Annotated in this window: 95 protein-coding genes and 3 tRNA genes (1 of these 98 running past the window's edge); 57 read left to right on the forward strand and 41 right to left on the reverse strand. The window is 44.9% G+C overall.

Going from position 1 to position 115,343, the window contains the following annotated elements:
• The 3 genes from BS19_RS15030 to BS19_RS15040 form a co-directional block, all read right to left on the reverse strand.
• Positions 1–258, reverse strand: a 258-nt coding sequence (locus BS19_RS15030) for an IS3 family transposase (protein WP_038176367.1), incomplete at its 3' end; no start/stop codon positions are given.
• A 122-nt stretch (positions 259–380) separates the two neighbouring features.
• Entirely contained in the window at positions 381–1,277 is an 897-nt protein-coding gene (locus BS19_RS15035; protein WP_084186022.1) for a hypothetical protein, read from the reverse strand.
• A gap of 113 nt (positions 1,278–1,390) precedes the next feature.
• The gene (locus BS19_RS15040) at positions 1,391–2,359 is read right to left on the reverse strand and encodes a replication initiation protein (protein ID WP_169739019.1); all 969 of its coding nucleotides are present in this window, start codon (positions 2,357–2,359) and stop codon (positions 1,391–1,393) included.
• A 707-nt stretch (positions 2,360–3,066) separates the two neighbouring features.
• Between BS19_RS15040 and BS19_RS15045 the strand changes: the two genes are divergently transcribed.
• Together BS19_RS15045 and BS19_RS15050 are read left to right on the forward strand one after the other, a co-directional pair.
• The gene (locus BS19_RS15045; protein WP_038176372.1) at positions 3,067–4,044 is read left to right on the forward strand and encodes a tyrosine-type recombinase/integrase; all 978 of its coding nucleotides are present in this window, start codon (positions 3,067–3,069) and stop codon (positions 4,042–4,044) included.
• Positions 4,045–4,597: 553 nt separating this feature from the next.
• Positions 4,598–5,086, forward strand: a complete 489-nt coding sequence (locus BS19_RS15050; protein ID WP_084186025.1) for a nucleoside deaminase — start codon at positions 4,598–4,600, stop codon at positions 5,084–5,086.
• 88 nt (positions 5,087–5,174) lie between these two features.
• On the opposite strand, the gene BS19_RS15055 is transcribed toward BS19_RS15050, so the two are convergent.
• On the reverse strand, positions 5,175–6,560 hold the full coding sequence (locus BS19_RS15055; protein WP_038176374.1) for a sensor histidine kinase: 1,386 nt from the start codon (positions 6,558–6,560) through the stop codon (positions 5,175–5,177).
• Positions 6,538–7,218 carry a response regulator gene (locus BS19_RS15060; protein WP_038176375.1) on the reverse strand — a complete coding sequence of 227 codons (681 nt, stop codon included), beginning with the start codon at positions 7,216–7,218 and terminating at the stop codon, positions 6,538–6,540. Before BS19_RS15060 ends, BS19_RS15055 begins: the two co-directional genes overlap by 23 nt.
• 171 nt (positions 7,219–7,389) lie before the next feature.
• On the opposite strand from BS19_RS15060, the gene BS19_RS15065 reads away from it, so the two are divergent.
• Positions 7,390–7,884 (forward strand): GlcG/HbpS family heme-binding protein, encoded by a 495-nt coding sequence (locus BS19_RS15065; protein ID WP_038176377.1) that lies wholly within the window; start codon positions 7,390–7,392, stop codon positions 7,882–7,884.
• 154 nt (positions 7,885–8,038) lie between these two features.
• On the opposite strand, the gene BS19_RS19650 is transcribed toward BS19_RS15065, so the two are convergent.
• Both BS19_RS19650 and BS19_RS15075 read right to left on the reverse strand, forming a co-directional pair.
• Positions 8,039–8,752 carry an oxamate carbamoyltransferase subunit AllH family protein gene (locus BS19_RS19650; protein ID WP_169739020.1) on the reverse strand — a complete coding sequence of 238 codons (714 nt, stop codon included), beginning with the start codon at positions 8,750–8,752 and terminating at the stop codon, positions 8,039–8,041.
• A 161-nt stretch (positions 8,753–8,913) separates the two neighbouring features.
• Complete coding sequence (locus BS19_RS15075) at positions 8,914–9,783, reverse strand: LysR family transcriptional regulator (protein ID WP_038176378.1); 870 nt, start codon at positions 9,781–9,783, stop codon at positions 8,914–8,916.
• Positions 9,784–10,023: 240 nt separating this feature from the next.
• On the opposite strand from BS19_RS15075, the gene BS19_RS15080 reads away from it, so the two are divergent.
• The 6 genes from BS19_RS15080 (at position 10,024) to BS19_RS15105 (ending at position 18,721) form a co-directional block, all read left to right on the forward strand.
• On the forward strand, positions 10,024–11,214 hold the full coding sequence (locus BS19_RS15080) for an MFS transporter (RefSeq protein WP_051686553.1): 1,191 nt from the start codon (positions 10,024–10,026) through the stop codon (positions 11,212–11,214).
• Positions 11,215–11,715: 501 nt separating this feature from the next.
• On the forward strand, positions 11,716–13,275 hold the full coding sequence (locus BS19_RS15085; protein ID WP_038176379.1) for a xanthine permease: 1,560 nt from the start codon (positions 11,716–11,718) through the stop codon (positions 13,273–13,275).
• Between the two features lie 10 nt (positions 13,276–13,285).
• Positions 13,286–14,545: an ankyrin repeat domain-containing protein gene (locus BS19_RS15090; RefSeq protein WP_038176381.1), complete on the forward strand. Its 1,260-nt coding sequence runs from the start codon at positions 13,286–13,288 to the stop codon at positions 14,543–14,545.
• Positions 14,546–14,667: 122 nt separating this feature from the next.
• The gene (gene fdrA, locus BS19_RS15095) at positions 14,668–16,224 is read left to right on the forward strand and encodes an acyl-CoA synthetase FdrA (RefSeq protein WP_038176382.1); all 1,557 of its coding nucleotides are present in this window, start codon (positions 14,668–14,670) and stop codon (positions 16,222–16,224) included.
• A gap of 2 nt (positions 16,225–16,226) precedes the next feature.
• A complete protein-coding gene (locus BS19_RS15100; RefSeq protein WP_038176383.1) occupies positions 16,227–17,645 on the forward strand; it encodes a YlbE family protein in 1,419 nt (472 codons plus the stop codon).
• Positions 17,646–17,785: 140 nt separating this feature from the next.
• Complete coding sequence (locus BS19_RS15105) at positions 17,786–18,721, forward strand: carbamate kinase (RefSeq protein WP_038176385.1); 936 nt, start codon at positions 17,786–17,788, stop codon at positions 18,719–18,721.
• A 173-nt stretch (positions 18,722–18,894) separates the two neighbouring features.
• On the opposite strand, the gene BS19_RS15110 is transcribed toward BS19_RS15105, so the two are convergent.
• The 7 genes from BS19_RS15110 to BS19_RS15140 form a co-directional block, all read right to left on the reverse strand.
• The gene (locus BS19_RS15110; protein WP_038176387.1) at positions 18,895–19,860 is read right to left on the reverse strand and encodes a sensor domain-containing diguanylate cyclase; all 966 of its coding nucleotides are present in this window, start codon (positions 19,858–19,860) and stop codon (positions 18,895–18,897) included.
• Positions 19,857–20,840 carry a response regulator gene (locus BS19_RS15115; RefSeq protein WP_038176389.1) on the reverse strand — a complete coding sequence of 328 codons (984 nt, stop codon included), beginning with the start codon at positions 20,838–20,840 and terminating at the stop codon, positions 19,857–19,859. The genes BS19_RS15110 and BS19_RS15115 overlap by 4 nt, the downstream gene beginning before the upstream one ends.
• A gap of 180 nt (positions 20,841–21,020) precedes the next feature.
• On the reverse strand, positions 21,021–21,938 hold the full coding sequence (locus BS19_RS15120; RefSeq protein ID WP_038176391.1) for a hydroxymethylglutaryl-CoA lyase: 918 nt from the start codon (positions 21,936–21,938) through the stop codon (positions 21,021–21,023).
• A 35-nt stretch (positions 21,939–21,973) separates the two neighbouring features.
• Positions 21,974–22,774: an enoyl-CoA hydratase-related protein gene (locus BS19_RS15125; RefSeq protein ID WP_038176393.1), complete on the reverse strand. Its 801-nt coding sequence runs from the start codon at positions 22,772–22,774 to the stop codon at positions 21,974–21,976.
• Between the two features lie 2 nt (positions 22,775–22,776).
• Positions 22,777–24,387, reverse strand: coding sequence for a carboxyl transferase domain-containing protein (locus BS19_RS15130; RefSeq protein WP_038176395.1), 1,611 nt, complete (start codon positions 24,385–24,387; stop codon positions 22,777–22,779).
• A 9-nt stretch (positions 24,388–24,396) separates the two neighbouring features.
• A complete protein-coding gene (locus BS19_RS15135) occupies positions 24,397–25,566 on the reverse strand; it encodes an isovaleryl-CoA dehydrogenase (RefSeq protein ID WP_038176397.1) in 1,170 nt (389 codons plus the stop codon).
• 63 nt (positions 25,567–25,629) lie between these two features.
• Positions 25,630–26,007, reverse strand: coding sequence for a MerR family transcriptional regulator (locus BS19_RS15140; protein WP_038176398.1), 378 nt, complete (start codon positions 26,005–26,007; stop codon positions 25,630–25,632).
• A 164-nt stretch (positions 26,008–26,171) separates the two neighbouring features.
• Here BS19_RS15140 and BS19_RS15145 point away from each other — a divergent pair, with 164 nt between their 5' ends.
• The 12 genes from BS19_RS15145 to BS19_RS15200 all read left to right on the forward strand — a co-directional run bounded on the left by BS19_RS15145 (position 26,172) and on the right by BS19_RS15200 (position 35,129).
• Positions 26,172–27,398 (forward strand): thiolase family protein, encoded by a 1,227-nt coding sequence (locus BS19_RS15145; protein WP_038176400.1) that lies wholly within the window; start codon positions 26,172–26,174, stop codon positions 27,396–27,398.
• Between the two features lie 26 nt (positions 27,399–27,424).
• Positions 27,425–28,918 carry a CoA-acylating methylmalonate-semialdehyde dehydrogenase gene (locus BS19_RS15150; RefSeq protein ID WP_038176402.1) on the forward strand — a complete coding sequence of 498 codons (1,494 nt, stop codon included), beginning with the start codon at positions 27,425–27,427 and terminating at the stop codon, positions 28,916–28,918.
• 9 nt (positions 28,919–28,927) lie between these two features.
• Complete coding sequence (locus BS19_RS15155; RefSeq protein WP_038176404.1) at positions 28,928–30,082, forward strand: acyl-CoA dehydrogenase family protein; 1,155 nt, start codon at positions 28,928–28,930, stop codon at positions 30,080–30,082.
• A gap of 12 nt (positions 30,083–30,094) precedes the next feature.
• On the forward strand, positions 30,095–30,883 hold the full coding sequence (locus tag BS19_RS15160; RefSeq protein WP_038176406.1) for an enoyl-CoA hydratase: 789 nt from the start codon (positions 30,095–30,097) through the stop codon (positions 30,881–30,883).
• Between the two features lie 17 nt (positions 30,884–30,900).
• Entirely contained in the window at positions 30,901–32,028 is a 1,128-nt protein-coding gene (locus BS19_RS15165) for an enoyl-CoA hydratase/isomerase family protein (protein WP_038176407.1), read from the forward strand.
• A 46-nt stretch (positions 32,029–32,074) separates the two neighbouring features.
• Positions 32,075–32,977, forward strand: coding sequence for a 3-hydroxyisobutyrate dehydrogenase (mmsB, locus tag BS19_RS15170; protein ID WP_038176409.1), 903 nt, complete (start codon positions 32,075–32,077; stop codon positions 32,975–32,977).
• Between the two features lie 12 nt (positions 32,978–32,989).
• Complete coding sequence (locus BS19_RS15175; RefSeq protein ID WP_038176410.1) at positions 32,990–33,748, forward strand: SDR family oxidoreductase; 759 nt, start codon at positions 32,990–32,992, stop codon at positions 33,746–33,748.
• 151 nt (positions 33,749–33,899) lie between these two features.
• The gene (locus BS19_RS15180) at positions 33,900–34,247 is read left to right on the forward strand and encodes a HopJ type III effector protein (RefSeq protein ID WP_038176411.1); all 348 of its coding nucleotides are present in this window, start codon (positions 33,900–33,902) and stop codon (positions 34,245–34,247) included.
• A gap of 39 nt (positions 34,248–34,286) precedes the next feature.
• Positions 34,287–34,637, forward strand: coding sequence for an MmcQ/YjbR family DNA-binding protein (locus BS19_RS15185; protein ID WP_038176413.1), 351 nt, complete (start codon positions 34,287–34,289; stop codon positions 34,635–34,637).
• Positions 34,638–34,809: 172 nt separating this feature from the next.
• Positions 34,810–34,883: transfer RNA gene (locus BS19_RS15190), tRNA-Cys, on the forward strand.
• Between the two features lie 62 nt (positions 34,884–34,945).
• Positions 34,946–35,032: transfer RNA gene (locus BS19_RS15195), tRNA-Leu, on the forward strand.
• Positions 35,033–35,055: 23 nt separating this feature from the next.
• A tRNA-Cys gene (locus BS19_RS15200) sits at positions 35,056–35,129 on the forward strand.
• 93 nt (positions 35,130–35,222) lie between these two features.
• On the opposite strand, the gene BS19_RS15205 is transcribed toward BS19_RS15200, so the two are convergent.
• The gene (locus BS19_RS15205) at positions 35,223–36,197 is read right to left on the reverse strand and encodes a diguanylate cyclase domain-containing protein (RefSeq protein ID WP_038176415.1); all 975 of its coding nucleotides are present in this window, start codon (positions 36,195–36,197) and stop codon (positions 35,223–35,225) included.
• Positions 36,198–36,523: 326 nt separating this feature from the next.
• Here BS19_RS15205 and BS19_RS15210 point away from each other — a divergent pair, with 326 nt between their 5' ends.
• The 9 genes from BS19_RS15210 (at position 36,524) to nirD (ending at position 48,002) form a co-directional block, all read left to right on the forward strand.
• Positions 36,524–39,139 carry a nitrate reductase gene (locus BS19_RS15210; protein WP_038176416.1) on the forward strand — a complete coding sequence of 872 codons (2,616 nt, stop codon included), beginning with the start codon at positions 36,524–36,526 and terminating at the stop codon, positions 39,137–39,139.
• Between the two features lie 16 nt (positions 39,140–39,155).
• A complete protein-coding gene (cobA, locus tag BS19_RS15215; RefSeq protein ID WP_157631204.1) occupies positions 39,156–40,034 on the forward strand; it encodes a uroporphyrinogen-III C-methyltransferase in 879 nt (292 codons plus the stop codon).
• Positions 40,031–40,990 carry a glycosyl transferase family protein gene (locus BS19_RS15220; RefSeq protein WP_038176419.1) on the forward strand — a complete coding sequence of 320 codons (960 nt, stop codon included), beginning with the start codon at positions 40,031–40,033 and terminating at the stop codon, positions 40,988–40,990. Before cobA ends, BS19_RS15220 begins: the two co-directional genes overlap by 4 nt.
• Positions 40,991–41,048: 58 nt before the next feature.
• On the forward strand, positions 41,049–41,630 hold the full coding sequence (locus BS19_RS15225; protein ID WP_038176421.1) for an ANTAR domain-containing response regulator: 582 nt from the start codon (positions 41,049–41,051) through the stop codon (positions 41,628–41,630).
• A 271-nt stretch (positions 41,631–41,901) separates the two neighbouring features.
• Positions 41,902–43,275: a CmpA/NrtA family ABC transporter substrate-binding protein gene (locus BS19_RS15230; protein WP_038176422.1), complete on the forward strand. Its 1,374-nt coding sequence runs from the start codon at positions 41,902–41,904 to the stop codon at positions 43,273–43,275.
• Between the two features lie 68 nt (positions 43,276–43,343).
• Positions 43,344–44,312, forward strand: coding sequence for an ABC transporter permease (locus BS19_RS15235; RefSeq protein ID WP_038176423.1), 969 nt, complete (start codon positions 43,344–43,346; stop codon positions 44,310–44,312).
• 12 nt (positions 44,313–44,324) lie between these two features.
• Positions 44,325–45,179 carry an ABC transporter ATP-binding protein gene (locus BS19_RS15240; RefSeq protein WP_038176425.1) on the forward strand — a complete coding sequence of 285 codons (855 nt, stop codon included), beginning with the start codon at positions 44,325–44,327 and terminating at the stop codon, positions 45,177–45,179.
• A 10-nt stretch (positions 45,180–45,189) separates the two neighbouring features.
• On the forward strand, positions 45,190–47,673 hold the full coding sequence (gene nirB / locus BS19_RS15245) for a nitrite reductase large subunit NirB (protein ID WP_038176426.1): 2,484 nt from the start codon (positions 45,190–45,192) through the stop codon (positions 47,671–47,673).
• The gene (gene nirD, locus BS19_RS15250; protein WP_038176428.1) at positions 47,673–48,002 is read left to right on the forward strand and encodes a nitrite reductase small subunit NirD; all 330 of its coding nucleotides are present in this window, start codon (positions 47,673–47,675) and stop codon (positions 48,000–48,002) included. The genes nirB and nirD overlap by 1 nt, the downstream gene beginning before the upstream one ends.
• Before the next feature lie 51 nt (positions 48,003–48,053).
• On the opposite strand, the gene BS19_RS15255 is transcribed toward nirD, so the two are convergent.
• The 3 genes from BS19_RS15255 to trxC all read right to left on the reverse strand — a co-directional run bounded on the left by BS19_RS15255 (position 48,054) and on the right by trxC (position 50,502).
• Positions 48,054–48,491: a DUF4174 domain-containing protein gene (locus tag BS19_RS15255; RefSeq protein WP_038176430.1), complete on the reverse strand. Its 438-nt coding sequence runs from the start codon at positions 48,489–48,491 to the stop codon at positions 48,054–48,056.
• 217 nt (positions 48,492–48,708) lie between these two features.
• Entirely contained in the window at positions 48,709–49,869 is a 1,161-nt protein-coding gene (locus BS19_RS15260; RefSeq protein WP_038176793.1) for an MFS transporter, read from the reverse strand.
• Positions 49,870–50,067: 198 nt separating this feature from the next.
• Entirely contained in the window at positions 50,068–50,502 is a 435-nt protein-coding gene (gene trxC, locus BS19_RS15265; RefSeq protein WP_038176432.1) for a thioredoxin TrxC, read from the reverse strand.
• A 111-nt stretch (positions 50,503–50,613) separates the two neighbouring features.
• Between trxC and BS19_RS15270 the strand changes: the two genes are divergently transcribed.
• The 4 genes from BS19_RS15270 (at position 50,614) to BS19_RS15285 (ending at position 58,237) form a co-directional block, all read left to right on the forward strand.
• Positions 50,614–51,699 carry a ketoacyl-ACP synthase III gene (locus tag BS19_RS15270; RefSeq protein WP_038176434.1) on the forward strand — a complete coding sequence of 362 codons (1,086 nt, stop codon included), beginning with the start codon at positions 50,614–50,616 and terminating at the stop codon, positions 51,697–51,699.
• A gap of 184 nt (positions 51,700–51,883) precedes the next feature.
• A complete protein-coding gene (locus tag BS19_RS15275) occupies positions 51,884–53,014 on the forward strand; it encodes an exonuclease SbcCD subunit D (protein WP_038176436.1) in 1,131 nt (376 codons plus the stop codon).
• Positions 53,015–53,023: 9 nt separating this feature from the next.
• On the forward strand, positions 53,024–56,065 hold the full coding sequence (locus BS19_RS15280; protein WP_038176438.1) for an AAA family ATPase: 3,042 nt from the start codon (positions 53,024–53,026) through the stop codon (positions 56,063–56,065).
• Between the two features lie 114 nt (positions 56,066–56,179).
• Complete coding sequence (locus tag BS19_RS15285) at positions 56,180–58,237, forward strand: hybrid sensor histidine kinase/response regulator (RefSeq protein WP_038176439.1); 2,058 nt, start codon at positions 56,180–56,182, stop codon at positions 58,235–58,237.
• Positions 58,238–58,263: 26 nt separating this feature from the next.
• On the opposite strand, the gene cqsA is transcribed toward BS19_RS15285, so the two are convergent.
• From cqsA to tal, 8 genes are all read right to left on the reverse strand, one after another.
• Complete coding sequence (gene cqsA / locus BS19_RS15290) at positions 58,264–59,451, reverse strand: alpha-hydroxyketone-type quorum-sensing autoinducer synthase (RefSeq protein WP_281170139.1); 1,188 nt, start codon at positions 59,449–59,451, stop codon at positions 58,264–58,266.
• A gap of 199 nt (positions 59,452–59,650) precedes the next feature.
• Complete coding sequence (locus BS19_RS15295) at positions 59,651–60,616, reverse strand: TDT family transporter (protein WP_038176441.1); 966 nt, start codon at positions 60,614–60,616, stop codon at positions 59,651–59,653.
• A gap of 126 nt (positions 60,617–60,742) precedes the next feature.
• Positions 60,743–62,143: a H(+)/Cl(-) exchange transporter ClcA gene (gene clcA, locus BS19_RS15300; protein WP_038176443.1), complete on the reverse strand. Its 1,401-nt coding sequence runs from the start codon at positions 62,141–62,143 to the stop codon at positions 60,743–60,745.
• 415 nt (positions 62,144–62,558) lie between these two features.
• Positions 62,559–63,530 (reverse strand): CobW family GTP-binding protein, encoded by a 972-nt coding sequence (locus BS19_RS15305; protein WP_038176445.1) that lies wholly within the window; start codon positions 63,528–63,530, stop codon positions 62,559–62,561.
• Positions 63,531–63,652: 122 nt separating this feature from the next.
• Positions 63,653–64,588 carry a ribosome biogenesis GTPase YlqF gene (gene ylqF, locus BS19_RS15310; protein ID WP_038176446.1) on the reverse strand — a complete coding sequence of 312 codons (936 nt, stop codon included), beginning with the start codon at positions 64,586–64,588 and terminating at the stop codon, positions 63,653–63,655.
• A gap of 61 nt (positions 64,589–64,649) precedes the next feature.
• Positions 64,650–66,197, reverse strand: a complete 1,548-nt coding sequence (locus tag BS19_RS15315; protein ID WP_038176447.1) for a sensor domain-containing diguanylate cyclase — start codon at positions 66,195–66,197, stop codon at positions 64,650–64,652.
• 499 nt (positions 66,198–66,696) lie between these two features.
• The gene (gene tkt / locus BS19_RS15320; protein WP_038176448.1) at positions 66,697–68,688 is read right to left on the reverse strand and encodes a transketolase; all 1,992 of its coding nucleotides are present in this window, start codon (positions 68,686–68,688) and stop codon (positions 66,697–66,699) included.
• A gap of 94 nt (positions 68,689–68,782) precedes the next feature.
• The gene (tal, locus tag BS19_RS15325; RefSeq protein WP_038176450.1) at positions 68,783–69,733 is read right to left on the reverse strand and encodes a transaldolase; all 951 of its coding nucleotides are present in this window, start codon (positions 69,731–69,733) and stop codon (positions 68,783–68,785) included.
• 448 nt (positions 69,734–70,181) lie between these two features.
• On the opposite strand from tal, the gene BS19_RS15330 reads away from it, so the two are divergent.
• Positions 70,182–71,168, forward strand: coding sequence for a sugar-binding transcriptional regulator (locus BS19_RS15330; RefSeq protein WP_038176452.1), 987 nt, complete (start codon positions 70,182–70,184; stop codon positions 71,166–71,168).
• A gap of 110 nt (positions 71,169–71,278) precedes the next feature.
• On the opposite strand, the gene BS19_RS15335 is transcribed toward BS19_RS15330, so the two are convergent.
• Positions 71,279–72,277 (reverse strand): 2-hydroxyacid dehydrogenase, encoded by a 999-nt coding sequence (locus tag BS19_RS15335; RefSeq protein WP_038176454.1) that lies wholly within the window; start codon positions 72,275–72,277, stop codon positions 71,279–71,281.
• A 337-nt stretch (positions 72,278–72,614) separates the two neighbouring features.
• On the opposite strand from BS19_RS15335, the gene BS19_RS15340 reads away from it, so the two are divergent.
• The 6 genes from BS19_RS15340 to yejF all read left to right on the forward strand — a co-directional run bounded on the left by BS19_RS15340 (position 72,615) and on the right by yejF (position 80,640).
• Positions 72,615–74,258: a methyl-accepting chemotaxis protein gene (locus tag BS19_RS15340; protein ID WP_425425016.1), complete on the forward strand. Its 1,644-nt coding sequence runs from the start codon at positions 72,615–72,617 to the stop codon at positions 74,256–74,258.
• Positions 74,259–74,335: 77 nt separating this feature from the next.
• Positions 74,336–74,854: an NUDIX hydrolase gene (locus BS19_RS15345; RefSeq protein ID WP_038176455.1), complete on the forward strand. Its 519-nt coding sequence runs from the start codon at positions 74,336–74,338 to the stop codon at positions 74,852–74,854.
• A gap of 226 nt (positions 74,855–75,080) precedes the next feature.
• Complete coding sequence (locus tag BS19_RS15350; RefSeq protein WP_038176458.1) at positions 75,081–76,901, forward strand: extracellular solute-binding protein; 1,821 nt, start codon at positions 75,081–75,083, stop codon at positions 76,899–76,901.
• Positions 76,902–76,913: 12 nt separating this feature from the next.
• Complete coding sequence (locus BS19_RS15355) at positions 76,914–78,002, forward strand: microcin C ABC transporter permease YejB (protein WP_038176460.1); 1,089 nt, start codon at positions 76,914–76,916, stop codon at positions 78,000–78,002.
• Complete coding sequence (locus BS19_RS15360; RefSeq protein WP_038176461.1) at positions 78,002–79,042, forward strand: ABC transporter permease; 1,041 nt, start codon at positions 78,002–78,004, stop codon at positions 79,040–79,042. Before BS19_RS15355 ends, BS19_RS15360 begins: the two co-directional genes overlap by 1 nt.
• A gap of 2 nt (positions 79,043–79,044) precedes the next feature.
• On the forward strand, positions 79,045–80,640 hold the full coding sequence (gene yejF / locus BS19_RS15365) for a microcin C ABC transporter ATP-binding protein YejF (RefSeq protein ID WP_038176462.1): 1,596 nt from the start codon (positions 79,045–79,047) through the stop codon (positions 80,638–80,640).
• Between the two features lie 31 nt (positions 80,641–80,671).
• Here yejF and BS19_RS15370 read toward each other — a convergent pair whose 3' ends face one another.
• From BS19_RS15370 to BS19_RS15380, 3 genes are all read right to left on the reverse strand, one after another.
• Positions 80,672–81,955 (reverse strand): insulinase family protein, encoded by a 1,284-nt coding sequence (locus BS19_RS15370; RefSeq protein WP_169739022.1) that lies wholly within the window; start codon positions 81,953–81,955, stop codon positions 80,672–80,674.
• 264 nt (positions 81,956–82,219) lie between these two features.
• Positions 82,220–83,980 carry an EAL domain-containing protein gene (locus BS19_RS15375; protein ID WP_038176463.1) on the reverse strand — a complete coding sequence of 587 codons (1,761 nt, stop codon included), beginning with the start codon at positions 83,978–83,980 and terminating at the stop codon, positions 82,220–82,222.
• Positions 83,981–84,220: 240 nt separating this feature from the next.
• Positions 84,221–85,027 carry a substrate-binding periplasmic protein gene (locus BS19_RS15380; protein ID WP_038176464.1) on the reverse strand — a complete coding sequence of 269 codons (807 nt, stop codon included), beginning with the start codon at positions 85,025–85,027 and terminating at the stop codon, positions 84,221–84,223.
• A gap of 105 nt (positions 85,028–85,132) precedes the next feature.
• On the opposite strand from BS19_RS15380, the gene BS19_RS15385 reads away from it, so the two are divergent.
• The gene (locus BS19_RS15385; RefSeq protein ID WP_038176465.1) at positions 85,133–85,567 is read left to right on the forward strand and encodes an RNA-binding S4 domain-containing protein; all 435 of its coding nucleotides are present in this window, start codon (positions 85,133–85,135) and stop codon (positions 85,565–85,567) included.
• Between the two features lie 5 nt (positions 85,568–85,572).
• On the opposite strand, the gene cueR is transcribed toward BS19_RS15385, so the two are convergent.
• Positions 85,573–85,959 (reverse strand): Cu(I)-responsive transcriptional regulator, encoded by a 387-nt coding sequence (gene cueR, locus BS19_RS15390; RefSeq protein ID WP_038176467.1) that lies wholly within the window; start codon positions 85,957–85,959, stop codon positions 85,573–85,575.
• Positions 85,960–86,129: 170 nt separating this feature from the next.
• A complete protein-coding gene (locus tag BS19_RS15395; protein ID WP_038176468.1) occupies positions 86,130–87,212 on the reverse strand; it encodes a porin in 1,083 nt (360 codons plus the stop codon).
• A gap of 581 nt (positions 87,213–87,793) precedes the next feature.
• Between BS19_RS15395 and BS19_RS15400 the strand changes: the two genes are divergently transcribed.
• Both BS19_RS15400 and BS19_RS15405 read left to right on the forward strand, forming a co-directional pair.
• The gene (locus BS19_RS15400; protein WP_038176469.1) at positions 87,794–88,987 is read left to right on the forward strand and encodes an acetate/propionate family kinase; all 1,194 of its coding nucleotides are present in this window, start codon (positions 87,794–87,796) and stop codon (positions 88,985–88,987) included.
• Between the two features lie 291 nt (positions 88,988–89,278).
• The gene (locus BS19_RS15405; RefSeq protein WP_038176471.1) at positions 89,279–89,785 is read left to right on the forward strand and encodes a DUF3087 domain-containing protein; all 507 of its coding nucleotides are present in this window, start codon (positions 89,279–89,281) and stop codon (positions 89,783–89,785) included.
• 154 nt (positions 89,786–89,939) lie between these two features.
• Here BS19_RS15405 and BS19_RS15410 read toward each other — a convergent pair whose 3' ends face one another.
• The gene (locus tag BS19_RS15410; protein WP_038176472.1) at positions 89,940–91,325 is read right to left on the reverse strand and encodes a serine hydrolase domain-containing protein; all 1,386 of its coding nucleotides are present in this window, start codon (positions 91,323–91,325) and stop codon (positions 89,940–89,942) included.
• An 870-nt stretch (positions 91,326–92,195) separates the two neighbouring features.
• Between BS19_RS15410 and BS19_RS15415 the strand changes: the two genes are divergently transcribed.
• The 5 genes from BS19_RS15415 (at position 92,196) to BS19_RS15435 (ending at position 97,198) form a co-directional block, all read left to right on the forward strand.
• A complete protein-coding gene (locus BS19_RS15415; protein WP_038176473.1) occupies positions 92,196–92,936 on the forward strand; it encodes an SDR family oxidoreductase in 741 nt (246 codons plus the stop codon).
• Between the two features lie 10 nt (positions 92,937–92,946).
• Positions 92,947–94,155: an acetyl-CoA C-acetyltransferase gene (locus BS19_RS15420; protein ID WP_038176475.1), complete on the forward strand. Its 1,209-nt coding sequence runs from the start codon at positions 92,947–92,949 to the stop codon at positions 94,153–94,155.
• A gap of 36 nt (positions 94,156–94,191) precedes the next feature.
• Complete coding sequence (locus tag BS19_RS15425) at positions 94,192–94,539, forward strand: phasin family protein (RefSeq protein WP_038176477.1); 348 nt, start codon at positions 94,192–94,194, stop codon at positions 94,537–94,539.
• Positions 94,540–94,595: 56 nt separating this feature from the next.
• Entirely contained in the window at positions 94,596–96,371 is a 1,776-nt protein-coding gene (gene phaC, locus BS19_RS15430; RefSeq protein ID WP_038176479.1) for a class I poly(R)-hydroxyalkanoic acid synthase, read from the forward strand.
• 134 nt (positions 96,372–96,505) lie between these two features.
• Positions 96,506–97,198 (forward strand): aspartate/glutamate racemase family protein, encoded by a 693-nt coding sequence (locus BS19_RS15435; RefSeq protein ID WP_038176481.1) that lies wholly within the window; start codon positions 96,506–96,508, stop codon positions 97,196–97,198.
• Positions 97,199–97,220: 22 nt separating this feature from the next.
• On the opposite strand, the gene BS19_RS15440 is transcribed toward BS19_RS15435, so the two are convergent.
• Genes BS19_RS15440 through moeA form a run of 4 tightly spaced genes read right to left on the reverse strand, consistent with a single transcriptional unit; the run spans position 97,221 to position 100,386 of the window.
• A complete protein-coding gene (locus tag BS19_RS15440; RefSeq protein ID WP_211253018.1) occupies positions 97,221–98,051 on the reverse strand; it encodes a sulfurtransferase in 831 nt (276 codons plus the stop codon).
• Positions 98,052–98,062: 11 nt separating this feature from the next.
• A complete protein-coding gene (locus BS19_RS15445; protein ID WP_038176484.1) occupies positions 98,063–98,368 on the reverse strand; it encodes a hypothetical protein in 306 nt (101 codons plus the stop codon).
• A 24-nt stretch (positions 98,369–98,392) separates the two neighbouring features.
• Complete coding sequence (gene moeB, locus BS19_RS15450; protein ID WP_038176486.1) at positions 98,393–99,142, reverse strand: molybdopterin-synthase adenylyltransferase MoeB; 750 nt, start codon at positions 99,140–99,142, stop codon at positions 98,393–98,395.
• A gap of 8 nt (positions 99,143–99,150) precedes the next feature.
• The gene (gene moeA / locus BS19_RS15455) at positions 99,151–100,386 is read right to left on the reverse strand and encodes a molybdopterin molybdotransferase MoeA (RefSeq protein ID WP_038176487.1); all 1,236 of its coding nucleotides are present in this window, start codon (positions 100,384–100,386) and stop codon (positions 99,151–99,153) included.
• 155 nt (positions 100,387–100,541) lie between these two features.
• Here moeA and folE point away from each other — a divergent pair, with 155 nt between their 5' ends.
• Together folE and dbpA are read left to right on the forward strand one after the other, a co-directional pair.
• The gene (gene folE / locus BS19_RS15460) at positions 100,542–101,195 is read left to right on the forward strand and encodes a GTP cyclohydrolase I FolE (RefSeq protein WP_038176488.1); all 654 of its coding nucleotides are present in this window, start codon (positions 100,542–100,544) and stop codon (positions 101,193–101,195) included.
• Between the two features lie 103 nt (positions 101,196–101,298).
• A complete protein-coding gene (gene dbpA, locus BS19_RS15465) occupies positions 101,299–102,675 on the forward strand; it encodes an ATP-dependent RNA helicase DbpA (protein ID WP_038176490.1) in 1,377 nt (458 codons plus the stop codon).
• Positions 102,676–102,764: 89 nt separating this feature from the next.
• Here dbpA and msrB read toward each other — a convergent pair whose 3' ends face one another.
• Positions 102,765–103,901: a peptide-methionine (R)-S-oxide reductase MsrB gene (gene msrB / locus BS19_RS15470; protein ID WP_038176492.1), complete on the reverse strand. Its 1,137-nt coding sequence runs from the start codon at positions 103,899–103,901 to the stop codon at positions 102,765–102,767.
• 151 nt (positions 103,902–104,052) lie between these two features.
• Positions 104,053–105,255, reverse strand: coding sequence for an aromatic amino acid transport family protein (locus tag BS19_RS15475; protein ID WP_038176493.1), 1,203 nt, complete (start codon positions 105,253–105,255; stop codon positions 104,053–104,055).
• Positions 105,256–105,831: 576 nt separating this feature from the next.
• Here BS19_RS15475 and BS19_RS15480 point away from each other — a divergent pair.
• From BS19_RS15480 to BS19_RS15490, 3 genes are all read left to right on the forward strand, one after another.
• Positions 105,832–106,407: an acyl carrier protein phosphodiesterase gene (locus tag BS19_RS15480; RefSeq protein ID WP_038176797.1), complete on the forward strand. Its 576-nt coding sequence runs from the start codon at positions 105,832–105,834 to the stop codon at positions 106,405–106,407.
• A 35-nt stretch (positions 106,408–106,442) separates the two neighbouring features.
• Entirely contained in the window at positions 106,443–107,702 is a 1,260-nt protein-coding gene (locus BS19_RS15485) for a DEAD/DEAH box helicase (protein ID WP_038176496.1), read from the forward strand.
• 66 nt (positions 107,703–107,768) lie between these two features.
• Complete coding sequence (locus BS19_RS15490) at positions 107,769–108,275, forward strand: GNAT family N-acetyltransferase (protein WP_038176497.1); 507 nt, start codon at positions 107,769–107,771, stop codon at positions 108,273–108,275.
• Positions 108,276–108,353: 78 nt separating this feature from the next.
• Here BS19_RS15490 and BS19_RS15495 read toward each other — a convergent pair whose 3' ends face one another.
• Entirely contained in the window at positions 108,354–109,481 is a 1,128-nt protein-coding gene (locus BS19_RS15495; protein ID WP_038176498.1) for an acyl-CoA desaturase, read from the reverse strand.
• Between the two features lie 266 nt (positions 109,482–109,747).
• Between BS19_RS15495 and BS19_RS15500 the strand changes: the two genes are divergently transcribed.
• The 3 genes from BS19_RS15500 (at position 109,748) to BS19_RS15510 (ending at position 114,685) form a co-directional block, all read left to right on the forward strand.
• A complete protein-coding gene (locus BS19_RS15500) occupies positions 109,748–110,308 on the forward strand; it encodes a GNAT family N-acetyltransferase (protein WP_038176499.1) in 561 nt (186 codons plus the stop codon).
• A 99-nt stretch (positions 110,309–110,407) separates the two neighbouring features.
• Entirely contained in the window at positions 110,408–111,523 is a 1,116-nt protein-coding gene (locus BS19_RS15505) for an efflux RND transporter periplasmic adaptor subunit (RefSeq protein WP_038176501.1), read from the forward strand.
• A gap of 9 nt (positions 111,524–111,532) precedes the next feature.
• Positions 111,533–114,685, forward strand: coding sequence for an efflux RND transporter permease subunit (locus BS19_RS15510; protein ID WP_038176502.1), 3,153 nt, complete (start codon positions 111,533–111,535; stop codon positions 114,683–114,685).
• A 51-nt stretch (positions 114,686–114,736) separates the two neighbouring features.
• Here BS19_RS15510 and BS19_RS15515 read toward each other — a convergent pair whose 3' ends face one another.
• Positions 114,737–115,343, reverse strand: the end of a protein-coding gene (locus BS19_RS15515) for a methyl-accepting chemotaxis protein (RefSeq protein WP_038176503.1). Its footprint extends 1,157 nt past the window's final position; only the last 607 of its 1,764 coding nucleotides appear in the window; its start codon lies off the right edge, out of view; the stop codon is at positions 114,737–114,739.

A 115,343-nucleotide genomic window follows, 5' to 3' on the forward strand; every position in this document is an offset into this window, starting at 1 on the left:
TATTTCATTATGCTCTTCAAGGCGAGCCAACTTCTTTTTCAATTCCCGAATTTCTATTTGCTCAGGGGTCATAGGAGAAGCTTTCGGTGTTTTCCCTTGGCGCTCTCCTCTAAGTTGGCGAACCCATTTATCCATCGTGGATTTACCCACATTCATGGCTTGGGCTGCTTCAGTCACTGAGTAGTTCTGGTCTAGGACTAACTGCGCTGCTTCTAACTTAAATTCTGCGCTAAATAGTCGTCTTGTGCGTTTTGTCATAGTGTCACCTGTTAACTTATGAGGTGATGATATCACCTCTAACTAAGTGACCAAATTCACTATGCCACTACAAGTCAGAACTAGTGCGGCTTGAGTTTGGCCGTACTACCAAAACTAGTAATTCATAAACCAAGTTTCTTAACTGTGGTTCTTACTACGGCTAGCTTACGTCGATGCTGTGACGATAGGTCGTACTTTTCAATTCGAACTAGGTTTCTTTGGATTCTGTTGAACTGTCGTTGCTCCTGCTTGAAATCGCCTTCTAGTTTGGCTTTCGTCCACTTGTCACTCTGCGTTTGGATCTGCTTAATCAGTTTTTCTATCTCGAGAGTTTCTAACGAATTCTGATGTTGGTACAGCCAAGTACTGAGTCTACGCCCACGTTGTTTTTCAACTACCTCATATTGCCGATGATCCATGTTGGCATGCTTTAACGTCGCGAGGCTAAAAGCTTGCTTGATGACTTTGGTAGCCTTCTTCTTTTGAAGTTCTTTTAATACGCGGCTGCCAACGACTTTGCCAATAATCAGATGGACATGATCACCACTGCCTCTGTTACCGTCTTGCTTCTGCTGGTGTAGCACAGCTCTAATCTGCTTTTGAAAGGCTTTGAGTTCTTCTGTGTTTAGATCGCATAGTTTAGCTAATGCAATACAGCAGTCTTTTACAATTAACCGCCACTGATGAGTAGAGGGACGATATCCTTTTGGAAGGGTAAGGCAGTACTCCATTGCATAGCTTGTTAGAGGTCTACCTCCTTTGCCGCTAGTTACTTGCATTAATCGAAATGCCTCACCCGCAAGCGCTATTTTTCTTGTCGTGGCTTCGCTACCGAAAATTGAAATTAGCCGTTCTGAATTTCGATGGTTAGTGTGGCGCTTATCCATCAAATAGCGCTCGCGGTGGGAGACACCTAATGAAGAGTTTTTGACAGGCTTGGTTATAACGCTCCAGTTTTTTAGCATGTGTAGTGTTTTAAAAAAGGATATTAAAAATATCCTTTTTTTCCAAACAAACATGCAGACTGTTTTGATGATTGCGTAGTGTCCAGATAGGACTATAGCTACGCTTATATTAGTCCACTGGCAAGAAGGGGATCCCTTCTTGACTACCCTAAAAGCTATTTAAACGATTAGCTAACACCTTCTTGGGTATGACTAAGATTCGTTTCTTCTATAAGAAGAGGAACTAGCCGCACAGAGGAAATCGAAGGTCTACCTTTAAAACCGATGGATAGAGTTGAAGTTTCTAGTTTGTACTTTATGCCAACCACCTTCGCAATTTCCTCAAGAGCGGGCTTAACACCTTTGTTAACAAATAGGGTAGGCCTTTTTCGGTAAGAATCTGGTAAGTCGCCAAGAAGCGACATGAATTCATCTATGTCAAAGGCTTTTGAATGTTTTGCGTTCATGTATCCTCCGTTGTTATGGTAGTAGTTAACTAACTTCAAGAGCTTCAAGCTCAGCTTTAGTTTTAATTGTCGGGCTAGCTCTACGCTATACATTTTGAAACCATGAACGCCTATTACATAAGGGACAAAGTCTGAATTAATAACAAACTTAATGTACCCATTGCCTTTTTCAATGCTCTCAAAAGGCTTTAAAGTGACTGTCGACGGCTTAGGCTTTACTAGTCCTTTAGACGGGGTTTGTTCATGTTCAAATTGGAATTCTTCAATATCCCCCGGAAAGAACTTGTCCCAAAGCGTAATTTCTTTTTCTTCTAGTTTGTCTATCTCTTTAAGTCTAGATATCTTTCCGCCCAAACCTAGGTATTCACATACTATATTGTTGGGTATGAAAACACTTCGATAATCGCTATGACGATAAATTTCTCTAATCATCTTAAAAGTGACTGAACATTCAGACAACGACGATTCTCCATTGTCGCTTACCTGAAATACACCTTCATCATAGAGAGGGAATAGATGCAGTTGAGATATCACGATATCAAATAGCTTTTGTTCTTGAGAAGTGTAATGGTGTATCGCAAAAGCTAACTCGTTTGAATAGGTTACTTTGCTAGAGTCAATATTGGTCGAAAGATGACCTATAGGCATGTGTGGGGATTCTGTCGTGAATATTGGATGGTATTTTGTCATTAACTTTAGTCCAGATAGCATGGGTAAGAAATATTTTTATGGATAAGTCCGAGTTATTGCAATGTAGATCTGCGGGAAAATGCGCGGTAATTAAGGGGATTTGGTTATTGACAAGTCGAATTTTACCAGTAACGCCTTATGGGCAGAAATTCTCTAAAATAAGGCAATACGTGACTTTAATCGGGCAATATGTGTTTTTTCTTGGCAGAAAATGACTTTAATCAGGCAATTTTTCTCTAAAATAATTACGAAATCAACGTATGTGTATGAATTGAAAGTATATTTTTTTGGTTTTGATTACTAAAGAGTTTTTAAGAGAAAATTAAGAGTATCAAGTGAATTTGACCCAACCCAAAGACAGGTCTTTTGGGAGGTGGGTTATTAGATTTGTTTCTTATGGTTCCATCCTTCCTATATTATTTGTTCAGTCTATATTCGTCGCTACGCTCTCAGATTTTGTGATTTTCGGTTCTGTTTGTATGATTTTTAGACACTTAAAATACCTTCAATACGAGTCTTTTGACTAGTCGTAAATGCGTTACTTTAGTAACTGAATGAAATTGAAGTACTAATTTTAGTCAAGGTGGCTGTCAACATAATTCGTCTTATTTACCATCGTAAAACTGCGAATTATATATCTTGCGATGTTGGATTCTGGCAAATATTATTTTCTCAGACGTGTGAATCGTAAGGTGAAAGATATTTTTATGAGACAATCAAGAATTACATTTAAAACAGCTGCCAATAACTACATTAACTCTAAAGACTTTGCTAAAAGTACTGAAAATGGGTATATGGATTTAATTAAGATACTTTTACGCCATTTTTCAAAGGTAAAATTAAAAGACATATCTGAAGATGATCTTGAAACTTTTCTAGATAGCTGTTTGGATGAGGTAACTCCTTCAGGTAAGAATGGCTATTCTAGAGGTACTAGAAAGAACATCAAATCCGTTTTTAAGCAGATATATGATTATCATGTTAAGAAAAAACTAATTAAGAGGAATATTGATTTCTCTTCTATAGTTGTTCGGTCTGGAAAACCAAGAACCCCTCGAATCCCCTATAATAAAAGAATTATCGAAGCATTGAGAAATTCTATAACGAACAGGCATGAGGAGTGGGTATTTGACCTTTTTGAACTGGGAACACTAACCGGAATGAGAGTACAGGAGTTATTAGGTTTATCTGATTCTGATGTTAAGCAAAATCTGGATGGCAAATATATGCTGTCGATCGAACGCGCGGTCGTTGACCATCAAGTTAAATCGACTAAGAACAGTTATTCTCAGAGAATGATATTACTATCTGAAAAAGCGTTAAATATTGTGATTAAACACCTAGAAGAAAAGAAGGTTTTACAGCTTACGGACAATGCGCATATGGAAAACGGTACATGTGCTTTGTTTATCAATTACAAGAAAAGGCAGCCATGGATGAGTTCAGTTGCTTATTATAGAGAACTAAAAAAGCTGTTTGAGAGTGCTGGCCTCCAAGAGCAATATCGAGGGTTGCATCCAACTAGACACACTTTCGTGACAAACGCCGTCAATGCTGGCATGCCCGATGATGTGATTAGTGGCTATATTGGGCATACAAATACTGAAACGATGAAAAAGCACTACATGTACAATTCATTAATCGAGCACGGCCGACATTCATCAAGCTTCCTCGACCGTCTGTAATTCAAGCACCCAAATGGGTGCTTTTTTTGTCACGGATGAAACGTTTGCCAAGTGTCACGATTTAGTGATACGTTTGAGGCTCAATTTGCCACTTTCTGTCTTTTGGTTTTTTATCTAACGTATTGTAAATTAAAGTGAAATTGCAGTGGTTTGTGATGTGTTACGCGGGTTCGATTCCCGCAGTACGCTCCAATACTCCTAAAGTTTCTACTCGTCCTAATCTCCTGAAAACATAGTTTTTTTAGTTTGCAATTGCCCCAACGCTTCAGGGCAAAGTAATTTCACCCCATCCAATTTTTTGTCAGTTCTCAGACTTCACTCAGTGTTTAAACACGTGCTGTTTTCCTTGCGATGATCCGTGGTTTGGTCTTGGGTTTTGTATTTTTTTAACTCGTCACTATCTATTCTGATCGCGATTTCATACACAATGATGAACTCAATTACGGTTGTCTATACCATTAAGGACGACAGCTAACTGCTCAGTTCCCAAAATTGTTTAACAAGAAACGCCTTATTCACCTGAGCAATACAGTGTATTAAACGGAGAAACAGCATGTGTAACACAAAAGTGAACAAAGACATGAATAACTACTTCCATTTAGCTTGTGATGCCACTCTCCAAGGAATGAATGAAGGTATGGGTGGCCCATTTGGCGCAACGTTGACACGAAATGGTGAAGTGGTGTGCGCAGTAGGTAATACCGTAATTAAAGATAAGGATATTTCCGGCCATGCCGAGATGGTAGCGGTACGAGAAGCGTGTAAGAAATTAGACACTCTAGACCTATCAGATTGCGTGATGTACGCAACGTGTGAGCCTTGTCCAATGTGTGTAGCGGTGATGATGTGGGCAGGGATCAAAACTTGCTATTACGCTTCCACTCACCGAGACGCAGCAGAGCACGGTTTCTCAGACCAACACCTAAGAGACTACTTAGACGGTACAGATACTTCAACGTTGGATATGATCCATATCGAAGAAGGGCGTGAGGATTGTGTTGAAATTTGGGCTGAGTTCCGTCGTCTGAACCAACAAGCGTAATCAAAATTAATTTGTTATGAGTGCTAGGAGTGCCGATTGCGTTACTCCTAGCACTTCTTTTTCTGTCTTTAGATTCGCGATGCTCTGATTACAATACCACCGTAAAAGTACTTCCCTGACCCAAACATGAGCAGAGCTCTATTCTCCCACCTAGATTATCCACCATTGCGGCTGCGAGCGAGAGCCCTAAACCGTACCCCTCGGTATTGCTGCGGCTGCTATCGACACGATATAAGCGTTCAAAAATGAGTGCGTGCTCGTTGCGGTCAATACCAATGCCACTATCAGTGACTGAAATAGCGACCGAGTTATTTTTCCGGCGTTGTACATCCAACGTAACTTTGCCGTGCTCAGGAGTGTATTTGATGGCGTTGTCCACCAAGTTAACTAATACCTGCGTCAGCTTATCTGGATCAGAGGCGATTGTGACCGGTTCGTCAGAAGTTTTAATAATCAGAGAGATATGTTTTTCCTCCGCTACATCGTCATACCAAGAACTGACGGCTTTCACCACGTTATTGACATCCGTTAGTACCATTTGTTGTACGCGTTTGCCCATTAATTCATCATTTAGCTTCATCAGTGCTGTTAACATATTACTGGCTTGCATGGCATGCTCAGAGCAGTCAGACAGCGCATCTTGCATCATATGAAGATTGTTGCCACCGACCAGTGCTGATTGTGAGGACAGTATGATCCTCGATAATGGGGTGCGAATGTCGTGCGCTATCGCATCTACCGTCGTATTTAGCGTCGTCGTCGTATGTTGCAATCGTGCGATTGCTTCTTGCACGCTGGCGTTAATCACGCTAAGCCCTTCAGGTACTTCATTTGAGGCTTCGTTTGCCTCGGTTTTTCCTTGGCGAAGTCTTTCTAAAAAACGGCCTAATGTCATTAAAGGTGTCATCGCATTACGTAAAATTCTGTGAGTGAATAATGCGGTGATCACCACCATGACCAACATGGCGTAAAACGTCATTCGCCACTTTTCAAAAGCAATATAATCGCGCTGGCGATTGTCTAGAACAAGCCAGAATTGACGAACCTCACCACCCAATTTTAATGTGGTGTAGGGGTTAACAACAAAGGAGTGGAACCAGTTTTTGTCTTCCCCTGTTTGTGCCTCAAGATTGATATCCAAGGGTAGTTGGCTATCTCCGGCGAGCAGTGTCCGTGTCTTCGCCTCATTATCTTCGACCAGAAATGCACTAATATCGTTGTCAATCAATCGGTGAGGGTTGGCCTGCAACACATGAATCAAACGTTGTTCTGAATCATACTTCAGAATCCGTTGATACTCTGACGCCATTGAAGAAAGGATCTTTTTCTCGCTTTGAGAAAGGTCATAAAAAAACAGTGCACCCACGGCAAGTTCCACTAGCAGTAAGCAGCAGAAAAGCAGCGCCATAAAGCGTAGCAAAAGCATTTTTTGAGCTTTGGTCAGTGCTTGTTCAATGCTGAGACTTGAGTACATAGCCCACTCCTCGTAGGGTATGTATCAGTTGGGAGCTAAAATCTTTGTCGACTTTGCTACGTAGTCTGCACACTAATACATCCACAACGTTGGTTTGAGGATCAAACTGATGCCCCCACACCTGCTCTAATATTGCTGTCTTTGAGATCACGACTTCAGGGCGTTCTAACAGCAATTTCATTAAGGTGAATTCACGCTGATTCAAGTGAATATCGCTATCACCGCGCTTTAGAGTGTGCTTTAGCAGATCCAGTTTAAGTTCGTGATACGTCAACTCTAGCGGTTGAGATACATTTTGTTTGCCACGACGAACAAGCGACTGGCAACGTGCTAACAGTTCTGAAAAAGCAAATGGCTTAACCAAATAGTCATCAGCGCCGGACGTTAGCCCTCGCACACGCTCTTCAACCGAGTGTTTTGCGCTCAGAATGATGATCGGTGTGCGGTGGCCCTCTCCTCTAAATTGTGCGAGCACTTCGAATCCACTTATTTTCGGCAGCATAAGATCTAAAATGATGACGTCATATTCGTTGGTCAACGCTTCGTGGAGTCCATCGACACCGTTGCAAGCATGGTGCACAGCATCGCCTTCTTGCTGAAAACCATTCAACAGAAAGCTCGCGATATAGGTATCGTCTTCAATAAGCAGTATTTTCATTGGTTGTTTGTTCCATCCAGACTTTCGCAATGCGTCTGTGACACTTTAGCAACAATCTTTGCTGTGATGAATAAACATTGCAACTCTGTAATGTTTGAGTAAGTCACCTGCAATAGACCTTCAGTTATAGTTATTGGTGTTGATAGTCACAACAGCCTAAAAGGAATGAACATGAGAAACGTAAAACAAACTGCCCTGATCGCTGCCTTTGGATTTTTCTCTGCAAACGCACTCGCTGCAGATAAAGCCGCCACAGTAAGTATGGAGCAAATTTCGTCGAAGTCGGCATTCACCCTCGCACAAGAAACCGTGAACCAATGTGAAGCGAGTGGCTATAAAGTGTCGGCGACCGTGGTGGATCTATCAGGTTATGTGATTGCCCAATTGCGCTCAGATGGTGCTGGTACTCATACTCTGGATAGCTCACGCCAGAAAGCATTTACCTCTGCGAGCATGAAGCAACCGACAGCTAACCTGATGAAGCTAATTGCGGAAAAACCAATCATGCAACCTTTGCAAAACATGAATGATAATCTTCTCTTCTTAGCGGGCGGTCTACCGATTGAGATTAATGGTAAAGTCGTTGGTGCAATCGGCGTTGGTGGCGCTCCTGGTGGTCACCTTGATGTGGCTTGTGCAGAAAGTGCGATGAAAAAGGTGCTATAACTTAAGTCGCCTTGCACTGATTTTTTCAAGCACAATCTTTCTCGAAGATTGTGCTTGTTTGCGTTTTAAGGTCGCCTAATTGCCCTTTTAATCGGCTGATGTGAAGCAGAGTCTACGTTACAACAAGTCGTTTGCTTATAAAGCAGACAAACACTTAGGTGAAAAATGTCAAGCCAATATAAATACCACATAAGGTATCGTGCCCAGAAGAGTGGCCAATTGCCAATAAGTGGTCGATTTGGTTTTTAATCGGATTGCCATTAAGAACAGCAGCGTATAGGTCGACTATTTCTTGGTTATATTGGTGATCACAAGCTGACCGCAGCATAACGCCGCTCACATCAGTGGTTTTATGTACTGCATTGAGACACGCCGATTGTAAGGTGGCAAAGTAGGGGTGCTCAATCACATCCAATACCGAAAGTAATCCGACAAGCAAGTCGTCGGAAGAAGGCGTCAACCCTGCCCCAAAACCAACAAAGCCATTTAAATCAATGGTTAAAGACTGTTTTTCTAACTCGTCAATAAATGTAATCAATTTAGGGATAAAGTAATCCGACAGCATAGCTGAGTAGTAAGTGACAGTGGATGACATAACTAACTTGTCAGAGAAGCACAGCAAAGGGTAGATACCCATTTCAACCTGATGGGCATATAAATCGTTATAGATGGCCGTCTTTATCTGCGTAGTGAATGCGATTTTATGGCTCAAATAGGGAGAAAACTGGCGCACAGACTGCGGCCTAATGATCAGTTGATTTCGTTTTAGGCCAGACTGCTGTGGATTAAAAATAAGCTCAATCGTCTGATTGACCTGCAGGTCCTTAAACCAATCTGGATCGTTGACCATTAATGCGCGCGGGTTCATTCTTTTCGTTTCATCAATGATGGAAATTAACCCTAATTCACTAGTCAAATTACACGCGGAATTAAATATAGAGTGAACTTGAGCACAAATATAGGGTTTATTTTCTAACTCTTTATAGAGAGGCTGTGAAGTTTGAATAACGTCCATTGTGATTACTGCCGTTATATATACAGTTTGCCTGTGTGCGTATATTCAAGTTCAAATAAACGAACCAGCGTCGTAGCGATTTTATGTAAGACGGAACTATGCATATCCGCGATATAGAGTCCTAAATAAAGATCGTCGGCAGGGGCGAGAGATTGAAGCTCTTCAACAACGATATGTTCGTGTGTTTTGCAGGTTCGAGGTAACAACGTCACTCCAAAGCCAATCGCTGATGCAGCCATGATCGCAGACAAGTTACTGCTGCAGTAATTAATTCTATGGCTGTAGCCTAGGCGATCGAGTGAGGTCAGAATATGGTCACGGTATAACGCGCCAGTAGGGAATAGCACCAGTGGAACCACAGGGTTACGAAACGCTGGCGATAAAGCACTATCGAGCCAGAGTAGAGGTTCGTGACGAAAAGCAAAGGCATTACCGAGAATCGACTGTTTGGTAAGCACAATATCGTATTTTCCCGTTAGGTAGGATTGATAAAGGTCGTTACTCAGACCAGAAGTGAATTCAAATAAGACATTATCGCTTTGTTGAAAGGGCATTATAGCTCGAGTGACGTCGACAGAAAGATCGTCAGGTACACCAATTTTAATTATCGTTTGTTCGGAAGTAGCGTTTAAGCTGTCTAACATGTTGTTGTTAAGCTCAATAATTCGATGCGCATAGCGCAAAACAAATTCACCTTTCTCTGTTAGTGTGACCTTTTGTGGGGTCCTCACTAGTAAGGCATCTCCGACTATCGATTCTAGGCGGTTTATTTGTTGGCTAATGGTCGATTGAGAGTTGTGGATCCGGTCTGCTGCGCGGGTAAAACTTCCGGTTTCGCATACTGCGATGTAAGTCATTAACAATTGTGGGTGGATCAATTTCATTTATTCAGTCCTTGTTAGTATCCACGTTTTATCCTCAGCTGCTTGATTTTGATATGGTATCAGATGTGTATCTATTATCGTCGCTGGGGTAAATATTATTATAAAATTATCACTTATTTAAAAAAAGTAAAATATCATTCGATTTATGAATGACTACGATTCGAAAAAATAATTTAATAATCACATGGTCAACAAGTAAACTTTTCAAGTTTAAATCAATCATTAGAGTACTGTTTTATAATGCGCAGTAAATGTAGTTTTGATATTTTTTCTATAAAGGTTTTTGTTGTAATCATATTGGTTGGGCTAAACTTGCGCCCTTTTTTGGTTGCAATAGGCCCATCGATTGAACAAATTGTGCAAGATACCAATTTGGGATATTCGATGACCTCACTATTGACGTTGATCCCGATGGCGTTGATGGGGGCGGGGGCGCTTATTATCACTCGCCTGCCATTTTTAGCAGAAAAAATCAGTTATTTGTTGTTTGCATTACTGGCGTTATCGGCTGGAAATATGCTGCGACTTTTTGCTTATGACGGTTCTGTTTTGATCCTATCAACTATCATGTGTGGTGGGGCAGTTGCGGTTATACAGTCTTGTGTGCCACGCATCATTAAACAATACTTTGCGAAAGAAATGCCTGTCGTCGTCGGTTGTTACTCTGCTTCGTTAATGGTGGGTGGGGCGCTAGGAGCAATTGTCACACAGTCGCTGATAGGTGACGGTTTATCATGGCGTTTAAGCATGGCTTGGCTCGCGTTACCGTGCTTTTTTGCATTGGTATTGGCAGGGTTGACTTTGCCACGAAGTTCCTTTCCTCAAGGAAGTAGTACTGAATGGATGTTACTGTTTAAGCAGAGAAATACCTGGGAGTTAGTGCTGATATTTGGTCTAGTTAATGGTGCGTATGCGTCCATCGTGACTTGGCTTCCGCCTTATTATCAGAAATTTGGGTTCACGCCAGAACAGAGTAGCCATATGATCCTTGCATTGTCGCTGGCACAAGCTTGCTGTGCGCTGTTATTACCGGTTGTAATACGAAACCATTTCGAGCGTCGATTGTGGTTGATGCTAATGCTAGCTTCTCTCACTTTAGGGCTATTTGGCCTGATGCTTTGGCCTAAGCTTTTCCCATATACATGGTCAATGCTTTGTGGCGTAGGTTTGGGAGGCGCGTTTTCTATCTGTATGCTCTTGGCACTAGAGCGGTACCAAAGTGTAGAACAGTCCAATGCGCTTAGTGTCATCATGCAAGGTGGTGGCTTTTTGTTGGCGTCGTTGTTTCCGCTGATATTTATTGTATTGGTTGAATTGTCTGGGCACTTTCATGTCGGGTGGGCGATGCAAATAATATCGCTATTTCTTGCCGGCACGTTGTGTTCTAGGTTACCAAAGCTTGTAAAAAAGCCCTCTGAAGTCAAAGTATGATTCTGCGTGACAATCGTGCTTTGTTGTTCGATTGTCGAGCTTATAACCAAGCTTCTTGAAGTTGTAGGCACTATCACATCGACATTCCCCTCCTTAAAATTATCGATATTTTCCAAATGATTATTTATAAGCCGCAACGTTCATTCACTTGCGGATAATAAATGAGAGTGACGATTCTAATTTATATTGCTAATTGTGATTATTTGATTATCAAATACTCAAATTAACGCCTCAAATAAAACTATGTGATTTGCATCATGAATGTAAATTGAAATTTTTCTATGTGGAAAGGCCGGAATTTAGTGCATTGTCACAGAAAAAACCTCTAATCCCCTAGTTTTGTTAATGGATTGTTTCGATGAGTGAAGTGTATTAGAGGATATTATTTCTTTAGATAGTCATCATCCATTTTATTAATTTATAAAACTTAGTAAATCTTGCTAATTTTCATATGGTTTAAGAGATTTGAATAATGAAATAAATTACATTAGGAAAATAACTATGGATATAACAAAAATATGGCGAAAAGGCGATTGGGCTGCATTCTTTGGCCTGTTTACCAATAACCTAACTAACTTATTAACCATGATGGGCTTGTTGCTCTTTGTGGTTGGTTTACCTAAAGACTTTGTGATGGGGCAAGTGGCGCCTGCATTTGGCTTTGCGGTCATGTGCGCGAGTATTTTTTACGCGTGGTTTGCTTATAAATTGAAAACAGAAACAGGTCGTAACGATGTCACGGCTCTGCCTTCTGGGCCGAGTGCACCTTCTATTTTTACCGTAACCTTTTTGGTGATTATGCCGGTTTACCAAACAACGCAAGATGCACAATTTGCAATTCAAATTGCGCTCGTGTGGTGTTTTGTAGAAGCAATGATCCTACTGGTGGGGTCGTTTTTTGGTGATACGATTCGCCGTATTGTACCGCGTACAGTACTACTGTCCTGTCTTGCCGGCCTTGGTCTGACATTATTGGCGCTAAACCCTATGCTACAAGCGTTCTCTACTCCGGTTGTGTCGTTTGTGGTTCTTGGTTTGATCTTCATCAACTGGTTTGGTTCTAAACCACTGTTCCCTAAAATCCCTACCGGTTTGTTACTGATTATTGTTGGTACAGTGCTCGCCTGGGTATTTGGACTGCAGTCTCCAGAAGCCATCGTAGCTTCACTGTCTGACGCAGGTTTCAACCCACCAGGTCTACACATTGATGACTTTATGGAAGGTATCCCTCATGCATTGCCTTACTTGGCATCAGCAGTACCTCTCGGTCTGGCGAACTATGTTTTTGATTTAGAAAACATTGAAAGTGCGGATGCCGCCGGTGATGCCTATCCAACTCGTAAAATCATGATGGTTAACGGCCTGTCTTCAATGGTTGGGGCATTTTTAGGCAACCCATTCCCAGTGACGGTATATGTTGGTCATGCGGCGTACAAAGAAATGGGGGCAAGTATCGGGTACACCTTGTTTAACGGCGTAATCATGTTTGTGGTGTCACTGCTGGGTCTAGGTGCATTACTGCTCAGTTTGATCCCTGGTGCGGCGATTGCTCCAATCCTTGTTTACATCGGTATCGTAACTGCCAACCAAGTGGTACGAGAATCGCCAAAACTTGAAGTTCCAACTATTTTCGTTTGTCTATTTCCTTGGATTGGCTATTGGGCACTGACCATGTTCAAAAACACGTTGGCAACTGCAGGTACCAACGCTTATGAAGTTGGTATCGATGCTCTGGCAGCGAAAGGTATTTACTACCAAGGGATGGTCGGTTTAGGTAATGGTGCACCTCTCGCGAGCTTGCTATGGGGTTGTATGGTGTGTTTCGCCATTAATAACAAACCTCTACGTGCAGTGGTGGCAGCATTGGTTGCGGCTTTGCTATCACTTATCGGCTTTATCCACGCTAGTGGTGTTGGTTTCGCTCAGCCTGAATCGATGATGTATGTCTACTCGTACTTAATGCTAGCTGGTCTGTTTGGTATTAAGCACTACTACAACGTCAAGGAAAGCGTCGCTGAAGCTGAATTAGAAGTAAAGAAATTACAGTCGGAAACGGTGTAGGGGGAACATTATGAATAGCATTACTTCAGTATCACTGCATGACTTAGTCAAAGAAGATTCTCCGAGCGAAGTGATTAGACTGTTAGAGAATAACGCCTTAATTGACGCTCGCGATGACAATGGTTGCACTCCGCTGATGATTGCAGTGCAAAATAACAATATCGCAATGGCTGAGTTACTTTTGAAACAGGGGGCAGATACTAACGCACGCGATATTACTATGCTAACGCCTTATTTGTGCGCGGGTGCGAATGGTTTCCATGAACTGTTGACACTGACACTTAAATACGGTGCTGATGTAACCAGCGTTAACCGTTTTGGTGGTACACCATTGCTGCCATCAAGTGAGAAAGGTTTTTTACGTACAGTGCAAGTCAGCTTAGAGGCGGGAATTCCTGTCAACCACGCGAATAAACTTGGTTGGTCTGCATTATTAGAAGCGGTCATTCTTGGTGACGGTGGCTATCTGTACGGAGACGTTATTGAGGTGCTATTGGACGCAGGTGCTGATCAACATCTTAAAGACCGCAATGGTGTGAGTGCATTGGAACACGCTAAAGCACGTCAGCAAACACGTATCGTTGAGCTGATGAAAAGAGATACGGTGCGCCAGAGCCAAAGTGAAGCCCTACACGCAGTTAAAGCTTGTATCAAAGCGTTTGATTACGAAGGTGCGATGGCGGTGTTAACCGACCGGCCTAGCGAGTTTAGCGATCAAGCTGGTTATCACTACTACCGTGGTTACGTATTGATGGAACTAGGCCGCTATCAAGAAGCGATTGACGCTTATCGCCATGGTTTGCCACTGAGTGAAAACCCAGCGGAATTCCATCTCTATATTGCTAATAGCTACCGTTTGGCAAAACAGAGCGAGCAAGCATTAACAGAGTTTGATCTCGGTATTGCCGCGGACCCTGAATCACCATTCGTTCGCTATCACAAATCAAACTACCTACGCGAGTTAGGTATGCATGACGTCGCTGTTGATACGATGCGTCAATTGTTAGTGGCGGAGCCAAATCGTTACGACTACTCGTTCCATTTGGCGAATAGTTTGCGTTCATTAGGCAAACATAGTGCAGCGATATGCGCGATCGAAAATGCCATAACTCATGATTACACCAATGCTCTGTATTATTTACACAAAGGAAAATCACTAGAGTTAATGGGAAAAAACAAACAAGCGCTAATACTTGCAAATTATGCGATTGATGTTTGTGATGATAGTAATGAATTGTTGGAATTCAAACGTAAGCTACTCAATGAATAGATGAAAATCATAACATTGGAATAAATTAAATCTAATTATTCGGTTATTAAAACTTTGTGGCAATGGCGGCAAAGCATGGCCCGCCATTGCCCAAATAAAGTAAATAAATAAAAGAGGCGAATATGTTCGTTAAAGTAATAGTCAAAAAAAATACCTATTTTGATTCAGTGTCATTAATGGCGTTGTCTACAAAAGTCAATGAGTTACCAGATGTTGAACAAGCATTTGTCGCCATGGCGACCGACATGAATAAAGGTGTATTAGACAATGTAGGTTTATTAGACGATGAAATTAGTAGTGCGAACAGCGGTGACCTATTTATTGTTATAAAAGCGGTTAGCGAAGAAGCGTGTGAACAGACGCTTGAAGAAGTTGAAAAGCTATTAAAAGGTGGCGATAACGCAACTTCTGGATTAGGTGGTGCACAAGAGCAGAAATTTACCACGCTCAAAAGTGCCTTAAAAAAGCAACCTGAAGCAAACCTTGCCATTATTTCTGTGCCGGGCGAATTTGCGACACGTGAAGCGAAAATCGCGTTGAATAACGATCTGCACGTGTTGATGTTCAGTGACAATGTATCTGTTGCAGATGAAATCGAACTCAAAACCCTCGCTCATGAAAAAGGTCTGATGATGATGGGGCCAGACTGCGGTACGGCGATCATCAATAACGTCGGTCTTTGCTTTGCAAATAAAGTCCGTGCTGGAAATATCGGAATTGTTGGCGCATCAGGCACAGGTAGCCAGGAGGTAGCGGCACGTATCCATGATTTTGGCGGCGGCATTACTCAGCTACTAGGTACTGGTGGCCGTGATTTGAGCGAAGCGGTTGGCGGCATCATGATGCTTGATGGATTACGAGCTCTAGAAGCTGACCCTAGCACCGAAGTAGTATTAATCGTTTCTAAACCGGCAGCGAAAAACGTCGAAGCCAAAGTGCTTGAGCAAGTGAAATCGATGTCGAAACCTGTTGTCGTTTGTCTACTTGGCGGCGAAGAGGCGCCAGTGGTAGCTGCTGGGGCACATTTTGCCAAAACCACCAAAGAAGCAGCGTTACAAGCGGTTATTCTTGCTGGTATCGATGAAGCCAGCATTAACAAGCGCTCGCTCAATTTGCCTTTGATTGAAGAGATTAAAGCGAAACTCACGCCCGAGCAAAAATACATCCGCGGTCTATTCTGTGGCGGTACGTTATGTGAAGAATCGATGATGTTAGCCAGTGAGTCTTTCTCAGAGGTGTACAGTAATATCGCGAAAAACCCACAACAGCGCTTAGCTGATATTAACGTTAGCCAAGCCCATACCTTCATCGATTTTGGTGATGATGATTTCACTAATGGTCGCCCACACCCGATGATTGACCCATCGTCACGCATCGAACGTTTACTAAAGGAAGCCGACGATCCAGAAGTTGGCGTTATCGTTGTTGACTTCGTGATTGGTTATGGCTCTCACCAAGACCCCGTCGGTGTCACGCTTCCTGCCATTATTGAAGCGAAGCAAAAAGCCGAAGCTCGTGGCCAACATTTAGAAATCCTTGGTTATGTTCTCGGGACGGATTTAGATACTCCAGACATGAATGAGCAAATCGAGAAGTTGGCACAAGCGGGAGTGACTATCTCTAGCAGCAGTCAGAACACCGGATTACTGGCGCGTGGTTTTGTGAGCAAAGGAGAATAACAATGAGCAAAGTAGCACAACTATTTTCAGATCTGAATGTGATCAATGTTGGTTTGGAATTTTTTAAACAGGACATTCAGAAACAACAAGCGCCAGTCACTCAAGTGAGCTGGCAGCCAATTGCTGGTGGTAATAAAGATGTGATTGATGCACTGGATAAATTGGCACAGCCCGACATCAGCGCAAAAATCGAAGCGGCAAACGAAGAAGCGGTACAGCGCATCATCAATTCACACCCTGTATTGATCGGTTACGAACGAGCAATTGATGTGGTTCCGGGTATGACCAAAACCACTATCCTCCACGCAGGCCCTCCGGTTGCTTGGGATGATATGAATGGTCCAATGCGCGGTGCGGTTACCGGTGCACTGATTTTTGAAGGATTAGCGAGCAACCTAGACGAAGCATTCAAACTTGCTGGTTCAGGTGAGATCACCTTCTCGCCATGTCACGAGCACGATTGTGTTGGCTCAATGGCGGGTGTTACTTCTGCATCGATGTACATGCATATAGTGAAAAACCAAACTTACGGTAACATCGCGTACACCAACCTTAGTGAGCAGATGGCAAAAATCTTGCGTATGGGGGCGAACGACGAGAGCGTGGTTGAGCGTCTTGTATGGATGCGTGATGTCCTTGGTCCAATGCTGAAAGCAGCAATGGAAATCGGTGAGCCGATTGACCTACGTCTGATGCTGGCGCAAGCGCTGCACATGGGCGATGAGTGCCACAACCGCAATAACGCGGGCACGGCACTCTTGGCACAGGCTTTGACGCCACGAATTCTACAAACAGATTTCACGACCGAGCAAAAACGCGAAGTCTTCGAGTTTATCGCTTCTAGTGATTACTTTTCTGGTCCTACGTGGATGGCAATGTGTAAGTGTGCACTCGATGCGGGACACGGCATCGAAAACAGCACGCTGGTCACCACGATGGCACGAAATGGTGTGGAGTTTGGTATCCGTGTGAGTGGAATGCCTGGTTTTACTTGGTTCACTGGCCCTGCGCAAAGAGTGGTTGGCCCTTTATTTGCGGGTTACAAGCCAGAAGATTCTGGTCTGGATATCGGGGACAGTGCGATCACTGAAACATACGGAATTGGCGGCTTTGCAATGGCCACTGCACCTGCGATCGTTGCTTTGGTTGGCGGTACAGTAGGAGAAGCGATCGATTACTCAATCCAAATGGATGAAATCACCACCGCGGTTAACCCGAATGTGACGATCCCTCTTCTTAACTTCAAAGGCATCTCATCTGGTATTGATGTACGCAAGGTATTGGAAACGGGGATTCTGCCTATCATCAACACCGCTATTGCTCACAAAGAACCAGGGGTAGGTATGATCGGTTGTGGGATCACTAACCCGCCAATCGAGTGTTTTGAGAAAGCGTTACTCGCCTTCGCCAACAAGCTGTAATTAAAAGAGTGGAAAGGGGCTTAGCCTCATAACGTTCAACGACTGCGCTAGTGGAGGCACTGGCGCAATCCCCAGCGGCTAATTCGAAGAATATGAAACATGTTCTACGTCTTGATGGGGCTTACAATAGAGGGATAACAATGAGAATTGTTTTAGCACTAGGCGGTAACGCGCTATTAGAACGTGGTCAACCATTAACGGCCGATAACCAACGTATCAACATAAGAAAAGCGGCAGCAGCAATAGCGGATATTGCCAAACAACATGAAGTTGTTATTGTTCATGGCAATGGCCCGCAAGTGGGCTTACTTATGGAGCAAAACAGCCAGTACCAACAGCAAAAACCGGAAGTGACGGCGTATCCATTGGATGTGTTAGGCGCACAAACCTGCGGCATGATTGGTTATATGTTACAGCAAGAGTTGTTTAATGCTGATAACCAATTACACATTACCACCATGCTTTCACAAACATGCGTCAACATTGATGACAATGCCTTTGATGACCCGACAAAGTTCGTGGGGCCTGTCTACAGTGATGAAGAGGTAGAATTGTTGCGTGTCGAGAACCCTGCAGCGATCTACAAGAAGGATGGCGATTATTACCGTCGAGTGGTGGCCTCACCACAGCCTAAAAACATTGTTGAATCGGCGCAGATTACACGCTTACTTGAAAGTGGTAACACGGTCATTGCTTGTGGTGGTGGCGGCATTCCAGTATTTGAAGCGCAAGATGGTACGTTGGTCGGTGTCGAATGTGTGATCGATAAAGATCTCACCGCTGAGCTACTGGCCGAGCAAATTTGCGCAGATCTGTTTATCATTCTGACCGATGGCGCTGTCTATCTAAATTATGGCAAACCTGATCAAAAAGCGATTAAAGTGACGAGCCCAGAAGAGTTAGATAAATACTCGTTCCCTCCTGGCTCAATGGGGCCAAAAATCGATGCGGTTTGTAAATTCGTCTCTAAAGGCTTTGGCAATGCCGCCATTGGCGCATTGGATGAACTACCTGACGTGATAGCAGGCCGATCTGGTACCACGATCATTTATCAACCGATAATGGAGTACTATTAGGCTTCTTGACCGGGGTAAAACAAAGTCTAGCCCGTGGGTTTGACGAAAATTAAGCGCATAATAAGAGCGATCATTTGAATTCGCTCTTATTAATTTCAGTATCGTAAATACTTGTGGTTTTTACGGCCGTAGTGAGGTTTAAAAGCCTACTGGCTCCACAAGGCTGTACAACTCTAGCGAATAAAAGCTGGATCAAACACGGTCGAGCGATTACGGCCCGATTGCTTAGAGAAGTAAAGCGACTTGTCGGCATGTTCTAACCAAGTTAAATGGCAGGTTTGATAGCTAGACAGCTCGCAAACTCCCAAGCTTATCGTATATTTCACCGCATGCTGACCCGCTTGAATCACCGATTGTTCGATTCGTTTTCGCAGTCTTTCGGTGAAGTATAGCGCTTGATTAGCACAAGTATCTGGTAGGATTACCGTAAATTCTTCGCCGCCATAACGTCCGCAGATATCAGAGTTGCGTGACGCTTTCTTCAGTTCTTGGGCTGCGTGGCGAATGACTTCGTCCCCAACCGTGTGACCATAAGTATCGTTAACTCGTTTAAAGTGATCGATATCAAAAATCACTAAGGAAGCAGGATTGCCGACCAATTTTTGTTGTTCATATTGGTGGTGTAAGCAACTTTCCCAATGGGCGCGATTAAACAGTTTCGTCAACCCATCAATGCGACTCAGATCAGACAGTTTTTGGTTTGAATCGAGCAAGTGAATTTTGTTTTTGGCGATATCGGTAACGTCGTTAATGATTATGCTGACATGAGAAACGTCACCATTCACAGAGGTCAGTGGCGAAAAGTTAATGTTCTGCCTCATTTCGGTTAGGCTATTGGAAATGGGGCTAAAGTTTTTAAACTTAAACAGGTAAGCTCGGTCTTCCCAGCAGGAAAATCCACGGCTGTTGAGTGTGAATGCCGTATCAACTTTACGTCTTAGCCAAGCATGGGGCAGTTCGGGGACCACATCAAACAAGTTTTTGCCCAGTATCTGGTCTGCAGCAATGCCGCTGTATGATTGCATGAACGCGTTCCAGACACAGACATTGTAATCTCTATCAAGCACAATCAATCCGGCGTCGAGATCGCCAAGGATCTGCATTACCCAATGTAAGTCACCGATTTCAGTTGAGTTCATAACACACTCTCCAAAATTGCTTTAATTGCACTGAGCGAGTCGTTGTCGATTAAAAACACGATATCGCAAGCGACATCAAGATTTTCTGCTTTATAGACAAACTCAATGGTGAAAATGTCTTGCTCGTAGTCAGCCAAAAACTGGTTGGAGTTAAGCGCGAGTTGCAAGACTTCTTTCTCTAAAACTATTGGCTGTCTGAGTGAGATATTGATATCTAACTGCTTGCTAAATGAGCCTAAAAACGACGAAACTAATAGATTCGACAGATCCAAAATGATCTCATTGGTCGAACATTCAACCTGCTCACCATTTTGATAAGTTAAGTTGCTAAAATCCGTGCCATGCAAACAAACCAAAGCCTCGCCATTAATGCCGTGACCGACGAAACGTTGAGATACCGCGCGCGACTCTGAATTATTAACAATATCTTGCAAGGTCATTTTTAATTCAGACTGATGAAGAGAGGCGACATTAGGTAAAGGCATTTCAATAAAATGGCCGACTTGTTGAGAAATCAGTGCGGCGCTAGAGCCTAACGCAATATTGCTCATCTCACGAATAGCTGCGACCAGATCAACCCTCGTCGACGATGAAATTGAACTATTAAGCTCTGTATTTCGCAGGGGAATGTGGTATTTGTGGAATAGATCGACCAGGTCAGAGGTGGCAAACGGCTTTTCAATAAAGTCTTTTGCGCCCATGTCGGAGCAACGAGATTTTGCCGCTGATTGTATATCGCCCGACACGACAATAACATCAGTAGGGTAATGGTTGACTGGCATGGTGGCTAACACTTCAAAGCCATCCATCACCGGCATTGTTAAGTCAAGAAACAAGACATCAATATTGTGCGAAGCCAAGATATCGAGTGCTTGTTGACCATTTTCGGCTTGGTGAATCGTATTGTGTGTTGAGGGTTCTATCCTGCTAACAATGGATTTGCGAGCGATAATTGAATCATCGCAAACTAATAGGTTCATAGTGTTAGTCGCTAGCCTTGAAAGTGGTGGTTTTGTATAAATAGCCAACAATCTGATCAGGGTCTTGTGACCTTAGTTCAAATCTGCAAGCCTGCTAGTAAACACCTTTCACAGCACTAACTCACGTATTTTTTAGTTTGAAGGTCGAAAAATTGGAGTCTAAACACATAATTACTCATTTCAATTGCGTTTTAATGCTAATGAAACCTTAGAACTGGGAAGTTTGTTTAATTGGCCACAGATATACCACGCCGCATTCACTACGTTATCAAGGGAAACCCCAGTTGTTATACCTAAACCGTGACAAAGATAGAGCACATCCTCGGTAGCAACGTTACCGGCAGCGCCTTTGGCATACGGGCAGCCTCCGAGTCCAGCGGTGCTAGCGTCAATGACATGAATTCCCATCGTAAGTGCCTGATAAATATTGGTAAGCGCTTGACCATATGTGTCATGAAAGTGTACGGCGATGGCGTCTGGATCTGCGATGTTTAGAACGGCCTCTAGCATGGTCGCAATGCGATGTGGTGTTCCTGTTCCTATCGTGTCGCCGAGTGATACCTGATAACAGCCCATCTCTAACATGGTCTGGCTAAGCTGAGCCACTTTGTCAGGTAGAGTAGCACCATCGTAAGGGCAGTCGATGACACAAGAAAGATACCCGCGCACTGGGATATGATATTGAGACGCCAACGCGATGACGTCCTCAAAGCGCGCTAGACTGGCCTCGACGGAACAATGAATATTGCGTTGGCAAAATCCTTCAGAAGCTGAAGTAAACACCGCAACTTCAGAAACTTGGCTCTCTATCGCAGCCTCTAAGCCTTGCCTATTAGGCGTGAGCGCAGAATAGCGTACCCCTTGTTGGCGCGAGATCCCTTGCAGAACTTGTTTTGAGTCGGCCATTTGCGGTACGCGATGTTTGGCGACAAAGGCACCTGATTCAATATGAGTGAGACCCGCCCGTGATAGTTGATTGATGAACTCGATTTTACTGGCAATAGGCAGAGAACGCTCACCTTGTAATCCATCGCGCGGGCCCACTTCGACAACCGTCACAGAGGATGGAAGGTGCTTACTTGCTAGCGGGTTATTCATGCGTTGCTCCTTAGTCCTTAGTCGCTAGTCACGCACTACCAATTGGGTGGCCGTTTCTCTAGAAAGGCTGTGAGCCCTTCTTGCCCTTGCTGAGAAACGCGAATCTTGGCGATTAATTCGCTTGTATAGCGCAGTAAGGCGTCATCAATGGGTTGGTGATGGCAATGATCACACAGACGTTTGGTTGTGGTTAAGGCATTTGGACTGTGCTTTATGGTCGACTTCAGCCACGCGTGACTATTTAAAGCAAGGTGTTCGCTCGCGGCTAACTCATGAACTAGATGAATACGCTGCGCCGTTTGGCTGTTGATAGGCTCAGCAGACAACATATAGCGCCGGGCCTGGCGAATGCCTATCGCTCGTATCACGTACGGCGCAATAGTGGCAGGGACTAACCCTAGCTTAACTTCACTTAAACAAAACTGACTGTGATCGGCAGCAAAGACCATGTCACAGCAACATATCAAGCCTAATGCACCGCCAAATGCGCAACCTTGCACTGCTGCAACCGTCGGGTGAGGAAATTGGTCAAGTTTTGCCAGAAGTGTTGCCAATTGGTAGGCATCAAGCTGATTGTATTGTTGACTTTTATTAAGCATAGAGCGCATCCAAGTGATGTCGGCGCCTGCAGAGAAGTGTTTACCATGACCACAAAGCAGCAGTCCACGCACCGCTTTATCACTCGCGAGTTGGTCGATGGCAGAGATGAGTTCGGCGATCATCTGGTCATTAAATGCGTTGGCGTATTGTGGCCTATTTAGTATCAACTGTGCGATACCTTCATCGCTGAGCTGACATTCAATGTGTTGATAATTGGCGTAATGTTTCGCTGTCATGACTACATCCTAAATATGCCAAATTGACTGACTGTTGTATCAGATTGTGAAGTCGCATTCAGAGCTTGAGCCAAGACATTGCGGGTCTCTTTAGGATCGATAATGCCATCATCCCACAGCCTTGCGCTTGCATAGTACGGGTGTCCTTGTTGTTCATATAAGTCGAGGATCGCTTGTCGAAACTGTTGCTGTTCGCTTTCGGGCCATGGCGTCTCTTTGCGTTGCATGACTTGACTCTTTACTTCGGTGAGCACGCCAGCGGCTTGTTCACCTCCCATCACTGAAATGCGTGCATTGGGCCACATCCACATCATGGTAGGATCGTAAGCACGGCCACACATTGCGTAGTTACCCGCCCCATATGAACCGCCAATAACAACCGTAAACTTGGGTACTTCGGCGCACGCCACTGCCATCACCAGCTTAGCGCCGTGTTTAGCAATGCCGCCTTCTTCGACTCTTTTACCCACCATAAATCCGGTGATATTTTGTAAAAAAAGTAACGGGATATGGCGCTTGGCACACAGTTCGATAAAGTGCGCGCCTTTTTGTGCTGATTCAGAAAACAAGATGCCATTGTTCGCTAAGATACCGATTAAGTGTCCGTCAATGCGTGCAAACCCACACACCAGTGTGGTGCCAAACAGTGCTTTGAACTCGTCGAATTCAGAGTCATCAACAAGTCGGGCGATGACTTCCCGAACGTCGAATGAAAGCCTTAAGTTGGCGTTAACAATGCCGTATAACTCATCTGCCGGATAGCGAGGTGATGCCACCTTATCAACCTCAACGACAGGCTTGCGACTGTCTTGCCCAGTATTGGCGAGAGCTTCACGGGCAAGTGTCATCGCGTGCGCTTCACTTTCTGCATAATAGTCTGCGACGCCAGACTTACGACAATGGACATCTGCGCCGCCAAGCTCTTCTTCGCTGACCACTTCGCCTGTGGCAGCTTTGACTAAAGGGGGACCGGCGAGAAAGATGCTCGCTTGTTGTTTGACCATGATGGCAATATCTGACATCGCTGGTATGTACGCGCCGCCTGCAGTGCACAATCCAAGCACGACAGCAATTTGCGGGATGCCTTCACTCGACATCTTGGCTTGATTAAAGAAGATGCGGCCGAAATGTTCTTTGTCGGCGAACACCTCGGCTTGATGAGGTAAATTGGCTCCGCCGGAATCGACTAAATACACGCAGGGTATTTTGCAGCGTTGAGCAATCGCTTGAGCACGTAGGTGTTTCTTTACGGTTAAAGGGTAGTAGGTGCCGCCTTTGACGGTCGGATCATTGGCGATAACCATGCAAGGATGACTATTGACCTGACCAATTCCGGCGACAATGCCCGCACATGGAACCGCTTCAGGGTAAACATTCCAAGCAGCGAATGGGCTGATTTCAAGAAACGGGCTGTGCTGGTCGAGTAACAGATCAATTCTCTCTCGTACTGGCAGTTTGCCCTTTGCTTTTTGATGTTGCTGAGCGCTTTCACCACCACCTTGTAAAATAGTGTGGATGTCAGCGTTTAGTGTTGCGACAAGTGCTGACATCGTTGCAACGTTGCTTTGAAAAAGCTCTGAGTCAGGTTTGATTTTGCTTTGAATGATTGGCATCACATGCTCCTATCGAGACTCTTCAAACAGTTCGCGACCAATTAACATACGGCGAATTTCTGACGTGCCGGCACCAATTTCATACAACTTAGCATCACGCAGCAAACGTCCAGCGGGGAATTCGTTGATGTAGCCATTGCCGCCAAGAAGCTGAATGGTATCTAACGCAATTTGGGTTGCGGTTTCGGCGCAGTATAAAATCACTCCAGCGGCGTCTTTGCGTGTCGCGTGACCGTTATCGCAGGCCGCTGCGACCGCATAAAGATAAGCTCTGGCGGCGTTGGTTCGAGTATAGATGTCGGCCATTTTTCCTTGCACCAATTGAAACTCGCCAATTGAGCGGCCAAACTGCTTGCGGTCATGAATGTAGGGCACGACCAAGTCCAAACAGGCTTGCATAATGCCAACTGGGCCAGCGGCAAGGACCACGCGTTCGTAATCAAGGCCGCTCATCAGCACTTCGACGCCATGATTGACCTTACCGAGCACGTTCTCTACTGGAACGGGGCAATTTTCAAACACTAGCTCGCAGGTATTTGAACCGCGCATGCCAAGCTTATCGAGCTTTTGCGCCGCGTGGAAAGGGCTGGTATTTTTGTCGACAATGAATGCCGTAATGCCATGCCCGCCTTGTTCAGGCGCAGTTTTGGCGTACACCACAACCACATCGGCATCTGGCCCGTTGGTTATCCACATTTTACTGCCATTGAGGAGATAATGATCATCGTTTAACGTTGCTTTAAGCTGCATGCTGACAACATCAGAACCCGCGTTGGGCTCGCTCATTGCAAGTGCGCCCACCGAGCGACCATCGAGCAATTTGGGTAAGAATGTTGTTTGTTGCTCAGTGGTGCCGTTGCGAAAAATTTGGTTGACACACAAATTGGAGTGCGCGCCATAGCTGAGGCCAACCGAGGCGGAAGCTCGGCTTATTTCTTCCATGGCGATGACGTGGGCTAAATACCCCATCTCGGCACCGCCATATTGTTCGCTGACGGTGACGCCGAGTAAGCCCATCTCTCCCATCAAAGGCCAAAGTTGATGGGGAAATGTGTTGGAGCGATCGATCTCTTGAGCAAGGGGCGCAATATGCTGCTGTGCAAATCCATAAACGTGATCACGCAGCATGTTGATAGAGTCATCCAGCCCAAAATTGAGTGGGGTATAGTGAGTAAACATAACGCCTCCGAATGATTGCAAGCCAATCAATCAACCAAACAGACGAAGACGATTCGTTGATGCTTAGTTAAGTTGTGGTGACTTAAGCGCCTGCTCACAACGTGCGCGAGCGACAGATAAGTCTTCTAGCATGCTATTTATGTCTTCGAGCTGTCGCATCAGCAACGCTTCTTTCTCATCAATGATTTTCAGCATTTCTTTTAGCTGAGTGTTGCCTTGACGAGTATCATACAGTTCAAACAATTCACGAATCTCCGCCAAAGAAAACCCCAAGCGCTTGCCACGTAAAATGAGCTTGAGTCGGGTTTTATCTCGACGGTTGTACATCCGCATACTGCCTTTTCGCTCAGGCTGAATTAACCCTTCGTCTTCGTAAAAACGGATACTTCGAGTTGTAATATCAAATTCTTTCGCAAGTTCACTTATCTTATATTTTTCCACTGAGCCTTGATTCCTGAGTCCGTCTTTCTTGGGTTACTAATCGGTCACTTTCCATCAATTTGGTAAAGCAAAATAGTTTTTTTGGTTTGTTGACGTTTACGTAAATGTTAGTGCTATGCTTACGTAAACGTCAAGAAATTATCTAGCGGTCAAAGAGAGCTATGATGGAACTAGATGAGATATGGATAGTCGCGGCTAAACGCACACCGATGGGGCGCTTTCAAGGCGAACTCGTGAGCTATTCGGCTCCACAATTAGGTGGGTTTGCTATTCGCGCGGCGATGGAGCAGTCAACTCTTCACGGGGAGCTAATCGATGAGCTTTTTATGGGCTGTGTACTTGCTGCCGGATGCGGCCAAGCGCCAGCACGTCAAGCCGCATTGAAAGCAGGCCTCCCTAACAGTGTGCCATGCTCGACCATCAATAAGGTGTGTGGTTCTGGAATGAAAAGCGTGATGTTGGCGTATGATTTGATTCGCAGTGGCTCAATTCGATGCGCGGTTGCTGGTGGAATGGAAAGCATGTCGAATGCCCCTTACTTGCTCAAAGAGTCGCGAGCCGGTATGCGGATGGGGCACAAAACAACGTTTGATCATATGTTTCTTGATGGGCTGCAAGATGCCTATCAAGGTGAGCTGATGGGCGTTTATGGTCAGCGGATCGCCGATACACTTAACTTCTCACGTCAAGAGATGGACAACTGGGCCGAACAGTCGTTGCAAAGAGCGCTAGCCGCGCAGGCACAGGGCATGTTTAGCGCTGAAATGGTGGCAATAGAAAGCGAAAAACAGGGCGAAAGTGCATTAGACTGGTTTGATTTTGATGAACTACCGCCCTCCATTGATGCGACCAAAATCGCCAGACTCAAACCCGCATTCTCACCGCAAGGCTCAATTACTGCCGCCAACTCAAGCGCGATTTCAGACGGCGCAGCGGCATTGTTCGTGATGGAGCAAGCCTTCGCCGAGCAAAATGGTGTAGCGCCACTTGCGGTAATTAAAGGCCATGCGACTCATGCCAGATTACCTGAAGAATTTACTGTTGCTCCGGTTTACGCCATTGAAGCCTTGCTGTCAAAACTGGACTGGGACGTTGAAGACGTTGATTTATGGGAAATTAACGAAGCCTTCGCCGTGGTAGCGCAAATCGCGGTAAAAGAGCTTGGTTTAGATTCAAGTAAAGTAAACATCAAAGGTGGAGCATGCGCTTTGGGTCATCCGATTGGTGCCAGCGGAGCAAGAATTATCACCACGCTTATCTACAGTTTACGTCAGCTGCAAGCATATGGAATCGATGGTGATGCCACTCAACGTAAAACCATGAGAGGGATAGCGGCGATATGCATCGGTGGTGGCGAAGCAACCGCGATTGCCGTCGAAATTCCATTGTAATCGCTTAATCAAATAAGGACATCATCATGACACAGCCAGTCTCTTTATTTATCGGTGGAGAGTTCTGCCAGTCTGAAAGCAATGAGTGGCTTGAAGTTACCAATCCTGCCAATAATCAAATCATCGCGCAGTTACCTTGTGCAACCGCTGAAGAGATCGAACGTGCGATTGAGAGCGCAAGTCAGGCTTTTAATGTGTGGAAAGAGGTCGCAGTTTCCGATCGCGCTCGATTAATGCTGCGTTATCAGCATTTGTTAAAAGAGCATCATGATGAGTTGGCGTGGCTGGTATCAAAAGAGACCGGAAAAACCACTCTTGATGCGAAAGGAGATGTTTGGCGAGGTATCGAAGTAGTCGAGCAAGCGGCTAATATCGCCAGTAATATGATGGGTGAAACGGTTGAAAATGTCGCGGCAGATATCGACAGCTATTCACTTATTCAACCGCTCGGTGTCTGCTGTGGTATCACGCCTTTTAACTTTCCGGCCATGATCCCACTGTGGATGTTTCCATTAGCCATCGCCGCGGGCAACACTTTTATCCTTAAGCCCTCAGAGCAAGTGCCCCTTACCGCGATGAGATTAGCAGAGCTATTTGATCAAGCCGGAGCGCCGCAAGGAGTATTGCAAGTTGTTCATGGCGCTAAAGCACAAGTGGATTATCTGTTGGCACACCCGCAGATCAAAACCGTCTCATTTGTCGGTTCTGTTCCAGTTGCAAAATACATCTATCACACAGCAACGTCTTACAATAAGCGCGTCCAAGCGTTTGCTGGCGCGAAAAATCATATGGTGATCATGCCTGATGCTAATAAAGTTCAGGTAATCAATAACCTTGTTGGTGCATCGGTGGGTGCGGCAGGTCAGCGCTGTATGGCAATATCGGTTGCGGTATTTGTCGGTAATTCAAGCCAGTGGATCGACGACTTAGCCAGTGAAATGGCCAAGGTGACGCCTGGGGTTTGGGATGATGAGCATGCAGGCTTTGGCCCTTTAATTAGCAGAGAAGCGAAGCTGCGTGTTGTCTCTTTGATAGAGCAAGGTAAAGCTCAGGGCGCCAACTGTTTGCTTGATGGAACTCAGTGCGAGGTAGAGGGGCACCCGGATGGCAACTGGCTTGGCCCGACCTTGTTTAGTGGTGTGAGCACCGAGATGTCGCTATATCAACAAGAGATCTTCGGACCGGTTCTTGTGTGCATTGAGGTACAGAGCCTTGATGAGGCTATCGAGCTAATTAATCGCAATCCTTATGGCAACGGAACGTCATTGTTTACCGCCAGCGGTGGTGCTGCGCGAAAATTCCAACACCAGATTCAGGTCGGCCAAGTTGGTATTAACGTACCGATTCCGGTCCCGCTGCCGTTTTTCTCGTTTACGGGTTGGCGTGGCAGTTTTTATGGCGACTTGCATGCGTATGGCAAACAAGCGGTGCGTTTTTATACCGAGACCAAAACAGTCACTGCGCGTTGGTTTGATGATGATGTGCCAAGTGGCCCAAACATGTCGATTCAGCTGCGTTAAGGAGGCGATATGGACTTCGAACTCAACCAAGATCAGCGCGCTTTTGCTGATACCGCAGCGCAGTTTGCTCGCGATAGTCTCGAACCCAATGCGGCCAAGTGGGATGAAGAGCAGATTTTCCCCAAGTCGGTATTACGCCAGGCGGGGGAGCTGGGTTTTCTGAGCCTTTACACCCCAGAGGAAAAAGGGGGACTGGGTTTGAGCCGCCTTGATGCCTCGATCATTTTTGAACAACTGGCGATGGGCTGCACTTCAACGACCGCTTTTATGACCATCCACAACATGGTGACCTGGATGGTGGCCAGCTTTGCAACCGAACGTGCCGCGACGCAGTTCTGTCCTAAGCTTATTAGTGGCGAGTGGCTTGGTTCTTACTGTTTAACTGAGCCCAACGCAGGATCAGATGCGGCATCGTTGACCACCAGTGCCAAGAAGGTGGCCGATGGTTATCTGCTCAATGGCAGCAAGGTGTTTATTTCAGGGGCCGGAGAAACGGATGTGTTGGTCGTGATGGCACGCACCAGTGATGAGGGAGCCAAGGGGGTGTCTGCGTTTGTCGTTGCGGCCGATAGCCAAGGGATCAGTTATGGGCGTAAAGAGCCGAAAATGGGCTGGAACTCTCAGCCAACCCGCAGTATCAGTTTTGATAATGTCTTGGTGGCGAAAGAAAATTTACTCGGTGAAGAGGGCCAAGGTTTTGTCTTCGCGATGAAAGGATTGGATGGTGGTCGCATTAACATCGCCACCTGTTCGCTCGGCACTGCGCAGCAAGCACTTAATCTTGCTATCGGTTATCTCAAAGAGCGCAAGCAGTTTGGTCAACCGCTCGGTCAGTTTCAGGCATTGCAGTTTAAATTGGCCGACATGGCCACTGAGTTGGTGGCGGCGCGGCAGATGGTACGTTTGGCTGCAAGTAAACTCGACAACCAACACCCAGATGCCAGTACGTACTGCGCGATGGCAAAACGTTTTGCAACTGACGTCGGTTTTCGGGTCTGCGACAAGGCCCTACAGCTTTACGGCGGATATGGCTACATCAAAGAGTACCCGCTTGAGCGCTATTTTCGAGATGTGCGTGTCCACCAAATTTTAGAAGGCACCAACGAAATCATGCGCCTTATCGTCGCCCGAAGATTACTCGCTGATGGCGCTGAGCAACTGTAGAGGGAGAGAGACATGACCAATCAAAAGCAAGGATGCATCGAACACTATATTGATAATCACGTTGCGGTGCTGACCATCAATAATCCTCCTGCAAATACTTGGACGCGCGATAGCCTGATTGAACTCAAGCAACTGATCACCGCACTTAATCAGCAATTAACTGTGTATGCGTTGGTTATTACCGGTCAAGGCGACAAGTTTTTCTCAGCCGGTGCCGATCTTAACCTGTTTTCTTCAGGTGATAAGCAGGTTGCTGCCGATATGGCGCGCGTGTTTGGTGAAGCGTTTGAAACCTTGAGCGCATTTCGCGGAGTCTCTGTCGCAGCAATTAATGGCTATGCGATGGGTGGGGGGCTAGAAGCGGCGCTTGCTTGTGATATTCGCATCGCGGAGCAACAAGCCAAGCTGGCGCTGCCCGAGGCGAAAGTTGGTCTGTTGCCTTGTGCTGGGGGGACGCAAAATCTTACCGCGTTGGTTGGCGAGGGTTGGGCTAAGCGAATTATTTTGTGTGGTGAGCAACTTACCGCGGCCAAAGCTCTTGAGATCGGCTTGGTGGAAGAGGTGGTCGCGCAGGGGGATGCTTTGAAAGCGGCCATTCAACTTGCCGAAAAGGTCGCCAATCAAGCCCCGCCGGCTGTCGCTGCGTGCAAAACACTTATTCAACATGCTCGCTCTGGGCCAATTGTTCACGGATTGGAAAAAGAGAGGGAGCGGTTTACTCAACTGTTTGATACCGACGATCAACAAGAGGGCGTCAATGCCTTTCTTGAAAAACGCCCACCACGCTGGAATAACCGCTAGGGCGAAGGAGAACAATCATGAGTGATAGCATTCATTTTTCTGAATTGCCCTGTAGCAATGGGGTGCATAAAGTGGGTGTTGCGACCTTAGACAATACCAAGTCTTTAAACGCGCTAACCTTAGACATGCTGGTGAGTTTGCATCAACAACTTCAGAAGTGGCATGAAGACGACAATCTAGTTTGTGTATTATTAGAAGGTGCGGGTGAAAAAGCCTTTTGCGCTGGAGGTGACGTTCGCACTATGCATAGCGTGATGTGTGACAGCAGTCGTGAGGAAATCCAAGCTTTTTGTGGCCAATTTTTTACCACCGAGTATCAATGTGACTATCTTATCCATACTTACTGCAAGCCGATTATTGCTTGGGGGCAGGGCATTGTCATGGGAGGAGGGATGGGGCTCTACATGGGCTCAAGCCATAAAGTCGTGACTCCTGATTCACGTTTAGCGATGCCGGAAGTCAGTATTGGTCTCTATCCTGATGTCGGTGGAACCTGGTTTCTTAATCGTTTAGACAGCGGCGTTGGCATGTTTTTAGGTATGACCGGCGTCATGGTTAATGCCAGTGATGCCGTTGCCATCCATCTTGCTGATCACATTGCCTTGCCAAGGCATAAACAGCAATTGATAGAGCAGTTGCAGGTGGCCGATTGGGAGTGTGTCGACGATGTCTATGAAGTGGTCACTGAGCTTCTTGAAGGCTTCGCATTGCAGGTCGACAATCAACCACAAGCGCAAATGGTGCCGTATTTGGGTCAGATTCGTTTAGCCTGTAGTGCCGATAATGTGATTCAAGTGCTTGATAATATCCAAGCGATTCAAGGGAACGATGAATGGCTAGCGGTGGCTAAATCAAATTCGGCATTAGGCAGCCCGATTACCGCCCACTTGTGCTTTCGTCAGATGACGCAATACAGTGACTTATCATTAGCAGATTGCTTTCGCTTAGAACTCACTATGTCGGTTCGCAGTACCTTATTGGGTGAATTCCAAGAAGGGGTGAGAGCTCGATTGGTCGACAAAGATGGTGAGCCTAAATGGCTCTACCCCAATGTTGCAACGGTGGAGACCCAAGTTATCGATGAAATGTGCCGTTCACTGTGGCCTGAAGAAGCTCACCCTTTGGCAACGCTAGGCCACTATTAACGTTAAGTCACTATTAACTTAGGGTCATTATTAAGGAGAAGTGCGCATGGAAACGATAGCATTCATCGGACTGGGAAATATGGGCGCGCCAATGGCCAACAACTTGTTGTCGGCAGGGTTAAAGGTTCAGGTGTTTGATTTGGTAACCGAGTTGGCAAAACCACTCGCTGCCGCTGGCGCAAAGGTGTGTGATTCGATAGAACAGGTAGTGATGGGCGCTGATGCAGTTGTTACCATGTTGCCTGCTGGTGAACATGTCACAGCGGTCTACTTAGGTGGTAATGGCTGCCAAGGTATTGTCAATTATGTTGGTGAGTCGACGGTGTTGATCGACTCTTCAACCATCGATCCTAAATCTGCACGCTTGGTTGCGGCCAAGGCAAAAGAACGCGGTATTGATTTTGCCGACGCTCCTGTTTCTGGTGGTGTCGCTGGCGCCTCGGCCGGCACGTTAACTTTTATTGTCGGTGGCAGCGAGCAAGCTTTTATACGCGCCGAGCGAGTGTTGAAACACATGGGGAAAAACATCTTTCATGCTGGCGACAGCGGTTGTGGTCAGATGGGGAAAATATGCAACAATTTGATGTTGGGTATTTTAATGGCAGGAACCTGTGAGGCGCTTAACTTAGGTATCGCCAACGGACTTGATCCAAAAGTATTGTCTAACATCATGCTACAAAGTTCAGGGCGAAACTGGGCGCTTGAGCTTTATAATCCGTGTCCCGGTGTGATGGAAAATGCGCCGGCATCCAACCACTATCAGCCAGGCTTTATGAGTAAATTGATGCTCAAAGACTTAGGATTAGGCCTTGAAGCCGCCACGCAAAGTCAATCTTCAGTGCCGATGGGCGCTTTAGCGCGTAATTTGTATGCATTTCACAATATGAACGGCAATCAAGAGCTAGACTTTTCGAGTTTGTTTGAGTTTTATCGCTCACAGCAGCCATGATAGGGAAAGGATATGGATTTAAAGCAAAGCGTAATAGCGATTACAGGCGCAGGGCAAGGGCTTGGGCAAATGATGGCGGTGACGCTGGCTCACGCTGGCGCTGAATTAGCCCTGCTCGACGTCAATCAAAAGGCTCTTGATGATACTAAGCGTCAGTGCTTAATGTTGGGTGTCAAAGCACTGACCTACCAAGTGGATGTAACCCAAGAAGCGCAGGTTGAACAGGTGTTTAGTGACGTTGTCATAGATTTTGGCCAATTGAATGGGTTGGTCAATAACGCTGGGATACTGCGTGATGGACTCTTGGTTAAAGTCAAAGATGGTCAGGTGTCGAAGATGTCGCTTGAGCAGTTTAATGCGGTGATTGACGTTAACCTTACCGGAACGTTTTTGTGTGGTCGGGAAGCGGCAGTGCAAATGATAGAGACTCAGTCTCAAGGGGTGATCATCAATATTTCTAGTGTCGCCAGAGCAGGCAACATCGGTCAAACTAACTACGCGGCGTCAAAAGCGGCAGTCGCAACTTTGGCAACAACTTGGGCGAAAGAGTTAGCACGTTACGGCATTCGAGCGGCGGCAATTGCGCCCGGTGTGATAGAAACACCCATGGCTGCGCAAATGAAACCAGAAGCGATGGCACGCCTTGAAGCAATGATTCCTGTCGGCAGAATGGGAAAAACCGCTGAAATAGCGAACACCGTCAAGTTTATCTTCGAGAATGATTACATCAGCGGTCGGATCTTAGAAATAGACGGCGGGATAAGAATGTAAATCACGCTTTGTACTCTTTAACTAGATTTGGTCTCTATATTGTCAGCTCGCATTGCGGGCTTTTTTCTTTTCTCCAACCCCTGACAAAGTGATACTATCAGCCAAATGATAACACTATGATTTACCGATAATTGTAAGGAATAATCACGCAATGGAACTGGATCTTTTTCTCGATAAACTGGCTCAATCTCCGTCTTTAATCCAATTTGAAGAGACTATGGCCGCGATTGACGCATGCTACATCTTTACCCCCACCGCATTTACCAATGGTGATGTCCGTAATGAAGCCAATCAAAACAACGGCTCATGCAAAATTTTTGCTTTTGCTAAGCTCAACGAACTGACACCAGAGCTAACGTTGGCTTGCTTCGGACAGTACTATCGTCACGATGTATTAGAAAATCCACAAGGGTGTGATCACGCCAATATTCGTAATTTTATGCAATATGGCTGGCAAGGTATTGAGTTTGATGGCCCAGCGTTAGTGGCTAAAGCGTAATAATCTGAGTAGGAGCGTTATGCTCCTTTTGGAGTCACCATGAATAATCAACAATTAGCGACGTTTCTTGATACTTTTACCTGCGCGCAAGCGGATTACCCTTTTGGGCCAGATGCACTGGTTTATAAGGTCAAAGGTAAGATGTTTGCCATTTTGTCACACAGGGAAGGGCGTGAGTATGTCACGGTCAAGGTCGTGCCAGAAGATGGTGAAGTGCTTAGCGCGCAGTTTGCCGATATTACTCCCGGTTATCACACCAACAAGCGCCATTGGGTGACGGTTTATTACCCAGGAGATGTTGAAGATGGCCTGATTGAAGATTTGTGCGAGCGATCTTATCAGCTTGTTGTAAGCAAGTTACCTAAAGCGCAGCGGGCTTTACTGGCTTGAATGGTTTGTTTTTGCTGCTCAAAAAGCGTCAGATTAGATCAAACAAGCAGCATGTTGGTTCAAAACTCAGCAAACAAAATAAAAAGTGATGTTTTTGTTTGACTCTTCTCGCTCAATCCGTAAAGTATGCATCGAACGCAACGGTGAGTAACCTAAAGCGTTGAAAGAAAAGGGCGCGTTGGCAGAGTGGCTATGCAGCGGATTGCAAATCCGTGGACCTCGGTTCGACTCCGGGACGCGCCTCCATTTCTTTATTAAATTTTAGATGGTGTTTATCGTACTAAACGGCATCACAAAGTAATTTGTGTGCCCTGGTGGTGGAATTGGTAGACACAAGGGATTTAAAATCCCTCGGCGTTCGCGCTGTGCCGGTTCAAGTCCGGCCCGGGGCACCATCTATTCGCTCATAGAGCACAAAGGCGCGTTGGCAGAGTGGCTATGCAGCGGATTGCAAATCCGTGGACCTCGGTTCGACTCCGGGACGCGCCTCCATTACTTAACAAAGCCAGTCCTAGTGACTGGCTTTGTTGTATCTGGGCTTTATTGACTGCGCAGTGCGTTTTTTATTGACGGAGGATTTGGATGTTACTGCGTTGCGGTTAAGTCGACCACCGCTACTCCGTTTTTGCCATTCTTCTTAATTTTGTACATGGCACTGTCTGCGCGTTGGTAAATGTCTTCAAAACGGTGGTGCGAACCCGAGAAAAGACACACCCCAATACTAAAACCAATCTGAGACTGTGGCGCTGATAGCGTTGTGTGTGGGGAAGCATGCGTTAGGAGCGAGTCGCACAATGCCATTAAATCATCGTGCTGTGAAGCGTGACAAAGGATCACAAACTCATCGCCACCCAGTCTGCCGATTTGTGCCTCATCAGGGCAGAGCGTTTTCAAGCTATCGGCGATATTAATCAGTAATCGATCACCAGCGTGATGGCCAAGTTCATCATTGACCGCTTTAAAGTTATCGATATCAAAAAAGACTAACGCATTAGTGCCGTTATTAAGCTGATCACTGTTACCTTGCAGCTGGTAAAAAGCTTGCTCGATCGCGCTACGATTAAGTAAACCGGTCAATGGATCGCTGTTGGCCAGCTTGGCGAGCTGTTGTTCGTAACGTTTTTCTTGGGTGATGTCGATATGGGTGCCCATCATCCGCAGCGGTTTACCCTCGGCATCATATTCAACAATTCGACCTCGATCCGATACCCAGCTATCACTGCCATCTTTATGTAACATGCGATGAACGACTTGATATAAGTCGGTTTTACCCGCGAGATGATCTTCAAAGGCACCGACAGCAAGATCGTAGTCGTCGGGGTGGAGGTTACTTTTCCAGGTTTCGACCGTCGCCGTTAGCTCGTTGGGCTGATAGCCGAGCATTTTACCCCATTGCATATTGAAAATGGTTAAGGTGCCACTAGGGACGTGCTGCTCCCAGAGACACAGTCCATTGCCATCAAGTGCTACGTTGAGCTTCTCTTGCAAACGTGCATTTTCGATCTTGAGTTGTTGGTTCTCTTTTTCTAGTCGCGCAATCTTTTCTAAGTACTCTTCCATGTCATTCCCTTACCCTGCGACTTCAGGTTGAGGTCAATATACGCATGTTCGAACTAAATTTCTATTAACTCACTCGACAAGTTCTCGCCAAAAAGTCGCCTTGCAATGCTCAATTTTGCACGCAAATGCAGGAAGCTTGCACATGTTTGGTGCGGTTTATTAACAGTGATTTCTTATTTGTCTGATATATATGAGTTTTTTGTTTGGCACCTAACTTGCTCAGATTGTTCACAGCCCACTTTAATGGGTAACCATAAAATGACTATGTACAGGCAACGAAGCCTCTCCCCCAAAGGAGAGGCTTCGTCGTCATTGAGGAGCGAGAAATGACCAAGGAATGTATTAAAACTGCCTGTCCATATTGCGGTGTTGGATGTGGTGTCGAAGTCAACCAACTGGGCATCACAGGGGACAAAACACATCCTGCCAATCAAGGCGCGCTGTGTGTTAAAGGTTCGGCATTGGCGCAAAGCTTACAAATGCCATCTCGGTTGCTCTATCCGAGATTAAATGGCCAAGAGATCAGCTGGGATAAAGCCACCGATATTATTGCCAATGCTTACCACAGCGCTGTGACCGAATATGGTGAAGATTCAACCGCCATGTATGTCTCTGGTCAACTGCTGACAGAGGACTACTATCTGGCCAACAAGTTTATGAAAGGCTTAGTCGGTAGCGCTAATATCGATACTAATTCTCGATTATGTATGTCCTCGGCCGTGGTAGCACATAACCGTGCTTTTGGTGAGGATGTCGTCCCGGTGAACTACAGCGACATTGATAGTGCCGAGTTGATTGTCATTTGTGGCGCAAATACAGCGTGGACGCATCCGGTTTTGTTCCGCCGCATTCAGCAAGCACGAGAGAACAACCCCCAATTAAAGCTGGTGGTGATTGATCCTAGAGAGACGGTTACCGCTCAGCAGGCGGATCTTCATTTGGCTATCAGCAATGATGGTGATTGTGACTTGTTCAATGGTCTAGTGCGTTATTTACGAGACACTAACGGTTTGAATCAGGCATACATCGACGCACATACCACAGGGTTTGATTTGGTGGCGAAGCAAGTGATGTCTGGCCAATACACGTTCAATCAATTGAGTGAAACGTTGCAACTGAGTGTGGAGCAATTGAGAACCTTCTACCGCTGGTTTGCCGATAACAAGCGGGTTATCACCCTGTTTTGTCAGGGCGTCAATCAATCACAGTCTGGATCTGATAAAGCGAATGCGATCATTAATGCCCATTTAGCTACGGGCAAGATCGGTTATCAGGGCGCTGGGCCGTTCTCAATAACTGGCCAACCGAATGCGATGGGAGGGCGTGAAGTTGGCGGATTGGCAAATCAACTGGCGATTCATCGTGGTTTTGATCCCCAGTCGATTCAACTAATAAGCGACTTTTGGCAAACCTCACGTGTTGCTCGTAAGCCTGGGCTGAAAGCAGTCGATATGTTTGAAGCGGTTGAACGAGGTGACATTAAAGTTATTTGGATTATGGCGACCAACCCGGTTGTCTCTATGCCTGATAATCTGTTCGTCCGTCGGGCATTGGAAAAGTGCCCAATGGTGATTGTTTCTGATATCACGGTTGATTCGGATATCGCCCAATATGCCAACTTGTTATTACCTGCCGCTGGTTGGAGTGAGAAGCAGGGCATGGTGACGAACTCTGATCGGATGTTAACGCGTCAGCGTCAATTTATTGCAGCGCAAGGTGAAGCCAAGTCTGATTGGCGAGCGATAAGTGAAGTTGCTGCAAAATTATCACTGTTGCTCAAGCAGGAAAACGGTTTTGATTTCCAATCAGAAGTGGACGTCTTTCGCGAATATGCGGCCATGACCGGGTTAAACAGTGACAGCGGGTTATTACTCGATTTGTCTCAGTTTGATGCGATCAGCGCGCAGGAGTACCAGGATTGGCAACCTCAACGGTGGGGAGGAGAGCGCCCGTTCGCAGATGGTCAGTTTAGTTACCCTGATGGTAAAGCGCGATTTGTTGTCACTCAAGAGCGTGATGAAACACCTCAAGACACATGGTGGCTAAATACGGGACGTCAAAGGGATCAGTGGCACACCATGACTCGCACGGGGCATATTGCCCACTTAGCGGCTAGCGAACCTGAGCCTACCGTGTATTTAAATAGTCGTTGCGCTGCTTATTTAGGCGTTAAAGAAGGCGAAGTTGTCGCGCTTTCTGCTCATCAATCCTTGCATCGCATTGTGACTAAAGTCGCCATCGATACAGGGTTTGGCGACAAACAGCTATTCATGTCGATGCACTGGGCGGGCAAATATGGCCAAAATACTCAGGTTAATGCAATATTAAGCCGCGACGTCGATCCGCACTCAGGTCAGCCGGCGTTTAAGTCTCAAGCGGTTTCCATCGCGCCAATTGATGTCAAATGTTATGGGTTATTTCTCGGAGAGCAATTTAATCCTGAGCCCAAGCTTTATCAGTCATTCCAAAGTGAGCAGCACACTGGCATCTGGCGTTTTGCCGATACGGCGTACGTTGAGCAAAATGACCATCTAAGTTTGGGCATTAACCAATCACAACGCAGAGTCGTGCTCGATCTTGCAAGTGGATGGCTTGCAGTCGGTATTGATGATGCGGGCGAGCAGCAGATTGTTCGCTCGCTGATGATTGTCTCAACTCAACCTTTGGCGTCGAATGCGTCTCAGCTGGCAGGTTTGATTGGCAGGCCGCTACGTTTTTCTGAACTACTGAGCATCGTCGCACAAGAGGAGACCAGTGAGTTGGTCTGCAGCTGCTTTAGAGTGAGCGATACACAGATACAGCGTGCATTGCAAAGCGGCGATTGTGACAGCGTCAGTCAGCTTCAAAATAAGCTGAAATGTGGTTCAAACTGTGGCTCGTGTTTACCTCAAATTAGTGCTTTGGTTAAACAGCACAACCAAGCTCGTGTCGTTAATCAATAGGAATGCGGATATGAAAATGCAACAGCAACAGCTAGATAAAGAAGGCGCTGAAATGAGTTTACGTGGTGCAGGATTCAGTCAACACCACTATGCCTGGCACTCTAACAGTAGTAACCAAGCCCAAACGACAGCCAAGCAAGGGCGGGTGTTTCTTGTCGGCGCTGGGCCAAATGATCCTGAACTGCTGACCGTTAAAGCGATGAAGTCGATCCAAGTAGCAGACGCGATTGTCTATGATCGACTGGTTAACCGAGAAATTTTACAACTTGCTGCGCCGGATTGTCAGTTAGTTTATGTTGGCAAACGTTGTGGGCAAGCTAGCTTAAAGCAAGCGGAAATTAGCCAGATCTTGGTCGAACTGGCATCACTTGGGAAAAACGTGGTGCGCCTTAAAGGTGGCGATCCCTTTATTTTTGGTCGTGGTGGAGAAGAAGGGCTTGAACTTGCCAAACACAATATTGACTTTGAGGTTATCCCAGGCATCACTGCAGCGATTGGTTGTGCGGCATCGTCCTATATACCGCTGACTCATCGAGAGTTGGCACGCAGCGTAACGTTTGTGACGGGGCAAGTGGTAACGGGCGCACTACCTGCGTGGTCTCAGCTTGTTGGTGCTGGGCAGACACTGGTGTTTTACATGGGATTAGAAAAAGCATCACAAATCCAGTGTGGTTTGATCGAGCATGGTTTAAGATCTGACTTCCCACTGGCGATCATCACACATGGCTGCAGTCGTCAGCAGCAGGTGTATGTATCAACTTTAAGTGAGTTGACCGAAAAAGCGCTGCAACTTAAAGGGGTAAGTCCAGCATTGATTATCTTAGGCGAAGTGGTCAAACTGCGTAAAGAATTGAATAAGACCGTCGAGTCAGTGATTTCACACGAGGTAATATGAGCACAATATTGGATTGCATTCGCACAGTAGGCCGAGGAGAGCGTGGTCGTAAGCCACTAACCTTTAATCAGGCTTATCAAGTTATGGATGAGTATCTCAGCGGTCAATGTGGCGATGATCAAATGGCGATGCTGCTGATGCTGATCCGTGTACAAAATGAGACCAAGCAGGAGATCGCCGGATTTGTTAAAGCCTTTCAGTCACGGGTGCCAAATCTTGGTGCAGATATCGACTGGCCATGTTATGCGGGCAAACGGCGCAGTGCAGGCCAGCCATGGCACTTACTTGCGGCAAAAATTCTTGCTGATGATGGGTTTAAGGTGTTGTTGCACGGCTATCACGATAGACCCGCAGGTCGGTTACATGCCGAAGACTATTTACAGGCGTTAGACATAGAACTAGCCGACTCTGTGCAACACGCCGAGCAACTGCTTAACTTTTATTGTATTGCGTATTTACCACTTGATCGGTTTGCTCCTCAGGCTGAAACCATGATTGGTTGGAAAAATCGTTACGGTTTGCGCACTCCGATCAATACGGTTGTGCGTGCACTTAACCCTGGTGGGGCGCGACTGGGTATTCGCGGTAGTTTCCATCCAGGGTTTCAGCAACTTCATGCTGAAGTTGAAAGTGAGATCGGGTTAACTCAACATGCGGTGGTCTCATTTAAAGGCCAATCGGGTGAGTCGGAGTACAATCCTAAAGTCAGTCAGACGGTGTGGGTGAGCAGTGCCAACGGGGTTGAGTCGCACTACTGGACTGAGCGCTTGTTAACAGAGATCCCGTTGCCGAAAAGATGTGTGTTTGCAACGGCGATCGAAGAGCAAAAAATGATGGCCAATACGGTGGTTGCAACGATGGCTGCGATTTTGTTTGCTGAGTTTAACGACTATGAGCAGGCCTTTGAGAAAGCTTACTCGTTGTGGACCGGCTACTGCGATTCTTCTGAATTCTAATTGTTGGCACATTCCTTGTTATGTCTCTTGTAGATAGAGAGATAAACAAGGAATGTTAATGAACAACAAACTCTCCAAAAAACCACTGATTATTTGTAGCGACCGTGTAGAAGAGCAGGTTCGCTTAACCACATTGCTTGCGTCAAATTACGACAATTTGCTTACCTGTCATTTTGGTCAACTTGAACTGATGTTAAGCCAAGAGCCCTGCGCGATTGTGGTCGCAGGTTGGCTCTCTCCTTGCGCTGAATTGAGAGTAATCATCGAATTATGTGCTTTAAAAAGCCATCCACTGTTGGTGGTGCTTAAACAATTAAAGTCCAATGATATGAATCGTTTACCTGAAGCAATGGATTACGTTTTGTTGCCTGCAGATTCACAGTTTTCGCTTGAGCCTTGGATTGAGCATGCGAGTAATCTTCGCCGCACGGTGGCAAGCTATCAGCAACAGATCAGTAAGCTTAAGCATCAAATCGAAGATCGTAAAGTGATTGAAAAAGCCAAAGGTCTGTTGATGAAGATGCAGCAAGTCGATGAAGACACCGCCTACCAAGCCATGCGTAAATCAGCGATGCAATCAAGCCAATCATTGGCGCAGGTCGCGAAAAATCTGTTACACACCTTACAAGCGTTTAAATAAAGGACTAACACTTTAGGGTTATGAGAAAAAATCCGCATTGGTGCGTGGTGCACTATGAGTAAGCAGGTTAATACAGTAGGGGCATGGGAATTCCATTAAGTTATTGATAAATAAAAGTTAAATAACTTGGCACGTTACTTGGAACAGTCTCTTCAGCAATAAACACAATTTGTTCAAAACCCTACCTGGCATTATCAACGGCGGTAATCAAAGGAAGCAATGGCGCTACGACTCTTAGGAGACGTAGCGCTTTTTTATTTGGAGAAAAGTTATGAAATGGACGTCACTGATAAAACAATCGGCATTGGCCTTAACATTGACCTCGAGCTTGTATGGCCCGTTGTCATGGGCGCAAGTCGGTGAGCCTGAGATCGAAGACTTAACGTTTGGTTTCATTAAGCTGACCGATATGGCACCGCTAGCGATCGCCTACGAGAAAGGTTTTTTTGAAGATGAAGGTTTATACGTCACCTTAGAATCTCAGGCCAATTGGAAAGTTTTGCTTGATAGAGTGATTGATGGTGAGTTGGATGGTGCACATATGTTATCGGGCCAACCGCTAGGTGCGACGATAGGTATCGGCACCCAAGCTGAGGTGATTACTGCTTTTAGTATGGATTTGAACGGCAACGCGATTACCGTATCAAATAAAACGTGGCAACAAATGAAACCACATATCGCCAAGCAAGCCGATGGCAAACCCGTTCACCCGATTAAAGCAGATGCGCTTAAACCCGTCGTTGAAGGTTACTTAGATCAAGGTAAGCCTTTCAAAATGGGGATGGTTTTTCCGGTTTCTACCCATAACTACGAGCTGCGTTATTGGTTAGCCGCAGGTGGCATACACCCTGGTTACTATGCCCCACAAGCTGGCGATAATAGTGGTCAACTTAATGCCGATGTACTGCTTAGTGTAACGCCACCACCACAGATGCCTGCGACGATGGAAGCGGGAACGATTGAGGGCTATTGCGTTGGTGAACCATGGAATCAGCAAGCGGTGTTTAAAGGCATTGGCACCCCAGTGGTGACAGATTACGAAATCTGGAAAAACAATCCTGAGAAAGTGTTTGGCGTGTCGAAAAGCTGGGCTGAAAAGTACCCCAACACACATATTCGCGTTGTCAAAGCGCTGATCCGCGCCGCGTACTGGTTGGATGAAAATAACAACGCTAATCGCGCTGAAGCAGTCAAACTACTGGCTAAAAGTGAGTACGTTGGTGCGGATTATGAAGTGATTGCCAACTCAATGACAGGCACGTTTGAATATGAAAAAGGCGACGTTCGCGAAGTGCCAGACTTTAACGTTTTCTTTCGCTACAACGCGACGTTCCCATACTACAGCGATGCGATCTGGTATCTCACTCAAATGCGTCGTTGGGGCCAAATCGCCGAAGAAAAACCGGATGATTGGTACATGAACATCGCTAAACAAGTTTACCGACCAGATATCTATCAGCAAGCGGCTCAAGCTTTGGTTGAAGATGGTGTGCTGAGCGGTAAAGACTTTCCTGACTTTTCGCAGCAAGACGGTTTTCGCGCTCCGCAAACTCACTTTATCGACAATATTGTTTATGACGGACGCACGCCCAACGCTTATTTGAAAAAGTTCGCGATTGGTCTCAAGGGTAAAGATAAGGTTTAACCACTTGGTTAGAGGGACGTTTTGTCCCTCACTGAATTATCACAAACAAGGATGTATGAGGAGTCGTTATGTCGAGTAATGTTATCTCTCTAATACCTACACGCGAGGCAATGGCGAGTAAAAGTAAAGCGATATTATTGCCATTGATCGGAATCTTGGTGTTCCTAATGATGTGGCACTTTAGTGCTCGTCAAGTAGAAACGTCACTGGGAACACTGCCTGGACCGGCACAAACCTATCAACAATTTAGCAATCTGGTTGTGGAGCACTGGGATGAGCGATCCAAAGGGGTGGCGTTCATTGAGCGTCAAGAAAAACGTAATGCGGCAAAGCTTGCCAAAGATCCAGATGCGCAAGTAAAGCTGCGCCCCTATACGGGCAAACCGACCTTTTTCGACCAGATTGTGACCAGCTTAGTCACAGTGGCAAGTGGCTTTGTACTCGCCACTGTCATTGCGATTCCGTTGGGCATCATTTTGGGGTTAAATCAAGCTGCATATCAAGCATTTAACCCAATTATTCAACTGCTTAAGCCCGTTTCTCCACTGGCTTGGCTACCGATTGTCACCATGGTCGTTAGCGCAACTTATGTCAGCGATGATCCGATGTTTGCCAAGTCGTTTATTAACTCACTGTTAACGGTTGCCCTATGTAGCTTGTGGCCAACTCTTATTAATACCGCTGTCGGGGTGACCAGTGTCGACAAAGACCTCATCAATGTGAGTAAGGTGCTGCAACTCTCTTGGTGGCGCCACATTAGGATTATTTTGCTGCCTTCTGCAGTACCGATGATTTTCACCGGTTTGCGGTTGTCACTTGGTATCGCTTGGATGGTGTTGATTGCGGCAGAAATGCTGGCGCAAAACCCAGGCCTTGGAAAGTTTGTTTGGGATGAATTTCAAAACGGCAGTTCGGCATCATTGGGGCGGATTATGGTGGCAGTTATCACGATTGGTCTGATTGGTCTGTTGCTCGATCGCGGTATGTTGCAGCTGCAAAAATGGCTTTCTTGGAATAAACAGCAGGCATTGCGCTAAAAGGAGTTTTCTATGTCTAAACCATTACTCGACCTTACCCAATTAGGGATGCGCTTTCCAACCAATAATGGCGAATTTATCGCACTAAAAAATGTCAACTTAGCGATCAATAAAGGCGAGTTCATTTCGTTAATTGGTCACTCTGGTTGTGGGAAGTCGACAGTGCTTAATTTAGTCGCCGGGCTCAATTTACCGACCGATGGTGGTGTCATCGTCGATGGGCGAGAGGTTAGCGGTCCGGGCCCCGAGCGAGCGGTTGTATTTCAAAATCACTCATTACTACCTTGGTTAACCGTGTATCAAAACGTTGAGCTGGCGGTGAAACAGATTGCGGCCAAGCACGCCGGTCAGCAGGAAATGAAAGGTTGGATTCAACACCAAGTGGATCACTACCTCGACTTGATTCAGATGTCTCATGCGGCGGACAAAAAGCCCGATGAAATTTCAGGAGGAATGAAGCAGCGTGTAGGTATTGCACGGGCGTTAGCACTCAAGCCGAAAGTGTTATTGATGGATGAACCGTTTGGTGCACTTGATGCGTTAACGCGCGCACACCTGCAAGATTCTTTAATGAAAATACAGGCAGAGCTAAATAATACCGTGATCATGATTACTCATGATGTAGATGAAGCGGTGCTGCTCTCAGACAAAATAGTGATGATGACCAATGGCCCAGCGGCAACCATCGGCGAAGTATTATCGGTCGATCTGCCAAGGCCACGTGATCGTGTCGCGCTTGCGGAAGATTCACGCTATCAAAAGTATCGACAATCGGTATTGCGTTTTTTGTATGAAAAACAGTCGAAGTCGGTGGCACCTGTTGTGAGTCACCAATCCGCAGCCGATGTGTCTGCCAAGTTAGCCTAAGGAGAGAACTATGCAACATATTGTAATTGTCGGCAATGGGATGGTTGGTCATCACCTCGTCGCTCAGCTCGTTGAGCGTGGTGCCCACTTAGAAAAAAAGATCACTGTTGTCGGGGAAGAGCGCTTTATCGCTTATGACCGAGTTCAGCTATCTTCACTGTTCGCAGGAAAAAGCCACCAAGATTTAATGTTGAGTAGTGAAGAGTGGTATTCGCGCCATGGCATAGAATTGCTCCTGGGCAGTCAAGTCACGAAAATTGATCGATCTAATAAGCATTTAATCCTCGATGAAGATAGCGTCATCGGATATGACAAATTGGTACTAGCGACGGGCTCATTTCCTTTTGTTCCACCGATTGAGGGTAAACAACGCGATAACATCTATGTCTACCGAACCCTCGATGATTTATCCGAAATTAAAACCGCCAGTCAGGGGGCCAAAAGTGGGGCGGTAATTGGTGGCGGATTACTTGGTCTTGAGGCGGCTAACGCGCTTAAATTGCTTGGTTTGAAGACGCATGTGATTGAGTTTGCACCACGTCTGATGCCTGTTCAATTGGACGAGGCAGCAGGCCAAGTGCTCAAAGAACAAATCGAGGGTTTAGGGCTTTCGGTGCACACCTCAACCGCCACCGAGAGAATCTGCGATGGCGAGACGGCGCGTCACCGAATCGTATTTAAAGACTCACCGGCGTTAGAAGTCGACGTGATTATTTTCTCGGCGGGTATTCGACCGCAAGATGCATTAGCGCGCCAAGCCGAATTGCTCGTTGGCGAGCGAGGTGGCATCGTTATCGATAACCATTGCCAAACCAGCGACAAAGATATTTATGCGATCGGTGAATGTGCCCTTTGGCAGGAGAAGATCTTTGGACTGGTTGCTCCTGGTTACACGATGGCACGCGTCACCGCTGATGGTCTATTAACCGGTGAGAGTAAAGGCTTTACTGGTGCGGACATGAGTACCAAATTAAAGCTCTTGGGCGTAGATGTTGCCTCGATTGGCGACGCACATTCTGTTACCGACGGTGCTCAGGAAATGGTGCTACAAGATTCCGTCAAAGGCATCTACAAGAAGCTGGTGGTCGATGAGACAGGAACTCAGCTATTGGGTGCAATTTTGGTCGGTGATAATAGCGATTATGACGCGTTGCTTCAGTGCTATCTCAATCAAACCTCACTGCCTGATCACGCAGCAAATCTGCTGTTCGATACTTCGATGTTACAAGGCGAAGTGGCGGATACTGCGATCATTTGTTCATGTCACAATGTCACTAAAGGGGACTTAGTCACCGCGATTCAGGCAGGAGTGCATGACTTAGCGACCCTCAAACAACAAACCAAAGCAGGCACAGGTTGTGGTGGCTGTAGCAACATGGTGAAGACGGTACTCGATACTGAACTGAGTGCGATGGGCGTTGAAGTCAATAATCATATTTGTGAACACTTTGAGCTTTCACGCCAAGAATTATTTCATCTGTGTCAGGTCGAGAAGATCAAAGATTTCGAAACCCTACTTAGCCAACACGGTAAAGGTCACGGTTGCGATTTGTGTAAACCCACGGCAGCGTCGGTGTTTGCGTCATTGTGGAATGAACACATCATGGAACCACAACACAGTTCGTTGCAAGATTCCAATGACGCCTTTATGGCCAATTTACAAAAAGATGGTTCTTATTCCGTGGTTCCGCGCGTTGCAGGAGGCGAGATCACTCCAAATAAACTGATCGCGTTAGGTGAAGTGGCGAAGCAGTATGACTTGTATACCAAAATTACCGGCGGGCAGCGCGTGGATCTGTTTGGGGCTCAGATTGAGCAGTTACCGCAAATATGGCAGTCATTAATTGATGCCGGATTCGAAACGGGTCACGCCTACGGTAAATCATTAAGAACGGTGAAATCATGTGTTGGCTCAACGTGGTGTCGCTACGGTGTTGATGACTCGGTTGGGTTAGCGATTGAGCTAGAAAATCGCTACAAAGGACTACGTGCGCCGCACAAGCTAAAGTTTGCGGTTTCAGGTTGTACCCGTGAGTGTGCCGAAGCTCAAAGCAAAGACATCGGGGTGATTGCGACAGAAAATGGTTGGAACCTTTATGTTTGTGGCAATGGTGGAATGCGACCAAGGCATGCCGATCTGATTGCCTCCGATTTATCGAAACCAGAGCTGGTTGAGCTGATTGATCGTGTGCTGATGTTCTATGTACGCACTGCTGATCGCTTGCAGCGCACGTCTGTGTGGTTAGAAAATCTTGACGGTGGGCTTGACTACCTAAAACAAGTCGTCATTGATGATTCACTAGGTCTGGCGCAATCATTACAAGCGCAGATGCAACATGTGGTTGATACCTATCAATGTGAATGGAAAAGCACGTTAGAGGATCCGGAGAAATTGGTCAAATTTAAACCCTTTGTCAACACCGATCAGGGCAGTACTGCATTGCCTTATCAACGTGTTCGTCAACAACGTATCCCGGTTAAGGAGGTAGGCTAATGGAAGTACTAGAACGAGTAACGATATGTCAGTTACAGCAGTTAACGCCTTTTGAAGGGCGCGCCGCATTAATAGACGGAGAACAAGTTGCCCTCTTTTATCTGGCGAATTTAGGTGTTTTCGCGATTCAAAACTGGGATCCCATTGGTAAAGCTTACGTATTATGTCGTGGTATTGTTGGTGACGTTCATGGTGAGTTGTGCGTCGCGTCCCCGCTCTATAAGCAGCACTTCAGTTTGCAAAGCGGTCAGTGCATTGAAGATCCCGACATCGTACTCAAAACCTGGCCAGTACAACTAGTCGGTCAAGACGTTGTGTTAATTCACTAACCTAAAACAGAAAGTGGGCCAAGTTGGCTCACTTTATTGTTGTAACCGCGACTAAGCAGAACATGGACTGGCTTTGGTGGCCATCTCGCGTTTTCTCATTGGCATGCGATCAATCACACGTTTGACTTGTTCCCAATCTGTTGCGCTTCCCCAGCGCAATTTTTCATGCCCGTCTTTACCTATCAGCACAGCAGTGTGCGAACCCGGCTCAATATTGTAAACGGCAAACAGTTCATTGAGGTTGAACTCATATTTGACCCACTTAGGTTGGGTAAAACCATCTTCAGTGACGACGAGTGCAATCAAATCACGGTCTTGTAATTGACACTTATTGATCAACGTCTCAAGCAAAAACTGTTTAACGTGCTCATCGTTGGTTGGCGCAAAATAGATCACACTTCGATGCGCCCACTGCGATGAGTAACTAGGAAAGCCCCAACTTGTTGAGCTAAACAGTGTTATTGCTGCGATCAGCAAGAATAGTCGCATAACCCTGACTCCTTGGCTAACGGTCATAAAACGTTCTATCGTTTCTTTTACGTTAAGTGTAGGTGTTAAGCTCAGTTTCTAATCACTCAATCAAGAATTTCTATGCAGACCTTGCACACAACGTGGCGCGCTGAATACCAAGTTCAAATCGTCACAGTAAACAAAAAAGGGATGCAATTTTGCATCCCTTGTTGGTTATTCGCCAGCTACTGGTTGGTTATTCGCCAGCTACTGTTTGTTGTTTGGTTTTGACACTCGCAATCAGCATATAGATACATGTTGCCAGCAAGGCTGCAAACAAGTATCCCATAAGCCCTTGATTCCCTAGCATAAACCAGTCAGCAGCAACCGGGCCCGCTACAGAGCCAATACTGTAGCTAAATAGCATGACTTGTGTCGCCGAGACGATAAAACTCGCGTCCAGTTTGTCACAAGCTAAGTTGATTGCGATAGGATAAAGCGCAAATGTCGCCATACCAAGCAAGAACAGTGCGATACCTAACGCGTCAACGCCACTCACCATCGAGGTGAAACTGATCGCCGCCACGCCGAGCAGGCAGAACATCGCCATCAGTAGCGTACGTCCAAAGAACTTCGACAACCATGGCACAATCGGTTGCACAGCCATGCCACCAAGAATGACCACGGCCATCAGGCTACCAATGTCACTATGACTGATGCCGCGCTTTTGTAGCTCGATAGGCATTAAACCGTAAATTGCGCCTAGCGTGAGCCCTGAAACAATACAACCAATAATAGCCGCGTGATTGAGCTTGCTAATTTGCTTGAGTGAAAGCGGTGTACTGTGTTCGCTTTGTGGTTGTTCACACTCTCCAAATAGCAGTACGACCACGGCCATAATTAATAAAGTAATGATAGCAATAAATGGCACACCACCTGACACGCCAATGACGCCAATGCCTAATTGACCCAACGCACTACCGCCGTAGAGTGAACCCATGTAGAGCCCAAGACGTTTAGCGCGTGCACTTTCATCGCCGTGGAGCAGCCATGATTCAACGATGACAAACACGCCAGCCACTGCCATGCCTGCGACAAATCGCGCAACAATCCAAGTTGCTGAGTAAGGCAGCAAAGGCAGGGCGATGATAGTGGCGATAAACGCGACTAAACACCAAACAAAGGCGTTCCGATGGCCCACTTTACTGACTAAAGGCTCGATCATTACCGCACCGATCAGCAGACCGGCGTAAAATACGCTAGCAAGCCAACTGGCGAGAGAAAAGTCCAAGCCATACGTTGGCAGCATGAGCGGAATCAAGCTCATAAGGTAACCCGATGCGACTGCATATAGAGCAAGCGCAATAACTGGTACAGAAATGCGAGCTTTTGAAGTCGTAGCAACCGTGTTTTCCAATGTCTTTGCCTCAGTCAAATAGAATAAGAAATAACTAAAAATCGGCGCGACTATGTGGTTAAAGCAATTGAAGGTAAAGCGAAAGATTTTGCTCATAACGATAAATAATATTTATCGTTATGAGCAGTGCATAATAGATAAAAAAAGTGGCCAAATTATGCAATTTTGACCACTTTAATTGTAATTTTATAGACAAGCTTATTTGGTTAGTGCCTGGTTAAGCCATTGATCAAATTGACTCTTAGGAAGGGCGCCGTTAATGGAGTCGACTCTTTTGCCATTTTTAAACACCATAATGGTCGGAATGCTACGAATTTGATGCTGTGCTGCAAGGTTTTGCTGACTTTCGGTATCAATTTTCACAAATCGAACCATTCCTGAGCGCTCGGCAGCGACGTCGGAAAAAATCGGTGCAAAGCCGACACAAGGATTACACCAAGGAGCCCAAAAATCGACCACGACCGGAACGTCACTAGCCAAAATCGCGTTAAAGTTAAGTTCGGTTCCTTCGATAGGCGCACCGTCGAGAAGCGGAGATTGGCACTTGCCACAATTTGGCGTTTCATTGATGCGCTCTGTTGGAATACGATTGATACCCGAGCAAGATGGGCAGCGTGTATTAAAGGTAGACATGATATTTCTCTCGTTGTTCTTTTCAATTAGGTGACAGTAAATGCCATAGCTAGTTATACTCTGAATCGAACGAGTGATACAAATAACAAATAATGAATTCATAGGCTCAGAATGAAAAATTTCTATGCAGAAATTGTCGGTTGGGGGAAATGCCTACCGCCAACCAAGCTCTCCAACGAGGACTTAAGTACTTTTCTTGATACATCGGATGAGTGGATTCGAACCCGAACTGGGATTGAAAACCGTCGAATCAGCCATGTTGATACTTCAGATATGGCAACCGTCGCGGTCAAGCATGCTTTGGCGTGTGCGGGTAAAACGGCCGATGAAATTGATCTTATTATCATCGCCACTTGCTCACCGGACTCTTTAATCCCTAATATTGCGTCTAAAGTATCGCAAAATCTTGGCATCAAAGCGGCAGCAGCCTTTGATTTAAACGCTGCTTGTACTGGTTTTGTTTATGGTTTAGAAACTGCCACGCGCTTGATGCAGGCTGGTAACTATCAAAATGCAGTTGTTGTTGGCGCGGAGCGATTGTCGTTCTTTATTGACTGGACGATGCGTGATACGGCCGTTTTGTTTGGTGATGGTGCTGGCGCCGTGGTTTTGAGCCGTACAGAACAACAAGTTGGACTGCAACAAGCACAATTGGGCTGTGATTCAAAAGGGCGAGATATTTTATCAGTGCCGAAATTTGGCACCTCAATGGATCGTTTTGCAGCAGAGAACGGCTACTGGGACTTTAACTTTGTCGGCAAAGAGATCTTTAAGCGCGCCGTGAAAGGGATGGGCGCTGCGGCACATAGCGTGTTAACGCGAAGCGAGTTGTCTACTGATGACGTTGATGTGGTGATTCCCCATCAAGCGAACATCCGCATTATTCAAACCTTATGCGACCTAGCTGGTATTAGCCAAGATAAAGCCTTTGTTAACATCCATAACTACGGCAACACGTCGGCAGCAACCGTGCCGATTGCGCTGTGTGAATCGCTTGAGCAAGGTTTTGTTAAACCTGGCGATAACTTATTGTTGGCAGCCTTTGGTGCGGGTCTTACATGGGGAGCCGGGCACATTAAGTGGGGCGAGCGCGTGACCCCACTAGGCTACAGTGAAGCTAAGTTACCTGAGTGTGATAAATCTGCTCTGGAATTGCTTAGTGAAGCGATTGAATACTGCCAGCGCAAAGGGCAATAATCTTCTGCTATAAAGCAAAGTGATCAAACCGCGCGTCAGGCGCGGTTTTTTATTTCTCGAACACGATGTGCGCTCACGCGAGCAAAAACAGTCACTATATTCTGCATTACTCAATTCGCTACAGAAAAATCGTTGAGAAGTCAGTATTATATCGGGCAAAGCATAAGAATGATAAAGGGTTTACATGAAGTTTCTTCATACCTCTGATTGGCACTTAGGCCGTCAATTTCATAACGTCTCTCTGCTAGAAGACCAAAAAGTGGTGCTTGAGCAGATCATTGATTACCTCAAGGCTAACCGAGTGGATGCGATGGTAATTGCAGGCGACCTGTATGATCGCTCCGTTCCGCCAACAGCTGCGATTGAAGTGATGAATGATTTTGTTGATCGTGTCTGTGGTGAGCTTGGCGTGCCTATCATTCTTATTCCTGGTAATCACGATGGTGCGCAGCGTCTTGGCTTTGGCTCGGGACGTATGAAAACCGCAGGGCTGCATATTATCAGTAATTTTGAGCAGATGTTGCAGCCAGTGGTGATTGAGTCGGATCTCGGTCCAGTTGCCTTTTATGGCATGCCTTATAACGATCCTGAGTTAGTTCGCCATCATTTTAAACAGTCAGTTTCGACGCACGATCAAGCGCATCAATACCTTTCGCAGCAAATTCAACAGCAATTTAAACCTGGACAGCGCAACGTGTTGATCAGTCACTGCTTTGTTGACGGAGCGATTGAATCGGAGTCAGAACGTCCGTTGTCTATCGGCGGCTCAGATCGCGTCAGTCATGAGCATTTCATCCCGTTCGATTACGTCGCGCTCGGGCATCTTCATCAACCGCAGAAAAAAGGCGCAGATTATATCCGTTATTCTGGTTCGCTGATGAAATACAGCTTCTCTGAGCAACATCAGAAAAAGGGCATGACGCTAGTTGAGTTTGGTAAAGAGGGTTTTTTAAATGCGACCCACATTGATTTGGTCGCGCCCCATCAAATGCGGATTATCGAAGCGGAACTGGAATCGATTGTTGAACAAGGCAAAACGGACCCAAATAACCACGATTATCTGTTAGTGCGGTTACTTGATAAGCACGCGATTTTAAACCCAATGGAAAAGCTTCGGGTCAGCTACCCCAATGTATTACATCTAGAAAAACCGGGCATGTTGATTGGCGTTGAGCAACAAATGGCGGCGGCTAAACTGGCTCGTAGTGAAGTTGATATGTTCCGTGACTTTTTCCTTGAAGCGCAAGATACACCGCTGAGTGATGAGCAAGAACAAGCCATTCTCGACATCATCAAACAGCTAAATCAGCAATAAGGGCGAGCAATGAAACCGACCAAATTAACCATTCAAGCATTTGGCCCTTTTGCCACGACAGAAGTGATTGATTTTACCCAATTAGGTAGCCATCCGCTGTTTTTGATTAATGGACCAACAGGCTCAGGCAAAACCTCTATTCTCGATGCGATCTGTTTCGCGTTGTACGGTGAAACCACCAGTAATGAGCGGCAAGGTATACAAATGCGCTGCGACCAAGCGGCACTTGATGTCGCAACGGAAGTTGAGCTGGAATTCGAACTCAATAATAAGCACTATCGGGTTAAGCGTGCGCCAGAGCAGCAAGCACCGAAAGCGCGTGGTGAGGGCACCACAACGCGCAAACACACCGCCGCGCTTTATCAGATTGATGGTGAAGAAAAACTTATCACCAGTAAAACAGCGCAGGTAAAAGGGGAAGTGACGGCACTGTTAGGGCTTAACGAAACCCAATTCCGTCAGGTGATGGTGCTTCCTCAAGGCAAGTTTCGCGAACTGTTACTGGCGAGTTCAAAAGAGCGAGAAGCGATATTTGGCCAACTGTTTCAAACAGATGTGTATAAAAAGATTGAATACGCACTGAAAGATAAAGCAAGTGCTATCAGTAAAGCGAAAGATGAGTTTGACAACCAAATTCGCGGCGCGCTGCAGGTGGCTGAAGTAAATAGTGAGCATGCGCTTGCCGAGCGACATACGCAACTAGCTCAAGAGCTCGAAGAGGCCAAAGCAGGCGAGCAGGCCCAAAGAGATAACGTCAATCTTGTTCAGAGTAAGTTGCAAAAAGCGCAAGCAGTAACCGAACAATTTACTAAGCTAGAGGCAAGCAAAGCAAGTTTGCTCTCTCATCAAAGTAATCGTCCTGCCATTGATGCGCTGAGTGGGAAGATTCAGCTCGCCCTTCAAGCTAGAAAGTTGGCTGTAACTTATTCGAGTTTGCAAAGCGCGTTAAAACAGCATGCTGAGTTTAAAAGTAATATCGCCACTATTGAACAACGTCAAACTGAAGCCGAGCAACAACGAAAAAGTAGCCTGCAACAATTAGACATTGCACAGAAAAACGCTGAACAATTGACATCACTGACAGAGCAAGGCTACCAACTTGAGCAAGTGAAAGTAAGACTGGGTGAGAAAGCAGAACTCGAACAGCAAGTTAATCAGTTAGAAGCGAACAAGACTGATTTAACGAACAAGTTGGTAAAGTATCAAGCGTTAAAAGATCAGTTGGCGGTTGATGCTGAAAGTGGTGCCAAGAAACTGGAACAAGCACGTAAAGATGTCACGCAAAAGGTGTCACTTGAAGCTGAACTGATTGGCAATCAACGTGTACTGTCTGACTTGAGCAAACTCGACAAGCTTAAAGTGGAACTCGTTACGCTTGAGTCACAAACCGATAGTAAGCGCACAACATTAGATCAAGCCAGTAAGGCGCTAAACGCTAGTCAGCAACACGCCAATCAACTTGAGATGAACTGGCATAGCGCGCAAGCGTCTATTTTGGCGCAGAAATTACAAGCTGGGCTTGCGTGCCCAGTGTGCGGTAGTTGCGAGCATCCCGCTCCGGCGCCAAGTGTCGATCAACAAATCTCGAAACAAGCAGTGCAGCAGGCACGCGAGCAAGAACGTGCTGCGCTAGATGCGTATAATCGCGCCAGTAATAGCCTTGAACAGCATCAACACGCGATAGCTCAGCAATCTAAATTAATTGCGCAAGCACAACAGGATCTTGGTCAGCATGCGAGTCGTGACATCAAGTCCTTGTCAGAAGCGATCAATCAGCAAAAGCAAAAACTTGAATCTCTGTCGTTAATTGATTTAGACGCCATGGAAAAATTAGTTGTTGAGTTAAACCAACGTTGTATTAACGGCGAAGAGAAAATTAGCCAGCTTAAAGAGCAAAAGTTGGCAAATAACTCTGCACTGACGGTGCAAAAGCAGCAACTGCAAAAGTTAATTTCTAGCTACGATGTTAAGTACACCTCGTTAGAGGTTGTGCAGCAGCATTATCAGCAAAACTACCAGAAAATCGAGCAGCTTAAGCTGGCGTTAGAGACGGCGCAGCAGGCCAGTAAACAAGCGGATCTTGTTATTGCTGACATTGAGAGTCAAGCCAAAACAAATCGTGAACTTCTCGACAAAGCGGCGCATCAGTTGAGCTTAATCGAACAACAGTGGCAGGCAGAACTTGCCGAGTCGACACTCGACAACGAACAACAGTTTATTGAAGGCAAAACGTCAGATGAACAGCTAGAGCAGTGGCAGAAGACGCTTAATGACTATAACCAGCAGACGACCAAGATAGAGCAAACTATCGCAGATCTAGCCGAACAGTTAAAACAGGTCGACAAACCACAATTAGGCGCAATCGAAACAGAGTTGGCCACGGCCAATGCTGAGTACCAAATTTTACGTAACAAGCTTGATAGTGTCTATTCTGAGTATCAACGTGTTGAAAAAGTCCAGCAAGACATTGCACGTTTGCATGATAAGAACAGCCAACTTGAGGCGCAATATAAGGTTTATGGTACTTTATATGATGTGACCAGTGGTAAAACAGGTAGTCGAGTCAGCTTGCATCGATTTGTGCTCGGTGTATTGCTCGATGATGTGCTTATTCAGGCCTCGCAACGTTTGTCATTGATGAGTAAAGGTCGTTATCAACTGGTGCGTAAAACGGATGGATTTAAAGGGGCGGCAGGCCGAGGCCTAGACTTGAGTGTTGAGGATGGTTACACGGGTAAAGCGCGCGATGTCGCCACTTTATCGGGCGGTGAATCTTTTATGGCAGCACTGGCGCTGGCGCTTGGGCTTTCTGATGTGGTGCAGTCATACAGCGGAGGTATTCGCCTTGATACCTTGTTTATAGATGAAGGCTTTGGCAGTTTGGATCCTGAGTCACTGGATCTGGCCATCCAGACGTTGGTCGACTTACAGCAATCTGGAAGAATGATCGGCATCATCTCGCATGTCAGTGAACTTAAAGAGCAGATGTCACAAAGGATCGATGTTTTTTCGAGCCGAGTAGGAAGCACAATTCAGCTAGTGGTCACATAAACAAAGTGTCAATGCTCTACTGAGCGTAGGCTTTAGATAAAATGTGCTAAAACTTAATTAGCACGATGAAATTTAAAATAACCACCGGGGCTGCTTTGCGCGGTAAGGAAGTGAATGGACGCAATTCTAGACTCGATTCGTAAGGTCTATCAATATGCTGAGCCCAACCTCACTTTGGTTGGGTGGATGGGGCTGATTGGTTTTCCTACTTATTATTATATTTGGAGTGAACTTTTTCCTCAGCCGTATGAGAACCTTACCCTGCGTATAGCATGCTCAGTGCTGTTTGCTGGTATTGCTCTGCGACTCTATCTACCTAAATATTTGCAACGGTATTTAGCTGAATATTACTTTGTCTCTATCGGTATTTGTCTACCATTTTTCTTTAGCTTCATGATGTTTATGAATGAATGGTCAACGATTTGGGCAATGTCTTTTATGGCCTCGATCTTCTTACATGTCCTACTGATCCACCAAACACGTTTGATGCTTTCTCAGGCAGTCGTTGCTATAGCCGCTGCCTACTTCATCGTTTATGGTTTTGATCTAGAAGCCGTTCAGCAACAAATGGTTTTGCCCTACATTCCGATTTTTCTGTTTACCTATGTTTTTGGTAATTTATTTTACTTTCGTAATCAAGCGGGTCATGAGGTTAAAGTGTCGCTCGCTAAATCATTTGGTGCGGGTATCGCTCATGAAATGCGCAACCCTCTCAGTGCACTTAAATCCTCTTTAGACGTACTTGACTCATTGCTGCCACCACTGAATAACAGTCACGCTGCTAGTTACAAGTTAACCGACCAGGAGGTAGCCATTGCGCGAGAAATTCTGACTGATGCCGATGAAGTGATTCGTACTGGTAATGAAACCATTGATTTGCTTCTTACTTCAATTGATGAAAATCGAGTCTCAAGAAATACGTTTAAGAAGCACTCTATTCGTCATGTTGTGGAAGGATCATTGCGAAGTTTTGCGTATAAGAGTGGCAAAGACAAACAGGCCGTTAACTTATTGCCCGGAGATGACTTTGATTTTTTTGGCAGTGATGCGCTAATAAAATATGCGTTGTACAACCTACTCAAAAATGCCTTTTACTACCAAAACGATAGCGGGTTTAAAATATCAGTCGAACTGAGGTGTTTTGAACGGCACAATGAATTGGTGTTTACTGATAATGGTGTTGGCATTGAGCCTGATGTGCTAGACAATGTATTTGAAGATTTCTATACCTTTGGTAAAACAGGCAGTTATGGTTTGGGCTTGCCTTTTTGTCGTAAAGTCATGGTTGCCTTAGGGGGGCAGATATGCTGTCGCTCTGAGCTCGGTCAATGGACGGAGTTTACACTGCGTTTTCCTCTGTACAACTCAAAAGAAGTGGCCAACATTAAAGCCGATATCATGAAATCAAAATCTATACTTTATATTGGCGGCCAGAGCAAACCATTTCGCCTGATCAACGAAGAGGCTTTTTATCGCGGTTTTCGCCTGCGTCAGTTATCACTGGAAGCAGCGCGCAATAAACAAGAGTATGAATTTGAATTTGACCTCATCATTATCAATCTAGACGAAGCGATAGATAACCCAGACGCCTTACACGAGCTTGAGAGTAAACTGCATTTCACTGAAGGGCGGATCGTATTTCTGTTTAATCAACAAAATCGCTATCACAATGATATTGAACGCCATTTAACCGTGTATCCAGTTGAGGTGCATACCTTTTTACTAAAAACGGGGGCAATATTAGATGAATTGCTGTTTGAAACTCCGAGCACAAATCGAAATCTTTTACCGCGTAAGCGTGTAGTGACAGGGAAAACCATCTTATTGGCTGACGATAACCACTCACTGAGAACTTACACCGCTATTTTACTCGAGCAACAAGGCTTTGACGTATTGCAAGCGGAGGATGGACAGCAAGCGCTTAGCGTAATAGCAGAGCGCCAAGTGGACTTAATCATCATGGATCTCGAGATGCCTTTAATCGATGGCTTGCAAGCGACTGAGTCAATCCGCCAGTCACAAGCAACGTATTCAAGTATACCCATATTGGCTTATACCGGCGATTCGAGCCCAGAAACGATAGAAAAAATCCAACAAGTCGGTATGAATGACTTTATTGTTAAACCTGCAGATACCAGTTTATTACTTGATAAAGTTGCAAACTGGATATAAAAGCCCACCTCGTGGGCTTTTATATATTACAAAATATATAAGTTTTGATTTTTATAAGCCTGGCGGCAAACGTTAATTAACTTATCAGCTTGGTCATCCGTGATCGAACTATTGAGTGAAAAGCGAATAATATTTTTATTGCGCGGTGTTGCAGGGCGACAAAACACCGCTCCAAATATACCATTTGACTCCAAGTAATCTCTCACTTTCTCAGTGTTTCTTTCATCTCCTGTTTCTAATGCAATTATTTGTGAATGACTGCGTACGCTAATGCCAATATCAATTAATTCCGTTTTAATAGAGTGGCTGATTTCTTCTAAACGCTGACGCTTGTCATCACTGCGTTGTATCACTTCGAGCGTTTTGTCTAGTCTGTCGAGTTCATACGGTAGCATCGCTGAGCTAAATATAGCGGGATAGCCGACAAAGGGGATGCATTTATCGGCTTGATTGTTACACCAAATTGCGCCAGCGCGATAGGCAAACGTCTTGGCTAAACTTGCGGTCATAAAATCAACTAAGTGGGTCAGGTTCTGCTGATGAAGTAATCCGCGTCCTTGTTCCCCGTGAGTACCAAGTGAATGAGACTCATCAACCAAAATTGCACAACCGTTCTCTTTCGCCACGGCGATAAGGTCGGCCAGGGGAGCGATGGTACCTATCGTGCTGTAAATCGAATCTACCAAGACGATTCCAGGGCCATGGCGTTTAATCAGTTTACTTAAATGCTTTACATTATTGTGCATAAAAGGGTGGATATCAGCACCTGCGATTCGAGCCCCTTCCCACAGTGACATATGGGCAAAAAAATCGACATAGATCTGAGTAGAACTGTCACAAATCGTTTGTAGTAATGCCAGATTCGCAGCCCAACCTGATTGGGATAACAAGCAAGACTGGAATCCTGTGTAGTTGGCCAATTGTATCTCGACTTGTGGTTTAGCTGTTTCATTTTGTAAAAAGATCCCAGACATAAACGGGCTATTTTTCCGTTTGCGAATAGCGCTTATGTGGTGTTCTATAATTTCTAGATTATTCGATAAGTCTAAATAGTCATTACTTTGAATGACCAGATCTTTTTCGGTCGGTACCGCACCTAAAACGAGGTGATGTTTATTATTATTTGAGTAAATTAAGTCATTAAGATAATAATTTAATTTATCATTAACGAATCGAGGTAGGGTCGAATAATTATTTAGTTTATTCATCTTCATATATCCTTTGTTGAAGTCAGCGCCATTTGACAGAGAATATATGAATCAGTTTTGATAATATTACGAGTCGATCATTTAGTGTTTGCGTGTATAGTTACAAATAAAAATATCAATGGTATTCGTGCTTACATTATACCGCTAGGCTTAACCAGTCTTAACTAATTAATAAACATACCGTTTTTTTTATTGATGCAATGTTTTATTCGATTGGATTTTGAGTAAAAACCTCCGGCCAGTACATTTTTACGTAGCCTAAGGTTACCCAAATAACTAAACCAGTCGCCACCGACAACTCAAACAAACCAAAGTTATGTAACCAATACCATTGTGGATACTCGTCAGCAAAAAAACTGGTTAGGCGATGCATCGCGATGGCACTGATCACTGAAGGAAAGGTGACCGCTGCGATTGATGGTTGGAATTTAAGTCGCATTAAACGGATATAACATAAGTAGATCAGTAACGTCATGGTAATCGCTATACCTGCCAGCGCACCGGTTAATATAGGATCAGGCTCGGCAAAGTTGACCAAGTAGGTCGCGAGCGTGAGGTTAACGGGGGCGGCCATAATAGCTAATGTCGGCCTGGCTTGTTTAGGTAGCATACCCTCAAAAACCAATCGGTATAGCACCAGAGGCAGCATAAAAAAGTAGATGGTAATACAGACCATGACTAAGGTTTCAGAAAATAACGTATGGCCAAATTGAGTACCAGCCAATGAGCTACTAATAACCCCAACCGGATACAGAAACCAGCTTGGTACAATATTCGACATTTTGAAATTGAGCAGTTGAAAGGTAAAAAATAGCAGCATCATCGACAGGTGCAGTAATAATGCGGCGAACCATATTGGATATGCAATGATCGGGGAGATTATCGCTAAATAGTCACTAAGAATCAGCAGCGCCATACTCATCGGTGCCATTAAGCTGCCCCGAAGCGGGTGACGGATGTCGGTGATAAAGGTACTGTAACTACTAAGGTACTTGACTAGAACGGGTAGCAGCAGAAACGCACCCATTCCGGCCATATAAGGGCGAATAGTTTGACCTATTTCAGGAATATAAAGTGCCCAAGCATGTCCAAGACCAATCATACCAAGCGCTAATCCTGCTTGAGAAGGTGGGACACTCTGAAATTGAGTGAAACGTCGCCAGTTGAACAAGTCTAATCCTTAGTTCATTATTAAACCGACCAGTTAAAGTAAAAACTCTATTTTTGATCAGTGCAATCCATTGTCATTAATCGTTTGCACGCGATAATAACAAGCCAATCGGTTGCGTGGCAAATATCATTCTGGATTGCTTGGCAGATCTTTTTTTCTTAGCTTCTCATTTTTCAATGTTCTATGGAGTAATTGACTATAGATAGGCTTACCGCCAAGTAATTGAGCAAAGGTACCAGCGCCTAGACTGGTGATGATCAATGGCAAAATCAGGTAGTAATTGTTGGTCATTTCTATCACTAGTAAGATACCGGTGATAGGTGCGCGCACGGTGGCAACAAAAAGGGCGCCCATTCCAGCAATTGCAAACATACCTGGAGTGATGTCTAACTCGGGAAATAGGCCTTGGGCGATTAACCCAAAGGCGTAGCCGAATAAGGTACCGAGAGCCAGCATTGGGGCGAATATTCCACCGGGAGCGCCAGAACCAAAACAGATCATCGTGGTTACGATACGGGCTAAAAATAGCATAAGCAGTAGCGGGGCACTGTAACCACCGTTGGTGATGGTTGGGATGAGTGAAATACCACCACCGGTCACTTCAGGAAAATAAAGCAGCATTAGACCAAAGCAGCCACCAATCACAGAACCCATCAATAAGTATCGTTTTCTATCATGACGATGGAATCTAACGAACATATCCTGCGACAACGTCACGAGTTGATTAAATAGCACACCAAAAATACCAAATAGTGCACCGAGCAGCAAAAATAACCACAAAGTCGCGAGCTCAGGAGCTTGATATTGCGGCATGGTAATGACTGCATCCTGACCGTTGATATATCGAAAGACAATATTGGCGGAAACAGCAGAAACGATCACGGCTCGCAGTGAAATAAGTGAATAGCGAAATTGTGGGCGCATTTCTTCAACGACAAACATGATTCCTGCTAACGGGGCGTTAAACGCTGCGGCAAGGCCACCAGCTGCTCCCGAGGCTAATAGAGAGTGGCGCGTATCGTCATTTTTGATCTTAAAGATATCAGTCACCATACGACCTATGGCTCCGCCCATTTGCACTGTAGGACCTTCACGCCCCAAAACCATGCCGGAACCTAACGCTCCCATACCACCAAAGAACTTAACCGGAATCACGCGCCACCAACGTACGGGACGGATGCCATCCATTGCCCCTTCTATCTCGGGAATGCCAGAACCAGAGGCTTCGGGGGCAAATCGGTGTACAAGGAAATAGCCAACAAAAGCGAGCATGGCGCTAATGAGAAACGCGGCAAGCCATAAAGGGAGCAGGGCGCCGATTTCACTTTTTAACCATTCTGTGCGTGTTTGCGAGACAAAGTGAACTGCTATTTCAAAGTAGGTACCGACTAGACCTGCTAACAAGCCGACGATCAAGGACAAGAACAATACGGAAATCGGAGTTTTATCCTTGGAGAGAAATTGATTAATGGCGTCTTTGGGCACCTTAGCCAATAACGATTGTTTTAACTTCTCTCTCTTAGTCATAAAGGAATAAGCTCCATGATATGTGGTTTTGCTTGGGTTTGAAGTCAAAATTATACGCCTGTCTAAAGTGAACTATAGCGATAAGATTGGAATATTGATTTTCAATTATGAGAGAACTAGCAGATCAAGGTTAGTGGGAATTATAGATGTCGGTCACAAAAAATTGCATCAAAAAGTAAGATGTCACCTTGCATATTATTGGTTCTGAACCATAGTTAAAGGGTAAGACAATCTGAACCGACCCGCATGGAGGAATTATCGTCTTACCTACAATTTGGATGGATTCAAACAACAATTGAAAGCCTCGTTTATTATCAGGTCGATGCCAAATGACATCCTGATTCGCAGACTCACGATTGAGTACGAGGGATAGGGCGCACTTTAAGTGCGCCTCTTGTCGTCTATAGGTTTGTGTCTATTCTAAACTAGCAATCTGCTTCAATATCATTTCCAGTTGATCCCAAGGTAGCAGCTGGCTATCGATCACCTCTAAACGACTTTCAAACCCTTCAAGCGACATCTGGTTGACCGACACTACTTTATTACTGACATTGAAGGCAAAGCAGCCATTGTTGGTATTGAGTACGCCTTTGACTCGCTCTGCGTTAAGATCTGACAACATCGAAAATATGTCATCAAAATCAAAGCTAACTTCTGAACCAAAGATCCAGCCGCAACTGTAATACCCCTGTCCATGATTTTCTTTTCGAATATAGAGTTTGTTTGGTGGCAGTTGAAACTGAGGCTCCATCTCGGCGTGTTGATGCTGGTGTGACGATGATTGTTTAACTTGATGGCGGCCTGGGTTGTCAAGTAATTCGATTGGAAATCGTCCTTGTTTAACCAGTTGACTGTATAGTTTGGCTGGGGTTTGGTCGGTAACCCAATCATTGAAAGCATCAATATCACTGACATGGCACTCATCAACTTTATTTCCAATCACAATATCTGCAATCGCCAATTGGTCGTTAAAATTTTGATTACCTAAGTATTTAGGATTAGACAAGTTACGCGGATCGACCAAGCAGATTGTCGCTTTTAAATCGATGTAGGGCTCAAACTGTGTCGAAGATAGGGTGGCCAGTATTTTGTCAGCATGACCGAGTCCGGTTGGCTCGACGATCAATCGGTCAGGGTTGGTGCGCAGTAATGCCGTTATCGCAACTGACATCGGTACCCCAGCCGCACAGCACATGCAGCCTCCTGGGACCTCTTTAATCAAAGCACCGTGTTCGGTCATCATGGCACCATCAATGCCAATTTCGCCAAATTCATTGACCAACACCGCCCAATTTTGATCGGCTGGCTTTTCTTTCAATAAATTAAGAATTGCGGTGGTTTTACCTGTACCAAGAAAACCTGTGATGATGTTTGTAGGCGTTTTCATACACTTAACCCTGAGATAGTTTGTTACATTATAACAAAACATCCGCTTAAGGCGAAAAATGTCTCGGGGTAAATTGTCTTAGGGTAATAAAAAGGGCGGCCAATGGCCACCCTGTGAATAAACTAGCGTTTATTCCTAAGATAACGCTTGCGGCGCTCTTCTTTTTTCTTGATTTTTTGTTCAGCCTTGAGCGTGGCCTCAATTTCGACTTCAATCAGCTCTTGGGTGATCATCTCTGGTACTTCAAGCGTGATTTGGCCTAGGGTGCCATTTCTCAGTTCATGCAGTAAGATCTCTGAACATTTATGCAGGTCAACTCGGCCACCAGCGCGTAATGCGCCGCGGCGGCGACCTATTTCTTCCATCAATTCAATGTCACTTTCAGGCAAGGTTTCTATTTCATAGCGTTGTTTTAGGCGCTCTGGGTAAGCCTTAGCGAGATATTCGACGGTGTAAAAGGCGACTTCATCATACTCCATTGCGGTATCTTTTACCGCACCAGTTGCGGCTAAACGAAAGCCACTATGCGGATTTTCTACTTTAGGCCACAAAATTCCCGGGGTGTCTGATAATACAATGCCATTTTGCAGGTTAATGCGCTGCTGACGACGTGTTACTGCAGGTTGGTTACCCGTAACCGCGATGGTTCTGCCCGCGAGTGTATTAATAATTGTTGATTTGCCGACATTAGGAATACCCATGATCATGGTGCGAATGTTCTTACCAATCTCTTCACGGTGAGGGGCAAGTTTACGGCAAAGCTCAAGAATTTTATTAACTTCTTGCACGTTTGATGTCGTGATAGCCATCGCTTTAACATTGCTTTCTTTTTCTAAGTGGTCAATCCAAAGCTGTGTCAATTCAGGGTCGGCAAGATCACGTTTGTTGAGCACTTTGACAACTGGCTTATTGCCGCGAAGTTCAGAAATCATCGGGTTTTCGCTGCTAAACGGAATACGCGCGTCAAGTACTTCTATAATGACATCTACTTGTGGGATTGCTTCTTCAATCTCTTTCCGAGCTTTATGCATGTGACCCGGAAACCATTGGATAGACATAGGACAACCTTGATATACAAATTTGTGTCAATTGTAAGGGGAATTCCCCTAGAGTAAAGCGTTAAACGGCCTTGATGCTAGGTTTAGAATAAATTTCCGCACGGTTACGGCCATTATGTTTGGCCTGATAGAGTGCCTCATCCGCCTGCTGAAAAAGACGAGATAATTCAGAGTACGATTCAATATGAGCGCTTGATGCACCTGCACTGACGGTGACCTTGTTGTCACATGAGGAGTAGAGGTGCTCAATATTGAGCTGACGTACGTTCTCGACCAGTAATGATAAGTAAGGCTGCAATTGAACGGGTTTGTCTGCCGCCAAAATGGCGCAGAACTCTTCTCCGCCATAGCGGCCGACTATATGCTCATATTCGGTCACGGTTTGTTGAAGGGCCTGAGCTACTTCTTTGAGCGCACCATCACCTTGCATATGACCATAGTTGTCGTTGAATGGTTTGAAGTGGTCGATATCAATTAAAATAATCGCGACATAACCATATTCTAGGTCATCGACAAAATGCTTAGCTTGATGATATAGAAAACGCCGATTGGCAATTCCGGTGACCACATCGATATTTGACTGCTGCTTGAGTATGGCGCGTTTCTCTTCAAGTTCGACGATAATAGCATTGATTTTATGAGCAAAACTGCGCATTTCTTTGGAAACAAAAGAATCTGCATTTGGCAGTTTATCGCCATTGCGACCAAAGCGTTTTAAGTATCCTTCTGCTTCACGTAAAGGGGCAATAAAAAAGTTAACGACATACAAGTTGACGATGAACATCACGAAGGCAAAAAACGCCAATGCCGCCATTTCCTGCCAAGAGATAAAAGCAGGTAGCCTCTCGTTGTGGTCAATCTTGAACTGGATAACACGATTATCAAGAGTATCTTGTTTGTAGAGGTAATGCTGGTTATCCACCTTGCGAGTATTTGGCTTCTCGATATCGTCGGATGGAGCCACACTTATGTCAACACCAGTTGCAAGTTCGATCTGCGCGACAAACTCAGGTCTAATTTTACGAATGAAGACGAGATAACCAAACCCACAGTCGATAGCATCGCTAGTACATATACGTGCTGAGGCGATCATATAAGCGCTATTTTGATAGGAAGCGTAATCGACGTAAGAAGAAATGGTTGAGATAGTTGAACGACTCGCCTTTGCTAGCAGTCGAGAGACCGTCTGTGCGTTTTCTAAAGCGATAAACGATTGGTTAACGACCTCAGTGCCGTTGAAGTAGCCCGTCCAAACCGGATTATTCTTGTTGTCGAAGATAATAATGCCATCAATGATTTTTGATATAAAGGCGTGTTTACCGATACTCTTTTCGACAAAATCTTGTGTGGGAGAGATGACATAATTGGCCATGGTACTCCATGCGGCGTAGTCTTCGACTGAGGCTCTCAGCTCCAATTCTTCCATCGCAAGGACCGTTTCAACTCGCTCAACTTCAAACAGTTGTCTATCGAGAGAGGCTTGGAGGGCGCGTTCATGACTCCACACGGCTTTAAATCCTAAGTAGCACAGTAAAAACAGCGCCACCGTTAGCGTTGAGCCAATGAAAGCGAGTTGTCTTAAACTGAATTGTTTAAACTTAAGTACCAAGACTTTTTTACCTTTTTAGCGTGCTTTATGAGGTCTTCTACCGACATTATCAGTGTAGGGTCGAATCCGTGCTCTTACCATATTCATCTCATTAATCCTTATATTATAAACGATTGATTTGCGTATGTTGTTAATGAATTTATCCATAGATATTCGAAGTAATCGCCTATTAGAGAGTAAAGGCACACAAAATGGGTTCAACACGTAAGATCGACATTTCCCAAGTTAACTCATTACTAGGTGAGACACTCATTTTAAAGGATGACAATGCTTAAGTTGGACAACTGACGCTAGAATGAAAGAGCGTAATAAACCAAAAGGGTTTGGTATGCCTGAAGTTCAGTGTGTTACCTCACATTTGGACGACCGTGCCAAATCAATCAAGTTTGCTTGTTGAACGTTTAGAAGAGTAATAAACAAAAGAGAAGACAACAAATAAACAACATAAATAAAAAGCCCCGCTCATTGAGCGGGGCTTTTTAATTAAGCGTTGCAGTAATTAAGCTAGAAGCTCTTTCGCTGTGTTTACAACGTTTTCAGTGGTAAAGCCGAACATCTTGAATAGCTCGCCTGCTGGTGCAGATTCGCCAAACGTTGTCATACCGATGATTTTGCCACCGAAACCAACGTACTTATACCAAAAATCTGCGATGCCTGCTTCGATAGCGATACGAGCGGTAACGTCAGATGGCAGTACAGACTCACGGTATTGCGCGTCTTGCTTGTCGAATGCATCGGTTGATGGCATTGAAACAACGCGGACCTTTTTGCCTTCAGCGGTTAGCTGCGCGGCTGCTTCAACAGCAAGTTCAACTTCAGAGCCTGTTGCGATAAGAATAAGCTCAGGCTTGCCTGCGCAATCTTTAAGGATGTAACCACCCTTAGCAATGTTGGCGACTTGCTCAGCGTCACGATCTTGCTGGGCAAGATTTTGACGAGAGAAGATCAGTGCTGAAGGACCATCTTTACGCTCGATAGCCAGTTTCCAAGCCACTGCCGATTCAACTTGGTCACATGGGCGCCATGTGCTCATGTTTGGCGTTAGACGTAGAGATGCGATCTGCTCAACTGGTTGGTGAGTCGGACCATCTTCGCCAAGACCGATAGAGTCGTGCGTGTAAACCTGGATGTTCTGAATTTTCATCAGTGCCGCCATACGCATGGCGTTACGCGCGTATTCCATGAACATCAGGAAGGTTGCGCCGTAAGGTACGAAACCACCGTGAAGCGCAATACCGTTCATGATCGCCGTCATACCGAATTCACGCACACCGTAGTGGATGTAGTTACCAGAGAAGTCATTTGCTGCAAGAGACTTAGAGCCCGACCACATAGTCAGGTTAGACGGTGCTAGGTCAGCAGAGCCGCCCATGAATTCAGGTAGCATAGCGCCGAATGCTTCTAGGGCATTTTGCGATGCTTTACGTGATGCAATGTTGGCAGGATTAGCTTGAAGATCAGCAATAATTGCCGATGCTTTCTCTTCCCATTGTGCAGGTAGGTCACCATTTACGCGGCGTTTGAATTCAGCGGCAAGTTCAGGATGTGCTGCTTCATAAGCTGCAAGTTTCTCGTTCCACGCTGCTTCCTTAGCTGCGCCCGCTTCTTTCGCATCCCATTCTGAGTAAACTTCTTGCGGAATTTCAAAAGGACCGTGCTCCCAACCTAATTCTTTACGAGTAGCTGCAATTTCTTCAGCGCCTAGTGGTGCACCGTGACAATCGTGCGACCCTGATTTGTTTGGAGAACCAAAACCAATCACTGTTTTAGTACAGATTAGAGTAGGGCGCGGATCCGCTTTAGCAGCGATAATCGCCGCGTTGATTGCGTCAGCATCGTGACCATCAACAGCAGGAATAACATGCCAGCCGTACGCTTCAAAACGCTTAGGTGTATCGTCAGAGAACCAACCTTCAACGTGACCATCGATAGAGATGCCATTGTCATCCCAAAATGCGATTAGCTTGCCCAGACCTAGTGTGCCCGCTAGTGAACACGCTTCGTGCGAAATACCTTCCATCAGACAGCCATCACCCATGAACGCATAAGTGTAGTGGTCTACGATATCGAAGTTTTCTGTGTTGAATTGTGCTGCTAGTGCTTTTTCAGCCATTGCCATACCAACAGCGTTGGTGATGCCTTGACCTAGCGGACCAGTCGTTGTTTCGATGCCAGGTGCATAACCATACTCTGGGTGACCAGGAGTCTTAGAGTGCAGCTGACGGAAGTTTTTAAGGTCTTCAATTGAAAGCTCATAACCTGCTAGGTGAAGCAGAGAGTAAATCAGCATTGAGCCGTGACCGTTTGAAAGTACGAAACGGTCGCGGTCAGCCCATTCTGGATTAGATGGGTTGTGGTTTAGGTGAGAGCGCCAAAGCACTTCAGCGATATCAGCCATGCCCATAGGTGCGCCAGGGTGCCCAGAATTTGCTTGTTGAACGCCGTCCATGCTTAGAGCACGGATAGCGTTAGCTAGATGTTTGCGATTCATAATTGCTTCCAAAATAGATTCGAAATGAAAAATTCGTTAGTAGTAGATGTAAGAGAGGAACGAAATTCGTTCCTCTTTAATTATTGGGTAGTGATTACAGCTTAGCTGCGATCATCTCTTCTAGTTTGCCTTGGTCAACAGCGAAGTTACGGATGCCTTCAGCTAGCTTTTCTACAGCCATAGGATCTTGGTTGTGATCCCACAAGAATTCGGCGTGAGTCATTGCTGCAGGGCGCTCTTTAGTACCGTTAGAGTCAATTAGCTTCTCTACCACTTCGCCTTCTGTTGCTTCTAGTTCTGCAAGAAGTTGAGGCGCGATAGTTAGACGGTCACAGCCAGCAAGTTCTAGGATCTCGCCGATGTTACGGAAGCTTGCGCCCATAACAACGGTCTTGTAACCGTGCTCTTTGTAGTAGTTGTAGATGTTTGCAACAGAGATAACACCAGGATCTTCTTGAGCTTCGAAATCACGGCCTTCTTTCGCTTTGTACCAGTCCATGATACGACCGACAAAAGGAGAGATAAGGAATACGCCAGCTTCAGCACATGCACGCGCCTGAGCGAATGAGAATAGCAGTGTCAGGTTACAGTTGATGCCTTCTTTTTCTAGGATTTCAGCCGCGCGGATACCTTCCCAAGTTGACGCAAGTTTGATCAGAATACGGTCATTGGTGATACCAGCGTCGTTGTACATTTTTACTAATTGACGAGCTTTTGCAACGCTACCTTCGGTGTCGTAAGAAAGACGTGCATCAACTTCAGTTGAGATGCGGCCTGGAATGGTTTTTAGGATTTCTTTACCGATGTTAACCGCTAGCATGTCACAAGTGTCTTGAACTTGTTGTGCTTTGTCACTGCTTTGAGATTTTGCGTATGCGATAGAGGCGTCGATAAGCGGTGCGTACTCTGCAATTTGAGCCGCTTTTAGAATCAGAGATGGGTTAGTGGTTGCGTCTTCTGGTTGGTACTTCTTGATAGCTTCAATTTCACCAGTATCCGCGACTACGGTCGTTAGTTTACGAAGTTGCTCTAATTTGTTGCTCATTTCGATCATCCTATTTAATGGGCTGCACGTGAAAACTGTAGACGTGCATAGTGCATTTGCAAGCGAGGTAGTTAATCGTCTTGTACAAGTATTCAGCTCAGACGGTCAACTGACCGGAATTCTTCAGCGTGTGAGCATTTGTTGTGAACATTTGCTCTTACGTTGAGTAAATGATGGCTCCATAATTATCTTACTGACGCAAAAAGTCAATCGTAGAAATAAGGTTATAGTGATGTTCATCAACTATTTTTTTGTTCGTCGACGCTAACATACTGAACTAAACGTTTGCCAAGTGATAGCAAGGCTTAGCCCTCGATGGTTAATTGCAAAAAATTGGCTGAGAAAATGTATCGAAGATGAGCAAATGTTGGCAATCAAACAGGTGATGACATATGCTACGGTGATGAGCATATGTAACGTGCGTAAATTTAGCTGAGACGATAACAGTATGAACAAAACTCAAAACGAAATTTCTGATGACAACGCTGACCTATTGACGGAAATTGCGGTCGCCTACTATCAAGATGGCGCAACGCAAGAAGAGATTTCAAGAAAGTTCGCTGTATCTCGTGCCAAAGTCGGAAGAATGCTTAAGCAGGCTCGTGATGAAGGGATTGTTGAGATAACAGTAAAATATCATCCCGTATTCAGTGCCAAGATAGAACAGAGGCTTGTTGAACGATTTGGAGTGAAGCGCGCGCTAGTAGCACTTGATCAGCCAAGTGAAGAGCAGCAGCGTCTCCAGGTCGCAGGTTTGGTCTCTAAATATATGGCAAGTACATTGCAAAATGGCAGCGTAGTGACGGTTGGACAAGGGAGGAACGTCTCCGCAGTTGCACATCATACCGGCGTTATCCCTCAACGAGACGTCAAATTTGTTTGTGGCATCGGTGGTATCCATCCCAGAGGAGGCATGTTTAATGCTGATCATATTTGCCGCCAGTTCGCAAAAAGCTACGGTGGCAGTTCAGAGACCCTCTATGCACCTGCGTATGCCGAGAACCGTGAGCAAAAGCTCGCCTTTATGCAAAATGCGACCGTTAAACAGACGTTAGATCTCGCTCGTAAAGCCGATGTTGCCTTAGTCGGTATTGGTGACATGAGTGAAAACAGTTATATGGTTGATCTCGGTTGGTTTACTGCTGAAGAAGTTGTTCAGTCTCGAATGCAACAAGGTGTGGTCGGTGATTTTGCTGGTTACGACTTTTTTGATATTCATGGTAAGTCTGCGGTGACAGTGATGAGTGACAGAGTCATTGGATTGGGGCTAGAAGAGTTCAGACCTATTTCGCAAGTCATTGCGATTGCAGCAGAAAACAGCAAGCCATTGGCGCTGCTTGGTGCACTGAGAACGGGGGTAATTGATGTCATTGCGACCAGTGTCAGTAATGCATTAACGGTGTTGAACCTAGATGAGCAATTGGATGTTAAATAAGGTTAAGTCATTCTTTTAAGAGATACTCATCATAAAAAATAGCAATAAAGTGTTTATTCTATAACGGCCCGTGATTAGGGCCGTTTTATTGCTCAATAGAAACAGACAAACTATAGCTTGATGATTTCGTTTCCTGACGTTTCACCTTTGGCAAAGCTAGAGATATTATCCAGCGTTGTATCGGCGATATTACCCAATGCCTCATGAGTCAAAAACGCTTGGTGCCCAGTAAACAAAACGTTATGACATGCCGACAAGCGGCGAAAGACATCATCGACAATAATATCGTTGGACTTGTCTTGGAAGAACAGTTCCTTTTCATGCTCATACACATCCAGCCCAAGTGCACCAATGCGTCCTCGTTTAAGGGCCTCAACAGCTGCTGCAGAGTCGAGTAAGCCACCACGACTGGTGTTGACGATCATTACCCCATCTTGCATTTGGTTAAACGCCGCTTCATCCAGTAGATGATAGTTTTCATCGGACATTGGACAGTGAAGGGTAATAACATCACTCTCGTTGAACAAGCGCTCTTTGGTACAATAGGTTGCACCAAGTTCAAGGGCCAACGGGTTTTCAAAAGGGTCATGACACAAAATGTTCATGCCAAGCCCTTTGAGTATTCTCATTGTCGCAATGCCAATTTTTCCGGTCCCGATTACGCCTGCGGTTTTGCCATAAAAGTTGAAGCCAACCAATCCTTCAAGGCTAAAGTTTGCATCGCGAGTACGTTGATAGGCCTTATGAAAGCGTCGGTTTAAGCTCATCATTAAACCTACGGTGTGTTCTGCGACGGATTCGGGAGAATAAGCGGGTACACGAACTACTTGGATATGGTGTTTTTGGGCCGCATCCAGATCAACGCGATCGAAACCTGCACAGCGCATTGCAATAAGTTTAACGCCTTGTTTCGCCAGTTGTTGTAGTACATCAGCATTTAGGTCGTCGTTAACAAACGCGCAGACCGCTTGGCAACCGTGAGCCATTTTTGCTGTTTTACCCGTAAGTGGAAATTCATGGAAATGAAGATTGAGGCCAACCGCCTCATTTGCTTTTATAAACGACGTTTGGTCGTAAGATTTTGAACTAAACACAGCGACATCTATCATAAAACCTCTCAAAGATTTGTTGGGAGAGTAACTGCTCTATTGAATACCTATTTAAACAGAAAATAAACCCTGATTTTAATGTGGCCAGAAGGGCTTTGATAATGCAGCAAAGCCACAAAATAATAGGTCACTTGAAATGCAACCGAGTTGATAATTTCAGTGAGTTACGCTGATGTTTTTATCACTACCACCAAAGTGGTAGTTAATTCATGTAATTGCTACTCAAATTGTTCATTTTACTGCTAACTTTATCTATTGGCGTTGCTGAGCGAATTGTGATTAGTTGCTTGTCACTGTGAGTTTGGCCAGTAAGAAATAGATGGCTAGGAATATAAATATGGATATTTTACTGACAAGAATCAAAGAGGTCTCTATTGCCGCGAGGGCATGGTCTATTTTGGGGTTATTTGCGATAGGTTTACTCGCCAATACCTTGCTTAATATTGATAAGTCTCGTGAGCATATGCGTGAAAACTATGAACAAGGTGTCGCGACTATGGTGGAAAGTGCGCTCGGTGTTATTAGTTATTATCACCAGAAAATGCTTAATGGTGAATTGAGTGAGCCCGTCGCTAAAACCAGAGCGCTAGAAACAATCAGCGCAATGAAATTTGATGGTGATAACTATATATTCATCGGTGACAGCAGTGGGGTTCAACTTGCGACGGGCGTGCAGTCTTTACTTGGCGAAAACATCATGAATCTGCAAGACAGTGAAGGGCGCTATTTTGTTAAACAGCTCTACGAAGTCGCGAGAAATGGCGGTGGATTCGTTGATTACTATTGGCAAAATCCCGGTAAACAAACGCTGGATCCTAAAACCAGCTATGCGGCACTGTTTCAGCCTTGGGACTGGATGGTGGGTTCGGGTATGAACATGAAGGCGCTAGAAGCAGACATGTATCGTTCAGAAATTGCTTCGATCACTTATGCAGCAGGCATTCTTCTCGTGCTATCGCTGGTGGTGGCTTATTTCATCAAGACCATTACTACCCCGCTTAAGCGTACGTTAAAAGCGATGCAGACCTTGTCTCAAGGTGAGGGGGATTTAACGCAACGATTAGCTGAAGAAGGCAGTAAAGAACTGATTTACTTAGCGCGTTACTTCAATCAATTTGTCGCATCTATTCAAGCGATTATGCTTAATATCTCAGATTCTGGAACCCAGGTTTCTGCCTCCGCTGCGCAGTTGTCAGATTCTGTTCATCATATCGATGATAGCTTGAACCAACAGCAAAACGATGTCGATATGTTAGCAACGGCGATGACACAAATGCTCGCTACGGTTGAGGAGGTGGCAAGCCGGACATCAGAGTCTAATGATGCCAGCCGACAAGCGGCTAAAGAGACGCAAAACAGCCACGTAATTGTCGACAAAAATGTCACCGAAGCAAACGCACTCGCGCAACAAATTAACTCAGCCGTTGCGGTTGTACAGCAATTAGCTGCCGATGCGAACAATGTCGATACTGTGCTTGAGGTGATACGCGGCGTTGCCGAGCAAACCAATTTACTGGCATTAAACGCGGCGATTGAAGCGGCGCGTGCTGGCGAGCAAGGGCGTGGGTTTGCTGTGGTTGCAGACGAGGTGCGAACCTTGTCACAACGAACTCAAGAATCGACAGTAGAGATCCAAAACATCGTTGAGAAGCTGCAGGCAGGGGCGCAAAATGTAGTGGCCGTAATGAATCAAGGGGCAGATAAGGCCAACCAAGCATCACAACTGTCAGTACAAGCAGGATCGTCGCTTAACCTTATCAATCAAGAGGTTCACACTATCGAGGAGATGGCACAACACATTGCGACGGCGGCAGAGCAGCAAACCGTTACGGTGAATGATATTAATCGAAATGTCGTTAGTCTTAGTGATATGGCAACATCGGTTTCCCAAGAGTCTGCGCAGATGGCGAGTTCGGGTAAAGAGTTACGTAGAGTTTCGGAGAACCTGATGGGAATGATCAATCGCTTCAAGTTGGCTTAGATTAGGCAATTACCGATTGGATTCGATGTGGTGGCTAGTGTTAGAATCGCGCTCAAATTCCTAACATAGCCACTGATATGAGACATCTAAAAACAGCGGTCCATCCAGACATTGACCATTTAGACGATAAAAGCATTTTTAAGCGCGATGCGGCGCGAGCAATCGTGGTTGATGGGGAAGATATCCTGCTGCTTTATACCGAGCGTTACCATGATTACACCATTCCAGGAGGTGGTATCGATCAAGGCGAAGATATCATTGCGGCGATGGTGCGCGAATTAGAAGAGGAAACAGGGGCGCAAAATATTCATGGGATTAAACCATTTGGTCTCTATGAAGAGTTTCGGCCGTGGTACAAAGACGATGCGGATGTGGTACATATGATTTCATATTGCTATACCTGCAAAATCTCTCGTCAGTTGGGCGCAACTAACTACGAAGATTACGAAATTAAAAATGGTATGAAAGCGGTATGGATGAATATCCACGCTGCCATTGCGCATAATGAGAAGACGATAGCAGAGAGCCCCAAAAAAGGCTTAAGCATCGAACGAGAAACCTTCCTGCTTCATTTAGTCGCCAAGGAAATGCTTTAAGCGTAAACGCCTGCCATCACGTGCAGGCTTTTTATTGGCTAGGCATATTATTGCGGTTGTTTTTATTTACTTGCCTTATCTTAGTTAGTGGTTTTCGCGGGTCATTTGTGATCTTGCTGGCTTAATCGGTAGATTCGCTTCTATACTTATCCAACTAATTGAATTATTAATATTAATTTGTAGTATAAGATCTCATGGACAAGATTAACGACTGAAGGATTAGGATATGAACAGACTGTCGCGCATCCTGTTGGGTGGGCTCATTGCCTCAAGCGCAAACTTTACGGTTTATGCGCAAGTGATCGAAACCAAAATACTGGTTGGTTTCGGTGTGGCTAAATATAGCGAAGACTTTACCCACTTTGACTATGTTAATCCTGACGCCCCAAAGTATGGCAAAATTGTTTATGGACAGGTAGGTACTTACGATAATTTTAATCGCTTCGCATCGCGCGGTGTACCTGCTGCCGCGAGTGGTGAGCTTTATGACACCTTGATGTACTCTCCGAGTGATGAGGTCGACGCATATTACCCCTTAATTGCAGAAAAAGTTCGCTATTCGGATGATTACACATGGCTTGAAGTCGACATCAACCCGAAAGCGCGCTTTCATGATGGCAAGCCTATCACCGCTTATGATGTAGCATTTACCTTTGATAAATTTATGGCCGAGGGTGTGCCTCAATATCGTGTTTACTATCAAGATATTAAATCTGTAACAGCTAAAAGCGATCTTACGGTCAGAATTGATATGGCGAAGCCAAACCGTGAGAAAATGTTCAGTTTTGCTCAAGGTACTCGCGTTTTACCCAAGCATTTTTGGCAAGATAAAAACCTGTCAGAGCCTTTATCTACACCACCAATAGGCAGTGCGGCATACCAAGTTACAGATTATAAACCAGGTCAAAGTGTGACTTACAGTTTGGCTGATGATTACTGGGCTGCAAATTTGCCAGTTAACGTTGGGCGTAACAATTTTAAGCAAAAACAGTACGACTACTATCGCGATGACACTGTCATGCTTGAAGCCTTTAAAGCCGGGGAATTTGATTTTAGGCTTGAAAACTCAGCTAAATTTTGGGCAAATTCATACACAGGTAGTAATTTCGATAAAGGCTATATCGTCAAACAAGAAATCCCACATCAAAAGCCGGAAAGCACCCAAGCGTTTGTCTTTAATACTAAGCGAGATATATTCAGCAATCCTCAAGTGCGCGAAGCGTTAACGTACGCAATGGATTTTGAATGGATGAACAGCAATATGTTCTATGGCCAGTACTCGCGGACACGTAGTTACTTTCAAAATACCGAGTATGAAGCGAAAGGAACCCCTTCAGCTGACGAACTCGCCATACTAGAACCCTTCAAAGCGCAGCTTCCACCACGTCTGTTCAGTGAAGAGTTTCAACCTCCGGTAACCGATGGCTCTGGTCGTATTCGTAGTCAAATGCGAGTAGCGTTTAAGTTACTTAAGCAAGCGGGTTGGGAGCTGAAAAACAAACAGATGACCAACACTAAGACGGGAGAACCTCTCTCTTTTGAGCTGCTCATCTACAGTCCAACAACGGAACGTATCGCTATCCCATTACAAAAGAACCTTGCCCGAATGGGGATTGAGATGAAGATCCGTACAGTAGACACCACTCAGTACATTAAGCGCTTACGAGATCGTGATTTTGATATGGTGTCGTCAGCCTATTCTGCCAATGCGTATCCAAGCCCAAATTTGATGATTGTTTGGAATTCAAATTACCTCGACTCTACCTATAACACCGCAGGTGTTACTGATCCTGTGGTCGATCATTTGACTATGGCAATATCAAAGCACCAACAAGATCCCCAAGCGCTTATCTCGCTCGGTCGTGCATTAGATCGCGTGTTGCAATGGAATTTTTATATTATTCCACAATGGTACGTAGGCCAGTATCGGGTTGCTATGTGGGATAAATTCGAACGTCCAGAGATATTACCTAAGTACGATTTAGGCACTGATACTTGGTGGATCTCTGAGCAAAAAGCCCAGTTACTGCCTGAAAAACGCCGCTAGAAAGGAACCTCAATGGCTGCCTATATATTTCGACGTTTGTTATTGGTGATCCCGACCTTGTGGGCGATCATCACGATTAACTTTTTTATCATTCAGATTGCACCAGGTGGACCGGTTGAGCAGGCAATCGCTCAACTTGAAGGCCATAGCTCGGGAATTATGGAACGCTTCGCTGGTGGCGGTAATGAAGTCGATTTGAGTGTTAGCGATGAAACTCAAGCAAGCGGATATAAAGGATCTCGAGGACTTGATCCTGAAGTCGTTGAGGCAATAAAGATCCAGTTTGGCTTTGATAAGCCTTTGCATGAGCGCTATTTCGACATGCTGAAAAACTACGCGACTTTTAACTTTGGCGAGAGCTTGTTTAAAGGCGGCAATGTTATTGATCTGATTATAGACAGGTTGCCAGTCTCAATTTCTTTAGGTTTGTGGAGCACGTTAATCATTTACTTGATCTCCATACCACTCGGCATTCTTAAAGCGATTCACCACGGCAGTCGTTTTGACATTTGGTCAAGTGCGGTAGTGATTGTCGGTTATGCGATCCCAGGTTTTTTGTTTGCAATCATTTTGATCATCTTGTTTGCAAGTGGCAATTATTTCAGTTGGTTTCCGCTGCGCGGTTTAGTGTCGAGCAACTTTGACCAGTTAGCGTGGCACCAACAGATCATTGATTACTTTTGGCATTTAGCCTTGCCTATTTTCGCGATGGTGATTGGAGGGTTTGCGACATTAAGCATGTTGACGAAAAACTCATTTTTGGATGAAATTAATAAACAATATGTGGTAACAGCGCGAGCGAAAGGGCTCGATGAGCGTGACATTTTGTACAAACATGTCTTTCGCAACGCCATGCTAATTATTATTGCAGGCTTTCCTGCCGCCTTTATTAGTATCTTTTTTACTGGCTCAATGCTGATTGAGGTGATGTTTTCGTTAGAGGGAATAGGCTTGCTTGGTTTTGAGTCAACAATTCAAAGAGATTATCCTGTGGTATTTAGCTCGCTTTATATTATGACGTTACTTGGGCTTATTTTGAGTATCATTTCCGATCTTACCTATACCTGGGTGGACCCAAGAATAGATTTTGAGGCACGTTGATGTTGTTGAGAAAAACACCCCGTAACCCGCTGAATGAAGCCCGATGGTTAAGGTTTAAGGCCAATAAACGCGGTTTTTGGTCTTTGTGGATGTTCTCACTGCTGTTTGTTGTCAGCCTATTCGCTGAAGTGATTGCCAATGATAAACCACTACTTATCCACTTCGATAACCAATGGTTTTTCCCGATTGTAACTCAATACACCGAGACACGTTTTGGCGGCGAGTTCGAAACAGAAGCAGACTACACTGACCCTTATGTCGTCGAATTGATTGAAGAAAAAGGGTCCATCGTTTGGCCGCTAATTCCATTTAGTTACGATACAATAAATTTCAATATTCAGGGGGCGGTTCCTTCCGCGCCGGACAGTGTCAATTGGCTTGGTACAGATGACAAAGGACGTGACGTACTCGCTCGGGTTATCTATGGTTTTCGTATCTCGGTGCTGTTTGGTTTTATTCTTACTCTTGTTTCAAGTGTGATAGGTGTGATTGTTGGGGCGACCCAAGGGTATTATGGTGGATGGTTTGATCTGTTTGGACAACGCTTTATCGAGGTGTGGTCTGGGATGCCGACACTATTCCTACTGATTATTTTATCTAGCTTTGTTGAGCCAAATTTCTGGTGGTTACTTGGGATCATGGTGGCTTTTAGTTGGATGAGTTTGGTCGGGATTGTACGAGCAGAGTTTTTGCGCTGTCGCAACTTTGACTATGTTCGAGCGGCGCAAGCGATGGGGGTCTCCGACAACCGAATTATGTTAAGACATATGCTGCCCAATGCGATGGTTGCCTCATTAACTATGATGCCGTTTATTCTTTCTGGTTCGGTCACCACCTTAACTTCACTTGATTTTTTAGGCTTTGGTTTGCCCGCCGGTTCGCCATCCTTAGGCGAGTTACTGGCCCAAGGTAAAGCCAATTTACAGGCACCTTGGTTGGGTTTTTCAGCCTTCATTGTGTTATCAATTATGCTGACTTTACTGGTTTTTATTGGTGAAGCGGTTCGTGATGCATTTGACCCTCATCATCAAGGAAGGTAATCATGAACCAGCCTATATTGACCATTAATAATCTCAGTGTTGGTTTTGGTCGCAAAACCAATATTGAAAAAGTCACAGACAACGTTTCATTGACGATCAATCGCGGTGAAACTTTGGCCCTAGTTGGCGAAAGTGGATCCGGCAAGTCAGTCACCGCCAATTCGATTTTAAGATTGCTACCGAAAGGCTCGGCGCATTATCTTAATGGAAGCATTGAGTTTGATGGCCAGGACATTTTGTCATGTTCTGAACGCCAACTCAGAGGTATTCGCGGCGGCAGAATAGGCATGATTTTTCAAGAACCCATGGTGTCGTTAAATCCGCTGCATAAAATTGGTAAACAACTCGTTGAAACACTAGCGATTCACCGAGGTATGCGCCAAAAAGCGGCCGAAACACATGCAGTGGAATGGCTCAATAAAGTGGGCATTCGGAACCCAGAATACAAAGTCTCATCGTATCCGCATGAGTTATCAGGGGGAGAAAGGCAACGGGTGATGATAGCGATGGCGCTGATAAATGAACCCGAATTATTAATTGCCGACGAGCCAACCACCGCTCTTGATGTGTCGGTTCAAGCGCAAATTCTTGATTTACTCAAACAGCTACAACAAGAGCTTGGCATGGCGATGTTGTTTATTACCCACGATTTAAGCATCGTCAGACGAATTGCCGATAGAGTGGCCGTAATGCAACATGGCCAGTTGCTTGAAACTGGCGAGTGTCAGCAGATCTTTACTGCCCCCAGCCATCCTTATACGCAGCAATTGATTGATTCTGACCCTAAAGGCTTGCCCGTTGAAGTGACGTGTCAGCAGTCAACCTTGCTCAATGTGTCTCAGCTCAGAGTCTGGTTTCCAATCACTGGGGGAATCTTCAAACGTGTTGTCTCTCACATCAAGGCCGTGACCAATATGAACTTTGATTTAAAACGGGGTCATTCGATTGGTTTGGTTGGTGAGAGTGGCTCAGGAAAATCAACGACGGGTATGGCGATTCTTCGATTGGTTCATTCAGAAGGGTCAATTACTTATCAATCGAGTGAACTACAAGGATTGGATAGGAAAGCGATGCTGCCTTTTCGCAGCAAAATGCAGGTGGTATTTCAAGATCCTTTCTCTGCGCTTAATCCTCGCATGTCCGTTGCCGAAGTTATCGGTGAAGGTTTACGTGTTCATCAAACGCTTGCGGACTCTGAAATAGACCACCAAATTTGCACGGTGATGCGAGAAGTCGGTCTTGAACCAGAGACGCGTCATCGTTACCCCAACGAATTTTCTGGAGGTCAGCGTCAACGTATTGCCATCGCTCGGGCATTAATCCTTAAGCCAGAGTTTATTTTGCTCGATGAACCAACGTCATCACTCGATAGAACAGTACAGGTACAGGTGTTGGAATTACTCAAGCATTTACAGCAAAAATACCAGCTGACTTACCTCTTTATAAGCCACGATCTGAACGTCGTTAAATCTTTGTGCCATTATACAATTGTTATGAAGCAAGGCGAGGTGGTTGATCAGGGGGATACCTTAGCGCTATTCCATTCACCTTCTCATCCCTATACCCGTCAATTAGTTGAGCTCTCTACAGTGGAATAAAAAAGTCACTCATTTGAGTGACTTTTTTGGCTTAAAGCTGGCGTACTTTGTCTTCGGCCCATATTTGTTCAAAGACGTCACTGATGTCAAATTCATTCATGTGGGCAACATGGAAATTAAGCAGATCTAAATCGTACGATGGGTCAGTGTAAACCATACCTTGATTAATGGCGGCGACAATACGCTCAGCTTGGTCGCGAGTGTAATGGCTATTGTTTAGACGAGTTTCCCCTTGCAGTTGTTCACGCACCTGACTGACGACCATTTCATATTCTGTTTGCGTAAAGCCTGCGGCAACAGCGCGACGAATTTCGTTTTTGACGAGCTGTTGTGCTTTGTCGGCTTCACCTGCAGCAAGACCAGTCACTCGAATTTGGCTGACAAGTTGTTGGCTAAATAGACGTTCATTATCAACGTTTACGCTTGCCGTTGATTGCTCTTGTTCGAGTGCTTTGGCAATGCGTTGTTCAATCAACTTATTAGCAAGTAATGCCGTAAGCATGTCTTTACGCTGTTGTTTACTATCTGCGCTGGAGCCAAGTGGCTTAATCGTCTGTAATGCGAGCGAGTCATCTGCAATGATCTCTTGCGCTTGTGTAAAGGCATTTACTTTTTCAGCTAAGTTAATCGGCTTCACATTGTGGTTAGGCTGCCAGTTTGCAAACTGTTTAGTCATAAGCTGAATAATTTCGCGATTTTTAATGCCACCAGTAATTACCACGCTGATGTTATTCGGCTGGTAGTAACGAGTTTGGTAACGATTCAAAGCATCGGCATCTAGGTTATCGGCACTTTGTACATCAAATGCACGCGTTGCTTTTCGCGCTGTTAGCATATCGCCAGCAACTTGGCTGTTGTCTGTCAGCACTGATTGAGCACGTTCTAGCAATTCTTTGCTATTGAGTGTGATTGATTTGTTCACTAGAGCGTTTTTTATCGCGGTCACGCTTTGTTCAATTTGAGAGAAATTTGCGTGAGGAAAATCAATACTGAATACTGTTTGATCGGAATCAGTGATCGCGTGCCAGTCAGTACCCGCGACGGTATTAATCGCCAAAACACGAGCAACTGGCTGCAGCTGAGGCTCTTGATCCACACCAGAGCCGATACGAACACGGATAGAAACTTCGTCAGATGAACGGCTGGTGGGTAAAATTACGTATCGTAGACCATTATCAAGGCTCGCGATGGTCGCGTTTGATGGCATACTGATGTCGGTATTTTCATACCAGGTCGCGGGCCTATCATAGGCAAAGCTTGCAGGTGTAAATAATAGGGTCGCTGAAACAACAGCAGTTAATAGCGATTTAGACACATTTTGCTCCGTAAACATAGATTGATGTTTATTTCCATGTTCATAACTCTCGGTTTATCGAGAGGAGTGTTTGTATCTATCCTTGATTAAGAAGCCCTTGATTAAGAAGCGCGGGCATCGAAACACTCAAAAATATTGCGCGTAGCAATAGAACAGCTTTGAATAATTTGCGCGAATTTTCTACAAATCGAACCAATTAGTCAACCGGAATTATGGTTGGAATGAATGTATCTTAATAGTGAGACGCGATGCCTTTTCAAAACACTAAACTTTAACGTATCGACTCGCACTGGCGAGAGACAATGGCTTGGCGAACCAATAGCCTTGTAGGTAGGTTACTCCCATATCGGTAAAAGCTCTTTGCATTTCAGCATCTTCGATGCCTTCGATGACAATAGAAAGGCCATAGTTGTTACACAAGCTGGTAATAAACGACAGATATTCAAAGGTGACAGGATTTTCTAGCGAGCGCCAAGCCACTGATTTGTCGATCTTGATTTGCGATAGCGGTAAATCGAAAAAGCTGTTGAGTGAGCTATAGCCTGCGCCAAAATCGTCCAATGAAAGGTGAAAGCCGAGTTGCTTTAAGCGATGAATTTGAGCGATTGCATCTTTATTGTTATCAAGAATGATGGTTTCAGTGAGCTCAATCACTATCGAGCTTGCTTTGACTTGATAGGTCTCAAGAAGCAACATTAGCGTATCAGGGAAGTGTTCGGTTAAAAGTTGTAGTACAGAGACATTAATATTCACACGTACCTGATTTTCATGATGGTGTTGATAGCGCTGAATAAACTGACAAGCTTTTTCAAACACTAAGTAGCCTAGGTCATTAATTAACCCCTTGCGCTCAGCCACACCAATAAATTCGTCAGGGTAAATTTCACCAAGATCTGCACTTCGCCAACGAACAAGTGTTTCAAAGCTGGCGACTTGTCCTGACTTACAACAAATAATTGGCTGGAATTTGACTGATAACTTGTTGTTGCGAAGAGAGTTTCCAAGTTCTTGCTCAATATAGAAATGACGATCGACTTGTTGTTTCGTGCTACCCACATAGACCTTTACCGTCCCGCCTTGAGCGTTAGCAAATTGACTGGTTTGAGCTGCGATTTTGACCAGATCGTCAGCGTCAATGGAATCGCAAATATTGGGGTAAATACCAACATTGATGTCGGTTGCATAGAGAAAATCTATGGTTTTAACCGACTCACGGTACGCTTGGCATACACGCTCAGCAAGATCGTGTAATTCATGCTCTTGATACTTACCTCGCACCAGAATGGCAAAGTCATGTGATTGAATTCGGTATAAGTCGATAAATTGATCAGGAAATTTCCCCAGCGCACCAGTGAGGTGTGATAACAGGTTACGCATGATCTGCGAGCCATAAAGTGTTTGATATGAGCGAGTATTGCCAAGCTGAATGTACATTAAATGATGAGGTTGAGTGGCAAGACCTCGAAGGTTATCAATATCCATGGCGAGTTTTTGTTCATTAGACAGACCTGAAGACCCGTCTTTAAACGAGGTTTGCTGGACATAGTTTTCCATCAGCTTTTGATCAGAGATGTCTTTATGACAGCCAATCATAAACGTTTTACCATTGACAGTTTTGGTGATGGCGGTTCCTTCAAGCCACGTATATTGGCCATTAGTACAACGAACTCGGTATTGAACGGTGACACGTAGATCGTCTTCTTCAATATGTTCATCGACGCGTTGCTCTAAAGCTTTTTGATCCATAGGATGGACGAGCGCCAGCCAATTTTTGAGACAAGTGTGACCTGAAGACTCGATACCAAAGCGTTCATAAAACGTAGGGTTGTAGAAACAAACATGTTTGGTATCTGACATATAGAAGATGCCATCACTAAGCACATCAATCATGTGACGGAACTGGTTGTCCATTAGCGCATCAAGTTCGGCTCCTGATAAGCTCGTGGGTGCGCTTTGAGGGACATCGATGTGATCGATTCGCTCGACCTTGGGGTAAGGAGTAATACGGTTAATTGACTGCGACATGAATGTTGTAGCTACCTGCAAGCTTGGCTATACGCAAAGTTATAGTGACAGTATTACATAAAAGATAAACTCATTCATGCAACAGGGCTCTCAGTCCCATCATCTAATTTAAAAAGCTATACAATATAAGTAATTGGTTATATTGGTATAAGTGGCGTTTATAGCAAGTCATTTTGACAGTATGACTGTCTGAATAATTTGAGTGAGAGTGAGTGAAAGGGTTTGACGAGCAGTGAGTGATCAGTTGGTTGGAACTCGATACGCATCCAAAATGTTGTTCATCGTGCCGTCAGTTTTAATTTCTTTTAGTGCTTGATTAAACTGGAGTACAAAATCCTCTTTGAATTGAAAGCGATTGTTTGGATCATGGGTATAACCCAAGTAGCCATGTTCACTGCTAACCGATGTGGCAATCACGGGTGTCCAATCTTGATCTATCATCCCTTCGTCTTTCATCAACTTTAGTTCCCAAAGAATCGATAGGCGATCATTCATATAACAGTCAATACGATGTTTATATAAGTTCGTCATACTTGCTCGATTACTCTTTGCCTCTTTGATCAACATATCGCCTTGTGCAATCGCTTGCCAAAATGCATTACCTCCAAGTGCGTATGATTCGTTCACGCCAATAGTCAAGTCATGATAGTCAGCAGGCCAGTTCTGTGTGCGTCGGTTGACAATAGTTTCAGGGCGACACATCACCACCACTTCTTCTTTTAAAATCGGCTCTGAATAAGGAGAGATGTATGAGCGCCGGTCTGAATAATAGTAAGGTGGGAAAAGTGCAAACCCTTCGCCGACCTGTAACATTTTTAGTCCTCGTTTCCATGGAAGGGGTTCGATAGTGACCGAATAATGTGGCATACGAGTAAACGCTGCGGCAAGAATGTCGACATAAATGCCTTTAATTTCCCCTTTTTGAACATAACTGTAGGGTGGGTAAGCATCATCACCATAAATGGTGACATTGACCTTGGGGTTATAGGCAAAGGCACTATTGAGCATAGGGATAGACCATATCAGCAACAGGCTCCATTTTGACATACCGTTCCTCAGCGTTTTTTCTACCTTTATTGTTAACTTTAGTTTATTAATCACACTTAAGAGATTAGACTCACGTTTTTGTGAACATTTCATTTAGGGTAAGTTATGTCTGAAGACCATCAACAAGGCGAAGAGATTGAGATCGAAGCAATCGGAATCGAAGTATCATCTCAACCTATTGAATTGTACAAAGTGTTTAAAATTGCCAATTTAGTCGGTGGTGGTGGTGAAGCAAAGCATCTCATTGCGGAAGGATACGTGGCGGTGAACGGCGAGCTTGAAACACGTAAGCGTCGTAAACTTTATGACGGGGACTTTTTCGAGTTCAATCAGGAATACTATGTTGTTGTTTGTGACGTACCAGTGAGTGAGACGAGTGATAAAACTCAAACTTCAACTTCTGTAGAAACACAGCCAACCAAACATGTAGAAACGCAACCAGCCAAACACGAGCCGAAAAATGTGGTTAGCGATGAAGAACCGGCGAGTTCTTTAAACAAAAAGAAAGGCAAAGGCCGAGCTTCTATCGACTTTTTCTAGGCGCTTCATTTAGTCAGTTCTTCAATGATAGGACATTGACTACCAGAATCCCCCGGGCATGCAGAAACCCAGCTTTTAAGTTGGGTTTCTATCTCTTTAAGCTGAGCAATTTTGTGTTCAACTTCACGCAGCTTTTCTTTCGCTTTGGCTTTCACTTCGCTACTTTTTCGATTGTGGTTCTGAGCGAGTTGAACCAACTCTTTGCATTCAATTAATGAAAAACCAGCACTCTTAGCACGAGATACCAGCTTGAGTTCAACCACATGTTGTTGTGTGTAAACTCGATAGCCCGACTCGGTGCGTTGCGGGGAAGTGATGATTTGTTTCTCTTCATATAGACGAATCGACTTACTCGACAATCCGGTTAATTTTGCAATGTCACCAATATTCATGGGCTTCGGACTCTATCACGGTTTCTCTAATCGATAATTAGAATATCGATAGATATAACGAAAAACAATGACAATGTTTTTAAGCGGCGTAACAAAAAAGCACTCTCCATTGGCTATAGGAGAGTGCTTGTAGCTAAACGTCTATTTTGGACAGATAGGTTTAGGTTTCTTTATAGGTAGTAACGACCACCGATTGCCCATTTGTCGTCTGTATCACGAGCATTGGCATCGTTAAGGTCAAATTGGTAGCCTGCGTAGCCGACGAAGTTTGGTGCAAAGTTGTATTCGACTTGTAATGCCACCTCTTCACGTGCAGTTTCAGTCATTGCATCTGATTTGTTCACTTTGCCTTCAACCATTTCATAGTTGATGCTGAAGTTTAGGCTGTTTGCTAGTGCGTAAGCCGCTAATAACTCGTATGCATCACTTTCTTCAAGAGTGACGCCTGAAGTGAGACCAGCATTCATGTTTTCATTAGCTGCGTAGATACCGGCTAGGTAAAGCCCGTTGCCGTAAGAACCGTACGCGATAGAAACAACATTCGATTCCGCTGTTTGTTTACTCGAGCTATTTACTGCGGTGAAATCACCTGTGCTCAATGCGTAACCAAGTTTAACGCCTGCGACTGAGTAATCTAGAGCGACTTGAATGCGGTTATCGTATTTAGCGCCTGACTCGACAAGAATGACGTCGCTACTATTCTCATCCCATTTCAGAGCTGACGATGTAGTATCGTTGCTACCTTGCCAGCCTAGGCCAAAGTTAAACTCACCCGCTGAACCAAACTCAAAACCTTTGCGGTAAGAGATCATTTTGTCTGCACGGCCTGTACCTAGAGCGCCATGGTTGTCATACAAGAAATCATTGGCGAATGCGATAGGCATATCGGTAGCACCAGCGACATCGTAGTACGGAGCCCACTGGGTGCCGATTACAGCGCGACCGCCTAATTCATGAGTGATGCCAACGTAACCTAAACGAGTAGTAAATGTATTATCAGCACCATTTAGGTAGTTGATTGCCCATTCGCCGCGAGCATCAACGACAACACCGTTACCAAGGTCTTGTTTTGCAGTGAAGTTGATACGTGGAGAGTTGGCACCAACATCAGTATCGCCCTGTTCAGAACCGTTGACGTTTACAGAAACGTGACCACCAATATCAAAAGAGGTACCGTCTTGATCGTATAGAGAGACAGCGAAAGTAGAAGTTGAAAGAGTGGCGATAACGGTCGCGAGAATTGTTTTCTTCATTACAAAATCCATATGAGTGATTAAACCTAAAAAACGCTTGCCAGTATCTGAACAATGACAAGATGGATATAACTGTATTTCACAAGTTCCAAATTTTTCCAAAAAACAAACTAAAATTTTAAAATCGACATAAAACCTTTTAAATCAGTGAATTAAAAGTTAATTAAAAGCATCTTTAATCGGCCTTTGATGTTTTTTGTGTTTACATATATTTACACATGGCTTGGGATTATGGCTGGCAACAATCTATAAAGTTCAATGGCAGAAATTAAGGGCGTATGACTGAGCGATTACTAGTCAAGGGCTGATTAGAGTTACGAGTCGCTAAATGGTCTATTTAAGTTACTCGCTGATAAGTGCGACTGACTTGTAAGCAATAGATCAAGAATCAGGGTTAACACCGTGATTAATTTCACGGGTTGAACTAAATCTTCGTTTGCGTTAGATCAACAAAAGTTTGCTTGATTTGTTTAAATGTTCTAATAAAAGTTGAAACATTCAAAAAATATTGAATAATGGTATCAACAAAACAACAGAAGCATTAGCTTCAAAACATTGTCGTCTGAAACAGGAACATACCCATGTCGAACGCGTTTGTGCTGGTTATCAACTCTGGTAGCTCATCGTTAAAATTTGCAGTCATCGATTCACAATCTGGAGAAGCAATTGTGAGCGGCTTAGGTGAATGCTTTGGTTTGCCCGAAGCGGTCATTAGCTGGAAATACCAAGGCGAGAAAACCGAGCAGGCAATAAACGCCCCGGACAATCATCATCAGCACGCCATTAATCGAATCGTCGATTTAATAGCGACGTTAGATTTAACCAAAGATATTGTTGCCGTAGGCCACCGCATCGTTCATGGTGGAGAAAAATTCACCTCCACCGTTCGCATTGATAACGAAGTCTTGGCTGAAATCGAGAGCCTGTCTGACTTAGCGCCGCTGCACAACCCAGCCGGTGCTAAAGGTATTAAAGCCGCTATGCAGGCTTTCCCATCACTACCACAATTTGCCGTGTTCGATACCGCTTTCCACCAGACCATGCCGAAGAAAGCTTTTACTGGGGCGATTGCACAAGAGCTGTACACTGATCTCGGGGTGCGTCGTTACGGTTTCCACGGTACAAGCCACTATTTTGTTAGCCGTGAAGCCGCAAAAATGATCAATAAGCCAATAGAAAAGTCGAGCTTTATCTCTGTCCACCTTGGCAATGGCGCGTCGGTTTGTGCAATTAAAGACGGCCAGAGTATCGATACCTCGATGGGCTTCACTCCGTTGTCTGGTTTAATGATGGGTACACGTTGTGGCGACTTAGACCCTGGTATCATTGAATACCTTCTTAAGAAAGGTTGGTCTCAGGAGAAGGTGTTTAACTCACTCAATAAAGAGTCTGGTTTCTTAGGTGTGTCAGGTTTAACTAGTGATGCCCGCGGTATTCTAGACGCGATGGAACAGGGCCACGAAGGGGCGACGCTGGCGTTCCAAGTATTTACTTACCGTGTTGCCAAATACGTCGCTTCCTATCTTGCGGCATTAGATTCGTTAGATGGCATCATTTTTACCGGTGGTATCGGTGAGAATGCACTGCCAATTCGCCGCGAGATCTTAAACAACCTCAAACTGCTCGGTTTCGTTGAAGATGAGGCAGGAAATGAAGCTGCACGCTTTGGCGCGGCAGGGGTCATCGCAAAATCTGAGATGCTCAACGCGGTAGCGTTAGTTGTCCCGACTAATGAAGAATACGTTATTGCCCAACAGTCGGTAGAATTGCTTTAAGTTACTAATACTAAAATATTTTAAAATGAGACCAAGTGACTTATGCTTGTAAGTTAAGCATGACTAACTTCTTCTTTGAGGCCTTGTTGCATTGCGACAAGGCCTCTTTTTACTGCTCTCGGATAGGCTCGTTCTGGTTTTTGGCACCGAAAATTATTCATGAGCCTTTAATCTAGGTAGCTAATATTGCGTTTGGAATTAGCTCTTATTTGATCTGTGGATAAATGTATAATCGACAGCACTTTAAAACCATCTGAGTAATGTTAATCAACTCATAGCAATGGATTATTGATGAAATTACAAAAAATCGACAAGCAGCTATACCGTTCACGTTTGAATGTCGTCATTGTATCGTGTATCGCCGTTTTTGCGGTATCTAGTCTGGCATTTTCTCAAGCGCTAATTTATGTTTTCCCATCAGAATCTGGTTCTCACTTTCATTGGAACCTACTCGGTGTCGTGGTAAGCGCAATAGGACTGGTGGCGACATTAGTTAAGTTAAAAACACACCCGAAAATGCGTGAAGTATCGTATGTTTGGGATCTAAAACAGGTGTTGAACTTAATTTATCGTAAGAACAGAGTGCTTAAAGCTGCGGCAAAAGCGGGTAATGTCGATGCGATGTTAGCCCTTCAGTTTAGCTATGATGGCTCTCGCCAGCTTTGGCAATTAGACGACAACACCCTGACTTTAAATAGCTTGGAAAGCGCTCAAAGTGAACTCGATGGTTGGGTTCAAGAGCACGGCATTATATTAGATATTTCAGGTTTTCGTTCGGAGATTCTAAAGTCGTTTTAGGCGGTCAGCAGGTTGCTTGTGCTCTGAGCAGTCGTTGACTTGACGCTTTTGCTTAAAGTTATTAAGTGTCTATGTCCTCACGACGGGCGTGAGGACTTAGAGAGGAATATAGCCCACGAACCGCCAATCAAAACGCAATCCCGTGGTGATGGTGCTATTTATCCATAGAAACCGCAGCAGCTCTGATATAGCCAATAGGGTAGTTTGTCTTAGTAGAGGCGCTAAAGTATACCCCAACAAAGTCACGTTTTGGATCGATATAAATTCCTTGGTTGTTATGGCCTAATTTGGCAAATGCGCCATCGCTCCACAAGAAATCAAATTGCGAACCACTACCAACCACTGACTGGTTTCCTAGGTATAAGTGCGCGGTTTGGCCAATGATGTTTTCATTCAGGATCTTAGCTGGCACCTTAATATCAAACATGTAGTCGACGATTTTTGGTGAGATGACTTGCTTGCCAGACAACTTCTCAAAAGAAGGCGTGTAGAGAAGACCAAATCGGCCCATATCTTCTAATGTTGAGTTCATCGCCGTTGCGGCATGAATGCTACCATCTGGGAATAAGTTGGCGACCATTTCTCCAGTGCCTGCGTGCTGAAAGAGTCGCTCATAAAGATAATCAACAAATTTCTTACCAGTCACGTTTTCTATCGCGACACTCAAGACTTGGGTATTTAAGCTAGCGTATTGAAACTTGGTGTAAGGTTCCGCGATCTTTTCACCCTCGCGGATAACTTCAATCCAGTCCTCTTTTTTACCGTTGTAATAGTCGCCAAACGATGCCTTGTAGTAACGTTGCTCAATCGTGCCTGATTTATACATATTACCCGAGATATCATCCAGATTAAGACCTGCCGTCATGGTCAGTACGGCTCGAACTGGCACACCATCCCACGCGCTGTCTTTCAGCCTTGGCACATAATCAGTAATCGGCGCCTCTGGATCTATTTTACCATTGACAATCATGTCTAGAATTAAGGTGCCCGACAGCGCTTTAGTGACTGACATCCATAAATGCTGGTCTTGTGGGCGCATGCCAGGATATTGTTCAAAAATCACTTTCCCTTTATGAATCATCATGATGCCTTGAAGCATTGAATCAGGGGCATCGATAAACTCTTGTAATGTTGGGAAAGGTTTGCCGTCAATATCCGAGTAAGTGAGATTGTTTAAATCAGAGTCAAGGTCTCGGACTAACTCGAAGCTATTGCTCGCTTTAGGCACCACGGCACTAGGAAGAAATTCCCACATGTGATTGAAGTAATATAAGGCATCATCGACGGCAGTCTTTTTGTAATCCAGTGCGTCGACAGAAAAATGTCGGAAAGAGAAAAGATCGTGCGCTCTACGGACACGATCGATAGGATAGCCCTCTTCGAGTAACTTTTTGTGATCTGCAAGAGTGAGATTTGATTGTTGACCAGCATACTTGGTTGATGATTTAGCGTCGGTCGCCGTGTTCATTGCCGCATAAGTGTGAGTATTTAAGCTCATCGCGACCAATAATATCGCACTTAGCTTGGATACATGATTCATTTGCTTCTCCTTATTTTGATTGACGTACAATTAGCGTTAACTGAAATGTCTGCCAATCAGTTGAAATCGCACTTTATTCAATGTGAGTAAAACTCTTTACAGCTTGAGGCTTTAACCAAAGCGACGAGCGTGAATCGACAAGATATTAGGACATTATTGACAGAAAAAACTTGCGCCGAGACATTGTTTAACTCTAATTTCGCCATTACTTCCTTTATTTCTACAATGTACTTGATTGAATTGCTCCGCGAGCTGAGAAATGAGCGCTTCGATTTCATCTACTTAATATCGGTATTCGCTTGTTGAACTCAATATTAACTAAATAATCAATCAGATGGTAAGTTTAGACAAAAGTCATAATTAATGCTGAACGATAAATAGATAGTTTTTAGTTAGTTCTAAAGATAATGACAATTATAGTATTTAAATGGGGGGGCTAAATTAAGACTAAAGTTAAATGCAAAAATAACAGTAAAATTATCGTCATTGACTAAGTTCTCTATTGATAATGATGCTGTTTAAATAGTGATTAGACTTAACTGTTTCTATGCAACACTGTTTTTTTTCATAGAAAACAACACTATAGCTTATTGCTGATAATAATGACGAACAAGTCAAATCCTTTAAAAACAGTTGCTTAAGTGAAATTAACATGGTTATAACATTTCATTCCATATGAGATCTTGTTCAACCTTATGCATTTTATTCAATAAAATATTTGAAGTGTAATAAATAAGGTTTAGTTTAAATAATATAAAGGCGACGTAAGTCTTAGATGATTATTAATAACGTTTGTTGGTGCTTTGTATCGAGCACTGTTCAATTTATATCAATGAATACATTAATTGCTGTAAGGAATGGAGTCTCTTGATGAAGAAAATCGCTTTGATCACTGGATCAAAAGGCGGAATTGGTTCTGCTATCTCAACGCAACTAGTCGAAGATGGGTATCGCATTATTGCTACTTACTACACGGGTAATTATCAATGCGCACTTGACTGGTTCAACGCTAAGGGTTTTACCGAACAACAGGTACGATTGTTTGAACTTGATGTAACTGATACCGAGCAGTGCGCTCAACGTTTAGCTGCATTGCTTGAAGAAGAAGGTACCGTGGATGTTGTGGTTAATAATGCAGGTATCACACGTGATTGTACATTTAAGAAGATGGATGCTTCAGCCTGGAAGGACGTTATCGAGACTAATCTGAACAGTGTTTTCAATGTCACTCAACCACTGTTTGCTGCGATGTGTGAAAAAGGTCATGGACGAGTGATTAATATCTCATCGGTTAACGGCCTCAAGGGGCAGTTTGGGCAAACAAATTACTCGGCGGCAAAGGCTGGCATGATTGGTTTTTCAAAAGCATTGGCTGCTGAAGGTGCTCGCAGTGGAGTTACGGTTAACGTTGTTGCTCCCGGTTACACAGCCACACCAATGGTTGAAGAGATGAACGCCGAAGTTCTTGAATCGATTAAAGCGCAAATTCCGATGCGTCGCTTAGCCACACCTCATGAAATTGCTCAGTCAGTCTCTTTTTTAGTCAGTGAAGCCGGTGCCTATATAACAGGGGAAACGCTCTCTGTAAACGGCGGCTTATATATGCATTAAAGGAATAATCATGGAACGTATTTTTATTGTTGGGGCTAAGCGCACGCCTATCGGTTCTTTTGGTGGCTCATTAAAAGATATCTCTGCTGGAAACTTGGCCTCTATCGCGATTAAAGCCGCGCTAACGGAAAGTGGCGTATCGGTTGATTGCATTGATGAAGTCATTGTTGGCAATGTGATTAGTGCTGGGCAGGGTATGGGGGTTGGACGACAAGCGGCGCTCTACGCTGGTATTCCACATCAAGTACCTGCGTACTCACTTAACATGGTATGCGGCAGCGGTATGAAAGCGGTGATGGATGCGGCTAGTCATATTAAAGCTGGAGATGCGCAAGTGGTCGTTGCTGCCGGTGTTGAGGTCATGTCACAAATTCCTTTTACTGTGCCAGCGAGTATTCGTGACGGAAACAAGATGGGCAATATGACCCTGACCGATCTGCTTATTAATGATGGGCTGACCGACGCTTATAACCAGTACCATATGGGCGTGACGGCTGAAAACGTAGCAAAACAGGTGGGTATTAGCCGAGAGCAACAAGATGAATACGCGCTAGCGAGTCAGCTCAAAGCCGTCTCTGCCATTGAAGCTGGAAAGTTCAAGCAGGAAATCGTGTCGGTGGATGTTAAAAAGCGCCGTGAAACCGTAATTTTTGATACCGATGAATACCCAAAACCAGAGGCAACCATTAGTGGTTTATCTCGACTTCGTCCAGCGTTTGATCGCGATGGAACGGTCACTGCGGGCAACGCGTCTGGAATCAATGACGGTGCCAGTGCCATTGTGATTGCAAGTGAATCTGCACTGAATAAGTACAATCTCACTCCTCTTGCCGAGGTCGTCAGTTACGCTCAATCGGGTTTGGAGCCTGAAATTATGGGTTTAGGACCTGTCGAGGCAGTGACCAAGGCGTTGGCAAAAGCACAGCTCACCACTGACGATATCGATCTCTACGAGCTTAATGAGGCATTCGCTGCGCAAGCGCTGGGTGTGATACACAAACTTGCTGAGACGCATCAGGTGTCAGTTTCATCAATTCTAGACAAAGCAAACTTAAACGGTGGGGCAATTGCATTAGGTCACCCCCTTGGTGCGTCGGGTAACCGAATTTTAGTCTCACTTGTACACGAACTAAATCGCGAAGCGCGTCAATATGGTGTGGCTTCGCTTTGTGTCGGTGGTGGTATGGGCACTGCTGTCGTAATTAAATCAATTAGTTAACTATTCATAAATGGACTTACTTTAGGAGTAACACGCATGTACACAGATTTTTTTAAAGCATTTACTGATCAAACAGAACAAACTTTAGCGCCGTATGCGAAATTCAACAAACTCGTGACGAAAAATGTTGAAGTACTGACGGAGCTTCAGCTCAATGCTATTCGTACTTACAGTGAAATGGGTTTGACACAAATGAAAGCGGCGAGTGAAGTGAGAGACGTGACGTCACTGACAGCGTTTAATAGCCAGCAGTTGAGCGTACTGACTAAGTTATCTCAACAGATGATGGACGATAGCAATAAGTTACAATCGATTGCCAAAGAGTTCAAAGATGATGTTGAGCAGATGACATCGGAAAACCTTAAGACAGTGACTCCTGCATAACACTGACTTGTTTTGCCGCCGAAAGGCGGCATTTTTCCGATCTTAGGAGTAGTATTATGTTACAGCACTTCTTTTCGGACTACCTTGTTAAGCTTCAAGAAACCAATCAAAAATGGTGGGATGATCTCGAGCTCAGCAGGGCAGCCGCAAACACCCCTCTCAATAAAGCAATGCAAGAAGTCAATTTTGAAGATAGCGCCAAACTATTTGAAAATGCGGCGAATCAACCGGCTGCATTGTTAAAGTTACAAGCCGAATGGTGGCAACAACAGCTGCAAATTTGGCAAAATGTTGTACTAGCAGGCAACACAGAACAAGAGCTCATTTCGGCAGAAAAGGGCGATAAACGTTTTTCTCATCAAGAATGGAAAAACGACCTATTTTATAATTTTATTAAACAGTCCTATTTATTGTTTAGTAAAACTTACCTCGATACGATAGAGAGCATTGAAGGCTTAGATGAAAAAAGCAAAGAAAGGATCAGTTTTTTTTCACGTCAAGCCATTAACGCGCTATCGCCAAGTAACTATATAGCCACCAACCCTGAACTGCTTAAACTGACGTTAGAGCAAAATGGTCAAAACTTACTGATCGGTCTTGAGCAACTTAAGCAAGACGTAGAGTCAAGTGCAGATATCCTTAAGATCCGTATGACGAATAACAATGCGTTCCGCATTGGTGAGGATGTGGCCAATACACCGGGTGATGTGGTTTACCGTAACGAGTTGTTCGAACTTATTCAATATCGTCCGCTGACGGAAACCGTCAATGCAACACCGCTGCTGATTGTTCCGCCATTTGTGAATAAATACTACATCCTTGATTTACGTGAAAAAAATTCGATGGTGCGCTGGCTTTTGCAACAAGGCCACTGTGTATTCATGATTTCTTGGCGTAATCCAGGTGAAGCGCAGCGTGAGGTAGAATTTGGTGACTATGTTACGGAAGGCGTTGCCAAAGCAGTTTCAGCCATTGAGGACATTACTGGTCAGGAGCAAGTTAACGCTGCAGGGTATTGTATTGGTGGCACCGTGTTGGCAAGCACTATTGCTTACTATGCGGCCAAGCGAATGAAAAAACGCATTAAGAGCGCTACGTTTTTTACCACTCTGCTCGATTTCTCTCAACCTGGAGAGGTGGGTGCTTATATCAACGACACCATCATCAATGCGATTGAACTGCAAAATAACGCCAAAGGCTATATGGATGGTCGTTCTTTAAGCGTCACCTTTAGTCTTCTGCGTGAAAACAGTTTGTACTGGAACTACTACGTTGATAACTACCTTAAAGGGCAAAGCCCAGTAGATTTTGACCTCTTGTACTGGAACAGCGACAGCACCAATGTGGCAGCAGCAACCCACAATTTTATGCTGCGTGAACTTTATCTCAATAACAAGTTGGTCCAAGACAAAGGCGTCAAAATTGGTGGTGTCTGGATTGATCTCAATAAGATCAAAGTTCCCAGTTATTTTGTCTCCACCAAAGAAGACCATATTGCGTTGTGGCAAGGGACTTACCGTGGTGCGCTTAATGTTGGTGGCAATAAAACCTTTGTTCTTGGTGAATCTGGCCATATTGCCGGAATCATAAACCATCCAGACAAAGGCAAATATGGTTACTGGGTTAATGACTCTTTAGACGATAACGCCGATGAATGGCTAGCTAATGCCGCGCACAATGAAGGTTCGTGGTGGACGCATTGGAATCAATGGCTACTTGGATTTAGTCCTGAAGAAAAAGTTGAACCGTGCAGTGTTGGCAGTGAGCAATTTCCGTCACTGGAAGCTGCGCCCGGTGGGTATGTTAAGCAAGTTCTGCCAATTAAAGCTTAATATAATTAAGTCTAGGTCGCGTCATTGAGAGCCTCTAGTTTTTTCTAGGGGCTTTTGTTTGTAATCAAGGACGGGATCTGGTTAATTATCTGAGCAAGAAAAGATCAACTGTTTGGCACGGGTAGGGAAATAGAATGAAAACCATTGGTGTTATTGGTGGAATGAGCTGGGAATCGACCGCAACGTATTATCGTTATCTCAATGAGCAAATCAAACGACGTATGGGTGGATTACATTCAGCCAAAGTGATCATTAATAGCGTTGATTTTGCCGAAATCGAGCAATTACAGCGGTGCGGCGATTGGCAAACCAGTGGCGAGGTCTTGACGCAAGCGGCATTGTCTTTACAACATGCGGGCGCCGATTTTTTTCTTATCGCAACCAACACTATGCATAAAGTCGCGAGTCAAATTGAGCAGTCAGTTTCGATTCCGTTATTGCATATTGCTGACGCAACCGGACAAGAGCTACAGCGTCAAAACATAACTAAGGTAGGGTTACTAGGTACGGCGTTTACCATGGAGCAAGATTTCTATAAACAAAGGCTGATCGACAAATACGCTATAGATGTCGTGGTGCCTAATGGGGCGCAGCGTAAGCGGGTTCATGATGTTATTTACAATGAACTCTGTCTTGGACAAATCCATCGCCATTCGAAAAATGATTACTGCGCGATTATTGAAGATCTTGCCGGCAATGGGGCGCAAGGGGTCATTTTAGGTTGTACAGAAATCGGTTTATTGGTCGAGCAAACTGATAGCCAAGTTCCCTTGTTTGACACGGTACAAATTCATGCTCTGGCCGCCGTTGAACAAGCGCTGAAATAAATGCTTATTTCAGCGTTCGATGTTAGCTGATGGGTAAGTCTAAACTTGCGCCCCATTCAGTCCAAGAACCGTCATAAACCACTAAGTTCTGATAACCACAAATGTGAGCGGCAAGTAAGACAATACAGGCGGTAACGCCTGATCCACAGCTAAAAATAGTTTGTTGTGCTTGATTAGACAAGGTGCTCGATAAAACACGCTCAAGCTCTTGATTCGGTTTAAACTTGTGTCCATCGACCAATTCGGCAAATGGGAGGCAAACTGAATTTGGAATATGGCCACTACGAACGCCCACTCGCGGTTCTTTCACTTTACCGTAAAAGCGTGCACGACCACGAGCGTCCACCGTGAGACTGGCCTGATTGTCGATATTAGCTAATACATACTTGGCATCAACAAAGTAGTTAGGATCAAGCTTGCCTGAAAAGTTACCTGCTAGCTTATTCTCTACATAGGATTGGCTAAGTTCTAAACCTTGCTTCTTCCACTCAGTCAAGCCACCATCAAGCACATAAACCTGTTTATGCCCCATGGCTTTTAGCATCCACCACGCTCGGGGTGACGCGAAAGTACCGCTGTTATCGTAAACGACAATTAGCGAATCAGAATTTAATCCTAATTGGCGTGCAAGTTGATTGAAACGCGCTTCGCTGGGCATCATATGCGGTAATTGAGATTCGGGATCGCAAAAAACCGTGTCATAGTCGAATCGGCGCGCTCCCGGAATAAGGTTGACGCGGTCTTTTTCGACTTCTCCAGGGATCTGAAAATCGATGCTGGCATCAAGTACAACCAATTGCGGGTTGTTGCTCTGCTGCATAAGCCACTGAGGGCTGACTAGAGGTGACATTATTATTCCTTTAATTATCGAGCCTGATTACATTGTACAAGCTGGTAAGTGACAATGTCACTAAACAAGCTTTGCTTTTGTAAGATATATACGTCAGAGCCATCAGGACAATCCGTTTTTGGGTCGACTTGCACAAGCATGAGTTGTTGTTTGGATTTAATATTCAAAAACAGTCGATGCCCGTCTAAAGACTGAGTTAATGTTTGCGACACAACGATGCCTTCGAAGTGTTCATTGTTCGGTGTTTTTATCCCTAGCAATAACGCAAGTAGCACACAAGTAAGGGCAAGGGCAGCGAGATAGTGTTTTGGACTGTTCATCGTTTTACTCTCGCGGCTCCGTAGCTATGCACACACTGGGCAGGTTGGCATTTTCATTAAGTTCATTTCACGCCACGACATCGTTAGCGCGTCTAACATGAGGATTTTGCCTTTTTTCGCGTTACCGTAATTAGCGATAACCTTGATGGCTTCCATTGCCTGAACTGCGCCAATAATTCCCACCACAGGTGACATGACGCCAGCTTCCACACAACTTAAAGCGTTGTTACCAAAAAGGGCGCTTAAGCATTGATAACAAGGTTCAGTTGGGTCTTGATAAGTAAAGACGCTCACTTGTCCTTCCATACGAATGGCGGCGCCAGAGACCAGCGGAATTTTATGTGCAAAGCAGATCTTGTTGAGCTGATTGCGTGTCTCGACATTATCCGATGCATCAACGACTAAGCTATGAGCTTGGATTAAGGTGCTAAGTTCATCATCATTCAAACGGCGATCTATGGTCTCTAGCTTAAGGTAGGGATTGAGTTGTTTGAGTGAATGTGCCGCTGACACGACTTTTTTTGTGCCTATATCAGCGTCATGATGCAAAACTTGACGCTGTAGGTTCGATAATTCTACAACGTCATCATCAATTAAAGTCAGCTTACCAATACCGGCAGCAGTCAAGTATTGACTTGACGCGCAGCCTAAGCCTCCAGCGCCAAGGATCAAGATTGAGCTCTGCTTTAGCGCTTCCTGGCCGTCAAAATCAAACTGTTTAAGGATGATTTGGCGGTTGTAGCGCAACATCTCTGGATCAGAAAGAATTTCCACAAACACCTCTAGTAGAGCGTTGCATTGAAAAGTTGAATATTGACGATTTCGCCCACTTCAACTCGTCCACGCTCGCGTTCTAGTACCACAAAGCAATTGGCAAGACTCATTGAACGAAACGCGCCCGAGCTTTGATTTCCCGTTGTCTCAACAACAAACTGGCCATTTTCAACCGAATAGATGCCACGCTGATAATCGGTGCGACCAGGTGCCTTTTTAAACGCGCTGCGAGTAATCGCAGGGATAGACTGTGGTGCTTTCCATTCGCTGTGTCCGCCAAGTTTAGCCAGTAAAGGTTGAACCAATACGTACATTGTCAGTACCGCCGAAACTGGGTTGCCGGGAAGGCCGCAGAACCAAGCGGTTGACAGTTTACCAAACGCAAATGGCTTACCAGGTTTGATAGCCAGCTTCCAAAATCCAATTTGGCCCAGTTGCTCAAGGATGTCTTTAGTGTAATCGGCTTCACCAACACTTACGCCACCAGAGGTCACCACCACGTCTGCAAGGGTTTGCGCTTTTTCAAACGTCGCTTCGAGCGTTTTAGGGCAATCGGGGATAATGCCGAGATCGATCGCTTCACACCCAAAATTTTCAATCAATGGCTTAATGCCGTAACGATTACTATCGTATATCTGGCCTTCAATTAAGGGCTCACCGAGCGGCTTGAGTTCGTCACCAGTTGAGAAAAAAGCCACCCGAGGTTTACGCACGACAGTGACATGGCTAATGCCTAAAGTCGCGATCATTGGAATATCACGTGCAGTCAAACGAGCGCCTTTCAGCAATACGACATCGCCTTGTTTAATATCATCACCGGTAGGGCGGATATTGTTGTTTGGCTTTACGTCGATTTGGTTGAATTGAACACCAGCGTCGGTGACCTCGGTATTTTCTTGCATGATGACCGCATCACAACCGAGTGGAATTTTGGCTCCGGTCATAATTCGCACGCAACTCCCTTGTGGCCAATCGCCTTCAAAAGGTTGCCCTGCGAATGACTTACCCGCGACAGGCATGACTTGCTGATTGGCTAAATCGGCAATACGAATCGCATAGCCATCCATCGCTGAATTATCGAATGGCGGCACAAAAATTGGTGACTGAATCTCTTCGGCGAGAACATAACCAATGGCATCGGCAATCGGCAGTTGTAAAGTAGTTTGGATAGGTGTGATTGGCGACAACATCTTTTCCATCGCCTCTTCAATTGGCATCAAGCCTGGTGCGTCACAGCAGCCCATATTTGAATCCTAATTTTGTTCTTTTTTATTGTTGTTAGCCACTTTACCACAATATCAAATCGGCAATAATGACCCCTGTAAAATATGGGTGTAATTATTCAAAAATCCGAGTATCCTTGTCAGCCATCCTAAAGGGGTAATTAAGAGGAAGTGGAATGTCAGGTCTTAGCGAATCCGCAATATTGGTCAAAGATGCGCTAGAAAGCCGTGGATTAGAGACGCCAATGGCGGCTAATCAATTCAGCCGAGAAGAGAAAAAAGAAAAAATTCAGCATCATATGCGTGAAATTCTCTCTTTACTAGAGCTTGACCTAACGGACGATAGCCTTGAAGAAACACCGCAACGTATAGCAAAAATGTACGTTGATGAGATCTTCTCTGGGCTAGACTACGCCAACTTTCCAAAAATCACGGTAATCGAAAACAAGATGAACGTCAGTGAAATGGTTCGTGTAAAAGACATCACGGTAACCAGCACTTGTGAACATCACCTTGTTACTATCGATGGCCGCGCCGCAGTGGCTTATATTCCGCGTGGCAAGATCATCGGTTTGTCGAAGATCAATCGTATTGTTCGTTTCTTCGCTCAGCGCCCTCAGGTGCAAGAACGCATGACACAGCAGATTTTGGTCGCACTACAAACCTTGCTTGAGTCTGACGATGTTGCTGTCACGATTGATGCGACCCATTATTGTGTCAAGTCACGTGGTGTCATGGATGCAACCAGTGAAACGACGACAACTGCTTTAGGTGGTATTTTTAAATCAAATTCCGCGACCCGTCATGAGTTCCTACACGGAATTCGCTAGGGAAACTGCTGCGATTTAACCAATTCAAACCGCTTCATTTTTGAGGCGGTTTTACTTTTTCTGCCAGGACAAGCTTTCTGGCGAGTCCTTAAAGGATACGACAGTGACAACCTCATTTAAAACACTTGGCCTACGACCTGAGATGTTAGAAACGCTCGACAGTTTAGGCTATACAGAAATGACTCCGATTCAACAGCAAGCTTTACCTATGGTACTGCAAGGTAAAGATGTGATTGGCCAAGGTAAAACGGGTTCAGGTAAAACCGCTGCGTTTTCTCTGGGTCTATTGAGCAACTTAAACGTTCAGCGCTTTCGTGTTCAAACCCTAGTACTTTGCCCAACACGTGAACTGGCTGATCAAGTGGCGAAAGAGATCCGAACCTTAGCTCGCGCCATCCACAATATTAAAGTTTTGACGTTATGTGGTGGTATGCCAATGGGGCCGCAAATCGGTTCGCTTGAGCACGGCGCGCATATTTTGGTTGGTACGCCGGGTCGAATTCTCGATCATATGTCAAAAGGGCGCATCAATCTTGATGAACTGAATACATTGGTGCTTGATGAAGCCGACCGCATGCTTGATATGGGCTTTGAAGACGCGATCGATACCATTATTGCCGCTGCGCCGAGTAAACGTCAGACCTTATTGTTCAGTGCCACGTTCCCGGACGATATTGAGTCACTAGCGCAGAAAGTCATGGTTGATCCGCAAATGATCAAGGTTGAATCAACCCATCAGACCACGACGATTGAACAACGCTTCTTCGAGGTTAAGTCAACAGAATCACGAGATGATGCGTTAGAAGCGCTGTTGTTAACGCATAAACCTGAATCTTCTGTGGTTTTTTGTAACACCAAAAAAGAGGTACAGAATGTCACTGATGAGCTTCTTCACCGCGGATTTAGCGTAGTTGAATTGCATGGCGACATGGAACAGCGTGAGCGTGAACAAGCATTGACGATGTTTGCTAACAAAAGTATTTCGATTTTGGTGGCGACTGATGTTGCCGCGCGTGGTCTAGACGTTGATAACCTTGATGCGGTGTTTAACTTTGAATTGTCACGCGACCCAGAAGTGCATGTCCATCGAATTGGTCGTACTGGTCGTGCAGGTTCAAAGGGGATGGCCTTTAGCTTGTACAATGAAAAAGAAGCGTACCGAGTTGCTCGTATTGATGAGTATATGGATATCGCGATTTCGCCGTCTCAACTACCAGAAAAACCACTAGAACGTCCTTTCTATCCTAAAATGCAGACGATCCAAATTTTGGGTGGCAAGAAGCAAAAAGTCCGTGCCGGCGATATTTTGGGTGCGTTGACCAAACAAGCTGGGCTAGATGGCAAAAAGATAGGCAAAATCAATATCCTTTCAATGGTTTCTTATGTTGCCGTTGAGCATGACATCGTCAAGCCTGCGCTTAACCAACTGCAAACGGGAAAAATGAAAGGTCGTAGCTTTAAAGCGCGCGTAATGAAATAATTAATACGCTGACTTTCAACCAGTAAAAAGCCAACTTATGTGAGTTGGCTTTTTTATTTGTTCAAGATTTTTAACTACCTAAGGCAGGATTAGCTGTCAAAGAGGTAGAGATAGTCTTGGTAGCCTTGCTCGGCCATCTGTTCTTTGGGTATAAAACGCATCGCCGCTGAGTTCATGCAGTAGCGTAAACCGGTTGGAGCAGGGCCATCTTTGAACACATGACCTAGGTGAGAGTCGGCGAAACGGCTTCTCACCTCTGTTCTTTGGTAAAGCAGGTGATTATCGGTTTTGTTGACAATGTAACCTGAGTTAATCGGCTTGGTAAAACTTGGCCAGCCAGTGCCGGATTTGTACTTATCAGTAGATGAAAACAAAGGCTCACCAGACACGATATCAACGTAGATGCCCGCTTGTTTGTTGTCCCAGTATTCGTTACTGAACGCACGCTCAGTGCCTTCTTCCTGAGTGACATAGTATTGCAACTCAGACAAGTTTGCTTTAATCACCTCATCAGAAGGTTTGCTGTATGGTTTGATATCGCGAACTTGTTTTTGTTCATCGATCATCTGGCGCAGAGTCACTGGGTTGTCTTGGCGATCTTCACCGAAGATGTTGTCTAAATACTGATCGCGACCAGAGGCATAACGGTAGTAGTTATAGCGAACCTTATTACGTTTGTAATAATCTTGATGATAGTCTTCTGCGGGCCAAAACTTTTCAAACTCAATCAGTTCGGTTTTAAGTGGCTTTTTATATACGCCCAGTTGATCTATTTCGGCGATAAATTGCTGCGCGATGTCCTTTTGTTGCTCATTGTGGTAGAAAATGGCCGGGCGGTATTGCGGGCCACGATCGACAAATGAGCCTTTGTCATCGGTTGGGTCGATGTGACGAAAGAACTGATCGAGAATTTGTTCGTAGCTGACAACACTGCCATCGTATTTAACTTCAACCACTTCAATATGGCCTGACTTACCGGATGAGACTTGCTTATAGGTCGGGTTTTCTAGGTCTCCGCCTGAATAACCAGAAACCACATCAATCACACCATCAAATTTCTCTAGATCGGATTCCGTGCACCAGAAACATCCTCCGGCTAAGGTGGCAATCTCAATCTCTTTTCCTGCATGGCTTTTCGACAGATGATTGTCTGCTATACCAAAAAATGACGCCGTTGTGGCAATAAGTGCCAGTGAGAAAAGCGCCGATTTAAACTTTACTTTCATATCAACCTCATCGATTGTTTTCGTTATCGATTAAATAGAACGGTTAAGTGGAAAAAAAATTACACCGCTTGTTAGAATTTTATTGAGGTTGTATCAATAAAGATCAAAAAAAAGCGCTCGAAAGCGCTTTTTATCTATTCAAATTACGTTGTCAGCCCAGAGCAGGGAGAAAGCCCGCGGTGATGAGTAGCTGTGCGCCGACAATTAATACACCGACACCACTGGTGACGGCCAGAGCTAGGTTACCGCCTGCTACCTGATAATGACTCAGCTGTGATTGAGCACGTGCTTTGCGCACCATCATGATGGGTAAGAAAATAGCGAGAACCACTAAAGCGATAGCGGCGTAACCTAACGCGGTGATAAAACCTTGAGGGTAAAACAGCGCAAAGCCCATCGGAGGCAGAAATGTAACTAAGCCGACCGCAAGACGAGAACTGCTGACACCGCGTTGCTTCATCGTGTCTCCAAGAAATTCAAACAGCCCCAAGCTAACCCCAAGGAACGAAGTGAGTAAGGCTAGGTCGGCAAAGATACCGATAGTTTGCCCTAGGTTTGATTGATGAACCGTCGTTGCCAAGGTGGAAATGAGTGCGCTTAGTCCTTGATTTTCGATCAAGGTTGCTTGATTGACCACCCCCAAGGTTACTAACTGCCAAAAGACATAGATGATAAGTGGAATGGCAGAACCAATGACAATGGCTTTACGCAAAGACGGCGTGTGGCCATCGAGGTAATTGACAATGGCCGGGATACTGCCATGAAAACCAAATGAGGTAAAAATGACAGGGATAGCGGCAATTACAAGGCCTTGTTCAATAGGCATACTCATCAAGTAAGATTCAGTGACATTTGGCGCGAGAAAAGTCAGCACCACTGCCATCATCAAAACTTTAATGGTGAACAATACACGATTGACTTTATCGACAGTCGCTGTACCAATAATGACGATACCTGCGACCAGCAAAGTAAACAGCAGAGTCGCATTTGTGCCAGAGATTTCGACTCCAGTAAAATTTGCAATGCGTTCGGCGAATTGAGCGCCACCACCGGCAATGTAAGCAGCACACAACGCATAAAATAAGAACATCATCGCGAAACTCGCAAGCCATTTGCCTTTTTTACCCAGGAACTGCTTGGCTAATGTGTGCAGTGTCGCGCTATTATCAGCATGTTGATGAACTTCTATCATTAAAAGCGCGGTATAAGCCATCAAAGCCCATAAAGTGATCATAATGATAAGAGAGGTTGTAAATCCGATTCCCGCTGACGCGAGAGGCAGGGCGAGCATGCCAGCACCAATTGTGGTGCCTGCAATGATCAAAGTACTACCGAATACCTTTGAATTGTTCATTGTAATTATTTCTTTACACTTTGAGGTTGAGTTTAGACTTTTTGGCTATTGGCTACTCATATTATGGTGAGTAAGTCTGCTTTATTAGCCATTGTGTAAAACATTGACGATGACATCAAGCAAAATGTACAAATTATTTACCGTGAGTGTATTTTTAAGTTTACACCGGTTGAAGTGTTGGCGTGTGAAAACGTTTGCGTGAGACCTGTCTCAAATCGCGAGCAGAATTTTCTTTGCCCTTTCAAAAAACTGTCATATAAGTGGTTTAAAAAGGGAGCGTAGACCCGCATATTTCAAGTATCAGACAACATTAGGGTCTAACATTATTGTTTTACTAAGGAGGTCAGAATGAGTGACCAAATAAAAAGCGAAGAGTGCCTAGAGCTACTAGATGCCATGGAAATTGGCTTGGAACTGTCAGATTATGAGCAGTCAATCGAAGAGCTCGCTGACGTTATCTTTAAATAACGACACGTCATCGCAGTCGCTATTTCGCGTAGCAACCAGAATGAGCCAGTGCAGATGCGCTGGCTTTGTGCTTTCATTAGGGTAAATAATCTCGCTGGTTTTTTTGATGTGAACTTTCTTGCTCATTTACACATTGCTGATCATTGCCAATCCAGCCTGTTGGGCAATTTACTGGGCGACTTTGTCAAAGGTAACCCCGACACTCAATATCCGGCAATGATATCTCAAGGCGTGCGCCTGCACCGATTTGTTGATTCCTATACTGACAGTCACTCGCAAGTCGAGCAAATACGGGCGTTATTTCCAAATGGAGTCAGACGCTATTCAGGAATCGCGCTGGATATGTTTTGGGATCATTGCTTAGCCGTTCAATGGAATCAGTTTCATGTTAAACCGCTTAGCGATTTTTGCGCCCAAGCTGAGCGGCAAATTCAAGATGAAGCGATTGTTGAGTTACCTGACCGTTTTGTTCGAACGAATCAAGCGATGTGGCAAGGGCGCTGGCTTGAGTCATATCAGACTTTAGACAATATTGATTTTGCTCTACAACGTATGTCTCAGCGTTCTATGCGGATGACACGCTTGAACGAGTGCTTCCCTTACTTAGAGCGTAACTATCAACAGTTAAGTGCGGTATTTAGCCGCTTCTACCCCGAGGTACTAACTGCCAGTCGAAGATTCTGATAGAATCGTCCGCCTTGCAATTATAGGTAAACCGCATGTCGACAGAATTCGCCGCGTTAGGGCTATGCACACCATTATTATCAACGATTGAATCTTTAGGTTTTAAACAACCAACAGAGGTTCAAAAACAGGCGGTTCCGCCTCTGCTGGAAGGTAAAGACGTCTTAGCTGGCGCGCAAACTGGTACGGGTAAAACCGCCGCGTTTGGACTGCCGATTCTGCAACATTTGCTTCAGTCACCAAGTAAACGCAATCCGCAAAGCAATGATGTGACAGCTTTGGTGTTGGTACCAACCCGAGAACTCGCGCAGCAAGTCTTCGACAATATCAGTCTGTATGCCCAACAGACTGAGGTTAAAGTCGTCACGGCTTATGGCGGGACCAGTATGAATGTGCAAGTCCGCAATTTACATCAAGGTTGCGATATATTAATCGCAACGCCTGGTCGCTTGCTCGATCATCTGTTTTGCAAGAATATCCGTTTGGCTAAGACGCAGTATCTGGTGTTGGATGAAGCAGACCGAATGCTCGACATGGGCTTTATGCCTGATATTCAACGCATCCTTAAGCAGTGTAATCCCCAGCGTCAGACAATGTTTTTTTCAGCAACCTTTGATAAACGCATCAAAGCTATCGCTTACAAAATGCTCAACGAGCCGGTTGAAGTGCAAGTAACGCCTTCGAATAGTACCGCAGATACCGTCGAGCAGATCGTTTACCCGGTGGACAAAAAACGCAAAGCAGAATTGCTCGCGTATCTGATTGGGTCTCGTAATTGGCAACAAGTGTTGGTTTTTACCAAAACGAAGCAGGGCAGTGATGCCTTGGCGAAAGAACTCAAACTAGATGGAATAAAAGCGGCATCGATTAATGGCGATAAAAGCCAAGGAGCGAGACAAAAGGCGCTGGATGATTTTAAAGCCGGTCGTATACGTGCTTTAATTGCGACGGATGTGGCTGCTCGTGGTTTGGATATTCAACAATTGGAGCAAGTGGTCAACTTTGATATGCCTTATAAAGCGGAAGATTATGTTCACCGTATTGGGCGGACAGGTCGTGCTGGCCAACAAGGCTTCGCGGCATCATTAATGAGTCGTGACGAAGAGTATTTACTTGAAGCGATCGAGCGCTTGCTTGATGCCAAATTGCCACAAGAATGGTTGCAAGGGTTTGAACCAAGTTTGATTGAAGACATCGAACCAGACAAAAGCCCGCGGCGTCGTGGGCGTAATGCTGATAAACGTAAAATAAAAGCAAAATTGAAGATCCATGCCGGTCGCGGTAAAAAGAACTAATGAAGAGAAATCGGCTTATATTGATGACTAGTATGAGCCGCTTTTACCTCGATAAAGGAATGATCAGTGAAACTCACGTTAATCAATCTAAACGATGCACAAGCACTGTTAGAGTTTGAGATAACCAATAAACAGTGGTTTGAACAGTTTATCCCACCACGTGAGCAACACTTTTATTCTTTAGTTGGCGTCAAGCAACACATCCGTGAATTCTTGCTTGATTTCAAATGCAACGAAATGATCCCATTGTTAATTAAAAGCGATAATAATAGGATTATCGGTCGCATCAATATCACCAATATTGATGGCAACAAGCGTATTGCTCACTTGGGCTATCGGGTCGGAAAAAGCGAGATCAAGCAAGGTGTCGCAAAATGGGCGGTTTCCGAAGTGATTGACATGCTGAAGAAACAGAACATTAAACAACTGTATGCGTATGCCGAAATTCGCAATGTTGCTTCCCAGAGCGTATTGAGCGCCAATGGATTTAGCAAAGTGAGACTGGTTAAGAACTTTGCAAAGTTACACGGTCAAGCTATCGACTGCCTAGAATACAAACGTCTGATACCCTAAAAATTAAGATAAGCTCCCCGTGGTGTTACATAAACAGTGAAACGGAAGCGAAGGCTTCCGTTTGGGTTCGAGTAAAATCTAGGAATACTGGGCGACTAACATTTCCCAACTCCGTCGCTGAGCGACAAGGTCTTGTTTCATTTGCTGATAACGCATTTTAAGTAAAGAGCATTCATATTTTTTTGCTAATACGTCTTTCTTTGCTTCCAAAACTTGTTTTTTAACGTCGTAGTAATCAACCATTTTAGTGACAAGATCTTCAAACTCTTGGTTTAATGTCTCGTTAAGCAGTCGTGCATTTGGCAGTTTACGAATGTTTTTTGATGCGGTTAAGAGTGACTGTTTAGCGCGCGCTTTTTCGACCTTGAGCTTGGGAGTGACACGCAATTTAGACGCGAGCCCGAACCATGAGCACGACTTAATCAACCACTTCGTTGGATCGTATTGCCACCAATAAATGCCATTGCGATAGTCATTTTCGAAAATATGGTGGTAGTTATGATAGCCTTCACCAAAGGTAAATACTGCTAATATAGCGTTATCACGTGCAGTATTTTTGTCTGTATAAGGTTGGCTACCCCAAATATGGGCCAGTGAATTAATAAAGAAGGTTGAGTGATGGCTAACAACCAAACGAAGCACGCCAACAATCAATAACATTCCCCATATGTCGCCATACAGTACACCAAGCAATAGTGGGATGCCGACGTTGGTCGCTATCGCAAGTGGGACATAATATTTGTGCTGCCACATGACAATATTGTCTTTTTGTAGATCGCGACAATTGCTGTAGTCACAGTAAGTGTTGGCGCTGTATTCACGTAACATCCAACCAATATGAGAGAACCAAAAGCCGCGTTTGGCGGAATAAGGATCTTTATCATTATGATCGACGTGTTTGTGGTGAATTCTATGGTCAGAACTCCAGTGCAGCGCACTATTTTGAAGGGCAAAAGCGCCCCCTAAAGCAAATAGCCAACGGAGTGACCAATGAGCTTGATAGGTTTTATGTGACCACAAGCGGTGGTAACCGGCAGTAATGGATAGGTTACAAAATGAAAATGTCACCACAAACCAGGCAAGGTGCTCAATCGAGTAACCATGCGTGAGGCCATACCAAGGCACAACCAGTGTTGCGACCAAAAATGACGACAAAAAAATCATTATATTTAACCAAATCAGAGGTGGTTTAGGCGAGTCCGACATGGTGAAGTCCTTTCAGCTAACAGTTGTGCGCTAGAATATCAGCGTACATGTGTAAGTCAAACGAAATTCTAATCCTTGTTAGCTAGCTCACGACTCGTTGCTTTGTGTTTTGTAACGAAACGTATCGAATGCAAATAAGCGTTCACTGATATGCATAATAATTCGAGCTAATCGATGGATTACTCTAGAATGTTTGGCTTTTTGTTAAATGTTTTATAGTATGAAGAGATGTAAGAACCCTTACAGGAAGTAATAAGGTACTATAAATGGAATTAAAGTTAGCTGAATATAACGATTATGAACGCATTGCTACTTTGCATGCGCAGAGCTGGAAATTGTTTTATCAAGGGATTCTGGGCTCAGAGTTTCTAAAACACGACGTATTAGAAGAGCGTTCTACTATTTGGCAAACCCGTCTTATTAATCCTCCGTTCAATCAACATGTCCTGCTTATTGAAGAAGGGGGCCTACTCTGCGGCTTTATCTGTGCCTTCGGCAATCATGATTTCGAGAAAGGCACAATGATCGATGCCTTACATGTTGATCCTGCACACCGAGGAAAAGGCGTCGGCGTTAAGCTATTAGCAGAAATGGCGAAATGGATAGATCAGTACTTTCCCAATAACGGCGTATATTTGGAAGTCATGAAAGAGAACAAGCAAGCCGTGGACTTTTATCAACACTTAGGTGGCGAGTGTCATCTAGAACGATTATGGAATGCGCCTTGCGGTCATCAGGTTCCTGAGCTTGTTTACGCATGGCAGTCGGGTAACCAACTATTGAAATGTGTTGAACCACACACAAAGCGAAACGTTGTAACGATTTGATACAAATAACACGCCGTTCCTGATATTTCTCGGACATTACTTGATAGACTGTTGGATAATTTGATAACAAGCATAATATAAATTTCCAGCGGTCTATTCATGAAAAAAACCATACTTTCCAGCGCACTCGTAAGTGCGTTATTTCTCGTAGGATGTGGTGAAGCATCTCAAAACTCACAAACTCCTCCAGCTCAACTGGTGGTGGCTCAACAAGTTGAGTCGATTTCTCATCAGCAAAGCAAATCTTATATCGGTCGAGTTGAAGCGGTTGAAGACACAAATATTACTGCCCAAGTCACAGGTTATTTAAAAGGTAGTCACTTTGACGAAGGCCAAATGGTCGAGAAAGACCAATTACTCTATACCATCGAACCTTCTTCCTTTGAGGCTCAGCTCGCTAGCGCAAAAGCGGCCAACGCGCAGGCCGAAGCTACGTTGATAAAAGCCCAGCTAGATTTCGCTCGCGGTAAAAATCTATTACCGAAAGGCAGTATTTCACAATCAGAATTTGATCATTTAAATGCAGCATTGCTAGGTGCGAAAGCCCAAGTTGAGTCTGCCAAAGCGCAGATGAGACTTGCTGAGGTAAACCTTTCTTATACAGAAATTCGCGCGCCATTTTCAGGACGTATTGCACAAAGCACAGTGTCCACCGGCGATCTTGTCTCGCCACAATCGGGTGTGCTAACTACTTTGGTCAGTCTTGACCCTGTACATACTAGTTTCAGTATTAGTGAGCGTGAACGACTAGAACTGGGCATGGACAACATCAAAAGTGAGGGTGAAGCAGATTCGGTAGAGGTTCAGGTAGTACTCGAAAATGGACAGCGTTTTGAACATTTAGGTAAGCTCGATTTTTTGGGCAATCGTATTGACTTAAATACCGCGACCATTGCTTTGCGCGCCGTTGTTGCCAACCCTGACTATCGATTGCTGCCTGGACAACACGTTAAGGTCGAACTGCGCGAGAAACATGCCGAGCAAGTGGTGGTAGTGCCGCGCCGCGCCGTGCAAACTGATCTAGAAGGCAATTTCGTCATGATTGTAGCCAATGGTGATATCGCAGAGAGACGAAATGTTGAGCTGGGTCGTCAAATTGAATCGGGTGTAATTGTACGAAGTGGCTTAAGTGTCGAAGATACCGTCATTACTCAAGGGCTTCAACGTATACGTAACGGGGTTCCGGTACGTTTAAAATCAGCTAACGCTGAATAAGGGGCTGACATGTTAAGTCGTTTCTTTATCCAGCGCCCTAAGTTTGCGTTGGTTATCTCGATTATTTTGATGTTGGCAGGTGCTATCTCATTAGCGATTTTGCCTGTTGCAGAATACCCCAAAATCAGTCCACCGTCGGTGAGTGTCAATGCCTATTATACTGGGGCGAGCGCTGAAGTCGTTGAACAGGCCATCGCTGACCCTATAGAAACGTCAGTCAACGGCGTCGAAAACATGATCTACATGTCTTCGAAAAGCGCCAACGATGGTTCTTATAGCCTTAATGTGACGTTTGATGTTGGTACTGACCCTGATATGGCACAAGTCAATGTGCAAAATCGGGTCTCACAAATAGAATCAAAGTTACCACAAGAAGTACGAATGGTTGGGGTTACGGTTAAGAAGCGTTCACCTGACTTGTTAATGGTACTCAATTTTTATTCTCCGCAAGGAAAGTATGACGATCAGTTTTTGATCAATTACATCAACCTTAATGTCAAAGACCAGCTGGCGCGTGTTAAAGGCATCAGTGAAGTGAATGTAATTGGTGGCGGTGAGTATGCGATGCGTGTGTGGTTGGATCCTGAAAAAATGGCCAATCTTAAGTTAACCACATCGGATGTTTACTCAGCACTTGCAGAGCAAAATGTGCAAGTGGCCGCTGGACACGTCGGCGCGGCACCTTACAGTAGTGCGCAAGAAGTTCAGTTTAACCTTGTTACTAAAGGGCGTCTTGAGAGCGTTGATGAGTTTGAACGTGTGATATTGCGTGCTAACAGTGATGGCTCTACTGTGTATCTAAAAGATGTTGCTCGTGTAGAACTTGGTAAGAAGTTCTACAGCGGCAGCGGCAAGTTTCGTGGCCAAGACGCATCAATTGTTGCACTTTCTCTTCAATCAGATGCCAATGCACTGGAAAGTGGCCAGGCTGTGATGGATTTACTTGACGGGTTAAGTACTAACTTTCCCCAAGGTATGGCATACGAAACTAGCTATGACACGACAGTGTTTGTTGCTGAGTCGATTAAAGGGGTCGTAAAAACTCTGATAGAAGCGATCCTATTAGTGATTGCGGTGACCTACCTGTTCCTTGGTAACGTTCGTGCCACGTTAATCCCAGTGGTGGCCATTCCGGTTTCGCTGATCGGTACGTTTGCCATCATGCAAATAACGGGGTTTACCATCAATACCGTTACCTTGTTTGGATTGATTCTTGCGATTGGTATTGTGGTTGACGATGCAATCTTGGTGATCGAGAACGTCGATACCACCATGGCCAAAGATCCATCGATGAGTCCGCGCAAAGCAACGTTACTTGCAATGAAGGAAGTTACCGGGCCGATAGTGACCTCAACGTTAGTATTGCTGGCGGTGTTTTTACCCGTTGCAATGTTACCGGGTATCACCGGCATTATGTATCGCCAATTTGCGTTGACTATTTGTATTTCGGTGGTGATTTCTTCGATTAATGCACTGACCCTATCACCAGCACTTTGTTCATTGGTACTCAAACAGGGCGGCGGCAACACCGCGCGTTGGTTCACCGCTTTTAACGCAGGGTTAGAGCGTGTCACAAAAGGCTATGGTCACATTGCTGGATTCTTAATTAAGAAAGCAGTTTTGCTGATTGCCTTCTTTATCGTGGCAGTAGCTGCGGTTGCTTTTTTGGCGAAAACCACGTCAACGGCGTTTGTTCCTCAAGAAGATAAAGGCATCTTACTGGTCAATGTTCAATTGCCGGATTCTGCTTCGCTATCACGTACTGAAGCGGTTACCGAACAATTAATTGGGATTGTAGAACAAGAACCCGGTATTGATGGAGTGACTGTCGCAAACGGTTTTGCTTTCATGACCGGTGCGGCAGCGTCAAATGGCGCGTCTTTGTTTATCAAGCTTCATGACTGGGAAACACGAAATCAGTTTTCAGGTGACCACTCAGCTAATGCGATCGCGCAACGAATCAATGGCAAAGCCGCAACTGAGCTTCCACAGGCGATTGTTTTTGCCATGGGACCGCCAGCTGTACCTGGAATGGGCTCGGCTTCAGGTTTTGAATTTGTCCTTGAAGACTCTTTGGGGCGCAGTCGCACCGATCTTGCCACGCTGATGGGGCAGGTAATTGAAGAAGCGAACAAGCAGCCAGAAATTGCCTATACCTTCAGTACCTTCCGTGCCAATGTGCCGCATTTTTATGTTGATATAGATCGAGAAAAGGCGCAGCAGCTAGGAGTACCATTGTCGAGTGTTTTTCAAACGCTACAGGGTAACTTAGGTTCTCTATACGTTAATGACTTTACGATGTTTGGCAAAAACTTCCGTGTGACGATGCAGGCTGACAGTCAGCATCGCAGCAATATGGAAGATCTTGAACGCTTCCACGTTCGTTCTGCGAGTGGCGAGATGATCCCGCTCAGCACTTTGGTTGGTTATGAGCAAATCTTTGAACCTGATGTCGCGTGGCGATACAACATGTATCGTAGTGCGATCATTCAAGGTCAGCCAGCTCCGGGTTATTCAAGTGGTGATGCCATTGCTGCTATGGAACGAGTGGCGGCCGAAATGTTGCCGCAAGGTTATCAGTATGAATGGACCGGCATGGCATACCAAGAGGTACTAGCAGGTAGCCAAGCTATCTTCGCATTTGCGTTAGCGCTGATCTTTATCTATCTGTTTATGGTAGCGCAGTACGAAAGTTGGACCATTCCTCTGGCGATTATTCTGGTGGTACCAATCGCGACATTAGGCTCATTTATTGCGCTGAACTTAACTGGGACGCCGCTTAACTTGTATGCACAGATAGGTTTAGTCTTGTTGATTGCTTTGGCGGCGAAAAACGCAATATTGATTGTGGAGTTTGCTAAATTAGAACGTGAAGAGAAAGAAGCCAGTATTGAGGAAGCGGCAGTTCAAGGGGGTAAGTTACGCTTCAGAGCAGTGAACATGACATCATGGTCATTCATTTTAGGTATCTTCCCACTGATCTTCGCCGCTGGGGCAGGTCACATAAGTCAAAACTCACTCGGCATTTCATTGATTGGCGGTTTGTTGTGTGTCCTTCTGGCGGGAACCTTATTGATTCCTGGCTTTTACGCACTGGTTCAGCGTCAGCGTGAAAAAGTTCATGGTGGCAGTACTAAATTGATCCCCCTTGATGATGAGTAACTAACAAACAATCCCCTTGTCGAAAGAGAAGGGGATTGTTTTTAACGTTGTTTATTTAGACGTTTTGAACTCCGCAACCGCACTGTCCATCTCATTGGCTTGTGCCGAAACCAGATCGACTTCGCTTAAACATTGCTGAGCAGAAGTCATATTACTTTCCGATATTGTGTTTAACTCAGTGATTGAGTCACTGACCTGATTCATCACAATTCCTTGCTCTTCAATGGCAGAAGCAATGCGTTCCGAGTTGGCTTGAATGGTTTCCATATCATTGATGATTTGGCTGAGGCTACTATCCAGGGTACGAGAAGCCGATAGTGTTTGGGCACCTTGCTCATTACATTGGTCAATATTAGTCACGACTTCAGCCATTTGATTCTGGATAGCGGAGACAACTTTAGTAATCTCTTCGGTTGATTGATGAGTTCGGCTCGCAAGCGCGCGTACCTCATCGGCAACCACTGCAAATCCGCGGCCTTGTTCACCAGCACGAGCTGCTTCAATCGCAGCGTTAAGAGCCAATAGGTTAGTTTGCTCGGCAATCTCTTGGATAATATTTACCGCATCGCCAATTTTATCGACGTGATTGTTGAGTGAACCAATGGATTCTTGACTACTGCCTAAGATTGAGGAGAGTTGGTCAATGTTGTTTACTGTG

The sequence above is a fragment of the Vibrio pacinii DSM 19139 genome, from assembly GCF_000711795.1.
GTDB classification, from domain to species: domain Bacteria; phylum Pseudomonadota; class Gammaproteobacteria; order Enterobacterales; family Vibrionaceae; genus Vibrio; species Vibrio pacinii.

Coding starts and splice junctions, on each gene's coding strand:
- BS19_RS15035 (WP_084186022.1), bottom strand. CDS start 1,277: ATGTTTGTTTGGAAAAAAAGGATATTTTTAATATCCTTTTTTAAAACA.
- BS19_RS15040 (WP_169739019.1), bottom strand. CDS start 2,359: ATGACAAAATACCATCCAATATTCACGACAGAATCCCCACACATGCCT.
- BS19_RS15045 (WP_038176372.1), top strand. CDS start 3,067: ATGAGACAATCAAGAATTACATTTAAAACAGCTGCCAATAACTACATT.
- BS19_RS15050 (WP_084186025.1), top strand. CDS start 4,598: ATGTGTAACACAAAAGTGAACAAAGACATGAATAACTACTTCCATTTA.
- BS19_RS15055 (WP_038176374.1), bottom strand. CDS start 6,560: ATGTACTCAAGTCTCAGCATTGAACAAGCACTGACCAAAGCTCAAAAA.
- BS19_RS15060 (WP_038176375.1), bottom strand. CDS start 7,218: ATGAAAATACTGCTTATTGAAGACGATACCTATATCGCGAGCTTTCTG.
- BS19_RS15065 (WP_038176377.1), top strand. CDS start 7,390: ATGAGAAACGTAAAACAAACTGCCCTGATCGCTGCCTTTGGATTTTTC.
- BS19_RS19650 (WP_169739020.1), bottom strand. CDS start 8,752: ATGAACCCGCGCGCATTAATGGTCAACGATCCAGATTGGTTTAAGGAC.
- BS19_RS15075 (WP_038176378.1), bottom strand. CDS start 9,783: ATGAAATTGATCCACCCACAATTGTTAATGACTTACATCGCAGTATGC.
- BS19_RS15080 (WP_051686553.1), top strand. CDS start 10,024: ATGCGCAGTAAATGTAGTTTTGATATTTTTTCTATAAAGGTTTTTGTT.
- BS19_RS15085 (WP_038176379.1), top strand. CDS start 11,716: ATGGATATAACAAAAATATGGCGAAAAGGCGATTGGGCTGCATTCTTT.
- BS19_RS15090 (WP_038176381.1), top strand. CDS start 13,286: ATGAATAGCATTACTTCAGTATCACTGCATGACTTAGTCAAAGAAGAT.
- fdrA (WP_038176382.1), top strand. CDS start 14,668: ATGTTCGTTAAAGTAATAGTCAAAAAAAATACCTATTTTGATTCAGTG.
- BS19_RS15100 (WP_038176383.1), top strand. CDS start 16,227: ATGAGCAAAGTAGCACAACTATTTTCAGATCTGAATGTGATCAATGTT.
- BS19_RS15105 (WP_038176385.1), top strand. CDS start 17,786: ATGAGAATTGTTTTAGCACTAGGCGGTAACGCGCTATTAGAACGTGGT.
- BS19_RS15110 (WP_038176387.1), bottom strand. CDS start 19,860: ATGAACTCAACTGAAATCGGTGACTTACATTGGGTAATGCAGATCCTT.
- BS19_RS15115 (WP_038176389.1), bottom strand. CDS start 20,840: ATGAACCTATTAGTTTGCGATGATTCAATTATCGCTCGCAAATCCATT.
- BS19_RS15120 (WP_038176391.1), bottom strand. CDS start 21,938: ATGAATAACCCGCTAGCAAGTAAGCACCTTCCATCCTCTGTGACGGTT.
- BS19_RS15125 (WP_038176393.1), bottom strand. CDS start 22,774: ATGACAGCGAAACATTACGCCAATTATCAACACATTGAATGTCAGCTC.
- BS19_RS15130 (WP_038176395.1), bottom strand. CDS start 24,387: ATGCCAATCATTCAAAGCAAAATCAAACCTGACTCAGAGCTTTTTCAA.
- BS19_RS15135 (WP_038176397.1), bottom strand. CDS start 25,566: ATGTTTACTCACTATACCCCACTCAATTTTGGGCTGGATGACTCTATC.
- BS19_RS15145 (WP_038176400.1), top strand. CDS start 26,172: ATGGAACTAGATGAGATATGGATAGTCGCGGCTAAACGCACACCGATG.
- BS19_RS15150 (WP_038176402.1), top strand. CDS start 27,425: ATGACACAGCCAGTCTCTTTATTTATCGGTGGAGAGTTCTGCCAGTCT.
- BS19_RS15155 (WP_038176404.1), top strand. CDS start 28,928: ATGGACTTCGAACTCAACCAAGATCAGCGCGCTTTTGCTGATACCGCA.
- BS19_RS15160 (WP_038176406.1), top strand. CDS start 30,095: ATGACCAATCAAAAGCAAGGATGCATCGAACACTATATTGATAATCAC.
- BS19_RS15165 (WP_038176407.1), top strand. CDS start 30,901: ATGAGTGATAGCATTCATTTTTCTGAATTGCCCTGTAGCAATGGGGTG.
- mmsB (WP_038176409.1), top strand. CDS start 32,075: ATGGAAACGATAGCATTCATCGGACTGGGAAATATGGGCGCGCCAATG.
- BS19_RS15175 (WP_038176410.1), top strand. CDS start 32,990: ATGGATTTAAAGCAAAGCGTAATAGCGATTACAGGCGCAGGGCAAGGG.
- BS19_RS15180 (WP_038176411.1), top strand. CDS start 33,900: ATGGAACTGGATCTTTTTCTCGATAAACTGGCTCAATCTCCGTCTTTA.
- BS19_RS15185 (WP_038176413.1), top strand. CDS start 34,287: ATGAATAATCAACAATTAGCGACGTTTCTTGATACTTTTACCTGCGCG.
- BS19_RS15205 (WP_038176415.1), bottom strand. CDS start 36,197: ATGGAAGAGTACTTAGAAAAGATTGCGCGACTAGAAAAAGAGAACCAA.
- BS19_RS15210 (WP_038176416.1), top strand. CDS start 36,524: ATGACCAAGGAATGTATTAAAACTGCCTGTCCATATTGCGGTGTTGGA.
- cobA (WP_157631204.1), top strand. CDS start 39,156: ATGCAACAGCAACAGCTAGATAAAGAAGGCGCTGAAATGAGTTTACGT.
- BS19_RS15220 (WP_038176419.1), top strand. CDS start 40,031: ATGAGCACAATATTGGATTGCATTCGCACAGTAGGCCGAGGAGAGCGT.
- BS19_RS15225 (WP_038176421.1), top strand. CDS start 41,049: ATGAACAACAAACTCTCCAAAAAACCACTGATTATTTGTAGCGACCGT.
- BS19_RS15230 (WP_038176422.1), top strand. CDS start 41,902: ATGAAATGGACGTCACTGATAAAACAATCGGCATTGGCCTTAACATTG.
- BS19_RS15235 (WP_038176423.1), top strand. CDS start 43,344: ATGTCGAGTAATGTTATCTCTCTAATACCTACACGCGAGGCAATGGCG.
- BS19_RS15240 (WP_038176425.1), top strand. CDS start 44,325: ATGTCTAAACCATTACTCGACCTTACCCAATTAGGGATGCGCTTTCCA.
- nirB (WP_038176426.1), top strand. CDS start 45,190: ATGCAACATATTGTAATTGTCGGCAATGGGATGGTTGGTCATCACCTC.
- nirD (WP_038176428.1), top strand. CDS start 47,673: ATGGAAGTACTAGAACGAGTAACGATATGTCAGTTACAGCAGTTAACG.
- BS19_RS15255 (WP_038176430.1), bottom strand. CDS start 48,491: ATGCGACTATTCTTGCTGATCGCAGCAATAACACTGTTTAGCTCAACA.
- trxC (WP_038176432.1), bottom strand. CDS start 50,502: ATGTCTACCTTTAATACACGCTGCCCATCTTGCTCGGGTATCAATCGT.
- BS19_RS15270 (WP_038176434.1), top strand. CDS start 50,614: ATGAAAAATTTCTATGCAGAAATTGTCGGTTGGGGGAAATGCCTACCG.
- BS19_RS15275 (WP_038176436.1), top strand. CDS start 51,884: ATGAAGTTTCTTCATACCTCTGATTGGCACTTAGGCCGTCAATTTCAT.
- BS19_RS15280 (WP_038176438.1), top strand. CDS start 53,024: ATGAAACCGACCAAATTAACCATTCAAGCATTTGGCCCTTTTGCCACG.
- BS19_RS15285 (WP_038176439.1), top strand. CDS start 56,180: ATGGACGCAATTCTAGACTCGATTCGTAAGGTCTATCAATATGCTGAG.
- cqsA (WP_281170139.1), bottom strand. CDS start 59,451: ATGAAGATGAATAAACTAAATAATTATTCGACCCTACCTCGATTCGTT.
- clcA (WP_038176443.1), bottom strand. CDS start 62,143: ATGACTAAGAGAGAGAAGTTAAAACAATCGTTATTGGCTAAGGTGCCC.
- BS19_RS15305 (WP_038176445.1), bottom strand. CDS start 63,530: ATGAAAACGCCTACAAACATCATCACAGGTTTTCTTGGTACAGGTAAA.
- ylqF (WP_038176446.1), bottom strand. CDS start 64,588: ATGTCTATCCAATGGTTTCCGGGTCACATGCATAAAGCTCGGAAAGAG.
- tkt (WP_038176448.1), bottom strand. CDS start 68,688: ATGAATCGCAAACATCTAGCTAACGCTATCCGTGCTCTAAGCATGGAC.
- tal (WP_038176450.1), bottom strand. CDS start 69,733: ATGAGCAACAAATTAGAGCAACTTCGTAAACTAACGACCGTAGTCGCG.
- BS19_RS15330 (WP_038176452.1), top strand. CDS start 70,182: ATGAACAAAACTCAAAACGAAATTTCTGATGACAACGCTGACCTATTG.
- BS19_RS15335 (WP_038176454.1), bottom strand. CDS start 72,277: ATGATAGATGTCGCTGTGTTTAGTTCAAAATCTTACGACCAAACGTCG.
- BS19_RS15340 (WP_425425016.1), top strand. CDS start 72,615: ATGGATATTTTACTGACAAGAATCAAAGAGGTCTCTATTGCCGCGAGG.
- BS19_RS15345 (WP_038176455.1), top strand. CDS start 74,336: ATGAGACATCTAAAAACAGCGGTCCATCCAGACATTGACCATTTAGAC.
- BS19_RS15350 (WP_038176458.1), top strand. CDS start 75,081: ATGAACAGACTGTCGCGCATCCTGTTGGGTGGGCTCATTGCCTCAAGC.
- BS19_RS15355 (WP_038176460.1), top strand. CDS start 76,914: ATGGCTGCCTATATATTTCGACGTTTGTTATTGGTGATCCCGACCTTG.
- BS19_RS15360 (WP_038176461.1), top strand. CDS start 78,002: ATGTTGTTGAGAAAAACACCCCGTAACCCGCTGAATGAAGCCCGATGG.
- yejF (WP_038176462.1), top strand. CDS start 79,045: ATGAACCAGCCTATATTGACCATTAATAATCTCAGTGTTGGTTTTGGT.
- BS19_RS15375 (WP_038176463.1), bottom strand. CDS start 83,980: ATGTCGCAGTCAATTAACCGTATTACTCCTTACCCCAAGGTCGAGCGA.
- BS19_RS15380 (WP_038176464.1), bottom strand. CDS start 85,027: ATGTCAAAATGGAGCCTGTTGCTGATATGGTCTATCCCTATGCTCAAT.
- BS19_RS15385 (WP_038176465.1), top strand. CDS start 85,133: ATGTCTGAAGACCATCAACAAGGCGAAGAGATTGAGATCGAAGCAATC.
- cueR (WP_038176467.1), bottom strand. CDS start 85,959: ATGAATATTGGTGACATTGCAAAATTAACCGGATTGTCGAGTAAGTCG.
- BS19_RS15395 (WP_038176468.1), bottom strand. CDS start 87,212: ATGAAGAAAACAATTCTCGCGACCGTTATCGCCACTCTTTCAACTTCT.
- BS19_RS15400 (WP_038176469.1), top strand. CDS start 87,794: ATGTCGAACGCGTTTGTGCTGGTTATCAACTCTGGTAGCTCATCGTTA.
- BS19_RS15405 (WP_038176471.1), top strand. CDS start 89,279: ATGAAATTACAAAAAATCGACAAGCAGCTATACCGTTCACGTTTGAAT.
- BS19_RS15410 (WP_038176472.1), bottom strand. CDS start 91,325: ATGAATCATGTATCCAAGCTAAGTGCGATATTATTGGTCGCGATGAGC.
- BS19_RS15415 (WP_038176473.1), top strand. CDS start 92,196: ATGAAGAAAATCGCTTTGATCACTGGATCAAAAGGCGGAATTGGTTCT.
- BS19_RS15420 (WP_038176475.1), top strand. CDS start 92,947: ATGGAACGTATTTTTATTGTTGGGGCTAAGCGCACGCCTATCGGTTCT.
- BS19_RS15425 (WP_038176477.1), top strand. CDS start 94,192: ATGTACACAGATTTTTTTAAAGCATTTACTGATCAAACAGAACAAACT.
- phaC (WP_038176479.1), top strand. CDS start 94,596: ATGTTACAGCACTTCTTTTCGGACTACCTTGTTAAGCTTCAAGAAACC.
- BS19_RS15435 (WP_038176481.1), top strand. CDS start 96,506: ATGAAAACCATTGGTGTTATTGGTGGAATGAGCTGGGAATCGACCGCA.
- BS19_RS15445 (WP_038176484.1), bottom strand. CDS start 98,368: ATGAACAGTCCAAAACACTATCTCGCTGCCCTTGCCCTTACTTGTGTG.
- moeA (WP_038176487.1), bottom strand. CDS start 100,386: ATGGGCTGCTGTGACGCACCAGGCTTGATGCCAATTGAAGAGGCGATG.
- folE (WP_038176488.1), top strand. CDS start 100,542: ATGTCAGGTCTTAGCGAATCCGCAATATTGGTCAAAGATGCGCTAGAA.
- msrB (WP_038176492.1), bottom strand. CDS start 103,901: ATGAAAGTAAAGTTTAAATCGGCGCTTTTCTCACTGGCACTTATTGCC.
- BS19_RS15475 (WP_038176493.1), bottom strand. CDS start 105,255: ATGAACAATTCAAAGGTATTCGGTAGTACTTTGATCATTGCAGGCACC.
- BS19_RS15485 (WP_038176496.1), top strand. CDS start 106,443: ATGTCGACAGAATTCGCCGCGTTAGGGCTATGCACACCATTATTATCA.
- BS19_RS15495 (WP_038176498.1), bottom strand. CDS start 109,481: ATGTCGGACTCGCCTAAACCACCTCTGATTTGGTTAAATATAATGATT.
- BS19_RS15500 (WP_038176499.1), top strand. CDS start 109,748: ATGGAATTAAAGTTAGCTGAATATAACGATTATGAACGCATTGCTACT.
- BS19_RS15505 (WP_038176501.1), top strand. CDS start 110,408: ATGAAAAAAACCATACTTTCCAGCGCACTCGTAAGTGCGTTATTTCTC.
- BS19_RS15510 (WP_038176502.1), top strand. CDS start 111,533: ATGTTAAGTCGTTTCTTTATCCAGCGCCCTAAGTTTGCGTTGGTTATC.